Origin of the sequence: Pantoea sp. sgz302252 (assembly GCF_042610525.1) — a bacterium.
In the GTDB taxonomy this organism is placed as follows: Bacteria; Pseudomonadota; Gammaproteobacteria; order Enterobacterales; family Enterobacteriaceae; genus Erwinia.
In genome coordinates, this window is record NZ_JBHDVM010000001.1 from 688,302 (window position 1) to 802,354 (window position 114,053).

At 55.1% G+C, this 114,053-nt stretch carries 104 protein-coding genes and 1 pseudogene (2 of these 105 cut by a window edge); 52 read left to right on the forward strand and 53 right to left on the reverse strand.

Features of this window, described 5'->3' with window-relative positions; all coding sequences use genetic code 11:
- The 3 genes in view from ACETPC_RS03065 to ACETPC_RS03075 are tightly spaced (at most 2 nt apart) and all read right to left on the reverse strand, a layout consistent with a single transcriptional unit that may run on beyond the window.
- On the reverse strand, nt 1–340 hold the 5' portion of the coding sequence (locus ACETPC_RS03065) for a flavin reductase (protein WP_380178462.1). Its footprint begins 590 nt before the window's first position; only the first 340 of its 930 coding nucleotides appear in the window; it begins with the start codon at nt 338–340; its stop codon lies off the left edge, out of view.
- A gap of 2 nt (nt 341–342) precedes the next feature.
- A complete protein-coding gene (locus ACETPC_RS03070; protein ID WP_380178464.1) occupies nt 343–1,167 on the reverse strand; it encodes an alpha/beta fold hydrolase in 825 nt (274 codons plus the stop codon).
- On the reverse strand, nt 1,139–1,741 hold the full coding sequence (locus ACETPC_RS03075) for an amino acid synthesis family protein (protein WP_380178466.1): 603 nt from the start codon (nt 1,739–1,741) through the stop codon (nt 1,139–1,141). Before ACETPC_RS03075 ends, ACETPC_RS03070 begins: the two co-directional genes overlap by 29 nt.
- Nucleotides 1,742–2,232: 491 nt before the next feature.
- Here ACETPC_RS03075 and ACETPC_RS03080 point away from each other — a divergent pair, with 491 nt between their 5' ends.
- Together ACETPC_RS03080 and ACETPC_RS03085 are read left to right on the forward strand one after the other, a co-directional pair.
- A complete protein-coding gene (locus ACETPC_RS03080) occupies nt 2,233–2,910 on the forward strand; it encodes a GntR family transcriptional regulator (RefSeq protein ID WP_380178468.1) in 678 nt (225 codons plus the stop codon).
- Nucleotides 2,910–3,200 (forward strand): DUF1330 domain-containing protein, encoded by a 291-nt coding sequence (locus ACETPC_RS03085; RefSeq protein WP_380178470.1) that lies wholly within the window; start codon nt 2,910–2,912, stop codon nt 3,198–3,200. The genes ACETPC_RS03080 and ACETPC_RS03085 overlap by 1 nt, the downstream gene beginning before the upstream one ends.
- Before the next feature lie 190 nt (nt 3,201–3,390).
- Here the strand turns inward: ACETPC_RS03085 and ACETPC_RS03090 are convergent, their stop codons facing one another.
- From ACETPC_RS03090 to purU, 8 genes are read right to left on the reverse strand one after another with little or no spacing between them, the layout of a single operon-like run.
- Nucleotides 3,391–4,008 (reverse strand): helix-turn-helix domain-containing protein, encoded by a 618-nt coding sequence (locus ACETPC_RS03090; protein WP_380178472.1) that lies wholly within the window; start codon nt 4,006–4,008, stop codon nt 3,391–3,393.
- On the reverse strand, nt 4,005–4,802 hold the full coding sequence (locus ACETPC_RS03095; RefSeq protein WP_380178474.1) for an IclR family transcriptional regulator: 798 nt from the start codon (nt 4,800–4,802) through the stop codon (nt 4,005–4,007). Before ACETPC_RS03095 ends, ACETPC_RS03090 begins: the two co-directional genes overlap by 4 nt.
- A 45-nt stretch (nt 4,803–4,847) precedes the next feature.
- Entirely contained in the window at nt 4,848–5,456 is a 609-nt protein-coding gene (locus tag ACETPC_RS03100) for a sarcosine oxidase subunit gamma family protein (RefSeq protein WP_380178476.1), read from the reverse strand.
- Complete coding sequence (locus ACETPC_RS03105; protein ID WP_380178478.1) at nt 5,456–8,365, reverse strand: 2Fe-2S iron-sulfur cluster-binding protein; 2,910 nt, start codon at nt 8,363–8,365, stop codon at nt 5,456–5,458. Before ACETPC_RS03105 ends, ACETPC_RS03100 begins: the two co-directional genes overlap by 1 nt.
- Nucleotides 8,362–8,679, reverse strand: coding sequence for a sarcosine oxidase subunit delta (locus tag ACETPC_RS03110; protein ID WP_380178480.1), 318 nt, complete (start codon nt 8,677–8,679; stop codon nt 8,362–8,364). Before ACETPC_RS03110 ends, ACETPC_RS03105 begins: the two co-directional genes overlap by 4 nt.
- Before the next feature lie 18 nt (nt 8,680–8,697).
- Nucleotides 8,698–9,939: an FAD-dependent oxidoreductase gene (locus tag ACETPC_RS03115; protein WP_380178482.1), complete on the reverse strand. Its 1,242-nt coding sequence runs from the start codon at nt 9,937–9,939 to the stop codon at nt 8,698–8,700.
- A 10-nt stretch (nt 9,940–9,949) separates the two neighbouring features.
- Nucleotides 9,950–10,849, reverse strand: a complete 900-nt coding sequence (gene folD / locus ACETPC_RS03120) for a bifunctional methylenetetrahydrofolate dehydrogenase/methenyltetrahydrofolate cyclohydrolase FolD (RefSeq protein ID WP_380178484.1) — start codon at nt 10,847–10,849, stop codon at nt 9,950–9,952.
- Entirely contained in the window at nt 10,849–11,712 is an 864-nt protein-coding gene (gene purU / locus ACETPC_RS03125) for a formyltetrahydrofolate deformylase (protein ID WP_380178486.1), read from the reverse strand. The genes folD and purU overlap by 1 nt, the downstream gene beginning before the upstream one ends.
- 516 nt (nt 11,713–12,228) lie before the next feature.
- Here purU and glnT point away from each other — a divergent pair.
- From glnT to ACETPC_RS03155, 6 genes are all read left to right on the forward strand, one after another.
- Nucleotides 12,229–13,563 carry a type III glutamate--ammonia ligase gene (glnT, locus tag ACETPC_RS03130; protein ID WP_380178488.1) on the forward strand — a complete coding sequence of 445 codons (1,335 nt, stop codon included), beginning with the start codon at nt 12,229–12,231 and terminating at the stop codon, nt 13,561–13,563.
- Between the two features lie 22 nt (nt 13,564–13,585).
- Entirely contained in the window at nt 13,586–14,506 is a 921-nt protein-coding gene (locus tag ACETPC_RS03135) for a glutamine amidotransferase family protein (protein WP_380178490.1), read from the forward strand.
- Entirely contained in the window at nt 14,503–15,186 is a 684-nt protein-coding gene (locus ACETPC_RS03140) for a protein glxC (RefSeq protein WP_380178492.1), read from the forward strand. The genes ACETPC_RS03135 and ACETPC_RS03140 overlap by 4 nt, the downstream gene beginning before the upstream one ends.
- Before the next feature lie 14 nt (nt 15,187–15,200).
- The gene (locus ACETPC_RS03145) at nt 15,201–16,526 is read left to right on the forward strand and encodes an FMN-binding glutamate synthase family protein (RefSeq protein WP_380178494.1); all 1,326 of its coding nucleotides are present in this window, start codon (nt 15,201–15,203) and stop codon (nt 16,524–16,526) included.
- Between the two features lie 240 nt (nt 16,527–16,766).
- The gene (locus ACETPC_RS03150) at nt 16,767–18,062 is read left to right on the forward strand and encodes an ammonium transporter (protein WP_380178496.1); all 1,296 of its coding nucleotides are present in this window, start codon (nt 16,767–16,769) and stop codon (nt 18,060–18,062) included.
- 273 nt (nt 18,063–18,335) lie between these two features.
- Nucleotides 18,336–18,647: a DUF1471 domain-containing protein gene (locus tag ACETPC_RS03155; protein ID WP_380178498.1), complete on the forward strand. Its 312-nt coding sequence runs from the start codon at nt 18,336–18,338 to the stop codon at nt 18,645–18,647.
- A gap of 107 nt (nt 18,648–18,754) precedes the next feature.
- Here ACETPC_RS03155 and ACETPC_RS03160 read toward each other — a convergent pair whose 3' ends face one another.
- The 7 genes from ACETPC_RS03160 to ACETPC_RS03190 all read right to left on the reverse strand — a co-directional run bounded on the left by ACETPC_RS03160 (nt 18,755) and on the right by ACETPC_RS03190 (nt 27,892).
- A complete protein-coding gene (locus ACETPC_RS03160) occupies nt 18,755–20,155 on the reverse strand; it encodes an LLM class flavin-dependent oxidoreductase (protein WP_380178500.1) in 1,401 nt (466 codons plus the stop codon).
- Nucleotides 20,133–21,767, reverse strand: a complete 1,635-nt coding sequence (locus ACETPC_RS03165) for a dipeptide ABC transporter ATP-binding protein (RefSeq protein WP_380178502.1) — start codon at nt 21,765–21,767, stop codon at nt 20,133–20,135. Before ACETPC_RS03165 ends, ACETPC_RS03160 begins: the two co-directional genes overlap by 23 nt.
- Entirely contained in the window at nt 21,764–22,624 is an 861-nt protein-coding gene (locus ACETPC_RS03170) for an ABC transporter permease (protein WP_380178504.1), read from the reverse strand. Before ACETPC_RS03170 ends, ACETPC_RS03165 begins: the two co-directional genes overlap by 4 nt.
- A complete protein-coding gene (locus tag ACETPC_RS03175; RefSeq protein ID WP_380178506.1) occupies nt 22,621–23,589 on the reverse strand; it encodes an ABC transporter permease in 969 nt (322 codons plus the stop codon). The genes ACETPC_RS03170 and ACETPC_RS03175 overlap by 4 nt, the downstream gene beginning before the upstream one ends.
- Nucleotides 23,586–25,229 carry an ABC transporter substrate-binding protein gene (locus ACETPC_RS03180; protein WP_380178508.1) on the reverse strand — a complete coding sequence of 548 codons (1,644 nt, stop codon included), beginning with the start codon at nt 25,227–25,229 and terminating at the stop codon, nt 23,586–23,588. The genes ACETPC_RS03175 and ACETPC_RS03180 overlap by 4 nt, the downstream gene beginning before the upstream one ends.
- A gap of 243 nt (nt 25,230–25,472) precedes the next feature.
- Nucleotides 25,473–26,777, reverse strand: coding sequence for an LLM class flavin-dependent oxidoreductase (locus tag ACETPC_RS03185; RefSeq protein WP_380178510.1), 1,305 nt, complete (start codon nt 26,775–26,777; stop codon nt 25,473–25,475).
- Nucleotides 26,778–26,824: 47 nt separating this feature from the next.
- Nucleotides 26,825–27,892: an iron-containing alcohol dehydrogenase family protein gene (locus ACETPC_RS03190; protein ID WP_380178512.1), complete on the reverse strand. Its 1,068-nt coding sequence runs from the start codon at nt 27,890–27,892 to the stop codon at nt 26,825–26,827.
- A gap of 189 nt (nt 27,893–28,081) precedes the next feature.
- Between ACETPC_RS03190 and ACETPC_RS03195 the strand changes: the two genes are divergently transcribed.
- Genes ACETPC_RS03195 through ACETPC_RS03205 form a run of 3 tightly spaced genes read left to right on the forward strand, consistent with a single transcriptional unit; the run spans nt 28,082 to nt 31,109 of the window.
- Complete coding sequence (locus ACETPC_RS03195) at nt 28,082–28,642, forward strand: GNAT family N-acetyltransferase (RefSeq protein WP_380178514.1); 561 nt, start codon at nt 28,082–28,084, stop codon at nt 28,640–28,642.
- Complete coding sequence (locus tag ACETPC_RS03200) at nt 28,639–29,781, forward strand: amidohydrolase (protein WP_380178516.1); 1,143 nt, start codon at nt 28,639–28,641, stop codon at nt 29,779–29,781. Before ACETPC_RS03195 ends, ACETPC_RS03200 begins: the two co-directional genes overlap by 4 nt.
- Complete coding sequence (locus tag ACETPC_RS03205; RefSeq protein ID WP_380178518.1) at nt 29,778–31,109, forward strand: MmgE/PrpD family protein; 1,332 nt, start codon at nt 29,778–29,780, stop codon at nt 31,107–31,109. Before ACETPC_RS03200 ends, ACETPC_RS03205 begins: the two co-directional genes overlap by 4 nt.
- Here the strand turns inward: ACETPC_RS03205 and ACETPC_RS03210 are convergent.
- The 5 genes from ACETPC_RS03210 to ACETPC_RS03230 form a co-directional block, all read right to left on the reverse strand.
- Nucleotides 31,093–33,372, reverse strand: a complete 2,280-nt coding sequence (locus ACETPC_RS03210; protein WP_380178520.1) for a molybdopterin-dependent oxidoreductase — start codon at nt 33,370–33,372, stop codon at nt 31,093–31,095. The two genes, ACETPC_RS03205 and ACETPC_RS03210, sit on opposite strands and share 17 nt — an antisense overlap.
- Before the next feature lie 12 nt (nt 33,373–33,384).
- Nucleotides 33,385–34,146, reverse strand: coding sequence for an amino acid ABC transporter ATP-binding protein (locus ACETPC_RS03215; RefSeq protein WP_380178522.1), 762 nt, complete (start codon nt 34,144–34,146; stop codon nt 33,385–33,387).
- Nucleotides 34,139–35,062, reverse strand: coding sequence for an amino acid ABC transporter permease (locus ACETPC_RS03220; RefSeq protein ID WP_380178524.1), 924 nt, complete (start codon nt 35,060–35,062; stop codon nt 34,139–34,141). Before ACETPC_RS03220 ends, ACETPC_RS03215 begins: the two co-directional genes overlap by 8 nt.
- Nucleotides 35,059–35,955, reverse strand: a complete 897-nt coding sequence (locus ACETPC_RS03225) for an ABC transporter substrate-binding protein (protein ID WP_380178526.1) — start codon at nt 35,953–35,955, stop codon at nt 35,059–35,061. The genes ACETPC_RS03220 and ACETPC_RS03225 overlap by 4 nt, the downstream gene beginning before the upstream one ends.
- Before the next feature lie 231 nt (nt 35,956–36,186).
- The gene (locus ACETPC_RS03230; RefSeq protein ID WP_380178528.1) at nt 36,187–37,095 is read right to left on the reverse strand and encodes a LysR family transcriptional regulator; all 909 of its coding nucleotides are present in this window, start codon (nt 37,093–37,095) and stop codon (nt 36,187–36,189) included.
- Between the two features lie 127 nt (nt 37,096–37,222).
- Between ACETPC_RS03230 and ACETPC_RS03235 the strand changes: the two genes are divergently transcribed.
- The 4 genes from ACETPC_RS03235 to ACETPC_RS03250 all read left to right on the forward strand — a co-directional run bounded on the left by ACETPC_RS03235 (nt 37,223) and on the right by ACETPC_RS03250 (nt 42,930).
- Complete coding sequence (locus ACETPC_RS03235; protein WP_380178530.1) at nt 37,223–38,527, forward strand: MFS transporter; 1,305 nt, start codon at nt 37,223–37,225, stop codon at nt 38,525–38,527.
- A 12-nt stretch (nt 38,528–38,539) separates the two neighbouring features.
- Nucleotides 38,540–39,628 carry a tartrate dehydrogenase gene (locus ACETPC_RS03240; RefSeq protein WP_380178532.1) on the forward strand — a complete coding sequence of 363 codons (1,089 nt, stop codon included), beginning with the start codon at nt 38,540–38,542 and terminating at the stop codon, nt 39,626–39,628.
- Between the two features lie 159 nt (nt 39,629–39,787).
- Nucleotides 39,788–41,872, forward strand: a complete 2,085-nt coding sequence (locus ACETPC_RS03245) for a TonB-dependent receptor (RefSeq protein WP_380178534.1) — start codon at nt 39,788–39,790, stop codon at nt 41,870–41,872.
- 110 nt (nt 41,873–41,982) lie between these two features.
- On the forward strand, nt 41,983–42,930 hold the full coding sequence (locus ACETPC_RS03250) for an Rpn family recombination-promoting nuclease/putative transposase (RefSeq protein WP_380178536.1): 948 nt from the start codon (nt 41,983–41,985) through the stop codon (nt 42,928–42,930).
- Between the two features lie 47 nt (nt 42,931–42,977).
- On the opposite strand, the gene ACETPC_RS03255 is transcribed toward ACETPC_RS03250, so the two are convergent.
- The 3 genes from ACETPC_RS03255 to ACETPC_RS03265 form a co-directional block, all read right to left on the reverse strand.
- Entirely contained in the window at nt 42,978–43,736 is a 759-nt protein-coding gene (locus ACETPC_RS03255; RefSeq protein WP_380178538.1) for an HPP family protein, read from the reverse strand.
- Between the two features lie 419 nt (nt 43,737–44,155).
- Nucleotides 44,156–44,728 carry a C40 family peptidase gene (locus tag ACETPC_RS03260; RefSeq protein ID WP_380178540.1) on the reverse strand — a complete coding sequence of 191 codons (573 nt, stop codon included), beginning with the start codon at nt 44,726–44,728 and terminating at the stop codon, nt 44,156–44,158.
- Nucleotides 44,729–44,882: 154 nt separating this feature from the next.
- Nucleotides 44,883–45,554 (reverse strand): haloacid dehalogenase type II, encoded by a 672-nt coding sequence (locus ACETPC_RS03265; RefSeq protein WP_380178542.1) that lies wholly within the window; start codon nt 45,552–45,554, stop codon nt 44,883–44,885.
- A 217-nt stretch (nt 45,555–45,771) separates the two neighbouring features.
- On the opposite strand from ACETPC_RS03265, the gene ACETPC_RS03270 reads away from it, so the two are divergent.
- The 3 genes from ACETPC_RS03270 to ACETPC_RS03280 all read left to right on the forward strand — a co-directional run bounded on the left by ACETPC_RS03270 (nt 45,772) and on the right by ACETPC_RS03280 (nt 47,802).
- Nucleotides 45,772–46,800, forward strand: coding sequence for a tyrosine-type recombinase/integrase (locus tag ACETPC_RS03270; protein ID WP_380178544.1), 1,029 nt, complete (start codon nt 45,772–45,774; stop codon nt 46,798–46,800).
- A gap of 277 nt (nt 46,801–47,077) precedes the next feature.
- Nucleotides 47,078–47,434, forward strand: a complete 357-nt coding sequence (locus tag ACETPC_RS03275) for a tlde1 domain-containing protein (RefSeq protein WP_380178545.1) — start codon at nt 47,078–47,080, stop codon at nt 47,432–47,434.
- On the forward strand, nt 47,434–47,802 hold the full coding sequence (locus ACETPC_RS03280) for a hypothetical protein (protein WP_380178547.1): 369 nt from the start codon (nt 47,434–47,436) through the stop codon (nt 47,800–47,802). The genes ACETPC_RS03275 and ACETPC_RS03280 overlap by 1 nt, the downstream gene beginning before the upstream one ends.
- Before the next feature lie 45 nt (nt 47,803–47,847).
- Here the strand turns inward: ACETPC_RS03280 and ACETPC_RS03285 are convergent, their stop codons facing one another.
- Nucleotides 47,848–48,786, reverse strand: a complete 939-nt coding sequence (locus tag ACETPC_RS03285) for an ABC transporter substrate-binding protein (RefSeq protein ID WP_380178548.1) — start codon at nt 48,784–48,786, stop codon at nt 47,848–47,850.
- Between the two features lie 1,170 nt (nt 48,787–49,956).
- Between ACETPC_RS03285 and ACETPC_RS03290 the strand changes: the two genes are divergently transcribed.
- Complete coding sequence (locus tag ACETPC_RS03290; RefSeq protein WP_380178550.1) at nt 49,957–51,012, forward strand: glycosyltransferase family 32 protein; 1,056 nt, start codon at nt 49,957–49,959, stop codon at nt 51,010–51,012.
- 741 nt (nt 51,013–51,753) lie between these two features.
- On the opposite strand, the gene ACETPC_RS03295 is transcribed toward ACETPC_RS03290, so the two are convergent.
- Both ACETPC_RS03295 and ACETPC_RS03300 read right to left on the reverse strand, forming a co-directional pair.
- Nucleotides 51,754–52,776 (reverse strand): LLM class flavin-dependent oxidoreductase, encoded by a 1,023-nt coding sequence (locus ACETPC_RS03295; protein ID WP_380178552.1) that lies wholly within the window; start codon nt 52,774–52,776, stop codon nt 51,754–51,756.
- A gap of 97 nt (nt 52,777–52,873) precedes the next feature.
- Nucleotides 52,874–53,218: a cupin domain-containing protein gene (locus ACETPC_RS03300; RefSeq protein WP_380178855.1), complete on the reverse strand. Its 345-nt coding sequence runs from the start codon at nt 53,216–53,218 to the stop codon at nt 52,874–52,876.
- A 259-nt stretch (nt 53,219–53,477) separates the two neighbouring features.
- Here ACETPC_RS03300 and ACETPC_RS03305 point away from each other — a divergent pair, with 259 nt between their 5' ends.
- Nucleotides 53,478–54,809 (forward strand): amidohydrolase family protein, encoded by a 1,332-nt coding sequence (locus ACETPC_RS03305; RefSeq protein WP_380178554.1) that lies wholly within the window; start codon nt 53,478–53,480, stop codon nt 54,807–54,809.
- Nucleotides 54,810–54,928: 119 nt separating this feature from the next.
- Nucleotides 54,929–55,717: an OBAP family protein gene (locus tag ACETPC_RS03310; RefSeq protein WP_380178556.1), complete on the forward strand. Its 789-nt coding sequence runs from the start codon at nt 54,929–54,931 to the stop codon at nt 55,715–55,717.
- A 48-nt stretch (nt 55,718–55,765) separates the two neighbouring features.
- On the opposite strand, the gene ACETPC_RS03315 is transcribed toward ACETPC_RS03310, so the two are convergent.
- The 4 genes from ACETPC_RS03315 to ACETPC_RS03330 form a co-directional block, all read right to left on the reverse strand.
- The gene (locus ACETPC_RS03315) at nt 55,766–56,728 is read right to left on the reverse strand and encodes a UV damage endonuclease UvsE (protein ID WP_380178558.1); all 963 of its coding nucleotides are present in this window, start codon (nt 56,726–56,728) and stop codon (nt 55,766–55,768) included.
- A gap of 151 nt (nt 56,729–56,879) precedes the next feature.
- A complete protein-coding gene (locus ACETPC_RS03320; RefSeq protein ID WP_380178560.1) occupies nt 56,880–58,190 on the reverse strand; it encodes a c-type cytochrome in 1,311 nt (436 codons plus the stop codon).
- 1 nt (nt 58,191) lies between these two features.
- Nucleotides 58,192–59,964, reverse strand: a complete 1,773-nt coding sequence (locus ACETPC_RS03325) for a GMC family oxidoreductase (RefSeq protein WP_380178562.1) — start codon at nt 59,962–59,964, stop codon at nt 58,192–58,194.
- Between the two features lie 14 nt (nt 59,965–59,978).
- On the reverse strand, nt 59,979–60,695 hold the full coding sequence (locus ACETPC_RS03330; RefSeq protein ID WP_380178564.1) for a gluconate 2-dehydrogenase subunit 3 family protein: 717 nt from the start codon (nt 60,693–60,695) through the stop codon (nt 59,979–59,981).
- 407 nt (nt 60,696–61,102) lie between these two features.
- Between ACETPC_RS03330 and ACETPC_RS03335 the strand changes: the two genes are divergently transcribed.
- From ACETPC_RS03335 to ACETPC_RS03350, 4 genes are all read left to right on the forward strand, one after another.
- A complete protein-coding gene (locus ACETPC_RS03335) occupies nt 61,103–62,116 on the forward strand; it encodes a LacI family DNA-binding transcriptional regulator (RefSeq protein WP_380178566.1) in 1,014 nt (337 codons plus the stop codon).
- 48 nt (nt 62,117–62,164) lie between these two features.
- Nucleotides 62,165–62,455, forward strand: coding sequence for a helix-turn-helix domain-containing protein (locus tag ACETPC_RS03340; RefSeq protein WP_380178568.1), 291 nt, complete (start codon nt 62,165–62,167; stop codon nt 62,453–62,455).
- A gap of 201 nt (nt 62,456–62,656) precedes the next feature.
- Nucleotides 62,657–64,480, forward strand: a complete 1,824-nt coding sequence (locus ACETPC_RS03345) for a glycoside hydrolase family 15 protein (protein WP_380178570.1) — start codon at nt 62,657–62,659, stop codon at nt 64,478–64,480.
- Nucleotides 64,477–66,627, forward strand: coding sequence for a beta-glucosidase (locus ACETPC_RS03350; protein ID WP_380178572.1), 2,151 nt, complete (start codon nt 64,477–64,479; stop codon nt 66,625–66,627). Before ACETPC_RS03345 ends, ACETPC_RS03350 begins: the two co-directional genes overlap by 4 nt.
- 34 nt (nt 66,628–66,661) lie before the next feature.
- Here the strand turns inward: ACETPC_RS03350 and ACETPC_RS03355 are convergent, their stop codons facing one another.
- The gene (locus tag ACETPC_RS03355) at nt 66,662–67,060 is read right to left on the reverse strand and encodes an Exc2 family lipoprotein (RefSeq protein ID WP_380178574.1); all 399 of its coding nucleotides are present in this window, start codon (nt 67,058–67,060) and stop codon (nt 66,662–66,664) included.
- Between the two features lie 230 nt (nt 67,061–67,290).
- Here ACETPC_RS03355 and ACETPC_RS03360 point away from each other — a divergent pair, with 230 nt between their 5' ends.
- Complete coding sequence (locus tag ACETPC_RS03360; protein WP_380178576.1) at nt 67,291–68,238, forward strand: sulfonate ABC transporter substrate-binding protein; 948 nt, start codon at nt 67,291–67,293, stop codon at nt 68,236–68,238.
- A gap of 62 nt (nt 68,239–68,300) precedes the next feature.
- Here ACETPC_RS03360 and ACETPC_RS03365 read toward each other — a convergent pair whose 3' ends face one another.
- The 6 genes from ACETPC_RS03365 to ACETPC_RS03390 are packed head-to-tail and all read right to left on the reverse strand — an operon-like array spanning nt 68,301 to nt 75,615.
- Nucleotides 68,301–69,887 (reverse strand): dipeptide ABC transporter ATP-binding protein, encoded by a 1,587-nt coding sequence (locus ACETPC_RS03365; RefSeq protein ID WP_380178578.1) that lies wholly within the window; start codon nt 69,885–69,887, stop codon nt 68,301–68,303.
- Entirely contained in the window at nt 69,881–70,717 is an 837-nt protein-coding gene (locus ACETPC_RS03370) for an ABC transporter permease (RefSeq protein WP_380178580.1), read from the reverse strand. Before ACETPC_RS03370 ends, ACETPC_RS03365 begins: the two co-directional genes overlap by 7 nt.
- Complete coding sequence (locus ACETPC_RS03375) at nt 70,714–71,682, reverse strand: ABC transporter permease (protein ID WP_380178582.1); 969 nt, start codon at nt 71,680–71,682, stop codon at nt 70,714–70,716. Before ACETPC_RS03375 ends, ACETPC_RS03370 begins: the two co-directional genes overlap by 4 nt.
- Before the next feature lie 3 nt (nt 71,683–71,685).
- Nucleotides 71,686–73,296: an ABC transporter substrate-binding protein gene (locus ACETPC_RS03380; RefSeq protein WP_380178584.1), complete on the reverse strand. Its 1,611-nt coding sequence runs from the start codon at nt 73,294–73,296 to the stop codon at nt 71,686–71,688.
- 9 nt (nt 73,297–73,305) lie between these two features.
- Nucleotides 73,306–74,631 (reverse strand): LLM class flavin-dependent oxidoreductase, encoded by a 1,326-nt coding sequence (locus ACETPC_RS03385; protein ID WP_380178586.1) that lies wholly within the window; start codon nt 74,629–74,631, stop codon nt 73,306–73,308.
- A 9-nt stretch (nt 74,632–74,640) separates the two neighbouring features.
- Complete coding sequence (locus ACETPC_RS03390) at nt 74,641–75,615, reverse strand: MsnO8 family LLM class oxidoreductase (RefSeq protein ID WP_380178588.1); 975 nt, start codon at nt 75,613–75,615, stop codon at nt 74,641–74,643.
- 205 nt (nt 75,616–75,820) lie between these two features.
- Between ACETPC_RS03390 and ACETPC_RS03395 the strand changes: the two genes are divergently transcribed.
- The 5 genes from ACETPC_RS03395 (at nt 75,821) to ACETPC_RS03415 (ending at nt 80,122) form a co-directional block, all read left to right on the forward strand.
- Nucleotides 75,821–76,744, forward strand: coding sequence for an ABC transporter substrate-binding protein (locus tag ACETPC_RS03395; RefSeq protein WP_380178590.1), 924 nt, complete (start codon nt 75,821–75,823; stop codon nt 76,742–76,744).
- Between the two features lie 15 nt (nt 76,745–76,759).
- A complete protein-coding gene (locus tag ACETPC_RS03400) occupies nt 76,760–77,293 on the forward strand; it encodes a GNAT family N-acetyltransferase (RefSeq protein ID WP_380178592.1) in 534 nt (177 codons plus the stop codon).
- Nucleotides 77,271–78,176, forward strand: coding sequence for an amino acid ABC transporter permease (locus ACETPC_RS03405; protein WP_380178594.1), 906 nt, complete (start codon nt 77,271–77,273; stop codon nt 78,174–78,176). The genes ACETPC_RS03400 and ACETPC_RS03405 overlap by 23 nt, the downstream gene beginning before the upstream one ends.
- 18 nt (nt 78,177–78,194) lie before the next feature.
- Nucleotides 78,195–79,019 carry an amino acid ABC transporter ATP-binding protein gene (locus ACETPC_RS03410; RefSeq protein ID WP_380178596.1) on the forward strand — a complete coding sequence of 275 codons (825 nt, stop codon included), beginning with the start codon at nt 78,195–78,197 and terminating at the stop codon, nt 79,017–79,019.
- Nucleotides 79,020–79,081: 62 nt separating this feature from the next.
- Nucleotides 79,082–80,122, forward strand: coding sequence for an ABC transporter substrate-binding protein (locus tag ACETPC_RS03415; RefSeq protein WP_380178598.1), 1,041 nt, complete (start codon nt 79,082–79,084; stop codon nt 80,120–80,122).
- 66 nt (nt 80,123–80,188) lie between these two features.
- Here the strand turns inward: ACETPC_RS03415 and ACETPC_RS03420 are convergent, their stop codons facing one another.
- On the reverse strand, nt 80,189–81,058 hold the full coding sequence (locus ACETPC_RS03420; protein ID WP_380178600.1) for a prohibitin family protein: 870 nt from the start codon (nt 81,056–81,058) through the stop codon (nt 80,189–80,191).
- Between the two features lie 162 nt (nt 81,059–81,220).
- Nucleotides 81,221–81,835: an XRE family transcriptional regulator gene (locus ACETPC_RS03425; protein WP_380178602.1), complete on the reverse strand. Its 615-nt coding sequence runs from the start codon at nt 81,833–81,835 to the stop codon at nt 81,221–81,223.
- A gap of 43 nt (nt 81,836–81,878) precedes the next feature.
- On the opposite strand from ACETPC_RS03425, the gene ACETPC_RS03430 reads away from it, so the two are divergent.
- From ACETPC_RS03430 to ACETPC_RS03450, 5 genes are all read left to right on the forward strand, one after another.
- Nucleotides 81,879–82,574 (forward strand): B3/4 domain-containing protein, encoded by a 696-nt coding sequence (locus tag ACETPC_RS03430; RefSeq protein ID WP_380178604.1) that lies wholly within the window; start codon nt 81,879–81,881, stop codon nt 82,572–82,574.
- 147 nt (nt 82,575–82,721) lie between these two features.
- Nucleotides 82,722–83,261: a hypothetical protein gene (locus tag ACETPC_RS03435; RefSeq protein WP_380178606.1), complete on the forward strand. Its 540-nt coding sequence runs from the start codon at nt 82,722–82,724 to the stop codon at nt 83,259–83,261.
- A complete protein-coding gene (locus ACETPC_RS03440; RefSeq protein ID WP_380178608.1) occupies nt 83,258–83,677 on the forward strand; it encodes a putative T6SS immunity periplasmic lipoprotein in 420 nt (139 codons plus the stop codon). The genes ACETPC_RS03435 and ACETPC_RS03440 overlap by 4 nt, the downstream gene beginning before the upstream one ends.
- A gap of 75 nt (nt 83,678–83,752) precedes the next feature.
- Nucleotides 83,753–84,439: a helix-turn-helix transcriptional regulator gene (locus ACETPC_RS03445; RefSeq protein ID WP_380178610.1), complete on the forward strand. Its 687-nt coding sequence runs from the start codon at nt 83,753–83,755 to the stop codon at nt 84,437–84,439.
- Between the two features lie 78 nt (nt 84,440–84,517).
- The gene (locus ACETPC_RS03450; RefSeq protein WP_380178857.1) at nt 84,518–84,886 is read left to right on the forward strand and encodes a VOC family protein; all 369 of its coding nucleotides are present in this window, start codon (nt 84,518–84,520) and stop codon (nt 84,884–84,886) included.
- 45 nt (nt 84,887–84,931) lie between these two features.
- On the opposite strand, the gene ACETPC_RS03455 is transcribed toward ACETPC_RS03450, so the two are convergent.
- The 3 genes from ACETPC_RS03455 to ACETPC_RS03465 are packed head-to-tail and all read right to left on the reverse strand — an operon-like array spanning nt 84,932 to nt 87,446.
- A complete protein-coding gene (locus ACETPC_RS03455; RefSeq protein ID WP_380178612.1) occupies nt 84,932–85,744 on the reverse strand; it encodes a MetQ/NlpA family ABC transporter substrate-binding protein in 813 nt (270 codons plus the stop codon).
- An 18-nt stretch (nt 85,745–85,762) separates the two neighbouring features.
- Nucleotides 85,763–86,431 (reverse strand): methionine ABC transporter permease, encoded by a 669-nt coding sequence (locus tag ACETPC_RS03460; RefSeq protein ID WP_380178614.1) that lies wholly within the window; start codon nt 86,429–86,431, stop codon nt 85,763–85,765.
- A complete protein-coding gene (locus ACETPC_RS03465; protein ID WP_380178616.1) occupies nt 86,424–87,446 on the reverse strand; it encodes a methionine ABC transporter ATP-binding protein in 1,023 nt (340 codons plus the stop codon). Before ACETPC_RS03465 ends, ACETPC_RS03460 begins: the two co-directional genes overlap by 8 nt.
- Before the next feature lie 587 nt (nt 87,447–88,033).
- Here ACETPC_RS03465 and ACETPC_RS03470 point away from each other — a divergent pair.
- A complete protein-coding gene (locus ACETPC_RS03470) occupies nt 88,034–90,430 on the forward strand; it encodes a membrane-bound PQQ-dependent dehydrogenase, glucose/quinate/shikimate family (RefSeq protein WP_380178618.1) in 2,397 nt (798 codons plus the stop codon).
- Nucleotides 90,431–90,586: 156 nt separating this feature from the next.
- Here ACETPC_RS03470 and ACETPC_RS03475 read toward each other — a convergent pair.
- Both ACETPC_RS03475 and ACETPC_RS03480 read right to left on the reverse strand, forming a co-directional pair.
- Nucleotides 90,587–90,781 (reverse strand): annotated as a pseudogene (locus tag ACETPC_RS03475) (hypothetical protein); the annotation flags it as partial.
- Nucleotides 90,782–91,119: 338 nt separating this feature from the next.
- A complete protein-coding gene (locus ACETPC_RS03480; RefSeq protein ID WP_380178620.1) occupies nt 91,120–91,308 on the reverse strand; it encodes a general stress protein in 189 nt (62 codons plus the stop codon).
- Between the two features lie 594 nt (nt 91,309–91,902).
- Between ACETPC_RS03480 and ACETPC_RS03485 the strand changes: the two genes are divergently transcribed.
- Together ACETPC_RS03485 and ACETPC_RS03490 are read left to right on the forward strand one after the other, a co-directional pair.
- Nucleotides 91,903–92,178 carry a hypothetical protein gene (locus tag ACETPC_RS03485; RefSeq protein ID WP_380178622.1) on the forward strand — a complete coding sequence of 92 codons (276 nt, stop codon included), beginning with the start codon at nt 91,903–91,905 and terminating at the stop codon, nt 92,176–92,178.
- 181 nt (nt 92,179–92,359) lie between these two features.
- Nucleotides 92,360–92,854, forward strand: a complete 495-nt coding sequence (locus ACETPC_RS03490; RefSeq protein ID WP_380178624.1) for a CinA family protein — start codon at nt 92,360–92,362, stop codon at nt 92,852–92,854.
- Between the two features lie 39 nt (nt 92,855–92,893).
- On the opposite strand, the gene ACETPC_RS03495 is transcribed toward ACETPC_RS03490, so the two are convergent.
- From ACETPC_RS03495 to ACETPC_RS03505, 3 genes are all read right to left on the reverse strand, one after another.
- Nucleotides 92,894–93,289, reverse strand: a complete 396-nt coding sequence (locus ACETPC_RS03495; protein WP_380178626.1) for a YgiW/YdeI family stress tolerance OB fold protein — start codon at nt 93,287–93,289, stop codon at nt 92,894–92,896.
- Nucleotides 93,290–93,390: 101 nt separating this feature from the next.
- On the reverse strand, nt 93,391–93,600 hold the full coding sequence (locus ACETPC_RS03500) for a DUF2767 family protein (protein WP_380178628.1): 210 nt from the start codon (nt 93,598–93,600) through the stop codon (nt 93,391–93,393).
- 128 nt (nt 93,601–93,728) lie between these two features.
- Complete coding sequence (locus ACETPC_RS03505; RefSeq protein WP_380178630.1) at nt 93,729–95,042, reverse strand: CitMHS family transporter; 1,314 nt, start codon at nt 95,040–95,042, stop codon at nt 93,729–93,731.
- 460 nt (nt 95,043–95,502) lie between these two features.
- Between ACETPC_RS03505 and ACETPC_RS03510 the strand changes: the two genes are divergently transcribed.
- The 11 genes from ACETPC_RS03510 to ACETPC_RS03560 all read left to right on the forward strand — a co-directional run bounded on the left by ACETPC_RS03510 (nt 95,503) and on the right by ACETPC_RS03560 (nt 109,491).
- On the forward strand, nt 95,503–97,050 hold the full coding sequence (locus ACETPC_RS03510; protein ID WP_380178632.1) for a methyl-accepting chemotaxis protein: 1,548 nt from the start codon (nt 95,503–95,505) through the stop codon (nt 97,048–97,050).
- Between the two features lie 91 nt (nt 97,051–97,141).
- Nucleotides 97,142–99,103: a methyl-accepting chemotaxis protein gene (locus ACETPC_RS03515; RefSeq protein ID WP_380178634.1), complete on the forward strand. Its 1,962-nt coding sequence runs from the start codon at nt 97,142–97,144 to the stop codon at nt 99,101–99,103.
- Between the two features lie 141 nt (nt 99,104–99,244).
- Nucleotides 99,245–99,334: a K(+)-transporting ATPase subunit F gene (gene kdpF, locus ACETPC_RS03520; RefSeq protein ID WP_380178636.1), complete on the forward strand. Its 90-nt coding sequence runs from the start codon at nt 99,245–99,247 to the stop codon at nt 99,332–99,334.
- Nucleotides 99,334–101,019 (forward strand): potassium-transporting ATPase subunit KdpA, encoded by a 1,686-nt coding sequence (gene kdpA / locus ACETPC_RS03525; protein WP_380178638.1) that lies wholly within the window; start codon nt 99,334–99,336, stop codon nt 101,017–101,019. The genes kdpF and kdpA overlap by 1 nt, the downstream gene beginning before the upstream one ends.
- Nucleotides 101,016–103,043: a potassium-transporting ATPase subunit KdpB gene (gene kdpB / locus ACETPC_RS03530; RefSeq protein ID WP_380178640.1), complete on the forward strand. Its 2,028-nt coding sequence runs from the start codon at nt 101,016–101,018 to the stop codon at nt 103,041–103,043. The genes kdpA and kdpB overlap by 4 nt, the downstream gene beginning before the upstream one ends.
- Before the next feature lie 10 nt (nt 103,044–103,053).
- Complete coding sequence (gene kdpC / locus ACETPC_RS03535; RefSeq protein ID WP_380178642.1) at nt 103,054–103,629, forward strand: potassium-transporting ATPase subunit KdpC; 576 nt, start codon at nt 103,054–103,056, stop codon at nt 103,627–103,629.
- A 9-nt stretch (nt 103,630–103,638) separates the two neighbouring features.
- Nucleotides 103,639–106,302 carry a two-component system sensor histidine kinase KdpD gene (gene kdpD / locus ACETPC_RS03540; RefSeq protein WP_380178644.1) on the forward strand — a complete coding sequence of 888 codons (2,664 nt, stop codon included), beginning with the start codon at nt 103,639–103,641 and terminating at the stop codon, nt 106,300–106,302.
- Nucleotides 106,299–106,976 carry a two-component system response regulator KdpE gene (gene kdpE, locus ACETPC_RS03545; protein WP_380178646.1) on the forward strand — a complete coding sequence of 226 codons (678 nt, stop codon included), beginning with the start codon at nt 106,299–106,301 and terminating at the stop codon, nt 106,974–106,976. Before kdpD ends, kdpE begins: the two co-directional genes overlap by 4 nt.
- Before the next feature lie 121 nt (nt 106,977–107,097).
- Nucleotides 107,098–107,778: an ATP-dependent Clp protease proteolytic subunit gene (locus tag ACETPC_RS03550; protein ID WP_380178648.1), complete on the forward strand. Its 681-nt coding sequence runs from the start codon at nt 107,098–107,100 to the stop codon at nt 107,776–107,778.
- 192 nt (nt 107,779–107,970) lie between these two features.
- Complete coding sequence (locus ACETPC_RS03555) at nt 107,971–108,189, forward strand: hypothetical protein (protein ID WP_380178650.1); 219 nt, start codon at nt 107,971–107,973, stop codon at nt 108,187–108,189.
- 408 nt (nt 108,190–108,597) lie between these two features.
- Complete coding sequence (locus tag ACETPC_RS03560; RefSeq protein ID WP_380178652.1) at nt 108,598–109,491, forward strand: SDR family oxidoreductase; 894 nt, start codon at nt 108,598–108,600, stop codon at nt 109,489–109,491.
- A gap of 78 nt (nt 109,492–109,569) precedes the next feature.
- On the opposite strand, the gene otnK is transcribed toward ACETPC_RS03560, so the two are convergent.
- Nucleotides 109,570–110,838 (reverse strand): 3-oxo-tetronate kinase, encoded by a 1,269-nt coding sequence (otnK, locus tag ACETPC_RS03565; RefSeq protein ID WP_380178654.1) that lies wholly within the window; start codon nt 110,836–110,838, stop codon nt 109,570–109,572.
- Between the two features lie 3 nt (nt 110,839–110,841).
- Complete coding sequence (locus ACETPC_RS03570) at nt 110,842–111,507, reverse strand: arylsulfatase (protein WP_380178656.1); 666 nt, start codon at nt 111,505–111,507, stop codon at nt 110,842–110,844.
- A gap of 238 nt (nt 111,508–111,745) precedes the next feature.
- Here ACETPC_RS03570 and ACETPC_RS03575 point away from each other — a divergent pair, with 238 nt between their 5' ends.
- Together ACETPC_RS03575 and ACETPC_RS03580 are read left to right on the forward strand one after the other, a co-directional pair.
- Nucleotides 111,746–112,981, forward strand: a complete 1,236-nt coding sequence (locus ACETPC_RS03575) for an alpha-hydroxy-acid oxidizing protein (protein ID WP_380178658.1) — start codon at nt 111,746–111,748, stop codon at nt 112,979–112,981.
- 12 nt (nt 112,982–112,993) lie between these two features.
- Complete coding sequence (locus ACETPC_RS03580) at nt 112,994–113,689, forward strand: molybdate ABC transporter substrate-binding protein (protein WP_380178660.1); 696 nt, start codon at nt 112,994–112,996, stop codon at nt 113,687–113,689.
- Nucleotides 113,690–113,691: 2 nt separating this feature from the next.
- Here ACETPC_RS03580 and ACETPC_RS03585 read toward each other — a convergent pair whose 3' ends face one another.
- On the reverse strand, nt 113,692–114,053 hold the 3' end of the coding sequence (locus tag ACETPC_RS03585) for a LacI family DNA-binding transcriptional regulator (protein WP_380178662.1). 676 nt of this gene lie beyond the right edge of the window; the window shows 362 of its 1,038 coding nt (coding positions 677–1,038); its start codon lies off the right edge, out of view; its stop codon occupies nt 113,692–113,694.

Sequence of the window (114,053 nt, forward strand, 5' to 3'; positions counted from 1 at the left end):
CTGAACTCTCATCGATCAACGGCACGCCGGAATCCGCTTTACGCCAGTCGATCAGCGCGAAACGATCTTCTATTTTCTGCGCGAAAATATTGGAGGTTTCCTTCTGCTGCTCGGCAAGAATATTGACGGCGAAGTGTTCGCAGCTGGTGAAGTTAGCGAAGTTGGCGGAACGTTTATCAATGCTTACCAGCAGCAGCGCCGGATCCAGCGAAACCGAAGAGAATGAGTTAGCGGTAAAGCCGATCGGATTGCCCTGGCGATCGTTAGTGGTCACCACAGTTACACCGGTCATAAATGCCCCGAAAGCGTCACGGAGCTGCCTGCGTTTATCTGCGTCCATAGTTACTCCTTTACGGTCTGTAGCCTGGCGCCAGAGGTAACAGGCTGAAGAAAATTCAGCAGCTCTTCGTTTACCCTTTTGGCGTCGGTCAGGTTCAACATATGTCGGGCGTTGCCGACCACAACGGCGGTGCCATTCGGCGCGGCTTCGGCCATCTGGTGCGTCATCGCCGGACTGGAGTTGGCGTCCAGCTCGCCGGTCATCACCAATACCGGGCAGCGCATTTCCCGCCAGCGCTCAGCATAGGTGCGGTCGCCTGCTGCAAAGGCTTGATAAGCGCGCGCATAGCCCTGGCGATCCACTCGTTGTAGCCAGTCGCCAACGCGGCGGCGCAAGGGTTGTTCATGCTGCTCATCGCTGAACCAGCGATCCAGCGGCGCGTCGATCCGTACATCGCCCTGCGCCAGCTCACGTGCTCTCTTAATGACCGCCTCGCTCGCCTGCTCACTGCGTTTATAGACACCGCTGATGACGACAGCGCGGCTGACCAGCGCCGGATAATCAATAGCCAGGCCGCCAGTAATCAAAGCGCCCATTGAGTGTCCGGCCACGCAGAAACGCTCGTTCTGCTCTGTTTGCAAAAATGAGGCCAGCCAGTGGACATAATCTTCCAGCGTGGCGGCGTGTTTAAAACCTTCGCTCTCGCCATGGCCTGGCATATCAACGGCAATTACGCGGAAATCGCGGCTCAGGGCTTCCAGCTGGGGGAACCAGGCCTCCGCGTTCATGCCGACGCCGTGCACCAGCACCAGCGGCGCGCCCTGGCCTGCCTCCAGCCAGCTGACGCGCAGGTCAGGGTCAGACAGCTGCCGGGTTTTTCTGATCATGGCCTAACTCTTTCAGGTCGAGGTAACGGTTACCGATGCGGTGATGCGGACGGCCGCCAAGCGCCGCGCCCAGGGCGACGACGATCTCATCGGCGGCGGGCGCATCGTTGATATTGAACTGCATAGTCAGGTAGTGCTCACGAGTGCCTTCGTCGTTGGTGCCCATCATAGGTACCAGCACTGGCGTATTAGCCGGGCCGCGCGTGTTATTAAAGGCCAGGTAGGTTTTGCCTTTAACCGCCGAACGGTAATGGTTGCCAAAGTGCAGCGTGTGGATTAATGCCGAGGCATGCTCCAGTTCGCCGTTCAACCCGACCACCGCGCATTTGCCATAAGCCTGAACACGGTCGCCGCCGCCCGCTTCTTTCACAATCAGGCTGGTCAGCAGTTCGCCAAGCACCGGTGCCATTTCACGAATTTTCGGCGCCAGATCCTCCACGAAGCCTTCCCCAGCCCAGGGATTCCTCACCACGGCCGCCGCAGCGATCATCACCAGCGGCGTGGTCGCCGCCTTGCCGCCGTCGGCATAGATTGTTTCCGTGGTCACGATGGTTTTACGAATATCAGGATGCATGCCGGGAACCTCGTTAGTTAATGAATTGTTAACGTCTGACGCAGATGGGTATAACACCGGGATTTATGGTATGTCAAAATCTGGTATACCATCATACGGTGTTCTTATAGGCTGGCTGCTTGCAGCGGGATAAGAGGTGAAAAAACCTTATTTATCAGGACTAATTCTTGACCTGCCTGGCGAAATTCTTAATGTTTTTCCTGGCGCAACTTGATGTGATGGCTCTCTAAATTCTGTACAAAACTGGCCCCGGCGCTTTTGGATAAAAACAATATATTCAGATACTTACACTTTAAGCTCGCGGATCGGCTTTTTTCTGGCCAGCATGGCGGTGAAATATGTGAGCCAGCGCGGATTTCTGCCAGCACCCGTCGCCCACGGCAAGACAGGCGAAAACCTGACTGCATTGCGCTAACCGTAAAAACAGTGCTAATAATAAAAAGGGTTTTAATTTTGGGTATTTTCACTTTTATTTGCGGACTGAGAAAAATATGGTTGCGAGCCATTCATTAAAAATAGAAACCACGCCGACTTTACGAGAGCTGGCGTTAGCTAAGGTGCGACAGGCTATTATCTCTGGCTATTTTCAGGCCGGCGATCGCCTGGTTGAACGCAGCCTGTGCGATGAATTAGGCGTCAGCAGAACCGTCGTCCGCGAAGTGATCCGCTATCTGGAAGCGGAAGGCTTAATCGAGAATTTGCCAAAGAAAGGGCCTATTGTGGCTATATTGACCTGGCAAACCGCCGAGCAGATTTACGCTATCCGCCTGCTGCTGGAGCAGGAAGCGGCCCGCGACTGCGCTTTAATGGCCACGGCAAAAGATAAAAAGAGTTTGCATCAGAAGCTGTTGCGCATCGCCAAAGCTTCTGAAGATCAGGATGATATTGAACGCGTTGAGGCTTCGCAGGCATTCTACGAAACGCTGTTTTCCATCGCCCGGCACAGCATCGCCTGGGAGATAGTCCAGCGGCTTAACAGCCGCATCAGCCGTCTGCGTGCGCTAACTTTACGCAGCCCGGAGCGGCAGGTCGCGGGTTTTGAACGTATGTCGCGTATTTACGAAGCGATTGAAGAAAATAACCCGGAGCAGGCAAAGGAAGCGGTTAAGCAGCATTTAACCGAAGCGGCCAGCCTGGCAAAATCTATTCTTACTCAAGAGGAACAATAATGGCGGCGTACTGGATAGCTCACGTAACGGTAAAAGACGCGCAGCAGTATAAAAATTATATGGCGCTGGCCCCGCAGGCTTTCAAGAAATATAACGCCAAATTTTTAGCGCGCGGTGAAAAAGCCGAGACGCTGGAAGGCGAAAAATTTATTAAGCACGTGCTGATTGAGTTTGCAGATTATCAATCTGCGCTGGATTGTTATCACTCAGAGGAGTACAGCAAAGCCCGCACAGCGCGTGCGAATATTGCTGACGCCATGATTACTATTGTCGATGGAATGGCTGGCTGAGATAGAGTCTTTACGCCCTTGACGGTCTGTGTAATGCAAAGTCCTGGGCGTGAATTATATTTAATTCTTATATCTTGCAGTTAATAATTCACTGTTTAAAGAACACCCTTCCCTCTTAATAAAAATATTATTTATAGGTGAGTAAAGTATTTTAAGGATAAAAGAATTGGACGTCTGAAAGGCAGAGGAATCAGCCTTCATTGGCCTCATCATAGTGGATAACGGAAAGCAGGCGGATAGGCACGCACAGTAGCTTTTCCGGGCCGTGCGGCACGCCGCCGTCAAAAGAGAGGCTGTCGCCGGGCTGCATTGGATAAAGCCGCGTGCCGTGCCGATAAATTAATTCACCTTCCAGCAAATAAAGGAACTCGTGGCCGGGATGGCAAAAGTTAGGAAATTCTTCGCTGGCATCGTCCATGGTGACCAGGAAAGGCTCATACAGCTTTTTGGCACCCTGAGAGTAGCTCAGCAGCTGATAAGCATGACCAACCTCTGTGCCTGTGCGTACCACTTCCATGCCCTCGCCCGCTTTGATTAACTGCGCGCCGCGTTTTGCTACATCATAATCGCTAAAAAGACGCGAAACCGGCAGGCCAATGGCATCGCATAGTCGGCTGAGGATATCCAGACTGGTCGAGACGTGTGCGTTCTCCACCTTGCTGACCATGCCGACGCTGACGCCCGCGATACGGGCCACGTCAGAAATTTTAAATCCCTGCGCCAGTCGCCGCTGCCTGAGCGAACGCGCAATATGCTGTTCCAGGCTTAGCGGGCTGTCGCGTCGGTTCGCTGGCGGCGCTTTGGTCATCTCACTTTCTCAGCCATTTTTCGCAGGCTGCCCAGCTCGAATGAGATACGTTGGGCAGCGGCAAGCAGCGCATGACGCGCAACTTCTTTTTGCTGTTCGTCCGCCATTAATGCATCCGGCCCCGAAACATTGATCGCCGCGACAATCTGGTTGTGATGATCCCGCAGCGAGGTGGCGATGGCGGTGGCGAAATCTGAGCGGTGTTCCACCCAGCCCTGCACCGCATCCTGCTGAATCGTCTGTTTCAGCTCCGGCAAAGTACGTGGTGCGGCCAGAGCATAACCATCCAGGCGCGTATGCTGATAAAGGTTTTCCAGCTCGTTGTCGGTAAGCCCTGTCAGCAACACGCGGCCCATGGCGCTACAGTGACAGGGAATGCGCGTGCCGGTAGGCACATTGACTGAAAGGCGCTGTGAGGCGAAAGAACGGTAGATATAAACCGTTTCCTGGCCTTCACGTACGCCAAGATGGCAGGAGAGCGAAACCCGGTTGCGCAGCGCGTTAAGGTGCGGCATGGCGATATCAACGATGTCGCGGCTGGCAAGGTAGCTAAAGCCGTTGGAAATAACCTGTGGGCCAAGCTGGTAGGTGTTTCTCGCCACTTTTTCCAGATAGTTCATCTCCGTCAGCGTGGTGACGATGCGATAAATTGAGGAGACGGAAACGCCCAGGCGATCGGCAAAATCCTGTACGGTCAGCACGCGCTCGCGGCCGTTAAACATCTCCAGAATGGTCAGGCCGCGAAATAGCGCGGGCGCGGTGTAATCATTTTCAGTGACGGTAAGCGTGGACACGGACACCTCGCAAAGTAAATCCGGGCCGCGCCCGGAGGGGAAAAATCAGGCAACGGCCGCGCCGCCGAACTCATCAATGGCATCCTGCAACACCGTCCAGTAGTAAGCCGCCATCGAATAATCAACCAGCAGCCAGAACTGCGCCTTATCCTGCGTGGCAGCATTAATGACTATGGCGCTGGCGCGGGCGACGGAGGTTTGGGCAATGCTTCCCGCCGGAAACGCGGCCGCGCTAAGGTCAACCGCGCACAGCTTCGCCATCGCTTCAGCCCAGGCTTCGCCGCGTAGCGTCAGCCAGGCATGCGTATCCTGGCGCGGCAGTAGATAGCAGGCCAGTTCGCCTGGCTGCCACTGCCGCTCCAGTTTTCTCAGCCGCTCCTGCGCCTGCGGCGGCTCCGCCAGCAGTAAATATTCCGTCATCGATAGCCTGGCGACCAGCGAGCCGTCGTTTTGCCAGCAGGCCTGATTTGGTCTGTCGGGCAAAACAAATCCCTGCTGTTGCAGATACCAGGCCGCGTGACGGCCACGAAAACCTACGCGCGTGCAGTTGGAAAGATCGCTGAAGGCGGGACGGTTCGCCGCGCCAGCGGTCAGCGCCGAAGTCAGGTGCGCCAGCGGGCTGGCCGCCTGGGGAAAATCGACTCTTTGCATCATTAAAGCTCCTGACGGTGATTTTCAGCATCATAAAAGGGCAGCTTCACGACCTGCGCCTGCACTTCTCTCCCGCCTTCCACGCGAATAGTCAGGCTTTGGCCTGGCGCAGCACGATCGGGTGATGCATAGGTCATGCCAACGATGGCATTCAGCGTTGGCGAAAACTCGCATGAGGTCACGTTGCCGGTGATACGCTCGCCGTCCAGCACCAGATGGCCTTCCAGCGGCTGTGGCGAACCGGCAGGTAAAGTAAAAGCAACCAGCCGGCGTGTTGGCGGCTGTGCTTCGAGAATATCGACGGCGCGGCGGCCCACGAAAGCAGACTTGGCGCGATTAACCGCCCAGCCCATATTTATTTCGGCCGGATGGCTCATGCCATCGGTATCCTGCCCGATAATCACGTGCCCTTTTTCCAGCCGCAGCAGCCGCTGCGCCTCCACGCCGAAAGGCTTGATGCCGTCAGGTGCGCCAGCTGCCATCAGCACGTCCCATAAGGCTTCACCGTAGCGAGTCGGCACATGGATTTCGTAACCCAGCTCGCCAACAAAACCTACGCGCAGCAGACGTGCCGGGATGCCTTTAACGCTGCCTTCGCGACAGGCCAGATAGGGAAAAGCTTCTGCTGAAAGGTCGATATCGCTACAGACGCGGCTCAGCACCTCGCGCGAATTCGGCCCGGCAAGATTTACCGCTGCCCACGCCGAAGAGACGTTGGCGATATCCACATCCAGCCGCCAGCGGATATTCCATTGCAGCATAGTCTGGTAAACGCGCGCGACGCCGCTGGTAGTGGCCGTGACGTAGAAATGATTGTCGGCAAGGCGGCAGGCGACGCCATCATCTATCACCACGCCCTGCTCATTGGTCATCAACGCATAGCGCGTGCGGCCGACCGGCTGTTTCAGAAAGGCGAACGTGTAGATGCGGTTCAGAAACTCTGCCGCATCCGGGCCGCGCAATTCGATGCCGCCAAGCGTGGAGACGTCGATCAGGCCCACATTGCGGCGCACGTTCTGCACTTCGGCCTGCACCGCTGCTTTCTTCTCGCTCTGCTGTGGCGTTTTGTACCAGCCTGGACGCAGCCAGTTTCCTGCTGGCATCATCTCTGCCTGTAAAGCAAGATGGCGCTGGTGCATAGCGGTGACGCGCCAGGGATCGAAATGGCGTCCGGCCAGGTGCGCCAGGCTTTCGGCGCTGAACGGCGGCCGCGCTGTGGTGACACCGGTTTCGCTGACGCTACGCTGCGTTGCCTGTGCCACCAGGCGGGCGGTCGGTAGCGCCGAGTGGCGGCCCTGCGATGGCCCCATGCCTACCGTTGAAAAACGTTTGACCAGCTGCACATCGCGATAGCCGTGGCGCGTGGCGTTAATGATGTCTTTGATCTGCAAATCTTCGTCGAAATCTACAAACTCTTTGCCTTTGGGATGCGGGAAGATCGGCCACGGATAATCAATGCGCGGTTTTTGCGTCGCGTGCGGCGGCTCTGCGGCAAGATGGCTTGTCAGCCCCAGTTGTTGCAATGTCTGGCGACCTGCCAGCGCACCATCCTGAAGAACCTCTTCCAGGCTGTGCCAGCCGTTGATCGATCCGGCGGTACAGAATCCGGCAGGCAGCCCGGTCAGGCTAAAACTGGCGGTCTCGTCCTGATAGCGAAGTTTGCCGCCCGCCTGACAGGGGAGCTGCCAGGCGGGCATATAGCCTGCCGACATGCACAGCAGATCGCAGTCGATGCGCTGGCTTTCGCTTGCTACTTCGCCCTGAGCGGTAATTTTCCGTACCTCAACCGCGCGTAGTTGTCCATGGCTATCCGGCAAGGCTTCATAAACAGTTGCGCCAGCAATGACGGTCACGCCAGACTGCTTCAGCCGTTGCATTAGCGCCGCGTCTGCGCCGCTTTCCCGCATATCCACTACGGCGGCTACTTTCACACCTTGCTCAAGCAGAGTCAGTGCGGCCAGATAAGCGTCATCATTACCAGTGAGCAGCACCGCACGCTGGCCCGGTTTAACTGCATAAAGCTGCATTAATCGCAACGCCGCGCTGGTTAACATCACGCCTGGCAGATCGTTGTTGCGGAAGATCACCGGCTGATCGTAGGCGCCAGCCGCAATCACGCAGGTCGCGGCGCGCACTTTATACATGCGCTTGCCCTGAATGACCGGCAGATAGTGATCGGTGAACCAGCCGTTACAGGTCGCGTTGAGCAATACGCGGATGTTTGGATGTGCCTCGACACGCTGTGTAAGATAGCGCAGAACCTGTTCCGACTGCTGCGCCTCCTCGCCGAAGCGCGCCCAGTTCAGCGCGCCGCCAGCCAGCGGCATCTGTTCTACCAACAGGACTTTCGCGCCACCCTCTGCCGCCGTCAATGCTGCCTGTAATCCTGCCGGGCCGCTGCCCACTACCATTACATCGCAAAACAGATACGCTTTGTCGTAGTACTCCGACTGCACCTGCATTTTTAACACGCCCAGTCCGGCCTTGCGGCGGATTAGCGGCTCCCAGCGTTTCCACATGCCTTTGGGCTTGTAAAAGGCGCGATAGTAAAAGCCGACGGGCATAAAGCGCGAAAAGAGCTGCATCTTTGCATCGCGGTCGTTGTCCAGCGAACCGCTATAGTTTTGCCCGCTAACCTGCATGCCAGCGGTGATCGGCTGCATATCTGCCAGTACATTGGGTTCGTCGCTGAGCTGCACCAGCGTATTAGCGTCCTGGCCCTGTAACGTTAATATTCCGCGCGGCCGGTGATATTTAAACGAGCGCGAAAGGACTTTTCGCCCCGTAGCCGTCAGCGCGCTGGCGACAGTATCGCCCGCAAAACCGCGACAGGTTTCGCCCTCGAATTCGAATTCGATCGGCTGCTCGCGATCGATCAGTCGCCCCATCGGCGCGGCCAGTCTGCTGTTCATGATGCCTCCTCCAGCGCGGTTTTAAGTTCAGCTGGCAAGTCGCTGCTATAGGGAACAGGGAAAATTTCGCTGGCGTCAAAGGTGCGGATAATTTCATCTGTAACCGTATTGCGCGTTGCCAGAAACCAGTAGCTGGAAGGCGTGTGGAACCACCATTCGGTGATTTCTCCCGCGTGGTTGTCTTCATAAAACACGTAGTCGGCCCATTCGCGGTCGCTACAGTTCATCTGATCCGGGATGGTTTTCAGCTCGCCGCCCCAGGCAAATTCGCTGATATTTCTCGGCCCGTTAAGCGGGCAATGCATGACTTTCATGATCTTTTCCCCTGATAACTAATGGCTGGCGGCGGTAGCGCCCATTTCGTTGACCTGCTGAAAACGCGCGAAGCGCTCAAGACGAAACGGTGCGATCAGCTCCGGCGTTTTGCCGCCGCTGGCGACCATTTCTGCCATGGTTTTGCCGCAGATCGGCGTGGCCTTGAAGCCCCAGGTGCCCCAGCCCGCGTCCAGGTAATAATTTTGCACCGGGCTTTCGCCCATAATCGGGCTGTAATCTGGCGTCATATCGGTAATGCCCGCCCACTGCCGCATCAGTTTCGCTTTAGCCAGGAATGGGAACATTTCGATGCCGTGCGCGATCAGGCTTTCTTTGAGATCCAGCGTCGATCTGGTGCTATAGAGCGGGTAAGGATCCGATCCGCCGCCGAACACTACTTCGCCACGGCTGGTTTGCTGCACATAGCAGTGCAGCGCCGATGAACTGACCAGCGGATCGAGGAAGGGTTTTACCGGCTGCGTCACCATCGCCTGTAGTGGATAGGAAACCACCGGCAGACGGAAGCCGGCTTTTTGCGCCAGCAGCGAGCTATGGCCTGCCACAGCCTGCACGGCACAGCCGCAACCCACTGTTCCACGGTTAGTTTTGACCGCCGTGATGCGGCCATTGGTTATCACCAGATCTTCTACTTCGGTAAGCTGGTGGATCTCCACGCCGCGTTTAGCCGCCTCTTTTGCGTAACCCCAGGCGACCGCATCGTGACGCGCGGTTGCGCCATCGATATGCCACAGCCCGGCCAGCACCGGCAAATTACCCGGATCCAGGTTGAGCATTGGCACCAGCTCTTTGATCTGCTGGCGATCGATCATTTCGGTGCGACCGCCAAAGTGCTTGTTGACCTCGGCGCGCTGCCGGAACGCGCGCACCGTGCCATCGGTATGCGCCAGCGTTAGCTGGCCGCGCTCGGAATACATAATGTTAAAGTCGAATTCGTTGGAGAGCGACTGGAACAGCTTTACCGATTCGCTATAAAAGCGTACGCCTTCCGAAGTGAGATAATTGGAGCGAATCACCGCCGTATTACGCGCGGTATTGCCGCCCGCCAGGTAAGATTTCTCCAGCACCGCCACTTTGGTAATACCGTGGTATTTCGCCAGATAGTAAGCGATGGCGAGGCCGTGACCGCCGCCGCCGATAATCACTACATCGTAATGCGGTTTCAGCTCGCACGGCGGCGGCAGATCGACCTCTGCCGGATAGTTGGCAGAAAGGCCATATTTCAACAGAGCTAACGGCATGCCAGTCTCCTCAGGTGCGGGCAGCGGTTTTGGCGTGGCTAAGGGCAGCCGACACCGTGTTTTGCATCAGGCAGGCGATGGTCATTGGCCCGACGCCGCCGGGTACCGGCGTGATAGCGGCGGCAACCAGCGAAACGCTCTCGTAGTCGATATCGCCAACCAGGCGCGTTGAGCCATCCGCTAAAGTCAGACGGTTAATACCGACATCGATTACCACTGCGCCCGGCTTGATCCAGCTGGCGTCGATCATTTGCGGTCTGCCGACAGCGGCGATAACGATATCGGCCTGACGTGACAGCGTAACGGCATCGCGGCTGCGCGAATGCAGCGTGGTAACCGAACAGTGCGCCTGAAGCAGCAGGCTGGCCATGGGTTTGCCAACGATATTAGACCGGCCAATAACAACGGCGTGCTTGCCGCTAAGATCGCCCAGCTCCTGCTGTAATAGCAGTAAACAGCCCAGCGGCGTACAGGGCGTAATCACGCTGTGCCCCTGTAATAATCCGCCTGCGTTTTCCGGGTGGAAGCCATCCACATCTTTTAACGGCGATATTGCTTTTACCACCGCCCTCTCATCGATATGTGCGGGCAACGGCAACTGCACTAAGATCCCGTTGATCTGCTCATCGCGGTTTAATTTATCGATGGTTGCCAGCAGCTCCTGCTGGGTTAACTGCGCGTTAAAGCGCAGCGCTAAGGATTTAATGCCGGTTTTCTCCGCCGCGCGTAATTTATTGCGCACGTAAACCTGGCTGGCCGGATCTTCGCCGACAAGGATCACCGCCAGCGCAGGCTGAATGCCCTGTTTTTTCAGCTGCTCCACCTGCTGCTGCGCCTGCAGCAGAACTTTCTCCGCGCTGGCGCGGCCATCAATAGCGCGAGCGACAGGCTGCGTGGTTAAAGTTGTCATCAGAAGATCACCGTTTTGTTTTCGTTAAGAAAAACGCGATGCTCGGTATGGCATTTCACCGCGCGCGCCAGAGCTATGGTTTCCGTATTTCTTCCCGCTACGATTAAATCCGCAGGCCGCCATGTGTGATCCACCCGCTGCACTTCCTGATCGATAATCGGCCCTTCGTCCAGATCTGAAGTTACATAGTGCGCGGTTGCGCCGATAAGTTTTACGCCGCGTTTGTGCGCCTGGTGATAAGGCATTGCACCCTTGAAACCGGGCAGAAAAGAGTGGTGAATATTGATAGCGCGCCCGGCCAGTTTCCGGCACAGATTATCCGACAAAATTTGCATATAGCGCGCCAGCACCACCAGCTCGGTTTGCGTCTCTTCAACAATATTGAGCAATGCCGCTTCCTGTTCGGCTTTATTTTCTTTGTTAATGGGTAAATAGATAAAGCGAATACCCTCGCGCTCCGCCATTGGCCGTAAATCAAGATGATTCGAGACGATAGCGGTAAGGGTAATATTCAGCTCGCCTTTATTGCGGCGATATAACAAATCCGCCAGGCAGTGGTCGAACTTACTGACCATCAGCAGTACGCGCATGGGTTCCGTTGTATCGTAAATTTGCCACTGCATAGTCAGGCTTTGCGCAACTGATACAAAGTCATTTTTTAAAGTGGCGATATCTTCCGTAACGTTTTCATTAAACCTAAAGCGGGCACGCAGAAAGAAGCGGCCGGACTCTTCATCATCATATTGTGATAATTCACTGATATAACACTGACTTTTACTAAGGAAACCGGTTACTGCGGCAATGATGCCGGACGCGGCAGGACAGGAAACGTTAATAATGAAATCACGGGCAGGCGTAGGCATAGCGACTCCACACAGATAAATAAAAAGTTTTGCTGGTAAACATTAAAAGGTAATTACCTAAAGGATCCAGCGCTTCGACTTGCTATATAACACAATTAATTCATCCCGCCGTCGCTGTCCAGCGCAAATTAAAATAAGCGGTAAAAAAGTAGAATTATTTGCCTGTGAAAAACCTTATTTATATTTGAATGATTATTTCTACATATTTCACCCATCAAACCTGAAATTAAATTTACGCCTGGCGATCATCTTTTTTGGGCACCATTTTGGGGAAACAGCAGCAGGTAAAATTTATTAATGACGAATAATTCCCATAAAAACCTAAATTGTGCGGCCGGAATGATCGGCTTTTCAACCGGATTCTTTAGTAATTCATTGATTATGATGAATTAAATATTTTTAACCGCGCAGATAACCCGACCTGGCACAGCTCGTGCATTTTCCTGTCAGTAAAATTTTTTTCCTGAGAAGAATGCGGCAACGCGCCGGACAATTCATCGCGGTTAAGAGGTCTCTATGTCACCTGAGCAAGCAGTCCAGTTTCTGAAAGATAACGAGGTGCGCTACCTGCTGGCGCAGTTTGTGGATATCCACGGCTCGGCCAAAACCAAATCGGTGCCGGCGAAATGCCTGATGGACGTAGTAGAGAAAGGCGCGGGCTTTGCCGGTTTCGCAATTTCCGGCATGGGTATGGAGCCGCAAGGGCCTGATTTTTTCGCCCGCGGCGATCTCTCTACCCTATCTCTGGTGCCCTGGCAGCCAGGCTATGCGCGTATCGCCTGTAACGGCTACGTCAATAAAGCGCCGCATCCTTATGACAGTCGCGTAGTGCTGCTTAAACAGACAGCGCGGCTGGCGGAGAAAGGCTGGACGTTACAAACGGGGCTGGAGCCGGAGTTTTCCCTGTTTAAACGTGGCGAACAGGGGCAAATGCTGCCTGCCGACAGCAGCGATACGCTGGCCAAGCCCTGCTACGACTATAAAGGGCTGTCGCGCGTGCGCCCTTTCCTTGAAAAGCTGACCGAATCGCTGCAGGCAGTAGGCTTCGACGTTTATCAGATCGACCATGAGGATGCCAATGGTCAGTTTGAAATCAACTACACCTACAGCGATGCGCTGACCTCCGCCGACCGTTTTACCTTTGTGCGAATGGCCGCTGCGGAAATCGCTTACGAGCAGGATCTGATTTGTTCATTTATGCCAAAGCCTTTTGCCGACCGTCCGGGCAACGGCATGCATTTCCATCTTTCGCTGACGGATGCGCACGGTAATAACCTCTTCCATGACGACAAGGATCCACAGGGTCTGGGCCTGTCGCCGCTGGCTTACCACTTTATGGCAGGCATGCTGCATCACGCCAAAGCTCTGTGCGCCTTTGCCGCACCGACTGTTAACTCTTACAAACGTCTGACCGGCGGCGGTTCAAATACCGGCGCGACCTGGGCACCCGTCTTTATAACCTATGGCGATAACAACCGCTCGGCGATGATCCGCATTCCTTATGGCCGCCTGGAACTGCGCCTGCCTGATACCGGTGCTAATCCCTATCTGGTTCATGCAGCCATTATCGCTGCCGGACTGGACGGCGTTGACCGCCAACTGGCCGCCGGCAAGGCGCAAAATCGCAATCTTTATGCCCTTTCCGCTCAGGACTGCAAAGCCGAAGACATTGAGCTGCTGCCGCAAAACCTCAAGGAAGCGGTCGATGCGCTGGAGCAGGACGCCATCCTGCGCGAATGCATGGGCGCGGAAATCGTCGACGAATTTATCAAAGTTAAACGCCAGGAGTGGCACGAATATCACCGTCAGGTCAGCGAGTGGGAAACCCGCCGCTATCTGGAACTCTTTTAATCGCCTGTTCAGAGGACTAGCTATGTGTGGAATTGTGGGACTTTATTTCAAAAATGCGGCTATGGAAAAGCAGCTCGGCGACCTGTTCCGGCCGATGCTGATCTCTATGACCGAGCGCGGCTGCGACAGCGCCGGTTTCGCGGTGTATGGCGATGATTACGACAGCGGCATCAAGCTGACGCTGCGCTGCGAAGATGAGGGCTATAACTGGAACGCGCTGGCTGAGCAGCTAACGGTAGATTTCGGCAAGGTGGAAAGCTGGTTCCAGAACGCCAGCGTGGCGGTCTTTAAACTGGCCGCAGAGGAAGCGGCCGCGCTGGAGTGGCTAAGCCATCATGCGCCGCAGATCGACGTGCTGAGCGCTGGGCACAGTATTGAGATTCTGAAAGGCGTCGGTTTGCCCGCCGAGGTGGCCGATCGCTTCAGTTTGCAGACCATGCAGGGCAGCCACGCAATTGGCCATACGCGCCTCGCTACCGAAAGCGCCGTAACCCTTCAGGGCAGCCACCCTTTTTCGACCGGTATGGATCTCTGTCTGGTGCATAACGGCTCGCTCTCTAATCACAATCGGCTGCGCGAAAAACTCAAGCGTGCGGGCATTCAGTTTAAAACGGAAAACGATTCTGAGGTGGCGGCAGGCTATCTGGCGTGGCGGCTGAGTCAGGGCGACAGCCTGCAAGGCGCGCTGGAGAACGCGCTAAAAGATTTGGACGGCTTTTTCACCTTTGCTATCGGCACCCGCGACGGCTTCGCTGTAGTGCGTGACCCTATCGCCTGTAAACCTGCGGTGATCGCCGAAACCGACGACTACGTAGCTATGGCTTCGGAATACCGCGCGCTGGCGAATTTGCCCGGCATTAAAGAAGCAAAAGTCTGGGAGCCGGAACCGGCAAAAATTTATGTGTGGCAGCGCGGCAGCGAACAAACAGGAGCACTGCAATGAGAACTTACGATCTGAGCGCGGGCGTGCGCGAGCTGAACCAGGCGCTGCATAACGCGGCGCTTACCCGCGAAATAAAAAACTGGCAGGTAGTGAATCCTGATGGCGCGCATAACATCGCCTGCGGCGTGAACGACGAAGTGGCTATCAATATTGCGGGTCACGCGGGCTACTACTGCGCGGGCATGAATCAGAAAGCCTCTGTTACCGTCCAGGGTAATGTCGGCGTTGGCGTCGCGGAAAACATGATGTCCGGCACGGTGCGCGTGAAAGGCGATGCTTCGCAATCGGCTGGCGCAACCGGCAACGGTGGCCTGCTGGTTATTGAGGGCAATGCCGCCGCGCGCTGCGGGATTTCCATGAAGGGCATCAATATCGTGGTGAAAGGCGATATCGGTGCGATGAGCGCTTTTATGGCCCAGGCGGGCTGTCTGGTGGTCTGCGGCGATGCGGGCGAAGCGCTGGGCGATTCGCTCTACGAAGCGCATATCTACGTGAAAGGCAAAGTCGCCTCGCTGGGCGCGGACTGCGTGCAAAAAGAGATGCGCCCGGAGCATATCGAAGAGCTGGGCCTGCTGCTGAAGCAGGCGGGCTTTGAGGATGAAAATCCGGCCGCTTTTACCCGCTACGGCTCTGCCCGTCAGCTTTACAACTTCAAAGTGGATAACGCCTCAGCGTACTGAGCCAGGAGAATACTATGAGCGACAAACAGCATCCTTCGCTGCGGGAATCCGCCACCTACACCCGTTCGGTTATCGCGGAGATCCAGCGCGCGGCGGAAACCGGCATTTACGATATCCGCGGCTGGGGCGCCAAGCGCGAGGTGCCACACTTCGACGACCTGCTCTTTCTGGGCGCGAGCATGTCGCGCTATCCGCTGGAAGGCTACCGCGAAAAATGCAGTACGGAAGTGGTACTTGGCACCCGCTTCGCTAAAAAGCCGCTGGTCATAGATACGCCCGTAACCATCGCTGGCATGAGTTTCGGGGCGCTGTCGGCGCAGGCGAAAGAGGCGCTGGGCCGCGGCGCTTCAGCGGTCGGCACCTCCACCACTACCGGCGATGGCGGCATGACGCCGGAAGAACGTGGCCAGTCCAGTAAGCTGGTTTACCAGTATCTGCCCTCGCGCTACGGTATGAATCCCGATGATTTGCGCAAGGCGGATGCAATTGAGGTTGTGCTTGGCCAGGGCGCGAAGCCGGGCGGCGGCGGTATGCTGCTGGGACAAAAGATCTCCGAGCGCGTGGCAAAAATGCGCTGCCTGCCACAGGGCATAGATCAGCGCAGCGCCTGCCGCCATCCGGACTGGACCGGGCCGGACGATTTGGCGATCAAAATCGCCGAGCTGCGGGAAATTACCGACTGGCAGGTGCCAATCTATGTCAAAGTTGGCGCGACCCGTACCTATTACGATGTGAAGCTGGCGGTTCAGGCTGGCGCAGATGTGGTAGTGGTTGACGGTATGCAGGGCGGCACAGCGGCAACTCAGGATGTCTTTATCGAGCACGTAGGCATTCCAACCATGGCCGCTATTCCCCAGGCCGTCCAGGCATTGCAGGAGCTGGGCCTGCATCGCGAAGTGCAGCTAATCGTTTCCGGCGGGATCCGCAATGGCGCAGACGTAGCAAAAGCTATTGCGCTGGGCGCGGATGCGGTGGCTATCGGCACGGCGGCGCTGATTGCGCTGGGCGACAATAACCCGCGCTATGAGGAAGAGTATAAAAAGCTGGGTTCGGCGGCAGGATTTTACGATGATTTTCAGGAAGGCAAAGATCCGGCTGGGATCACCACCCAGGATCCTGAGCTGAGCAAGCGTCTCGATCCCGAACTCGCCGGTAAAAAGCTGGCTAACTATCTGCGCGTGCTGACGCTGGAAGCCCAGACGCTGGCGCGAGCCTGCGGCAAATCGCATCTGCATAACCTTGAACCGGAAGATCTGGTCGCGCTGAATGTGGAAGCCGCCGCCATGGCGCGCGTACCGCTGGCGGGCACCAACTGGATACCGGGCCAGCCGCTGAAATAACCCGTACCACTCAGCTCATTTCTCTGCCGCCTTTTCGGCGGCCCAGACTGCTGAACCTGAAGCGATGGAGGGCCTGTGAAGCACTACGGGCCATGGACGGCCCGTACTGAGCTACCACGGAGGGTGCTTTTTGCGTCTTTGCGGAAGACACAGGCCCTCCTGAGCCAGCACCGGTATACTTTGTCAACAACCCCCTGCCGCCTTTTCGGCGGCTTTTTTTCGCCCTGCCTGAGGTGCAACATGCTTAATTCCCGTTTCCTGCCTCTTCTCTCGCTCTTGTTCGCCGCGCCCGCTTTTGCCGCGCCAGCGTTTAATAGCGGTGATGCCGGTTTTGTTTTTGTAACGGCTGTGCTGGTGCTGCTGATGAGCCTGCCCGGTCTGGCGCTGTTTTATGGCGGCCTGGCGCAGAGTAAAAATGTGCTTTCGGTGCTGATGCAGGTGTTCAGCGTCGCGGCGCTGGTTGGCGTGATCTTTATTCTTTACGGCTACAGCTTTACCTTTACCGACGGACAGCGCTTTAACAGCTTTATCGGCAGCGGCGAAAAAGCATTTCTGCAAAACGTCACTACAGATTCGCTGGTTGGCACGGTGCCGGAATATGTTTATATCTTCTTTATGCTTACTTTTGCCGCCATCACGCCAGCGCTGATTACTGGCGCGGTGGCAGAGCGCGTGAAGTTCTCCGCCGTGCTGGTATTTATCACGATTTGGGCAACCCTGGATTATCTTCCGCTGGCTCATATGGCCTGGGGCGGCGGCTGGATGGCGGCGCTGAGCGTGCAGGATTTCGCTGGCGGCAACGTGGTGCATATCAATGCGGGTATTGCCTCGCTGGTTGCCGCCGCGGCTCTCGGTCGCCGTCATCACTTCGGCACGGCGGCGTTGATTCCGCATAATATGACGATGACCCTTACCGGCGGCGCGCTGCTGACGCTGGGCTGGCTGGGTTTCTGCGGCGGCTGCGCGCTGGCGATCAACGGCTTTGCGATGCTGGTGGTGCTCAATACGCTGCTGGGCGCTTTCGGCGGCGCGCTGGCATGGATGGCAATTGAGTGGCGACGGCAGCAAAAGCCCAGCCTGCTCGGCGTAGTTTCCGGTGCGGTCGCCGGGCTGGTAGGCATTACGCCCGCCTGCGGCTATGTCGGCCCGGTTGGCGCAATTTGTGTTGGCGCGCTGACTGCGCCCTGTTGTCTGTTTGCCGTGCAGTTAATTAAACACCGTCTGCGGCTGGACGATGCTTTTGATGTTTTCGCTCTGCACGGCGTCGGCGGTATTGTCGGCGGGCTGCTCACGCCGTTCTTTGCGCTGGCTGCGCTCGGCGGCAGCGGTTTTATCGCCGGACGCTCGCTATGGCAGCAATTAGTCGTTAACGGCAGCGCCATCCTGTTCAGCCTTTTGTTCTCCGCTGTTGCCAGCTGGATAGCGCTAAAAATTACCGCCAGATTGTGCAACGGGCTACGAGTCGACCGGCAGGACGAGCTGGAAGGCCTGGATTTAACCGCACACGGCGAAGCTGGCTATCATCAGGGAAATTAAGCGCCTTTATTCCTGTTGCCGAACACGGCAACAGGGCTTACTGCCTGAGCTTCGCACCGGGTATCAAAAATCCAGCAAATGTAATCAGATGCAAATATCCCGACGAAAACTTTCCTGAAATGTGAACGAACTTGTCTCCAGGCGAAATTAGCAGGAAAAGCCAAAATCGCCGCCGCAGAAAAAGCTTTTATCATTGCTGGTAAGTTACTTTTGTTTAACAAGTAATGAAAGCCAATAACATTTCGCGCATTTGCCGCTATGAGGAGCGAGACGATGAAAGCCTTAGTTCAGGATGTGATCTCTATTTTTACCGCTAAATCCATTGAGCCGATCCTGGTTCGCTCAGGACTCTCTCATCGGGAAAAAGCGGCTATTACGCCCGTCGGCGTGACGGAAGTTAGCTGGGCAACCTCGCTGGAAGAGCTGCATGACGCGCTCGTTAAGAAAGCGCTGGCCGCAGGCGCCGTGGGGTATCACATCACCAATGTGGAATCCCATAAGCCGGGCCATGACGAGCAGTCCGTACTGGCCGCCACCGCCACGCTTTATAATATCGACGAAAAGCAGCTGGACTGGCCGCTCTAATCCAGCCAGCGGTGCAGGAATTGAATGGCCGCTCTTAGATAGCGGCCATGAACGATCGGTATTTACAGGACGGCACCGTGATTTTAGCGGCAGGCTGGGCGCGGCGCTCAGGCTTTGACCTCGCTGGTTTGCGGCTGGCCGTATTGTTTGGGATCGCGGTAGCGATGGGCGGGATGCGTATCCGGCAGGAGCGGCCCGCCGCCAAACAGCTTTTCGCGCAGCGTTTTTCCCTGCGGATAGCTGGTGCGGTATACGCCGCGGCGCTGTAGCTCCGGCACCAGCCATTGCACCACGTCGGCGAAGGTTTCGTGCGCTACTACATAGGCGAGGTTAAACCCATCGACGTCCGTTTCTTCTACCCAATGCTGTAGCTGGTCGGCGACCGTCGTCGCCGAGCCGACAAAGACTTTGCCCAGCCCGCCGATACTGCCGAAGCGGGCGAATTCCTCCACCGTCCATTCTTGCTGTTCTCCGGCAAAAGTGTTTACCAGTGCCGGTATAGCGCCGGAAAGCTCTTTGCCCAACGGAACATCAGCCCGCTGCGTGGCAAAGTCGATGCCGCTCCAGCCTGAGATCAGCGCCAGCGCGCCTTCAGGCGAAATATATTGCTGATACTCCTGCCATTTCGCCTCGGCCTTTTCGTCAGTCTCATCGACGATCACAGTAATCAGGGCATAGACCAGTACGCCGTGCGGATCGCGGCCCTGCTTCGCTACCTGCTGGCGCAGTGTGGAAACGTACTTTTTCAGGCCGGGCAAAGTGTGTGAGTTTACAAACACGCTTTCGGCATTTTGCGCAGCGAAACGCACGCCGAAGGTAGAAGAGCCAGCCTGAAAAAGCAGCGGCGTGCGCTGCGGCGAAGGTTCGCTCATATGGACGCCCGGTACCTGAAAATGTTTGCCCTGGTGGCGAATAGCGTGGACTTTCTCCGGACGGGCGAAAATGCCCTTTTCCCGGTCACGCACTACCGCATCCGCTTCCCAACTTCCTTCAAGCAGCTTATAGAGCACTTCCATATATTCTTCCGCTTTTTCATAGCGAAACTCGTGATTTAGCAGCGCCTTCTGGCCGACGTTACGCGCGCCGCTGTCGAGATAGGAAGTGACAATATTCCAGCCAATACGGCCGCCGGTAAGATGATCGGCTGTAGAAAGCCGACGGGCGAAAGTATAGGGATGTTCGTAAGTCGTGGAGATAGTTACGCCAATCCCCAAATGCTCCGTTACCATGGCAATCGGCACCGCCAGCTGTAGCGGATCGTTGACCGGGATCTGTGCGGCTTCGCGTACGGCGGTATCAACGCTATTGCCGTATACGTCGTAGTAGCCGATAACATCCGCAATAAAAATCCCGTCGAACAGCCCTTTTTCCAGCAGCTTCGCCAGATCTGTCCAATAGCCTATCTCTTTATAGTCACCCGAACGGTCGCGCGGATGACGCCATAAACCCGAGGCCTGATGGCCGACACAATTCATTTCAAAAGCGTTAAAGCGAATCTGCTTGCTCATACTGCACTCCGGAAATTGCGCCGCTGGCGGCGGCAAGTAGCTGATGGGTAAAGGGATGCTGCGGCTGGCTGAACAGCGTTGCCACCTCGCCCTGTTCCACTACCTCGCCGTCGCGCATCACCAGCACGCTGTCGCAAAGATGGCGGATAACCGTTAAGTCATGGGAAATAAACAGGTAGGCCAGGCCGAGTGAAGCTTGCAGGCTGTCGAGCAGATCGAGGATCTGCGCCTGCACCGAGGCATCCAGCGCCGAAACCGGCTCGTCGCACAAAATCACCTCGGGTTCGGTCGCCAGCGCACGGGCGATAGCTACACGCTGGCGCTGCCCGCCAGAAAGCAGCAGCGGCCGACGTTCCGCCAGGCTAGCCGGTAGCCGCACCTGCGCTAAAAGTTCATCAATGCGCTGCCCGTGCTGCGCGGCCGGTAAATCCGTAACGCTTAGCGCATCGCGCAGAATTTCCCGCACCGTCCAGCGTGGGTCAAACGAGCTGAGCGGATCCTGATAGATAATGCTTAACGCCCGACGGCGCGAGCGGCGCTGCTGTTCCTTTATCGGTGTTGCGGCCTGCGGATTCACCCAGGGCAACCCGACGAAATCTATTTCGCCGCTGTCGGGTTCCAGCAGCCCCATCACCATACGTGCCGTCGTGGTTTTTCCCGAACCGGACTCACCAATAATGCCCAGCGTTTCTCCGGCGTGAAGCTGAAAACTAACGGATTTTACCGCTGCTATCGGCCGACCGCCGCGGGTAAAGGTTTTGTGTAGATTGCGCGCGACCAATACCGGCGCAGAATCAGCCGACGTGCGCCGCATATGCAGCTGGCTGCGGGCGCCCGGCGTGGCGGCCAGCAACTGTCGGGTGTAATCATGGCGTGGATGTTGTAATACCTGCCGTGCATCGCCCTGCTCAACAACTTCGCCGTGATGCATAACGATGACCTCATCGGCCAGCTGTGAAACCACATTCAGATCATGGCTGATAAGTAAGAGTCCGCGTCCCTGCTGGCGAATACTGGCAAGGAGCCGGAGGATCTGCGCCTGAACGGTAGTATCCAGCGCGGTAGTGGGTTCGTCGGCGATAAGAAAAGGCGGATCGAGTGCCAGCGCACAGGCGATAAGGGCGCGCTGCCTTAGTCCTCCGGAGAGTTCTCCTGCCCGCTGGTGAACGCGCAGCTCGGGCTGGGGAATACCGACCTGCTGTAATAGTTCAAAGATCCGTGCCTGGCGATCCCTGCGAGCTCCCCAGCCGTGCGCTTTCAGCGCCTCGTCTATTTCATTGCCGATGGTACGTAGCGGATCGAGCGAAACCAGCGCATCCTGCAGCACAAAGCCGATGGCTCCGCCCCGCAGACCGCGCCACGCTTTTTCCTTCAGCGGCAACAAATCCTGCTCGCCCAGTTGCATGCGACGAGCCTGTAACTGGCCGCCCGGTGCGGTTAAGCCAACCAGCGCACGCGCGGTCACGCTTTTGCCTGATCCGGATTCGCCGACCAGCGCCACAACTTTGCCGGGCGACAGCGTAAAAGAGATATTATGCACCACTCTTTTATGTTCGCCGTGATAAGGCAGCGTAACCGACAGCCCTTCGACTTTCAGTTCTCTATTGTTCATAACAAACGTCCCTCAGATCGCCGCTGTAGGTAGCGCCCCAGTACGGAAGTCGCCAGGGTCGTCAGCACGATAAACAGCCCTGGAAAAAAGGTCAGCCACCAGGCCTGCTCGACAAAATCGCGGCCCATGGACAGCAGCGTGCCCCATTCAGCGGCAGGCGGCGGTGCGCCCAGCCCAAGAAAAGAGAGTGCGGAAGACCAGACGATCGCCTGACCTACGCCCATGGTCAGCGTCACCAGCAGCGGACGCAAAGCGTTAGGCAATAGCTGACGCCGGATAATACGCAGCGGCGAATGACCCAGCGCACGCGCTGCATCGATATAGCCTGCATGGCGCACGCTCAACACCTGGCCGTAAACCATTTTGGCGTAGCCCGGCGCATTGCTGATGCCGGTAGCGATAATCAGCGGCCCGATGCCGCTGCCGAGATGGGCGCTGAACAGCAGCGCCAGTATCAGCGTTGGGAAAGAGAACAGGATATCCAGCAGCCAGCCGGTAACGCGCTGCCCCGCTTCGCCGCTAAGTCCTCCCGCCACGCCCAGCAGTACAGCCAGCGAGGCAGAGAGCGCCACCGCGCCGATACCGAGCAGCAGCGACTGGCGCGCGCCATAAATGACGCGGCTATACAAATCGCGGCCTGACTGATCGGTGCCAAACCAATGCAGGCTGCCGGGCGACTGAAAAGCCTCGCGCGGTGCGATTGCTAACGGATCCCAGGCGGCCAGCCAGCCGGGAAACAGCGCGGCTACTGCTAAAAACAGCAGAAACAGAGCAGACAGCAAGGCGCCTGGCGCAACGTTAAGGCGGCGACCAGGACGCGCCAGCGTCGTTTCAATACTAACGGGAGAAAGACTCATCGTTGGCCCTCCGCAATACGGGGATCGATCAGGGTATATAGAAAATCGACCAGCAGGCTGGCGACGATATAAACCAGGGTAATCAGCAGTGTGATCCCTACCGTTAGCGGCATATCTTGCTTCATCACTGCCTGATAGAGCTGACGGCCAATGCCCTGACGCGAAAAAATCAGCTCAATCAGCACGGCGTTACCCATCAGCGCGCCGACCGCCCAGGCGGAAAGACTGACCACAGGCAGCAAGGCGTGACGCAGGACGTGGCGCAAACGCACTTTCAAATCGCTTACGCCTCGCAGCCGCGCGCTTAATACAAAGGGCTGCTCAGCCGCCAGCTCAAAGGCTTCGCGCATCACCTGGGCCATAAAACCCGCCAGCGGGATTGCCAGCGCCAGCGCGGGCAGCACCAGGCTGATGACATCGTCGTCGCCTTCTGGTGGAAACCATTGCAGGCCGAAAGCAAAGACCGACAGCAGCACGATCCCCAGCCAAAATTGCGGCAAAGCGGCGCTTAACGTTTCCAGAGCCGAGCCGAGCGCGCTTACCAGTCGATGTCGCCTGGCCGTCGCCAGTACGGAAAAGAGCGCCAGCAGCCAGGCAAACAGCAGCGCGGCAGCGGTTAGTTGCAAGGTTGCGCCCAGCTGGCTGCCAATCACCTCCGTCACCGGCTGGTGCTGAGAGAAAGAGACGCCGAAATCTCCGCTTAGCAGCCGCTTCAGCCAGATCAGATACTGTTCGTACAGTGGTTTATCCAGCCCGAACTCTTTCACCGTGGCCGCAATGGTTTCCGGCGTTGGATTTGAAGAAGGCCCGCCGAGAATAGCGCGCACCGGATCGCCCGGGGTCAGATGCAGCGCGAAAAACGTCACGGTAGCGGAGGCCCACAGCACTACTATCCCGCCAAAAAGCCGGTGCAGGATCTTTTTGCCACGTTGCCGGGATCGCGCCAGGCTGGCTGACGCGCTCATTTGCTCACCCAGGCGTCGTAGAGCCAGCTTACGGTCAGCGACGGCTCCAGCCGCACGTCGTGGGCCGTTTTATAAATCCCCAGCCGTGTGCTTTGCGGATAGGTGCGCAACTGCAAATAATTTTCTGAAATGGTTTTCTGTGCCTGATAGTAGAGCTTTCTGCGTTCGCCGCTCTCCTGCGTTTGCAGTGCCTGAGTCATTAGCCTGTCAAAAGCCGGATCGCTGAAGCCGGTATCGTTCTGGTGATAGCCGCCTGAACCGGCCGCGCCAAGAAAGGCGGAACTGAACAGAATGCGCAGCACGTCCGGCGTGTTGGTATTCCAGTAGCCCAAACTGACATCGTAATCCCATTTACTTTGCAGATCGGTGGACTGCGCGTCGCTGACTGGCTGTAGCTGTACATCAAACCCGACCTGCCGCGCGGTGGCCTGTACCTGTTCCCACAGCGTACGTTCCGGCGTGCTGGTCGAAGCGCTAACCGGAATATGTACCACCAGCGGCTTGCCGTTGCGCGTGCGGATCTCGCCAGCCGAGGTCTGTTTCCAGCCTGCTTCGTCCAGCAACTTTGCCGCCAGCGCCGGATCGTAATCGTCGGCATGAGCAAAGTCCGGACTGTAAAACGGCGTTACCGGGCTAAGCGGGCCGCTGGCGCGATGAAAATGATTAAAGAAAATACTGGCGAGCGCGCCGTCGATATCGGCAGAACGAATAAAAGCTTCACGCACTTTCAATTCATTGAATGGCTCACGACGGGTATTCAGCGCGCCATAGGTTGGATTGCCCGGACGATCTTTAATCAGCACGCTCAGGCTACGGTTGCGCGTTGCGGCGCTTTCTGACTCCGGCGGCAGCGCTTCGATAACATCTACTTTGCCGCTGCGCAGCGCCGCAAAGCGTACGCCCGGCTCGGGGATAAAGCGCCAGATTATTTGCTCAAGATAAGCCGGGCCATGATGATGCGCATAGGGCGGCGCCCAGTTATAGTCCGGGTTCCGCGCCAGCACCACCTGGTTTTGCCGATCCCATTTTACAATTTTAAACGGCCCGGAACCTACCGGCGACTGGCAGTTTTCATCCCGCGAACGGGCCAGCGCCGCTGGCGCTTCTATCCCTAAAAATCCCTGCGCCAGTACTTCAAGAAAAGCGGCGTAAGGGCTGGAAAGATGGACCACGGCGGTTTGTTCATCCGGCGTATCGGTCGAGACGTACTGGCGAATATAGCCGCCTGCCGTTGAGGACTGCGTGGCGGGATTCGCCATATGATCCAGGTTGGCTTTAACCGCCTGCGAAGTGAATTTTTCCCCGTTAGTAAACTTCACGTCATTCCGCAGATGAAAAGTATAGGTTTTTCCATCCGGCGATACCTCCCAGCTTTTAGCCAGCCATGGCTGGATCGCGCCCTGTTCATCCATTGATACCAATGAATCCAGATATTGTTGTGCTACAAAAACCTGCGGCATATCACCGTCAACGTGGGGATCCAGGCAGGTTGGCTCACGATCGGTAGCATAGATTAGCGTGCCGCCTTTCACCGGCTCTTCCGCCGCTGCCGAAGCGACAAACCCTGCTGCACAGAGTACGAATAGCGGCGAAAATAACAGGCGCGTGCGTTTATTCCGTTTTAAAGCTTTAGCTATCATTATTTTATTTCTCATTATACAGGTGAAGTTATATTGTTCCTTGCCAGTAAAGAAATAACATTCACCTAAAATGAAGTCTAATATGAAATATGATAAAGCTTTGCCATGACAGGTATTATTTATTTCAATAAAAAATACAATTTTAAATAAAACAGAAGAGCTGTTTTACGTAAATATAATGATTGACCGGCACGAAAAAAATGAAACGCGCCCCGGTTCCGGGCGGCGCGTTCGGGTTTGCCACTAATCCAGCGGCGGCAATCCCAGATTTTCTCGCAACGTTGTGTGCTGATAGCTGGTGTGGAAAAGCCCGCGCCTTTGCAGCTCCGGGATCACCAGCTCGATAAACAGATCCAGCTGTTCCGGCATTACCGCAGGCATAATATTAAAGCCATCCGCTGCGCCCTGCTCCAGCCACTGCTGTAAATCATCGGCGATCTCCGTCGGACTGCCGACCACTACGCGGTGCCCGCGCGAGCCAGCCGCTACCGCCGCCAGCTCGCGCAGCGTCAGATTGTCGCGTTTTGCCATGTCGGTCAGCAGCTTCACCCGGCTTTGGTTACCTTCGCCCGGCGGCACTTCCGGCACCGGGCCATCCAGCGGAAACTGGCTCATATCCATGCCGAAACGCTGCGACAGCTGGTTCAGGCCGTTGGTGATATCGACCAGTTGATTAAGCGATTTCCAAGTTGCCACCGCTTCTTCCCGCGTACGACCGATAATCGGCATCACGCCCGGCATAATCACAACCTGCTCCGGCTTGCGGCCCGCTTCCGCAACGCGGGCTTTCTGCGCACGGTAAAAAGCCTGGCCTTCTTCAAGGCTTGCGGCGGCGGTAAACACCACTTCCGCGTAGGCGGCGGCCAGCTGCTGACCATCGCCGGAAGATCCGGCAGCAATAATCACTGGCCTGACCTGCGGCGAGCGGCTGATATTCAGCGGCCCCTGCACCTGAAAATGACTGCCCTGGTGATCGATTGGCTGAATGCGATCGTCGATAAAATAACGGCCTGTCGTTGCATCCGGCGCTACCGCGCCCGCCTGCCAGCCGTCCCACAGTTTAAATGTGACAGCTAAAAATTCCCTTGCGCGAGCATAGCGATCGGCGTGGCCCGGCATATCGGTCAGGCTAAAATTACGCGCCACGTCATCTGAATATGAAGTCACAACGTTCCAGGCCGCGCGGCCACGGCTGATATGATCCAGGGAAGAAAAACTGCGCGCCAGGCTAAAAGGATCGCTGAAGGTGGTGGAAGCCGTTGCTGCCAGTCCGATGCGCTTTGTGGAGACCGCCAGCGCCGATAACAGCGTCAGCGGTTCAAATCGCGCCATGGTAGAAGGCAGGCGGAAAACGCTGGTGGCCAGCGCATCACCGACGAAAAAGAGATCGAACAGCCCTTTCTCCGCTTTTTGCGCGATCTCAATCAGCCAGTCGATATCCGTGGGCGACCCCAGCTTTTCCGTAACTCGCCAGCCACTAACATGATGGCCTAAAGGCTGTACAAAAAGACCGAGGCGCATAGCGCGGGATGTAGCAGTAGTTGTCATAACAAGTCCTGATGGCAAGCGCCGCGCAATTGGCGACGGCAAAAGAATTAAAAGAACCGATCGGCGGCAAGCAGCGCCTGCTCCAGCGCCGTACTGTCGGTAGCGAAAGGTAGTCTGGCAGCCGCATCCGCCGGAAAGCGCACTTCCTGAGCGATACGCCGCAGCGCCTGCGCGCGCGGCTCTTCAAGCTCGGGCAGCCGCAGCGGCGCATCAAACTGGCGCAGCAGCTGCAACAGCGTCGGATCCGCTTCGCCATGCTGTAAAATGGACTGGATCAGCAGACAAAAGCCCACTTTCTCACCGTGCAGCCAGCCATGTAGCTCCGGCTGCCGCGTCAGGCGATTGTGGATCGCGTGGGCAAAGCCTGGCGTAGGCAGCTCATCCCGCACGCTATTAGCCAGCCCGGCCAGCGCAATACAGCCGTCGATAACCTGAGTAAGCGCAGGCGTGATCTTTTGCTGATGGCAATCTTCCAGCGCCTGCACGCCGAAGTTTTCGAAAACGCGTAGCGCTTCGTGTGCCATCAACGCTTTCAAATTAAGCGAAAGACGGTGCGGATCCCGCTGCTGATAAGGCTGGAACTCGAACCATTTCGCCAGCGCGTCAACAACGCCGGCTTTAAGGTAACGCACGTCGCTGCGAGCGATAACGCTGCTATCCGCCAGCACCAGCGCGGGTAATTTTTTTAGCGGCGCGCTGCGCGAGTGGCCGCCCTGTTCATCGTAAAAAATGCTAACGGGCGACCAGGCCGCGCAGGTCGCCGCCTGTGTCGGAATAGTCACCACCGGCCAGCCCTCCTCGCCGTCACCTACCGCTTTTGCCGTGTCCAGCACTCGTCCGCCACCGATACCGACAATCAGATCTGCCCGCAGGTCGCGTGCCGCCTGACGCAGCTGTTCGACCGCCTGGGTGGTGCAGTAGCTTTTAAGCCAGTGAGGTTCGCCGCTTAATCCAGCCTGCTTTAGCGAAGCCCGCAGCGACGGGCTGGCCGCCTGCCAGGCGCGCGGCGTGGAAATGAAAAAAGGCCTGCGGCCCAGCGGAGAGAGATATTCCCCTGCGCGGCTGAGCAGGTCAGGCTGTTGCAGATAGTGTTGCGGTAATTTAATGGCGAGCACGGCGGGATCCATTTAACAGCCGGAAAAATAAGTGGAAACAGCATGCCCCTTCAGCCATAGCCTGACAATATTCCGTCGCGCTTTTGCAGAGAAGGATTTCGCAAATGCTATACCGGAATACAGATATAGCAATTTCCCGAAGGCTGATAGGCTTTTGGCTTTATCGCAGAATTATTCAGGGAATGTTTAATGTCAGTTCCGCGCCGCTTTTCTTATCTTCTTAACGAAATACATTTCCGCCAGCTCAATAAGTCTGACCTTGAGGATTATTTACCGCTGGTGCTGGCAGCTTATGCCTCTGCCCGCGAACTTAATATTCATTTCGATGCAGGCTATGCCACGGCGGAGCAGGCGATAGCGCATTTGAGCCAGCATGGCGTTTACGGCATGTTTGACGGCGAAAAGCTGATTGCCAGCGTCACCCTGCGCTATCCCTGGGGGCCGCTGCCCGGCCCCTTTGGCCTGCCGCATCTCGGCTGGTTTGCCAGCGATCCCTGTCGGCGCGGTGAGCGCCTGGGCGGCAAGCTGCTGGACTGGCTTGAGAGAGAAATCTTAATGGGGCAGCTGCGCGTTCCCGCCTACTCGCTGGGCACCGCCCTTGAGCATCCCTGGCTGCGAACTTTTTATAAGCAGCTTGGCTTTGAGCCACAGCACACGGCTAATTTGGGCAAAGGACACACTACGCTCTATATGAAAAAAATTCTCGATCCTGCGCTGCACGATCGCTGGCTTACCGGGAGATCTTTATGACGCAGCTGGTTAATTATCTACAGGAAGTAAGACATTATCTGCATCGTTTTCCTGAGCTTTCTGGTCAGGAGTACGCCACCACCGCTTACCTGCGCGAGCAGCTGGCCAGCCATGATATCGCCGTGCTGGATTTGCCGTTGCAGACCGGCCTGGTTGCAGAAGTTCGCGGCGAGCAACCTGGCCCGCTGGTGGTGTTGCGCAGCGATATTGACGCGCTGCCGATTGAAGAGCAGTCCGGCGACGCGTTTCGTTCGCAAAATCCAGGCGTGATGCACGCCTGCGGCCATGATTTTCACGCTTCGGCAGCGCTTGGCGCGGCGATCCTGCTTCAGCAACAGCGCGCACAGCTCGCTGGTAGCGTGCGCATATTATTCCAGCCTGCGGAAGAAACGGGCCATGGTGCGCCTGCCATTATCGCAAGCGGCGCGCTGGACGGCGCAAAGGTGATTTTCGGCCTGCATAACGATCCCGGCCTGCCGGTCGGCGTTGTCGGTTGTAAAGCTGGCGCCTTGACCGCAGGCGTAGATCGTTTCGCTATCCGTATTAAAGGAACCGGCACGCATGCCGCCCGCCCGCATGAGGGAAATGACCCTATCGTCATCGCCGGTCAGCTGATTACCGCGCTGCAAACTCTGATCGCCCGCAATCTGCCTTCTGACCAGAATGCGGTAGTTTCCATTACGCAAATCCATAGCGGCACTACCTGGAATGTGATCCCGGAAGAGGCCTGGCTGGAAGGCACGGTGCGCACTTTTAATGCCGACAGCCGCACGTTGCTTGAGCAGCGGCTACGCCAGCTGCTGACTGGGTTAGGCGTGTCGTTCAATGCGGAGCTTGCGCTGGATTGGCAGCCCGGCCCGCCTTCAGTATGGAACGATGAGCGCTGGGCGGCTTTTACGCTTGACCAGGCCCCCGCGAGCGAGCTGGAAGCCCGGACTATTGAGGCCAGCCCTATAGGCGAGGATTTCGCGTTTTATCAGCAGCATATTCCCGGCGCTTTTGTCATGGTCGGCTCTGGCGGCCCGTGGCCGCTGCACCATCCGCAGTTCCGCGTCGATGATCAGGCCCTATTTCCGGCGGCTCGCTATCTGGCGGCGCTGGCGTTTGCCGCAGGCCATGAACTGGCGGCAGAAGCATGAGCGAAAATGTAACGGCGCAGCTGGCCGAATTGATTTGCCACAGTCAGCCCGACGATCTGGCGCGGAATAAGGCCCGCACCGGATTGCTCGATTTTACCGCTGTGGCTTTGCCGCTGCTGCGTGACGAAATCCTGGACAGCGGCTGGCAAAAATTAAAAAAGCTCTATCCGCAGCAGAATAGCGAAACGAGAGCTTTGCTGCTGGGCTATGCCGGACATGCGCTGGACTTTGATGATTTTCATGCGGATTTTCGCGGGCATGTTGGCACTGTTGTCCTGCCTGCACTATTGGCACTTGCAGCGGAACGGCAAGTCACCGCTGCGGCTTTTCTGGATGCCTGGATTATCGGCGTGGAAACAGCAGGACGGCTTGGTCTGGCGATTTCACAACGGCATTATGAGCGCGGGTTCCACAATACCGCCACGCTCGGCACGCTGGCCGCTACGGCCGCCGCCGCACGACTGTTAAAGGTGACAACGTCACAAGCAACGGTCGCATTAGGGATCGCGGCGACCAGCGCCAGCGGTCTACGCGCGCAGTTCGGCTCAGCGATTAAGCCTCTGCATGCTGGTCTGGCGGCGCGTTCGGCAGTCATGGCGCTGCGACTGGCTCAGGCCGATTTTGGCGGTCAGGCTTCCGGCGTAATTGAAGCTTTTCTGGCCGCCTGCGGCGGCGAAAGCAGCGACGCGAGTCTACTGCTGCATAACTGGGGACAGCCCTGGCGTATCGTTACGCCAGGGCTGGAGTTTAAGCCTTACGCCACCTGTAGCGGCACCCACAGCGCGGCGGATGCGGCGCTGAAATTACGCCAGCGCTGGCTGGAGGAAGGCCGACAGCCGCATGAATTTCTCACGGCTATAGCTCATATAGAAGTGGCTTTTCCGCCCGGCGGCGATACGGCTGCTTCGGTACGCGAGCCGCGCAGCGGCATCGAAGCCCGTTTCAGCCTTGAATATGTTATTGCCAGCGCGCTGCTGCACGGCGAGCTGACGCTGGCTGATTTTGCCGAGGGCGAACTGGATGCGGATACGGCGAGGCTGGCGGCAAAAGTCAGGCGCTGCCCCGATGAAAGCGCGCCGCCTGACGCTATCAACCCTTCGGCTCGCTTTCATCAAGTTGCGCTTTGCTTTGCCGATCGCCCTGCCTGGCGCTGCCGGGTGACGCGGCAGCAGAGTATCGCCACGCCGCCTAATCTTTCCACTAAATTACGCAGTTGCCTGCCCTCGGCAAGCGCGGAAGAACAGCAAAAAATTGAGCAGCTTTGTCAGCTCCGCGAAGACGACGCGCTAAGCCAGCTGCTCAGCCTGTTTATCAAACCGGCGGCATAAATGCCTGTACCGGCGGCGCTTCGCCAATGTAGCGCCGCACGGCCACCACGCCAATTTGCCCGCAGCAGCCCTGTGCCAGCGATGAAGTGCCCACATCTTGCGTTAGCACATTAGGATTACCGTGGCGGCACAGCGGTCTTACGGCCAGCGGGTCGATCGGATCGTACCAGGCACCGGTCGGCAGCCTGACCACGCCTGTCATGACTTCATCGCTTATTCTTGCGCTGGCCAGCACGATGCCGCGCATATTTTCAAGCTGGATGACGTCGCCTTCACGAATATCCAGCCGCATCGCATCCTCAGGATTCAGCGTGCAGACTTCCCGTCCGCCTCTTTTGCCGCTAAGGCTATAGTCGCCAAAATCAAACTGGCTGTGCAGGCGAGTTTCTGGCTGGTTGGCGATTAGCCAGAAAGGATGCCCGGCATCTGGCTGCTGTTGCGGCGCCAGCCAGACCGGATGGCCCGGACAGTCGGCATAGTGAAAATCGGCGATTTTTTGCGAGAAGATTTCGATTTTTCCGCTCGGCGTTGGCAGCGGGTAACGCTGCGGATCCTTGCGGAAATCGCGTAGTAAACGGCCGCCATCCTCAACCTGCGGCAGCTTAACAATTCCTTGCTGCCAGAAGCAGTCAAAAGCAGGCAGCTTTACGGCATGCATCGCCAGCTTTTCATCGAGCTGGCCGTAAAGATGCCGCAGCCATTCTCTGGTGCTGCGCCCTTCCGTAAAGGCCAGTTCGCGTCCCAGCCGCCGCGCCAGTTCGGAGAAGATCTCATAGTCATCACGTGCTTCGCCAAAGGGTTCAGCCAGCTGATGCATGGCGATCAGGTGCCTGTCGGTAGGCGCGCCGCCTATATCCTCACGCTCCAGGCTCATGGTGGCAGGCAGCACGATATCGGCGTGACGTGCCGTCGCCGTCCAGGCGATTTCATGCACGATCAGCGTATCCAGACGGGCAAAAGCCCGCCGCAGGCGCGCCAGATCCTGATGATGATGAAAGGGATTGCCGCCAGCCCAATAGGCAAGTTTGATCTGCGGATAGCGCAAATGGCGGCCATTGTAGTCAAACTGCTCGCCCGGATGCAGCAGCATATCGGCGATACGCGCTACCGGGATTAGCCGGTCAATGCCGTTTTTGCCCTGCGGCAGCGCGGGAAAGGAAACCAGGTTATGGTGTTTGCCATAGTGGCCAAGCGCGCCAAGCGCATAGCCAAATCCGCCGCCCGGTAATCCAGGCTGTCCCAGCGCAGCGGCCAGCACCAGGCCCAGCCAAACTGGCTGCTCACCATGTTCTGCACGCTGCAAGGCATGAGCTACCGTGACCATAACCCGTTTGCCATAAAGCTGTTCCGCCAGCCAGCTAATTTTATCAGCCGCCACGCCGCAGACAGCTTCTGCCCAGCCGGCATCCCGCACAATGCCGTCCTGCTCGCCCAGAATATAGGCGGTCAGGATTTCCCAGCCGACGCAGTGGTTTTTCAGGAATGCCTCATCGCACCAGCCGCGCTGATAAAGAGTATGCAACAGCGCCAGCATTAGCGCCGCGTCGGTGCCGGGATTAACAGGCAGCCATTCGCCTGCCGCTTCTGCCGGTAAATCGCTGCGTAGCGGGCTGACAGAAATAAAATGTGCGCCGCGCTGCGATGCCTGGCGCATAAAATCCGCTTCCGTATGTTCGCTCAGACCGCCGCTGGCGACCTGCGAATTTTTCAGCGCCAGACCGCCGAACGCCAGCACAACGTCCGTATGCAGCGCAATTTCCTGCCAGCTAACGCCGCGGCGGGCGATTTCGTTCAGGTCGCCTACGATATGCGGCAGCAGAACGGCGGAAGCACCCGAGCTGTAGCTGTTCACCGAACGCACATAGCCGCCCATTACGGTGTTCAGGAAGCGGTGCACCTGGCTCTGCGCATGGTGAAAGCGCCCGGCGCTCGACCAGCCGTAAGATCCGCCGAAAATTGCCTCCGGGCCGTGGCTTTCTCCGACCCGCTTTAGTTCGCGGCTGACCAGTTCAAACGCGGTTTCCCAACTCACGCTGATATACTCATCGGCACCGCGGCGATTATCGGCGCCCGGCCCCTGCTCCAGCCAGCCCCGGCGTACGGCAGGCTGGCCAATACGCGCCGGATGGGTTAAGGCATGCGTCAGGTTTCCCAATAAAGGGCTGGGATGCGGATCTTCGGCAAACGGCTCGATAACGAGTTTGTTTTCACGCCATTCAGCATGAAAAGCGCCCCAGTGGGCGCTGTGCGAACGTAACGGCATAAAATTTCCTGGCTAAAGCACGGTAGCAATAAAATTACGCACGCGAGGGTTATCCGAGGCTTCCAGAATGGCACGCGCAGGCCCGCATGCCACAATCTGTCCTTCATCCATAAAGACAATCTGATCCGCTACCTCACGGGCGAAGCCAATTTCATGCGTAACCACCACCAGCGTAATGCCGCAATGGGCCAGCTGGCGGATAACCTGAAGGACTTCGCCAACCAGTTCAGGATCAAGCGCAGAGGTCGGCTCGTCGAACAGAATCACTTCAGGCTCCATCGCCAGCGCACGAGCGATGGCGACGCGCTGCTGCTGGCCGCCGGAAAGCTGTGACGGCCAGGCGTTCTCTCTGCCGCCCAGGCCGACCTGTTTCAGTAGCTGGCGGGCATGTTCGCTGGCCTGCTGCCGCGATTTTTTACGCAGCCGCATCGGCGCATCAATAATATTCTGTAAAACGGTACGGTGCGGAAACAGGTTGAACTGCTGAAAAACCATTCCAATACGGCTGCGCTGCGCGGCGACTTCCCGGTCGCTAAGTTCATAAAGATATTCGCCCTTTTGGCGATAGCCAACCAGCGCCTCGCCGATGCGGATAGTGCCGCCATCCAGCTTTTCCAGATGGTTGATGCAGCGCAGCAGCGTCGATTTCCCCGAGCCGGATGGGCCAAGAATAACGGTGACCGAACCGGCAGGAATATCCAGATCCACGCCCTTCAGGATGGGGTTGCCGCTAAACTTTTTGGTGATATTACGTAACTGAATTGCCTCAGCCATGGCTGGCCTCCGCTCGTTTTGCCCGCAGCGCGTTAAGCAAGGACAGCCTGCCCGGCTCGGTGACCTGACGATGTACACCGCGAGCAAAATGGCGCTCCACCCAATATTGCCCAACGGAAAGGAGGGACGTCAGCAGCAAATACCACAGCGTGGCGACCAGCAGCAGAGGGATCACCTGATAAGTACGCTGATAGATAATTTGCGCCGAAAAGAGGACATCCTGTAGTGAAATCACGGAAACCACCGCTGTTGTTTTCAGCTGGCCGATAATTTCATTGCCCGCTGGCGGCAGAATAGCGCGCATTGCCTGCGGCAGGACGGTATGACGGAAAATTGCAGCCGGACGATAGCCCAGCGCTCGCGCCGCTTCGATCTGGCCGTTACCCACGCTCTGGATACCGGCACGCACTATTTCCGCCGCGTAGGCTGACTGATGCATCACCAGCGCAATTACCGCTGCGCTGAACGGGCTAATCAGGCTGTTGGCCGGTACGCTCCAGACGGTGCCGAACCCCGGCAGCGACAGCGAAAAATCGGGATAAAGCGCCGCGATGTTGTACCAAAGAAAAAGTTGCACCAGCATCGGCACGCCGCGAAAAAACCAGATATAGGCCCAGCTAACGCTTTTTAAAACCGGATTGGCGGAGAGACGCATCAGCGCCAGCACGGTGCCGAAAGCAAAACCCAGCACCACCGAAATAGCGGTAAGCTGTAGCGTCATCAGCACGCCGTTGAGAATAGATTCGCCGGTAAAACTCTCCGCTATCACCTGCCATTCGAAGCGCGGGTTATGCATCATGGAGTTTATAATTAACGCCAGCACCAGCAACACCAGCAGCGCGCTCAGCCAGCGCCCATAGTAGCGTTTACCTACTATTTTTAGCTCACGCGCGTCGCTTTCAGTCTGACCGCTCATTGAAAGATCTCTTCATTACGTTTGGCGGCGGTAACGGCGCCGAACCCAATGTGCCAGTTATCCAAAATTTTCTGGTAGCTGCCGTCTTTTATCAGGGAAGCCAGCGCTTGTTGCACCGGCGCTTCCAGCGCAGAACTTTTTTGGAAAGCAATGGAAACTGGCGCATCGTTGACATGTACCTCACCCGCCATCGTCAGCGGTTTAATCAGGTTCACCTGCCAGGTCAGCCCTTCATAAGGGCCGAAGAACATCGGCACGCGTCCGCTAACCACGGCCTGCACGCCTGCGGGACGATCCGGGAAGATGGCGATATCAATCGGCTTTTTCCCGGCCGCTTCACACGCCTGGCTGGCTTCCTGCAAGCGCGTGATTTGCGTGGTGCCCGCACCCGCGCCGATTTTCTGGCCGCACACGGCCTGCAAGGAGGTAAAGGGTTTGATATTGGCGCTTTTCAACGCGATTAGGCCAAGTTTTGAGGCGTTGTAATAGCCGATAAAATCGACCTGCTGCAGACGGGTTTTGGTGGCGTTGATATTGGAAAGTGCTACATCGTAGCGTCCGGTTTTCAGACCCGGAATAATATTGTCGAAACCGCCGGTATCCAGCCAGCGCACCTCAATACCCAGCCGCTGCCCAACGGCGTTCATCACGTCTATTTCGCGTCCCGCCAGGGTTTTATTATCTTCTTTATAGAACGTAGTCGGCGGCGTATTAGGGTTAGTGCCAGCGATAATATAGCCGCGCGTTATTACTTCCGCTGGCAGGCTGCTCTTTAGCGCCGGATCGGCTGCAACATGGAGCGTAGGGGAAACAGGCACAAAAGGTTCCGCAGCCTGGAGGGCAAAACTGGCGAATACCACGGACAAAGCCGTTATAGAGCCGGATAATTTCATTGCAGGTGATTCTCCCGATCGAAAAGTTCATTCCCTGTCCCTGTAGACAGAAATAAAAAAGTGCGGCCAGCGATCTTAGCTGTCGCCAGGCTAAGGCCATTCTTAGGGAGATAAGGACTTTGAAGCAAATGCGAAAAACAAATTAGCTTTACCGCATTACAGCTAAACAAGAGGCTGGGCGTGGTTATTCCAGCCGCGCGAGCAATTAGTTATAAGGTAGATTGATTTAATTTATAGCGCTGCCGTCAGGCTTGCTTTTTCGCTCGCTAATAACGCCAGAAGCGCATTAACATAAAGATGATTATTCCCCTGTAGCCAAATCGCGCTTAGCGGCAGCCCTTTTATATTTTCATCCAGCCGCAGCGCAATATAACTGACGCCGTCGCCGTTCATATTTTTATAGGAAGCTGGCACTATTGCCAGCCCCAGTCCGGCGCTGACAAAACTTAGAATAGTTTGTTTCTCTTCCGCAAAGTGGGAAATATGCGGTGCGGCGCCGGCGGCTTTAAACAGGTTTATCGTCAGATCGTGACTGTGCGGCCGCGAACGTCTTTCTGGCACTATCATGGGTTCGTCAAGAAAATCGCTGACCGTGACCAGCATTTTAGCGGCCAGCGGATGATCGGCGGGCACCGCCAGTACGCAATTTTCGCTGGTAATAAAACGGGATGTCAGATGCACATCCAGCGTTTCTGGCGGCCGGACAAATATCAGATCCAGCCAGCCTGATTTGAGGCGTGGGATCAGCGCGGTAGTTTTATCTTCGGTGAGATGCACATCGGCTTCCGGGCAAATATCTCTGAATCTGTGCAGCAGCTGCGGCAGCAAGCCCCGCGCCGCGCTGTCGATGGCGCCGATGCGCAGCGTGGTTTTCTTGCCCTGACGCTGGCCGCGAAAGCGTACGGAAAGCTCATCAAATGCTTTTACCACTTTTGCCGCATCCTGCAGAAAAGCCGCGCCTTCCGGCGTCAGCGCCACGTTACGGGTTGACCGATTAAGCAAACGCTGCCCCAGCTCTTCTTCCAGCAAACGAATAAAACGGCTGAGTGACGCAGGCATCATTTCCAGCTTTTGCGCCGCCCGGCCAAAGTGAAGCTCCTCACTCAGCACCATAAAACAACGTAGCTGATTTATATCCATAATTTTCCTGCCCGCGCATTATTCAAATTATTTATATAAACCACCTGCGCTGTAAACGCCAGCCGGATCGGCATACTGATTACGACAACAACAAAAAGCCCTTATCCTGCAACCGTGGAGCAAACTCATGACTCATCGCCTTGAAAAACAGGTGATGCGTAAAGTCACTTTGCGCATCGTGCCCTTTATTATGCTGCTTTATTTCATCGCCTTTCTCGACCGCGTCAATATCGGCTTTGCCGCCCTGACCATGAATCAGGATCTGGGCTTTTCGCCGACGGTATTTGGCATTGGTGCGGGGATCTTTTTTCTCGGTTACTTTCTGTTTGAGGTTCCCAGCAATCTTATTTTGCACAAGGTTGGCGCGCGCATCTGGATAGCCCGCGTCATGATTAGTTGGGGGATCGTTTCTGCCTGCATGGCGCTGGTTCAGGGTGTCAGTAGCTTCTACACCTTGCGCTTTCTGCTGGGCGTGGCGGAAGCTGGTTTTTTTCCCGGCATTATTCTTTATCTGAGCTATTGGTTTCCCGCTGCCCGCCGTGCGCAGATTACCGCCATTTTTATGGCCGCCGCGCCAATTTCCACCGCGCTCGGTTCGCCGCTTTCCGCCATGCTGCTGGAAATGCACGGCCTGCTCGGTTTCGCTGGCTGGCAATGGATGTTCGTGCTGGAGGCTGTGCCTGCCGTGGTCGCCGGTGTAGCAGTGCTGTTTGTGATGACTGACCGGCCTGAAAAGGCCCGCTGGCTGAATGACGAGGAGCGCGAGTGGCTGAGCACCACGCTGCAGGCAGAAGCCAGCTCGCGTCCTCAGTCGCATCAAAGCGCCCTGCGTGGCCTGGCGGATAGCCGCGTACTGGCGCTGGCGCTGGTCTACTTCGGGACTTCGGCGGGCCTTTACACCCTGGGGATCTGGGCACCGCAGCTGATTCATACCTTTGGCACTTCCGCGTTGCAAACAGGCTTTTTAAACGCTTTTCCCGCTGTGATCGGCGTTATTGGCATGGTGCTGTGGGCGCGCCATTCCGATCGTACCGGCGAGCGAAGCTGGCATGTGATTTTTGCCTGCATGCTGGCCGCGGCCGGACTGATCTACGCTGGCAGCATCAGTTCTCTGCTGGGCGTGATGCTGGCACTGACGCTGGTAACCCTGGGCATCAGCGCCGCCAAGCCGCCGCTGTGGAGCATGCCGACACTGTTTTTATCTGGCCCGGCCGCAGCGGCAGGCATCGCCACTATTAATTCTATCGGCAACCTGGGCGGCTTTGTCGGCCCCACCGTTATCGGCGTGATCCGTCAGCAAACCGGCAGCTATACATGGGGACTTTGGTTTGTCGCCGGGCTGCTGATCCTTTCCGCTCTGATTGTGCTTTGGCTCTCTTCGCGCCAGCGCAAGGTGGAGCGTGCTCATCTTCCTCAACAAACTCATTTATAAATGGAGATTACTATGCGTAACTATGCGATTGCTGCTATTCCTGCCGATGGTATCGGCCCTGAAGTGATTTCAGCGGGTATTGAAGTCCTGCGCGCGCTGGAGCGCCAGGACAGCCAGCTTAATTTTCATATTGAAACTTTCGACTGGGGTTCCGATTACTATCTGCAACATGGCGTAATGATGCCGGAGGATGGCCTGAAAACGCTTAAGGCGTTTGACGCTATCTTTTTTGGCGCAGTCGGCGCGCCAAACGTGCCGGATCATATTACGCTGTGGGGACTGCGGCTGCCGATTTGCCAGGGTTTCGATCAGTATGCCAACGTGCGACCTACCAAAATTCTGCCGGGCATTACTCCGCCATTGCGTAACTGTGGGCCTGGCGATCTGGATTGGGCGATCGTTCGCGAAAACTCAGAAGGCGAATATTCCGGCAACGGCGGCCGTACGCATCGTGGTTTGCCAGAAGAAGTCGGCACAGAACTGGCGATTTTCACTCGCGTAGGGGTAACGCGTATTATGCGCTATGCCTTTAAGCTGGCGCAGTCACGACCACGCAAGCTGCTCACTGTGGTAACTAAATCTAACGCTCAGCGTCACGGCATGGTGATGTGGGATGAAATTGCCGCCGAGGTCGCTCAGGAGTTTCCTGATGTCACCTGGGATAAAATGCTGGTTGATGCCATGACTCATCGCATGACGCTGCATCCGCAAACGCTGGATACCATAGTAGCGACGAATCTGCATGCTGATATTCTTTCCGACCTGGCCGGCGCGCTGGCTGGAAGCCTGGGCGTCGCGCCGACGGCCAATATCGATCCGGAACGTCGCTTCCCTTCTATGTTCGAACCTATTCACGGTTCAGCCTTTGATATTACCGGCAAAGGTATCGCTAATCCGATCGCCACTTTCTGGACTGCTGCACAGATGCTGGAACATTTGGGTGAGCATCAGGCAGCCTCGCTGATTATGCAGGGTATTGATGATGCCTGTGGCAAAGGCATTTTGACGCCGGACGTTGGCGGTAAAGCGAATACAGCGGAAGTTACGCGCGCCGTGGTTGAGTTTATCGAAGCAAAAATTGCCGTAGTGGAAACGGTCTGAGTGTACGGCGGCGGCCGCGCTGTTTGACGGTCGCTGTCGCTGGCTCTTATTGATAACGAAAATCATTATAATATCTATTATCGTTTACGAAGCGTTTAGACTTTGCTGTTTATTGTTTCCGACTGTTAACAATAGCAACGTTAAAACGGAAAAATAACAGTGAAAATCAATGCCATAACCTTCGCGCTTCTCTCTTCGCTTACCGCTACCGCTTTCGCTCAGGACGAGATGGTGGTGACCGCCAGCGGCTATGAACAGAAGCTGACCCATGCGCCTGCTTCCGTCTCGCTGATTGGCGAAAAAGAGCTGCAGCAGAAAAATTATACCGATCTGGGCCAGGCGCTGAGCGGCGTGGAAGGCGTTGATGTGCGCAGCGGTACGGGTAAAACCGGTGGCCTGGATATCAGCATTCGCGGGATGCCCGGCAGCTATACGCTGATCCTAATCGACGGCGTGCGCCAGAATGCCAGTTCGGATGCGACGCCGAACGGTTTCGATACGCTGAATACCGCAATGATGCCGCCGCTCTCCGCTATCGATCATATCGAGGTGATCCGTGGCCCTATGTCCACGCTATACGGATCCGATGCTATGGGCGGCGTAATCAATATCATTACCAAAAAGAATACGGAAGCCTGGCACGGCGGCGTTAATCTTTCCCATTCGGTGCAGGAGCACAGTAAATGGGGCGACGGCACCACGCTCGGCTTTAATACCAGCGGACCGTTAATTGATAAAAAATTAAGTCTCGCTCTGCGCGGCAATATTCAGCATACCCAGGGCTCCAGCGTTACCAGTCTCAGCGACAGCGGCAGCAATACGCGTATTCCTTATCCCACTAAAACGGAAAATTACAGCCTGGGTGGCCGCCTCAACTACCAGACCAGCGAGAAAAATACGCTGTGGATCGATGGTGAAACCGCGCGTCAGACTTACGACAACCGCGATGGTCAACTCGGCCCGATCGGCACCAGCGGCGGCGGCTATCGCGATGAACTGCGCTACCAGCGTGACAAAGTGGTGATCGGTCATGATACGGATTTGAGCTTTGGCCGCTGGAGCTCCAGTCTTTCATGGGCGCAGACGCAAAACAAAGGCCGGGTGTTAACGCCGCGTACTCTGTCACAAGCTAATCAAAACCTCAGTGGCAGCGATCGCGAGCTGAAAAATACCAATACCATTCTGGATACCAGCCTGGTTGCGCCGCTGAGTGAAGATCATCTCTTGCAGGTGGGCGGACAATACTGGGATGCACGCCTGAAAGATGGCATCGTGCTGGCCAACAGCGGCGAGACTTTTCAGCAGCAAACCTGGGCGCTGTTTGCGGAAGATGACTGGCAGCTGCTCGATCCTCTCTCGCTAACCTGGGGCGCCCGCTATGAAAAACATGACAGTTTCAGCGGCCATATCAGCCCGCGCGCCTATCTTGTCTGGAGCGTTAATGATGACTGGACGGTGAAAGGCGGTGTCAGCACCGGCTATAAAACCCCTTCGCTTAGCCAGTTGCATAATGGCGTCAGCGGCGTGGCTGGTAACGGCCTGGTTTCCACTGTTGGCAATCCCAACCTGAAACCAGAAACCAGCGTTAACTATGAAACCGGCCTCTATTATGAAAATGATGGCGTCAAGGCTAACCTGACCGGCTTTATCAACAATTTCCGCAACGCGATTGAATCGGAAACGATCGATGATTCAACCTATTCTTATCGTAACGTAGGCAAGGCCGTTACTCAGGGCATTGAAGTAGCCAGCGCTTTCCCGCTGCTGACAGATGTCACGCTGAACCTGAACTATACCTATACCAACAGCCGCCAGCGCGGCGGCGATAACCCTGGCGCCCCGCTGACCAATACGCCGCGGCAGATGGCTAACGCTCGTCTTAACTGGAACGTAACTGAGGATTTCAGCACCTGGCTGGCAGCGGAATATCACGGCAAAACAGTACGTAATACTACCAGCTATAGTAATTTGAGCGCGATTCAGAAAGCGGTTGTGGACGATCGCGGCGCTTACCTGAAGGCCTGGACGGTAGTTAACCTTGGCGCTTCGCTGAAGCTGACGCCACAGCTCACGCTGAACGGCACCGTGAATAACGTGCTGGATAAAGATTTCTCTAAGGTGGCGCTCTACCGGGCAGGCAACAGTTCCGTCTACGCCGGTGATTACTTCCAGACGCTGGCTTCAACCACGGGTTATGTCACACCTGGCCGTAATTACTGGCTGTCGCTTAACTACGCTTTCTGAGTGCTGGCAAGCTCGTTGTTATTTTTGTGAAGCTTATGGAGTTTATATCCAAATAATTCCTATAAAATCCTTTTCGGACAAAAATTAATCTGAAAAGGATTGGCAAAGCCATGAACGCAAGGAAAGCGAGGCGCGGTAAACACCGCGTGACCACGCCGCATGATGCGGCTTTCAAACAGTGTTTGAGCCACCCACAGACCGCCCGGGATTTTATGGAATTGCATTTACCGGCGCGCTTGCAGAAGCTATGCGATTTCACGACGCTTAGCCTGGAATCAGGTAGTTTTATTGAAGATGATCTGCGCGCTTACTTCAGTGACGTACTCTATAGCGTGAAAACTTCGCAAGGCGATGGTTTTATTTATGTATTGATTGAGCATCAGTCCTCGCCGGATCGCCATATGGGTTTTCGCCTGCTCCGTTATGCTATTGGCGCTATGCAGCGCCATCTTGATGCTGGTTACGAAAAGCTGCCGCTGGTGATCCCGGTTTTATTTTACGCCGGCAAGCGCAGCCCCTACCCTTATCCGGTTCGCTGGCTCGATGAATTCGACAATCCGGAGCTGGCCGCGGAGCTTTACAACCGGCAGTTTCCCCTGGTTGACGTAACCGTTATTCCCGATGAAGAAATAATGAACCATCGCAGCATGGCAGCGTTAACATTGCTGCAAAAGCACATCTACCAGCGGGATATGGCCAGCTTAATGAACAAGCTGGTTGCTATTTTGCAAAAAGAGGAGATGACGGGACAGCAACTCTCGTCGCTGATAAACTATCTTGTGCTGGCTGGCGAAACCGCTGAGCCAGCCGCTTTTGTTCATGAACTGGCACGGCGAGTGCCGCAGCACAAGGAGAAGCTGATGACTATAGCGCAATATTTTGAGCAGAAAGGCCTGAAGACAGGCATTGAGCAAGGCATTGAACAGGGTAAGGAAAAAGGCCGCCTTGAGGGAAAAAGAGAAATGGCGGAAAATCTGCTTTCGCTGGGCGTACCGCTTGATTCCGTTCTGAAAGCAAGCGGATTGAGAGAAGAAGAGCTGGCGCAGCCCCACCATTAATAAGCGATAGCGGAGGCCTCAACTGGCTGCCTCCGCTATGAGGCACATTAGTTTTTGCCGTTAAGCAGCGCTTGCTGCGCCAGGATATTTCCTGCCTGACGGGCCTGGGCAATATTTTCTGCCTGCTGCAAAACTTCCTGTAAATCTTCTTCGTCGATATCCAGAAATTCGCCTTTCATCAGCGCCTGATGCAGATCCTGCCGCGAAATCGCTACCTGCATCTGCACCTCTTTTGGCTGCGGTTCAATGGCCGCCAGTGGATGGGGGTAGCGGCGCCCGCACAGGTTATTGAAGAGGATCGCCACAACGGTCAGCGCAACGGAATTGAGCAGCACCGGCGCAAACGCAAAATGATAACCACTCATCCCCTGCGCATGGCCGCTCAGTACCGTAGTCAAGGCTATTGCGCCGCCGGGCGGATGCAGGCAACGTAATTTAAACATCAGCACAATTGATAAACCTACGGCAAGCGCCGCGCCGATAACGGGCTGCTCAATATAATGCACTACGGTCAGGCCGGTGATGGCCGCAACGAAGTTGCCGCCGATAACTGCCCAGGGCTGCGCCAGCGGACTATTGGGCGCGGCGAAAAGCAGCACGGCGGAAGCGCCCATTGGCGCAATCAGGGCAATGTTTACCCCGCCCAGCACCCAGTGGCTGAAGAGGCTGGTTACCAACAGGCCAATGCTGGCCCCCAACCCTGAGATTAAAATTTGTCGCGGAGCCGCCGCCAGCGGACGCGGCCAGAATCTTTTTATAAAGGCGGCCAGCCGGGTGCGCGGCGGCGCTGAACAAGGATCGATCATGCAGGTGATTTCTTATTAACAAAAATTCAGGAGTAAATAATCCCTGACTTTATCAGTAAAAACAACGCCGGGAGCGCCCGGCTCTTTCTGGAACAGTAGTTCAACAGGCCATAACAAGCTATCTGCAGACCTCTGACTTTATATAATGGGACTTATATAAAGTCAGAACAGGGCAGACAGCGCTTTCAGGCCGGTTTTGCCGTTGAAACAAACACTATGAATAGCGTGCGCTACGTAAATTCTGGTAGGCAGCCCCCCTGCAAAACCGCCAGAATTAACGTAGCGCGATCAAAATATATCAGGCATCTATGAGGAAAAGAGGAGAAAGAGAGATCGGATTGGGATAGAAGTCGTTTATCGCTGACGGCTTTACAATGCCGCCTGATCCCCATACAGGGAATCAGGCTGGCGGCCAGGCATTAATTTTTTGCCAGCACGTCCTTATCCTGCTGGTCGTAATTAAGGGAGATTTGCGCGCCCCGCTCCTTGGGTAACCTGCGGGCCTCCAGGAAAACAGATTTCCAGTAAACGTTATCCAGTGAAGAACGCATTACGCCACGGCTGGCCGAAGCATGGAGGAAGTAGCGATCGGTATCATAAAAACCAACATGCATCTGCCGATTAACCCGGAAAAAAACCAGGTCACCAGGCTGCAAATGTTCGGGTTGGATCCGTGTTCCCATATGAATTAGCTGGCTGGTAGTCACGCGCTTCATAGGCAGATTAAAGCGATCCCTGAGCGTACGCCAGACGAAACCTGAACAATCGACGCCGGAAAGTTCTGTGCCGCCCCACTGATAAGGTGTGCCTTCCCATGAATACATCTGATCGTGTAATGCCGCTATAACCGGAATAAGATCGGGTTCGCCAGCCTGGCTGGTCGTTTCGCCCGTTGCGCGATGTTTTGCCTCATCGGCTGTATGAGAGGAACAGCCCGCCAGCGTCATAAGCGCCAAAACCGTAAATACACGAAAGGAGGTTGAATATGGCATCTGTTCCCGTTGAATCCTGAATTTTAGCCCGGAAAGGGGTTAATTTTGGCTTAATATCATCGGTTCGTTAACGTTATAAAGCATTCATTTTTACTTAAATTTACAGCCTCTTATTGCATTCACCTGCTGAGACTAGTTTCCTTTCTTACCGGGGTTAATCCATGTCGATAATGCGCTGAGCAAGGGCCAGCAAATCTTTTTCCACTATGTCAGGCTGCCCACCAATGCTCAGGGCTGCATTCCCTGGCCGCGTAACCAGCGCGCCCTTCCATCCGCAGGCTATTGCGCCCAAAACATCCCAATTATGGGCCGCAATCAGTCGCAGGGATCTCGCCTCTTTTCCTAATACCTGCGCAACATGGGTGTAATTTTCAGGAGCGGGTTTAAATCGCTTAACCTCCTCAACTGAAAATTGCCGGGCAAAGAAGCGATCCAGACCCGATTGCGCCAGCGCTTGCTGGCCAGCCTCGGCTGATGAGTTGGTAAGCGTTACCATATGAAAACCTGCCGCGCTGAGCATTTCCAAAGCTGGCGCGGCATCCCGATGCGCCGGCAACGTCGCCATTCGCTGGCTGAATTCGGCAATATCGCGTTCAGAAAGTTGCATGCCTCTTATATCAGCAACCATTCGTAATACGGCTACTGCAAGCTCGCCAAAAGGGTGATAGTCGCCACTGAGAGTGAGTGACTGCGAATAGAGGATCAGTTCTGAAAACCACTGGCGCATAGCCTGCTGGTCATTAAATATCCGGCCGAAAATCGGATTTACTGCTTCTATATCCAGAAGCGTTTCATTAACGTCAAAAACAAGAACCTGGTCAGGCATGCTTAGCTCTCCTGCTATTTCAGGAGATAAGTGTAGACCCTGTTCAGGCTCCTGCTTTATTTTCGCAGGTGAAATTTTGTGCGCCTGTTATCCCGGCCTTATATAAAGTCAGGACAGCTATTCAAGCGGGCGGTAAGATGATGCCCTTATTTTATCGGATCGAGAAAAGCTATCGCCACCTGAAGCTTTTTCAGGCAGTGCGATGGGGACGTATTTTATGCAACAGCTAACGGCAGCAGACGCCTTTTTACCGACAATATCGGCGGATAAAGAGATAACGCAACGGTTAAAAGAGTTTGTTCAGGATAAGGAGGCTTTTTCCGCCAATACCTGGCGACAGCTGTTAAGCGTGATGCGCATCTGCTGGCAATGGGCAACGGAAAACCAGCGCCCTTTTCTGCCCATGGCTGCGGCCGATTTGCGTGATTACTTAACCTGGCTCCAGCTCTCCGGTCGCGCCTCTTCAACCATTGCCACCCATGCCTCTTTAATTGCCATGCTGCACCGTAATGCTGGAGTGGTTTCGCCTACGGTTTCTCCCATCGTTTTCCGCACAATAAAGAAAATTAACCGTTCAGCCGTGATCGCTGGTGAGCGTACCGGACAGGCGGTTCCATTTCGATTGACCGACTTGTTGGACATCGATAAACGTTGGTCGCAGGCGACACGCAAGCAGGAAACGCGTAACCTGGCATTTCTGCATGTGGCTTATGGTACGCTGCTGCGCCTTAGCGAACTGGCCCGTTTACGGGTTGGTGATATTACGCGTGCGGAGGACGGCCGCATTATTCTGGACGTAGGCTGGACAAAAACTATCGTTCAAACCGGCGGGCTGATTAAAGCTTTGAGCACCCTTTCCAGCCAGCGCCTGACTGAATGGATCAAGGTAGCGGGACTGGCGAGCGAACCGGACGCTTTTCTTTTCTGTCCGGTACACCGTTCCGATAAAGTCACTATTATCACGGAAAAACCACTGAGCACACCCGCCCTTGAGACTATTTTCACCCAGGCATGGCGGACAGTTGGGCCACAACAATCGGTGAAGGCAAACAAAAAACGTTATAGCGGCTGGAGCGGCCATAGCGCCCGTGTTGGCGCTGCACAGGATATGGCGAAACGGGGCTACAGCGTTGCCCAAATAATGCAGGAAGGAACCTGGAAAAAACCGGAAACCTTGATGCGCTATATCCGTAACGTCGATGCGCATCAGGGCGCAATGGTGGATTTGATGGAGCAAAGCTTCTGAACCTGGTACTGGATTAACGCGGTAATAAATCACCAGAACGTTGAAGCCGCGCTTTCTTCTTGCTGCCGCCATTCGCTGAGCTCTGGCTTATTGTTGAAGGCCTTGCTCCAGGGATTTCGCTCAGCCGCTACTACCAACATCAGATCAGCAGTCAGGCCCCCGTTCTTTAATTAACTTATTTCTCAGTCTGAATCTGTTATTAAATTACTTGCAAAAATAACAGGCATTGATGATTCTGTGTCGGCAGGAGAAATTGTTAAAATAAGGAGATTGCACTATGACATGGATTTATCACCAATATTCAGGCGAGCTCTATCATGACGATAAGCTTATCGATCGGGGATATAGCGGAAAAGGGTTCCATAAAAACAACCCCGCTTCAGAATCACTACACGGATTAGGCCCTATTCCTCGGGGACGCTATACCATAGGAAGTTACACTGATTCGAAAGGCCCTTTGACTATTATTCTGGAACCTTCAGGAGGAAATCAAATGTATGGCCGCGACGCTTTCCGTATACACGGGGACAGCAAAAAAGAACCGGGAAATGCTTCTGAAGGCTGTATTATCGTCGGGCGTCATGCCCGGCAGGAAATCGTGAGCTCAACCGACAGGGAGTTAGTGGTGCAATAATGAAAAAAATAATCTTAATCATGAGCTTGCTTGCGCCAGGCCTCTGTATGGCAAATACTGAGGCACTGGATTATTGCGCAACTGTAGAATCATGGGCAGCGCAGACAACGCTTCAGCAGGTCACGGCAAATCATAAAGAACTGAATACCCATCAGGCTACCGCTGTGTTACTACACAGATCGGCGTTAAAGGATGGTGATGCGCCTGTACTGCTGGGCGAGTGGGGGCAACTTTATACCCAAACTATCAAAATAACTATCCCTTTCTGGAGCGATAAAAAAAGTCCTCTGGTGGTTTTAGCCACCTCTATTATCTCTGCCGAAGAGTGTTCATTGAGTCAGCCTTCCTATGTGGAGATAGATCTATAAAAGGTTAGCGCTACGATTAATATCCGTAACGCCAACTGTAATAGCTTAATGCTTGCCGCTGGCAACCTCTATGCCACGATAGAAAGTGGGCTCGACTTTAAGAGGCTTCGCAATTAATCCCTGCTGCTGATAAAAATCCGCCGTTGCCTGCTGCTGCGCTACCGTTTGCGCATCAATGGTTTGCCAGTGCGCTTTTCTACGGCTGAAAGAGAGTTTTACTGCATCCTGAGGAAAGCCGATGATTTTTGCCAGCGTGGCCGAATAACCGTCGATATCCGCATAGGCCCGCTGTTCGGCCTGCGCCAGCAAATTAACATAGCTTTGCAGGGCTTTGCGTTTCGCGGGATTAGCAAGCGCGCTGTCCGTTGCCGCCAGGAAGCTGTTACCCGTGGTCAGCCCCCGCCCATTAACCAGCACGCGGCCCGTGCCGGAAGTTTCCGCCAGCGCGGTATAGGGATCCCAGGTTGCCCAGGCATCCACGGCACCGCTGGCCAGCGCAATTTTGGCGTCGCCGGGCGTCAGATAGCGAAAGCGCACTTCATCTGCTTTGATCCCGGCCTGCGCCAGCGCTTTTAAGGCGACAAAATGGCCGATCGAACCTCTTCCCGTGCCGATACTCCTACCTTTTAAATCGGCGGCGCTGCTTAGCGTAGAATCTTTACCGACTATCACAGCCGTTCCCACTGGATCGGACTTATCAACGGCAATAGCTTTCACCTGAGAACCGGCAGCTACCGAAAATAATAAAGGCGCATCGCCGATAATACCGACATCTACCGCACCCGCATTCAAGGCTTCCGCCAGCGGCGCGGCGGCGGGAAATTCTGCCCACTCGATTTTGAACGGCAGATTTTTAAGCAATCCTGAAGCTTCCAGCTGCGCGTGCATATTCCCTTTTTGATCGGCAATTCTTAAAGTAACGCTTTCACCGGCATGGCTCATTCCGCTAACTGCCAGCGTAACCAGCACTAATAAATTCTTCATCTCACCCATCCCCCGCTTTAAAAGAATAAAAAACTACTATGCAAAGCTTTCGTCTTTTTTGATCGCTATTTAATAGCCGCCCATCAACAATCAAGACATCTTATTGGTTTTTAACTTTCAGCGCAGGAGAATAGTTATAAGAATATCCACTTACTATTCCTTAATAATTTATTTGACCGAAAAACAGCTAAATCTCTTTAGCAGCCGGTTAAGTCATGTGCAATTGCACTATAAACAACCTGCAAGGCTCGAATAGCAGTTTTGTCCATAAAGCATCCAGTCTGGTTATGCTTAGCTCAATGTTATCCCATAATCATGACTTTTTAATATTACAATCAAACAGATAAGGTAAAAAACATGTAAGTTATCCAGTGGTCTTTTTTTTGACCAGGGGTGGCGCCCTTTGAGTCGGTTTATCCACAGAAAATGGGGATTACCTGTGTATAAAAAAGTATAAATCGGGCAATATTTACCTGCCGTTACGGTGAAACTCGTTAATTTTTATCGGAATCTTTGCGTAAAGACCGGGAACGGGCAAAAAGGCGGCGTCAGGCACGGCTGGCACCGGGTTTGGAAGCAAATAGTGAACGCTACAGGGCAAGATCAAAGCAGCCGTGGGCTGCTTTTTACGCTGTCCAGGAGCCACTGCCCAGGCTTTTACGGCCTGTTTTATAGTCACGATCGGTGACTCAAACCGGATTGATTAGGTGACCAGATACTATTGGATTAGGGGGATGATGCTTAGTGGAATGTAAAAAAACATATTCTATGTTTGACGCCTTTTTCAGTGGTCTCAGATGTCCTTTGATCGTCATTTCTGCAAACATAAAGCAAGAAGTGGCCGGGCATATATTCACAATTCCGCAACCATTGGAAATACTACATATTGCCGCTTACAAAAAACCACACCGTTTATATGTTTATCAGACCGATTATTTGTTATAACAGACGCCAGTTATCCAATAGTGGATTGGGGATACAAATTAGTGCGAATTTTTTGTTAGTCGCGGGCATCAACCAGCCAGTAGTCCCCTGATATCCAAATCAGAGCGCGCAAAAAGGCGGATAGCATCTTTACCGATAAGGCACCAGCCACGCCTCTCCGTTAAAGGATTAGCGTAAGAAGCATATGAAAAAGAGTTAATGCACCAATTGATACAGGTAAAAAGCATGAAGATCAGCAATTTCAGTGGATTATCCCCACTTCAAAACACCAGAGAAATTAATGAAAAACAAAGTCTAAAATCAAATTTAGCAGAAAACATGATCGGCATCAGACAAGGTAATGATGTTCCTTCATTAACAAGACAGGGAAACAGCTTAGCAACCAGCGCTAACAATATCCCAAAAGAAATTCATTATATATGGTTAGGTAAGGAGAAAATCTCCGACAGCGCAATACATAATATTATCAGCGCATCAAAAACCAACCCAGAGTATAACATCACGCTATGGTCAGATAATCCAGAAAAACTCAAAAACCAGATATTAAATAAAGGTTATAGCCAGGCTATATTTTCCAGAATTAACATAAAGCAGCCAAATTTATCAACAAAGGTTGCAGCTGCAATTAGTCGAGAATGTACTGATAACAATTTTAAAAACTATGCAGCAGCTTCAGACATCATGAGGCTGGCAGTATTGAAAGATTACGGTGGTATTTATATGGATGTAGATGTTGCCATGAAAGCACCGTTAGGTGATATAAAAGCGCAAAGGCAAAGCAGTACGGGTGAAATTGATTGCCTTATTTTTCAGGAGAAATCGGAAAGAGGCGTAAGATTTTCAAACGCTGTTATTGCGGCACCAAAAAATTCGAAGGGGATAGAAAAAATGCTCAATGCTGCGGTTGCGCCTTATGAGGGCATAGTGCCTGAAATGGGATGTGGAAAAACGGCAGGAAAAGGCGAGTTAACAAAGTTAATGAACGATTACTCCAGAGAAGGCCTGACTATCGATGATCTCATGTGGGAGGGAAAAAGGTCTGTTCCATTACTCAGGCATCTGGTGACAGTCTCTGCAACAGGCCCTGGCGTTGTGGCTTCTTACCTGGATGCAAGCGGCCTGTCAAAAAATCTGGTGAGGAATAAGTTAATAGAGGGGACCGAGAATTTTGGACAAATTTATACAGGGGGAAATTCCCCCATTGGGGAATGGAAGCAAGGCATGAATGCTGATGGCAAATGGGTTTTACCTGAGTCATCAAACAAAAGCTCAGAAATATAGTGATATTTTCTTCAACCTATATGGCATAACAAATAATTCACGCCGCTCCGGTCTTCAAAAATTTAACATTTTCCTGAAGCAGGTGATGCCTACTGTAAAAAGCCATTATTTAGTGAAAAACGATTAATAATGGCATAGATTTTTAATCTGAGTCACCCACCGATGCCGCTTTAACCAATCAAATATTGGCATGCTGATGTTGAGTACAGCCGAGCCCGTTCTGAGCGCAACGTCTGAGACAGGGTTTAGTCCCCTGCCCTTTCCATATGAACAGGGTTCACTCTATAAGGATCATCTTTCCTGCCTGACGATGTATGCACGGTGGCCTGAAGATAGGAAAGTTTTTATACTTATTGTATGTTGTAACTATTGAAAGTTAGACCAGGGCTTCTTTGATAACTTCTTCGATCCGAAAATGGCCAGAGAGCAATTAAGGTCAGGAAGTTTTTTTGGAGTAGCCTGGCTGTCAGTCTGTCCATGCGATGAAGACCTGACCAGAGGAAATCAGTCCCGAGGTGCATTCAGCCAGCTTAAAAAATGTGACAGCGTCACATTTGCGGGACCTTTCTGCTTGTGAACTAAACCTTAAAGCTGTCTTACAGCGCGCAGCAAACTTCTACCCGGCCTCATTATAGAAATAAAATGGCGGCGCTTTCTGGTAACAACGCCGCCACGTTTATCGGCGCAGAAATTTACTGCTGCGCCGGAAGCCTTCATTAAATAAACAGTTTGCCCGGACTCTTACCGCCAGCCCAATTCCGGCGCGACATACTTCAGAATTGCTTCCAGCACGTGCGCACAGTAATCCACGCCAAGCTGATTGGGAATGGTCAGCAATAGCGTATCCGCTTCGGCAATAGCTTCATCTTTTGCCAGCTGCGCAATCAGTTTTTCCGGCTCGGCGGCATAGCTACGCCCAAAAATGGCCCGCGTTTTTTCATCAAGGTAGCCGATTTGATCGCCGCCCTGCCCGCTGCTGCCAAACCAGGCGCGATCCTGATCGTTGACCAGCGCAAAAATACTGCGGCTGACCGACACACGCGGCTCACGCTGGTGACCAGCTTCCTGCCAGGCGGCGCGGTAGGCCCGGATCTGTTTTGCCTGCTGAATATGGAAAGGTTCGCCGGTCTCGTCATCCTTCAGCGTTGAGCTTTGCAGGTTCATGCCCAGCTTAGCCGCCCATACGGCGGTGGCATCTGAACCTGAACCCCACCAGATACGCTCGCGCAGCCCTTGTGAATAGGGTTCTGGCCGTAACAATCCAGGCGGATTAGGAAACATTGGCTGCGGATTTGGCTTGGCAAAGCCTTCACCTTTTAAAACTTCCAGCAGGGCTTCCGTATGACGACGACCCATATCGGCATCGCTTTCGCCTTCCTGCGGCCCGTAGCCAAAGTAGCGCCAGCCATCAATAACCTGCTCCGGCGAGCCGCGGCTGATACCGAGCTGTAAACGACCGCCACTGATTAAATCCGCCACGCCCGCGTCTTCTGCCATATAGAGTGGGTTTTCGTAGCGCATATCAATTACGCCAGTGCCGATCTCGATGTTTTTAGTCCGTGCTGCTACGGCGGCCAGCAGAGGAAAAGGCGCGCTGAGCTGACGGGCAAAGTGGTGGACGCGATAATAAGCGCCATCGGCACCCAGCTCTTCTGCCGCAACCGCCAGATCGATGGATTGTAGCAGCGCATCCGCCGCCGAACGCGTGGCCGACTGAGCCGAAGGCGTCCAGTGGCCGAAAGAAAGAAACCCAATTTTTTTCATAGCATGATGCCCTTTAACGACGCGCGTTGAAGCTGACATAGTAATGCCGAAGCGCCATATTGTCTGCCTTTGCTTGTTACATCCTGTTAGAGCGTCGTTAAAACTCCGCTGGTTCGCCGGGTAAAGGCTCCGACAGCGGCAGCCCTTCAGCACCCGCGTAGAAGATAATCAGCTCAGCCGCTTTTTCTGTGGTGTAGCCACGATGGATATCGCCAGTAGATTCATTCAGCGCTTCGCCAGCCCTTACCTGGTGCGTCCTGCCGCTCTCTTTGTCTTCAATAGTAAGCTCACCTGACAACAGATAAGCGATATTCGGCATCGGATGCGAGTGCCAGGGCAGCGATGAGTGCGGCGGTATATGCATTTTCATTACCGTAAGCTGGGGTTTGCCGTCTGGATAAGCGTTATAAGGCGTGCCGTTCCAGGCTTCACTGGTCTGCATCAGCTCGGTGGACTGAATATCTTCGGCAGGGGATTTTTGTTGCGTCAAAGGTTTCTCCTTAGAAATTAAGCATCTTCCTTTTTAAATTAGTCGAAAATTGCGCTGAGTACCGCTGAGCATTGTCCGAATAGAGCCGACCGGCATTAGATGTTCCTGCTTCTTTTGCCAGTTTTCCATCATTGCTGTCGGCCTGAATAAAGGACGTTCCGCACATTAACGACTATACGTTTACCTTTTACCGCCATTAATGGAGAAGCTTATGCGCTCTTCCCTTTTGTTTACCCTGCTTTGCTGCCTGCCATCTGTCCAGGCAGCGGAACGCCCTGCCGCATTGCTGATTAAAAACGGCTATCTAATCTCCATGCAGCCCGGCGTTGATGACGCAGCAAACAGCGATGTATTGATCCGCAATAATACCATTATTAAGACCGGCAAAAATCTCAGCGAAGCAGATGCAGAAGTGATCGACGCCAGCGGCAAATATATACTGCCGGGTTTTGTGGATGCTCACTCTCATCTGTGGATTACAACGCTGCGCGGCCAGTTTCGCAATAAAGACGGCGAATTTTCCCCGGTCAGCACTAAGCTTGGGGCTAAAATGCAGCCGCAGGATATCTATACTTCGATCTACAGCGGCGCTATTGAACTTCTCGCCGCAGGTATAACCGCCAGCGGCGATTTTTTCGATAATGTTCGCGGGCCAGCCTGGGGCGACGCCGGTTATAAAGCGTTAAGCGATTCGGGTATTCGCGCCATTATGTTTTATGGCGGCCCGGATAAAACCACTAAAACCCCTGTCGATCTGCAACATATGGGCAGCCTGTTAAAAAGTTCTTCGCCACGCGTATCGCTTGGGCTGGCGTGGCGGCTGCCGCGTGATATGCAAGACCAACAAAACTGGGCGATGCGCGATCGGGAATTTCGCTTTGCGCAGGAAAATCATCTGCCGGTGCAGGTTCACGTTAGCGGCAAGCCGGATGCCATGTTCAACGCCCTGATTGAACGTCACTATCTGACTCCTTTCGTCACGGTTATTCACGCCACCGATGCCAAACCTGCGCAGCTGGCGGCACTGGAAAAAGCGGGTGGCGGGCTGGCATTGACCCCGATTAGCGAGCAGCGCGTCGGCTATGGCCTGACGAGGATCGACCATTTCAACAACGTTAAGCGGCTCGGGTTGGGTCTGGACGGCAACGCGCTGGCAGGCAGTGCCGATATGTTCGCTACCATGCGGCTGGCGGCGCTGACACAAAGCGGCGCAACCAAAGATGAATCTCAGCCCGATCCTCACCGTTTATTAGAAATGGCAACGCTTGGCGGCGCACAGGCAATCGGCCTGGATAAAATTACCGGCAGTATTGCGCCAGGCAAGCGCGCCGATATTCAGATTATCGATCCGCAGGCGCTGAATATGAGCGGTTTTGGCGGCGGCGATCCCGCTGCGCTGATTGTTTATTCTGCCGGGCCGCAAAACGTCGATACGGTGATAGTCGATGGCCAAATCCTTAAACGTAACGGAAAAATGTTACATATCGACAGCGGCAAAGTTGTCAGCGAGGCCAACGCTTCAGCACGGCGGCTGCTGGAATAAGCAGCCTCTTCCATGGCATTTCTTATTATTATCATTGCGAAGCAGCCGTTTCCTGCCAGGCTTTTACTGACATTTTGTATCAGCATTAAACAATTTCAGACACTTTCAACAATGGAGTTATGATGAAAGGAACCCTGCCTCTGCTCGCCCTGCTGCTGTGTGGCTGCGGCGCTCATAATACGCCTTCTAACGTTACGGCACCCGGCGCGCCAACTTCTACAGAAAAGAAAGTCCTGGATACCGGCGCAGCAGCAATACAGTCACGACCGCCGATCGATGCCATCAACGCCTATCTGGACGGTTTTCATTTCTATAATGGCGACCACAATGGCCAGATGGAAGCGCATCACTATGTCACCATTCTAAATGACGATGTGATGCAGGCGGTGATTTATGACGGCAACACTAAAGATGCCAAACTGATGGGCGTGGAGTACATTATCAGCGAGCGGCTGTTTAAAACGCTGCCGCTGGAAGAGAAAAAGTACTGGCACAGCCATCAGTACGAGGTCAAATCGGGCACGCTCATCGCGCCAGGCTTGCCGCCGCTGGCGGAAAAAGCGCTGATGTCGCGCATCGTTAATACCTATGGCAAAACCTGGCATACCTGGCACACCGACCGCGATAAAACGCTGCCGCTTGGCATTCCGGCGCTGATGATGGGCTTTACCGCTGATGGCCAAATGGACCCGCGCCTGCTGATCGACAGGGATAAAAGGTTTGATGTGGATTCGAAAAAAATCCGCGCGGAACGCAAGGATATCGTGGCGCATCCGGTAGTCGCTGGCGCCAATGCCTGGGAGAAAGGCAATACGGTACAGCTGAAAAGCGTTAAGGGCGGCGGCGATATCGCGCATGGCGAAACTCGTTTTACCACTTCAGAACAGACGCGCAAAGGCAAGCTTTAGTGCTGGCAGCATGCGCTGGCGGTTGAAGGCAGCGCATGCTTTCTATTATTAACGCGTGCTTTTCCTGCTGTAGGTATACAGCTTGTCCCTGGCAAGGTTTTTCATCTTCACCTCGCACATGATATCGAACTCTTTAAAGGATAAAGCCCAGTCGTTAAGCGTATCGTTAAAATAGTAATCCGAATGGGCGCGCAGTTTGGTTTTAGGTACGCCTAATTCTTCCTGCTGGGGGAATCCCTGTTCAGGAATAATGCCTTCCTGCGAAATCGAATAGTGCAATACAGGACGAACGCCGCGCCAGGACTCAAGGATCTGCGCAATACGCGGATCGTCCGGCTTAATAAATTCGTTCTCTTTAACCCAGTAATGGTGAATATCCAGCACAATTGGGCAAAGTTCTTTTGCCTGCAGCACATCATCCAGCGAGCAGGAGATTTCATCGTTTTCTACCGTCAGCATGTTTTTTGCTTCCGGACTTAGTCGTGCAAAGGCGCTTTTAAAGCCTTCGAATCCCCCTTTGCCATTCATATGAATGTTGATTTTGAAATCCTGAAACGTTTTGCCGTAACCCATCAGTTTTGCGCATAGCGTGTGATATTCCACATCTTCAATCGCGCGCTCCACCACCAGCGGGTTATCGGAAGCCAGCACGGAATATTGGCCGGGATGGAAGGACAACCGGATATTATGCTTGCGGGCGAAATCACCGCATTTTGCAAAGTCTCCGTGCAGCTCCGGCAGATAATCCTGATAAAGTTCCCCGGCCTCCGGCACGGTGAATAAGGGCAGCAGATCGCTTCCCAGGCGCATCATGCGCAAGGCTTCCGGCTCTTTTGCCAGCGCTTCCAGAGTGAGATAAAGATTAGTTAAATTGTGCTGTGAAATTTCGCTAATCAGCGCCAGCCGCGCTGCTTTGTCCAGGCTTAAAAAACGGGTGCGCGTGGTGGCTCTTAGCGGAAAAGGCTGTTTTGCCTCGGCGTTAAAATATTTACAAGCAAAGCCCAGTTTCATGATTACTCCTGTTGAGACACCAGCTCTGAGTGTAACAACTCCCGGAGAATTGTGTGGCGAGGCACGAGCGAACGCGTGGTTTTTCAGCAACTTCTGGCAAGGCAGGCTATCTGGATAAACAGGGCGGCGCTACTGCGCCGCCTGTAGATTGTTAATGCTCTGGCATTTGGTCAGGCAGATTCAACACCTTACGCTTGCCCGCAACCTCTTCTGGTTTTACCGCCGAAGCCGCGTTGCCCCAGCTGTTACGCAGATAAGTTGCGGCGGCCGCGACCTGCTCATCGGAAAGTTTCCAGGCAAAAGCAGGCATGGCGCCGCTGGTAGGATTGCCCTGCGTTACCGCGCCGCGACCGCCCTGAAGGATGGTCGAGATAATGGAGGAAGCATCTTCCGCCTGCAGTCCCGGATTGCCTGCCAGCCCGGCAGCCAGGTTCGGGATGCCCTTACCGTCGCTATTGTGGCAGGCGGCGCAGTTGGCGGAATAGACGTTTTCACCCATCTTCATGATGCGGTCATCTGCCGCCAGCGGCTGCGGTTTTTGCGTGCCGGAGTCCGGCTGCGATTTTAGATAAGCCGCAATCGCGTGTAGATCGTCAGCGGTAAGATGCTGCGTCGAGTTGGTTACTGCTTCCGCCATCGGCCCGGAAGCAACTGCAACGTGGTTGCTGCCCAGCTTCAGATAATCAACGATCTGTTGCTCGCTCCAGCCGCCGATGCCGGTATAGCTGTTGGCGGTAATATCTGGCGCGTGCCATTCCGACAGGTTGCTCCCCTGAAGCCAGGCATCACGATCGCCGCCCAACATGTTTTTTGGCGTGTGGCAGGCGCCGCAGTGCTCAAGCCCTTCCACTAAGTAGGCGCCGCGATTCCACTCCGCGCTGCGGCTCATATCCGGCGTGAAACCGCTGTTTTTATAGAACAGCAGGTTCCAGCCCATCATTGCCAGGCGGATGTTATACGGAAAGCCAAGATTGGTTTCCGGCACCGCGTAATGCACCGGCTTCACTGAACGCATATACATCCAGAGGTCATGCATATCCTTATCGCTGACTTTGACATAGGCGTTGTAAGGCATCGCCGGATAGAGGTTTTCGCCCTCTTTGCCTTTACCGTGGCGCACGGCGCGGTAAAAGTCCCGTTCGGTCCAGTTACCAATGCCGGTTTCCTTATCCGGCGTGATATTACTGGCAAAAATGCCGCCGAATGGTGTGCTGATTGAGTAGCCGCCAGCAAAGGCGTTTTTGCTTTCAGGCGCGGTATGGCAGGCCACGCAGTCGCCAGCGATGGCGATATATTTTCCCCGCGCTACGGCTTCAGCATCCGCCGCGCCCGGCGGCTGGCTGGTCAGGATCTTATTGTCCGCCACGTCGTCCGCGCTGGTATCGCCATTCTGCCACAGCATACCGGCGGCCACCGCTGCGGCGATAAAAGCCACGCCGCCCAGAATTGTCGTCTTTTTCATCTCACACCTTTACCAGCGGGCCAGGATTTTTCAGATACTGTTCAAGGATCGCTTTCGCCGTCCACAGGCTCAGTGCGCCTATAGTGCCCGTCGGGTTATAACCGGCGTTGTTTGGGAACGAAGAAGCGCCGAGGACGAAGAGATTGTGCATATCCCAGCTCTGCTGATAGCGGTTCAGTACGCTGGTTTTGGGATCGGTACCCATCACCGCGCCGCCGATGGTATGGTCGCTGGCGAAGTTATAAGGCGAATAGTTGCCGGATGCCGAGTTAGTACCGATAACCGTTTTCGCGCCCATTGCCTTGCCCAGCTCGACGCTTTTTTCTTCGATAAACTTCGCCGAGCGGCGATCGTTCTCGTTATAGTCAAAGGTAACGCGCAGCAGCGGATTGCCGTTGTCGTCGACATACTCCGGATCCAGATCCAGGTAATAGTCTTCATGCGAGAAGCTGGTGCCCTGGCCGAAAATAAAGGTGCCGTTCTGGAAAGCGTGGGTATAGGCTTTTTTCCACTCTTTGCCCCAGCGTGGCGTTCCCGGCGGCAGCACGTCTGCGTTACCGATAGGACGGGCACCGCGTGCCACCACCAGGATGCCTGCGCCGCCGATAAAGCCCATGCCGGTATGGTCAAAGTTATCGCCGTTGAAATCATCTACCTGCTGGGAAAGCGCGCCCGCGCCGATATACTGGTTCAGGTATTCGTTTTCAAAGAACAGGCTGGCGCCGGAAACGGTCTGGAAACTATAGGCGCGGCCGACCACGCCGGTTTTGCTTACCGGATCGTAAGGCTTGCCGATTTTGGAAAGCAGCAGCAGGCGCACGTTCTGCATCTGGAAAGCAGAAAGCACCACGATATCCGCAGGCTGCACCCACTCTTTCTTATTGCGATCGATATAGGTCACGCCAGTAGCGGTTTTGCCGTCTTCAGCTTTATTCACGCGCACCACGGCGGAATCGGTCAGCACGGTAAAGTTTTCACGCTGCATCAGCGCCGGGATCACGCAGGCGTTCGGACTGGATTTAGAGAAGTTGCCGCAGCCGTAGTAGAGGCAGTAGCCGCAATAGGTACAAGGCCCCATCCGCACGCCCAGCGGGTTAACATAAGCGCGTGAAGCCTGGCCGGCAGGCACCATAAATGGATGCTGGCCAAGGGATTTTGCCGCATCGCGGAAAATATCCGTCAGGCGCATTCCTTCCAGCGGCGGCAGCGGATAGTCGCTGCTGCGGTTGCCTTCAAATGGATTGCCATCTGGAATGATTTCACCATTCAGCTTGCCCGCTTTACCGGAGACGCCAGCAATTTTTTCGAAACGATCGTAGAAAGGTTCCAGTTCATCATAGGTCACGCCCCAGTCCTGCAGGATCAGCCCTTCGGCGATCTGCTGCTTGCCATAGCGTTCCACGGTCTGGCTGTACGGCTGAAAATCCCAGGGCGTAAAGCGCCAGGCCATTCCGGCCCAGTGCGTGCCGGAACCGCCGACGTTATAGCCCAGTTCGTTGAGGTTCCAGTCGCGCGTCGGCAGCGCCTGCTGCGTACGATTATTACGGAAAGTCGTGGTTTCTACCGCTGGCGGCAGCAGCATACTGCGGCGGGTATCCCAGCGCAGCTCATCAGTATCTATAGAAGGCGGAAAATCGGTAGCGGTTTCAAACCACGGACCGCGCTCAATGGCAACGACATTCAATCCGGCGCGAGTCAGTTCTTCAGCGATCAAAGAGCCGCACCATCCCAGGCCGACGATAACCACATCAGCTTTTGGACGTACATTATTCATTTAGTAACTCGTAATCAGAGAGTGTTATCAATCAGGCTGGTAGGGATAATATTCAGCTTTTGCCCTTTCTTGCTCAGCAGATCGCGGAAGTCATAACGCGCGCCGGGAAAACCGATCATTTTCCAGCTGGTCATATCTTTGTTGCCGCCGTAAATCGGATCGGCAAGAAAACCCTCGCGAACGTTTTGCAGCAGCAGCTCGAAAAAGACTTTGGTCTCGACGTCTTTACCTAAATCGAATTTATCTGCTTCCATCGCGTGCAAAATGTTTTCCTGCTGGTCGGCTGCCAAATCGATAAAGTTTTTGCCGTATTGTTTCTGCGTTGCGGCATCGAGCGCGCTTAGTCCCTGACGATAACGCTCGGCAGGAGTCAACGGCGACTGCGGCCCCTGCTCTGGCGTGCCCTTAACAAAACGACCCAGCCTGTAGAGCGCGGCGGCGCGGCCATAGTCTCCGGCCAGCTGGCGGTCGATAAAAGTAGCGCAGCCCGCTTCTTTGCCGCTCAGGCTATTTTCATCGGCCGGGATAAAATGCTCCGCAATAACGCCAACGGTGGCAAACTCGTGCTGAGTAAAATATTGCAGGCCGCCCTGACGAGGCGGCGAAGGCGGCGTACTGACTTTTCCGGGCTGCCACGGCTGGCCGCCGTTGACGACCTCGGCTTTGGCACCAGGCATGGTTGTGGCTACGCCCAGCGCAACCACCGAAGTAAGAAACTCTCTGCGTTTCATGATTTCCCTGCGACTAATGGTTCACAATGCGAAAATGTTTTTAGAATAATTTTTTTTGATAATTTCTTAATGTAATTATCAAATCAGAGGCTTTTTATTCACATATCAAAAAGAGATTTAATAAAAAATTAACATCGGCGGCAGAATAGATTTTTGCCGCGTAATGGAAAAGTTTTGCGTTGATGGATTTCCATCATTTAAAGACGGCTGTCTCTTTTTTCGTCAAAGCCGACGTTTTCTTCGTCGCTACCGCGCAAAAAGCCGCTGTCAGCCTGCTTTCGTCCCTTCCTGTAAGCAGTAATAATGGGAAAAAGCTTCCGGTTTTTTCCGGCTTGCCAGACGCCCTGGGCTGCGCATACTATGCCGCCGTCCGCAGTGTGCGGATAACACCGCCGATGGAAACAATCATGAAGAAGTTAACTCTGCAAAGGCTGGCCGAGCTGGCTGGCGTTGGCGTAGCGACCGTAGATCGGGTGCTGAACGATCGCGGCGGCGTTTCGCCCGCCACCTCTCGCAAAGTGCTCCAGGCCGCGCGCGAGGCAGGCCTGAAGCGCCCTCTGCCGGAAGCGTACCGCCATCCCTGGCAGATAGAGGTTTTCCTGAGCGGCAACCCCTCTTTTTTCTTTCGCACTCTGGCCAGCGATTTTGCTGCGGTAGCCAGCCAGCACGGCTATCAGCGCCTGACGCTGCATAAAACCTATGTCGCCGAATCACAGCCGGAAAAGCTGGCGCAACTGATGATGGCCGCCTGCGGCAAACGCGACGGTCTGATTGTCTTCGGTCACGATTATCCGGCGATTCATGAAGCCCTGGTCTGGTGTCGTGCCCAGGGCGTACCTGTGATTACGCTGGCAACAGATATTCCGCAGGCGCAGCGGCTGTGCCATGTCGGCATCGATCAATATCAGGCAGGCAAAACCGCCGGTTTGTTGATGAGCAAGTCGCTGCATGAAGCAGGCGAAGTGATTATGCTCAGCGGCCGCATCGATTATCGCGCCCATCGCCAGCGCATTGATGGCTTTCGTGACGCTATGGAGAAACGAGCGCCGCATATCCGCCTCAGAGAAGTGCTTTCCGGGCAGGATCAGCGTGAAATCATTCGACTTCTGTTCGGCCAGGCTTTGCGCAAGGCGCAGCAGGTGACCGGAATTTATAATACCGGCGTAGGCAACAGCGAAATTAAAACTCTTTTGCAGCGGCATAATTTGCGCTGTACGGTGATCACTCACGAGCTTTATTCCGTAACCCGGCAAATGCTGAATGACGATATGGTCTCCTACACGCTGGATCAGAATGCGCCAGCACATGCCCGCCTGGCACTGGATATATTGCTGCGCCATCTGGAAACCGGCTTCCAGCCCGATATCTATCTGGATGGCAAGGTTGAGTTAAGAATTATCACCGCTGAGAATATGGCGTAGTGGCGGGCGGTGAGTTAAGCCGAAGACCAGGAATTATCTCAATTAAAAATGATAGCTTTTCGGGCAAAAAGCCTTTATAAAAATTTACTCCAGGGAGCAATAAAACGGACTGAGGATAAAACATTGCGGGATGGTTTATTAATTAGCGTTGGCGCGCAGATACGGCGATTGCGCAAACGCAAGCAGCTAAGCCAGATTGCGCTTAGCGCAAAAAGCGGAATCGATCGCACCTACCTGAGCGATATCGAAAACGGTAAGCGGAATATCACGCTGCTGACCCTGAATAATCTCGCCAAAGCGCTGGATGTTCCCGTGGAATTATTGATTTCTTCTCCGTAGCCCGATCGTTCTTTTCATTACAGGGCACCGTTCTGCGCGTCACTGCCGCTTTTTGTTCTTTTCTCGCCGCCTGACCAGCAGCGCCGCCTGCGTAAAGCGGAATATTACCTATACTTTTCAGACCCAAGCCTGCGGTTAAACGCTAAGCCTTTAGCGTTTTATGGCTCAGGCCATCTTTCTATTCTGAACAAAGGATGTCGAGTGAAGAACACAATCTACCATTCTCCCGTGCGCGAAGAAGGCTTTGCCGGTCTCGGCGATTATGCGGCTATTGGCGAAGGACGCTCGGTCGCTCTGATAGCGCCTGACGGCTCCATTGACTGGTGGTGCGCGCCCAATCTTGATTCTCCGCCGCTGTTCGATCGCATCCTCGATCCCGGCATTGGCGGTTTTTTCCAGATTGAGCCTGAGGAGGAATATCAGGTTGAACGCCGCTATCGCGACGACAGCAACGTGCTGGAGACAGTTTTTACTACGGCTACTGGTTCGGTTCGTCTGACCGAGTCGCTGAATAGCTCGCTGGCCGGACGGCTGCCCTGGAGTGAACTTGCGCGGCGCGTAGAAGGCCTTGAAGGCGAAGTGGTACTTAATTTGCGGCTTAAATTGGGCACCGTCGCGGAAACGCGCTCGCCGTGGGTAGCGGATACCGAACAGGGTGCAGTTTTCCATATCGGCGATCTGATGGCCATGCTCAGAACCAGTGAAGAAGTAAAAATCACCTGGATCTGCGACGAAGCCGTAGAGGCGCGGCTGGTGACTTCGCCTGGTTCGCACTCAATGGTGGCGCTGTTGGCCAGTGAAAAAGAGCCGCTGGCCGTGCCCGATCTGGCTTCAATCGACGACAGGATCGAAACCAGCCATACCGCCTGGCGCGACTGGGTGGGCCATCTGACCTACAAAGGACTTTTTTCACCCCATGTCAAACGTTCGGCACTGTCGCTGAAGTTCCTCTGGTACTCGCCAACCGGCGCGCTGGCGGCGGCGGCCACTACCTCATTACCGGAAGGCATCGGCGGCGAAAAAAATTATGACTACCGCTACGCCTGGGTACGCGACGCCTGCCTGATTATCAAATCTTTCGTTTATCTTGGCGCGCTGGAAGATTGTAAAGCCGCCTTCTCATGGCTGACGCATACCATTATTCGCCACGGCGTTAAGCTGCGCGCCTGCTATACCCTGGAAGGTGATGTAGTACCCGAAGAGAGCTATTTGCCCCTGAAAGGCTATAAAGGCTCGCAGCCGGTCCGCGTCGGTAATAATGCCCGCGACCAGGTGCAGCTCAGTATGTATGGCGATATGCTCGCCACCGCGCAGCTCTTTATCGAAGCGGGCCACGTGCTGGATATAGCCACCTCACGCATGCTGGGCGAGCTGGCCAACTGCTGCGCCGATAGCTGGCGGCAGAAAGATTCCGGTATCTGGGAGCTGCCGGATGAGCAACACTACACCCATTCCAAAATGGCCTGCTGGCTGGCGCTGGATCGCGCCGTCGCAATGGCTGAAGGCAAGCATATCGAACCAACCTGGGTCAGCCGCTGGACGCGAGAACGCGACCGCATCCGTGACTGGATTGAAGAACACTGCTGGTCAGAGAGCCGCCAGGCCTATCTGTTTTACGTCGGCAGCGAAGAGAAGCTGGATGCCTCGCTGGCGCTGGTGCACCACTATGGCAACTCGGTAAATCCCCAGCGTATGCTGGCGACCTATGAGGCGATTCGCCAGGAGCTGGGCCATAACAGCGCCATGCTTTATCGCTACAGCGGCGTGGAGCAGGAAGAGAGTACATTTGTGGCCTGCTCTTTCTGGCTGGTAGAGGCTTTCGCCTCTATGGGCGAAACCGAACGGGCTGAAACGGCAATGCACGAGATCCTCGAAGGCCTGTGCGATCGCGGCAACGTAGAAATTTTTAATGAAATGTTCGATGTCCGTACCGCCGCCTGGCGCGGCAATCTTCCTCAGGGGCTGAGCCACCTGGCGTTGGTTTGCGCGGCGCAGGCGTTAACCGTAGCCAGGGAGGCAGCATGACTTATCCGTGGCAAGAACCGGGCCTGACTCCGGACGAACAGGCCGAGCGGGTTATGCAGGCGATGACCGAAGAGGAAAAATTCGCCTGGCTATCCGGCCCAATGGCAATCCCGCTGGGCGATGAGCCGCTGCCGGAAGGTGCAATTGGCTCCGCCGCTTATTATCCTGCCATCCCGCGGCTGGGCATTCCTGCCATGCAGCAGTCTGATGCCAGCCTTGGCGTTTCCGCGCTGGGTGATGTCAGGCCCGGCGATAACGCTACCGCGCTGGCTTCCGGCCTGCTGCTGGCGGCGACTTTTAACCCGGAAATGGCCGAAGAAACGGGGAAACTGGTTGGTCGCGAGGCCTTCGCCAAAGGGTTTAACGTCCAGCTGGCTGGCGGCGCTAATCTGATCCGCGAGCCGCGTGGCGGCAGAAATTTTGAATATCTTTCAGAAGATCCGCTGCTGACGGGGCTGATGGCGGGTTACTCGGCAAAAGGCATTCAGTCGCAGCATGTGGTCTCGACCCTGAAGCACTTTGCCGTTAATCCGCAGGAAACCGGCCGGGTAGTCGTGAGTTCCGATCTCAGCGAAACCGCTATGCGCGAGTCCGATCTGCTGGCGTTTGAAATTGCCCTTCATATCGGACAGCCGGGCGCGATTATGCCGGGCTACAACCTGGTCAACGGTGAATGGGCTTCAGAGAACGCCTTTTTGCTTAACAAGGTGCTGAAAGGCGACTGGCGATTTCCGGGATGGGCCATGTCCGACTGGGGCGCTACGCACTCTGCCGCCAAAGCCGCGCTGGCAGGGTTGGACGTGCAGTCAGGTGCCAACCTTGACGAGCAGGTCTGGTTCGATCGGCCGCTGCGCGAGGCTGTAGCGGCGGGCGAAGTGCCGCAGGCCAGAATTGACGATATGGTAAGGCGCATCCTGCGCAGCCTGTTTGCCGTGGGCGCAGTTGATAATCCAGCCAAGCCCGGCGGTGATATTGACTATACCGCCCACCGGCTGATAGCGCAGCGCGAAGCGGAACAAGGGATAGTGCTGCTGAAAAATGCCGGGGCGCTGCCGCTGAAGAAAGGCGCTAAGAAGCTGTTAGTGGTTGGTGCCCACGCCGATGCAGGCGTGCTGTGCGGTGGCGGTTCCTCTGCCGTGACGCCGGTTGGCAGCCTGAAGCTTCCCGGCATTGACTTTATGGGAATTGAGACCAGCAAAATTTACCACCCTTCTTCCCCGCTACAGGCTATTCGCGCCGAACTGGGTGCGGCAGAAGTCGCCTTCAGCAGCGGTGAAAATAGTGACGAGGCCCTGGCCCAGGCCCGTGATGCCGATGCGGTTATTTTCTTTGCTGAAGAGTGGCGCTCGGAGGCACTCGACGCGCAAGGGCTGGCGCTGAGCGCAGAGCAGAATCGGCTGATTGCCGCGCTGGCAAAAGCCAATGCCAAAACTATCGTGGTGCTGGAAACCGGCGGCCCGGTGACGCTGCCCTGGCTTGACGAAGTCGCTGCGGTGCTGGCGGCCTGGTATCCCGGATCCGGCGGCGCGGAAGCTATTGCAGGCGTGCTTTCCGGCCGCGTCAATCCTTCCGGCAGGCTGCCGGTCAGCTTTCCCGCCAGCGAACAGCAGTTGCCGCACCCAGAGCAGCTCGATCCGGCGTCCACTACTTCCGTGCCGGGCATGCCGGTAAAAGGCGATATTATTCATATCGACTACGAGAAAGAAGGCTCGGATGTCGGCTATCGCTGGTACGCTCGCACACGTCAGAAGCCGCTTTTCCCGTTTGGGTTTGGCCTGAGCTACACCCGTTTTGCCTGGCGGGATTTGGCCGTAACGCAGCATGCGCATGCCGTTGAAATCGCCTTAACCGTCACCAATACCGGCGACCGGGCTGGCGCAGAGGTGGTGCAGATTTACGCGCAGCCACGGGATAAAACTTATGTGCCGCGCCTGGTCGCTTTCGCGCGAATAGCGCTGGCGCCGGGCGAAAGCCGTTGGGTCACGCTGATGCCGGAGCCAAAAGTAATGGCCTGCTGGCAGCAAGCGCAATGGTGTATAGCCGCTGGCGAATATGATTTTTATGCCGGACGCAGCGCCGAGGATTTTGTTTTGCAAACCACCGTAACGCTGCCGGAAAGCGGCTTCGGCTACTCAGCAGATACCTGAAATAATAAAGGGGCGCTCTGCCCCTTTGCCTTTTTCAGGGTCGCCCTTCATAGCCGTCGCGCCAGGTGGCGGCCAGCGCTTCCGCCAGGATCTTCCGCTCTTTCTCCGGCCTGTCCGCCAGATATTCCTGGCTAAGAAAACGATGTTTTAGCGCCGCCTCGGGTATGTTTGCTGGATCGCGTAGCAAAGCCGCTTTGTTTTCCATCTGCTCTTTGGTCATACCGGCAGCGCGATCCGCTACGCCCTGTTGGTACATAGCTGCAAAACCGGGACGCATAACGCGTATTGAATCCGCCAGCAGCAGACGCGTATTGGGATCGAAATTGGCTTCGGAAATCAGATGGGCGGTATGGATGGTGTGGCGATCCACGCTGCTTTGCTGGGCGCAGGCGGCGAGCAGCAGCGTCAGCGCGACGACCGGGAGTCTCTTCATTTTTTCTTCCTTGTTTACCTGATTAATAAATCCCTTAAGCTGCGCATTTTGCGCGCAATTTAAACAGCCCGCAATTGGTCAAAGCAGAAAACTGTGACCCGTTCCAGCTTTCATTGGCCTGCCGCCGCTGGCTAAATGATCTTTCGTACTAAGCACAGTACTTTTACTCGTTAAGCCATTGCCCGCCGATTTGCTATGTTGCCCTGACGGAATTTTTACGGGGAAAAACAATGAAAAATTATCTTCTTAGCGGCCTTGCCGCATTGGTGCTGACAGCAACCTCGGCGCAGGCGCTGGCGGAAACACAGCCACAAACGGTGAATATCGGCTATCAAAAAGCCAACATCTTTGCGCTGCTGAAATATCGCGGCACGCTCGACAGCGAATTTAAAAAACAGGGCATTGCAGTACGTTGGGTAGAATTTCCGGCAGGCCCGCAGATGCTGGAAGGCTTAAACGTCGGCAGCATAGATTTAGCCGCTACCGGCGATGCGCCGCCCGCTTTCGCCCAAGCTGCGCGGGCCGATCTGGTCTATCTGGGCCACTCCCCGGCTAACCCTAAAACGGAAGCTATAGTGGTGCCACAAGATTCTGCGATCAAAACAGTGGCCGATCTCAAAGGCAAACGCGTGGCGCTGAACAAAGGCTCCGATGTTAACTATCTGCTAATCGCCGCCCTGGAAAAAGCCGGACTGAGCTACAAAGACATTACGCCTGTCTACCTGCCGCCAGCAGATGCTCGCGCGGCGTTTCAGCGCGGCGCGGTGGACGCCTGGGTGATTTGGGACCCTTACCTGGCGGAAGTTGAAACCAACGCCAAAGCTCGCCAGGTACAAAACGCTGAAGGCCTGGTGCCGCACTACACCTTCTATCTGGCCAGCCGCAAGTTTGCGGAAGCGCATCCGCAGACGGCGGAAAAGGTACTTACCGAACTGGGTACGCTTAGCGACTGGGCGAATAAAAATCCTGAAGAGACAGCGAAAATCCTTTCAACTTCTACCGGCTTGCCCCAGCCGATCTGGCAACGGGCAATTGCGAGAATGCCATTTGGCGCGGAAAGGATGACGCCGGAAGTGTTTAAACAGCAGCAGGCGCTGGCCGACAAATTTACGCAAATCGGCCTGCTGCCGGTTAAAGTCGAGGTCAACAGCGCCACCTGGTCGCTGGATAAGAAATAAGCATCTGCTTCAAATCAATCGCCGTCTGTATGACGGCGATTTTTTAACTACTGCAAACGCGCTCACACCAGCCCAACGACGCTTGGCTCTCTGCCGCTGCCCGGCACGTGCGACAACAGCTGTTGGGTATAGGCCGCTGCAGGCGAGGTAAAAATCTTTCTGGCTTCCCCCTGCTCCACTACCTTGCCGTGCTGCATAATCACTATGTAATCAGAGATTTGCTTCACTACCGCTAGATCGTGCGAGATAAACAAGTAGCTCAGGCCCAGCTCCCGCTGTAGCCGCGCCAGCAGCTTCAGTATCTGCGCCTGCACCGCTACGTCCAGCGCCGATACCGGCTCGTCCAGAATCAGAAGTTCCGGAGAGATAGCTAATGCTCGCGCAATCGCCACCCGCTGGCGCTGGCCGCCGGAGAGTGCGCCTGGCCGGGCCTGAAGCAGCGTGGCCGACAGCTCCACCGCCTCCAGCAGCTCGGCCGCTCTGGTTCGTCGGGCGTGACGGTCGCCGATATTAAACGCGCGCAGCGGCTCGGTAATAATCTCTTCCAGCGTCATGCGGGGATTAAGCGAGGCATAAGGATTTTGCCATACCATCTGCACGCGGCGGCGAAAGGCGCTCTGCTGCTGTCTGGCGAACGTTTGCCTGACGCCGTCAAAAATGATTTCGCCTGCGTCAGCGGTTTCCAGCCCCATCAGCAGGCGAACCGTGGTTGATTTACCGGAGCCGGACTCGCCGACCAGGCTGGTGGTACAACCGCGCAGTACCGGAAAGGAAACCTCCTCTACCGCCGTGAAAAAGCCATTTTTTAACGCAAAAGCTTTATGCAGCCCGCTGGCCTGCAACAGCGGCTTCGCGCCGGTGACAGGCTGCCGCCAGGGCACCTCCAGAAAAGCTGGCGAAGCGGCCAGCAGCTGCCGCGTAAAGGCATGATGCGCATGGCGCAGCAGCGAGGCTGGCGTGCCGCTTTCAACCAGGCGCCCTTCCTGCATCACCAGAATGCGGTCGGCACGTTCCAGCGCGATATTGATATCGTGCGTAATCAACAGCAGTGCAATATTTTTGCGGGCGACGGCGGCCGCAAGCGTATCCAGTACCTGTTTTTGTACGCTGACGTCCAGCGCGCTGGTCGGTTCATCGGCAATAATCAGCTGCGGGTGATGGCACAGCGCCATGGCGATCAGAATACGCTGCCGCATGCCGCCCGAAAGCTGGTGCGGATAACTGGCAAGTATGCGTTCGCTCTCGGCCAGGCCGACATCGGCGAGCAGCCCTTGCAGCCGACTCGCCGCCTCGCGATGGCTTACGCCGTGCAGCGTATAGGCCTCGAGCAGCTGTTTGCCAATGCTTTTTACCGGGTTAAACGCCTGTCCCGGATCCTGCGGTACAAAACCGATATGCAGGCCGCGCAGCTGACGCCACTGGCGCTGGCTGGCATTTTCCAGCGGCTGATGATTAAAGCGGATAGCGCCGGAAGCGCGGGCGTGCCTGGGCAGCAAGCCTGCCAGCGCGGCTGCGGTGCTCGATTTGCCGGAGCCAGAGCCGCCGACCACGGCAACAATTTCGCCTTTGCCTACCGTAAAGCTGAGCGAACTGACCGCCGTACTGTTCTGGCGCGGGTAGCCAATCGATAACTGTTCGACGCTTAGCATAGCTCCTCCGCATAATCTTGTATAAAACTGGCCACGCGATTAGTGGCGAGCACCGTCAGCGCGATAGTCGCGCCCGGCAGCGTGGTGTACCACCAGGCGGCGGCGATATAGTTTCGACCTTCAGCGAGCAGCAATCCCCATTCCGGCTGTGGCGGCGGCGCACCAAAACCCAGAAAGCTCAGCGCCGAGACCGACAGCAACGCGAACCCCAACTCAAGCGCGGCCAGTGAGAGCACCGGCGGCAGCGCATGCGGCAAAATATGTCGTCGAATAATGGTCAGATGGCCCACGCCGCCCGTCCGCGCCGCTTCGACAAAGAGATGATTGCGCGCGCGTAGCACTTCGCCACGCGAAAGCCGGGCGAAAGTAGCCACGGAGGAGAGGCCAACAGCTACGGCGATATGTAGCGTACCAAACCCCAGCACGGTGATAATCGCCATCGCCAGCAGCAGGCCCGGCACCGCCATCAGGATATCGATCAGCCGCATCAGCAGATTGTCGAAGCGGCCCCGGACATAGCCACCCAGCACACCGATGCCGCTACCGAGCAGAAAAGCGATTGCTACGGAAAACAGCGTCGCCTGTAGCGTCAGTGCTGTGCCGTGCACGCTACGGCTGTAGATATCGCGCCCCAGATGATCGGTGCCAAACCAATGCTGCGCTGAAGGTGGCTGCAACGCCTGAAGCGGATCGCCAGCCAGCGGATCCTGCGGGCTGAAATGGCCCGGAAACAGTGCCCACAGCGCAACTATGATTAAGACGGCAATGCTTAGCCACAGCGTAGGGGCAAATACAGGCCGGGATATTCTGATAACAGCAAGCAGGCTCATGTTCTTTCTCCGCTGGTGATTCTGGGATCCAACAAGGGATAGAGCGCATCGGTAACCAGGTTCACAACCACAAAAACCAGCGCTGCCGTCAGCACCACGCCCTGAACTACAGGAATATCCTGCGCGGAAACGGCACCTTCGGCGAGTCTGCCAAGCCCTGCGCGTGAAAAGATGGTTTCCGTGATAACCGCGCCAGCCAGCAAATGGCCAAAAATCATCCCGGTTAACGTCAGCAGCGGAATAGCGGCGTTCGGCAGCACATGACGCCAAAGAAGCTGCGCCGTGCCCGCGCCTTTCAGCCGCAAAGCATCAATAAAGGGCCGTCGCCAGACATCCGCCAGCGAGCGATTCATTACCTGGGCGATAGTCGCGGCAGTCGGCACGGCCAGCGTAACGGCGGGCAACACCAGCGATTGCCAGCCCTGATTACCCATAGCCGGAAACCAGGCGCGGCTGAAGGAAAAAGCTTGCAGCAGCAGTAGTCCCAGCCAGAAAGTCGGCAGTGCCGCGCCGAGCGAAGGCAATGCCAGTAGCGCGGCTTTTATACGGCCCGGCGGTAATACGCTTGCCGTCGCCGCCAGGCTGCCACCCACCAGCAGCGCCAGCAGCAGCGCGCAAAGCGCCAGCAATAGCGTAGCGGGCAGTGTCTGCACCAGCATCGAAGTGACACTGTCACCGCTTACAATGGAGTGGCCTAACCGGAGATGAAGCAGATCCCACAGCGCCAGGAAATACTGCTGATATATCGGCAAATCAAGATGATACTGCGCTTTCAACGCCGCTATCTGCGCCGGATCGACAGTGCTTTGTTCGCCCTGGTTGAGCATAATCGTGACCGGATCGGACGGTAAAATATAGAGAATAAAAAAGGTCAGGCTCCAGGTTGCCCACAAAACACCTACACCTTGCAAGACACGCCTCAGTATGCGGGATAGACGGAGACTGCCCGGCGATCTCGTCACCATACGTTATTCCCCACTCAGCCAGGTATCGTAAAGTTGAAAGCGCGATGAAGCGTCAAAATGGAAACCCCGTACCCTGTTGCCGGTAGCGATCACCGTTGCCAGCTCTACCAATGGCACGGCGTTACCTTCGTTAATTAGCAGATCAACAGCCCGCGTCACCACCTGCTGCCGTTTCGCCGTATCCAGCGTTTCGCTTGACTGCAACAGCAGCTGGTCAACAGCCTGCGGCTGGCGATGATTAACGTTGCGGCCATGAGCATCGAATACCGTACGCAATACGTCGGGATCGGAACGGGTCAGGTTATAAAAATCGACCGCCAGTTTGCCGCTGGCCTGGCGCGCCACAACCTGGCTGATGGGCGCTTTTTCCAGCTGCAGGTCGATACCTGCCGCCTTCAACTGCTGCTGCACGATTTCAATAAAAGGCGCCGACTGCCAGTAAGCAATTTTAAAGCTCAGGCGCTGGCCTTGCTTAACGCGGATGCCGTCAGCCCCTTTATGCCAGCCGTTTTCTTCCAGCAGCTGTTCCGCTTTAGGGCGATCGAAACGCAGCGCTTCGCTGCGCTCCTGCCACAGCGGCGTAGACTTCGCCAGCACCGAAGTGGCGGGCGCCTGATAGCGCGACAGCACCGGCTGGAGAGCTTTGCGATCAATCGCCAGATTCAGCGCCTGACGCACCGCTTTATCCGCCATCAGCGGCGTGCTGAAGTTGGGAAAGAGGCTGTAGACCAGACCCGGATTAGTGCGGGCGCTGAGCGTGATTTTCTTTGCCAAAAGCAGCGCTTCATCCTGCGGCGTGACGCCGACGTTGATATCCAGCTGGCCGGAAATCAGGCTGCCGAAGCGCACGCCGCTTTCCGGGATCACGCGGTATTCCACACCGTCCAGCCAGCTTTCGCCCTGATGTGCGGCAAGCGAAGAAGGCCAGGCATAGCCTGTGCGTCGTGCCAGCCTGACCTGTTGATTGTGCTCAAAGCTCTTAAGCACAAACGGCCCGGTGCCGACCAGTTCTCCCTGACAGCGCTGCTGCGCGCTGGCCGCCGCGGTCTTCGGGGCAAAAAAGCCCAGGCTCATGGTCGAAGTTGCCTGTAAAAATTGCGCGTTGGGCTGTGCGAAGATGACGATCGCGGTGTGATTATCAGGGATCTCAATCTGCTGCAGGCCCTGTAGATAGGTGGAAGCCAGCGAGGCGCGAGCGCCCAGCCTGCCGATAGCCTCGAAATTCTCTTTGACCGATTGCGCGGTAAAAGGCGTGCCGTCGCTAAAAGTGACACCGTCACGTAAAGTAAAGGTAAAACGGCGATTGTCGGGCGATACCTGCCATTTTGTCGCCAGCCAGGGCACGATTTCGCCGCTGTTGGGATCCTGATCGGTCAGGGAATCGGTAAGCTGGCGGCCAATATTTAGCGAGTTATTGTTCCCTGCCTGTTGGGGATCCAGACAGTTAGGATCGGTGTCGATGGCAATCAGTAAATTACCGCCTTTTTGCGGTGTTTGCGGCTGCGCGGCTTTGGCCTGCTCCGCTTTGCCCTGGTCGCATCCTGCCAGTATGCCCAGCGCGAGCAGCATTAACAGCGGGCGGCGCAGCGCCGCCCGTAAAGTAGCTCGATACACGGCAATCCCTTATTTGATGTCGGCCAGCTCTGGCGTTTGGACAGCGTAGCGGTTGGCCCGAAATGGGATGCCCAGCCGTCCACGCAGCGTGCTTTCCTGCGATGGCCGCCAGTAGCCGCGCTCCGCCAGAATCGGCAGAACGTAGCGAGTGATATCGTTCAGCGATTCCACCAGCACCGGGCCGCTGATAATAAAACCGCTTGCACCACCCTTTTCTACCCATTCAATTAGCGCATCGGCAACCTGTTGCGGCGTCCCAAAAAACTCGCCGCGCGGCAGCGTGGTTTCATAAGCGATCTGCCGCAGCGTCAGCTTCTCTTCCCGCGCGCGGCGCTTGATGCTGTCGGTCGTGGAGCGGAAAGTATTCTGGCCCAGTTCACCAACATCCGGGAAAGGCCCATTCGGATCGTACTGGCTAAAGTCGTGGTGATCGAAGAAGCGCCCGAGGTAGGCCAGCGCGTCATCCAGCGAAATCAACGACAGCAGATGCTGATATTTTGCCTCTGCTTCTTCCGGCGTTTTGCCAACGATTGGGCTAATCCCCGGGAAAATAGCGACCGGTTTGCGCCCGTTTTCCGCAACGCTTGCCTGAAGTTTTCGGGCATAAGTTTTTGCTTCTTCCAGCGTTCGCGCATTAGTAAATACTGCATCGGCGGATTTCCCGGCCAGGCCGATACCAGTATCGGAAGCGCCCGCCTGGAAAATTACCGGCTGCCCCTGAGGCGAACGCTGGATATTTAATGGCCCTTCCACCGAGAAGAATTTGCCCTGGTGATTGAGCTTATGCAGTTTAGCGGCATCAAAGAAAACGCCGCTGTCGCGATCGCGGATAAAAGCGTCATCTTCCCAGGAATCCCAAAGGCCCTGCACTACTTTGATATACTCCTCGGCTATCTCGTAGCGTAACGAATGGGCCGGATGCGCTTTGCCAAAGTTTTTTGCCGAGCCTTCCAGCGGCGAAGTCACTACGTTCCAGCCCGCGCGGCCGCCGCTGATATTGTCCAGCGTCGCCAGCTGGCGCGCTACGGTAAAAGGATCGCTGTAGGAAGTAGAGATAGTTCCCGCCAGGCCGATCTGATGCGTTACCGAGGCCAGCGCCGAAAGCAGCGCAACCGGCTCGAAACGGTTCAGAAAATGCGGCAGCGATTTCTCATTAATATGTAGCCCGTCGGCGACAAACAGGAAATCAAAGCCAGCCGTCTCCGCTTTTTGCGCCAGGTCGGTAAAATAGCGGAAATTGACGCTGGCATCTGCGGGCGCGCTGGGATGGCGCCAGGAATTCATATGGCCGCCCGCGCCGTGCAGCATCAGGCCAAATTTGATATCAGTACTCATGCTATCTCCTTAGTGCTGGCCCGCCAGCAGAGTAATGGAACGCAGACGCCGTGCGGCATTGCTCAACGGCGTATGCAGAATAAATTCATCGACGTTCAGGCTTTTCTGCAGCGAAGCCAGCTTTTGATGCACTTCTTCGGCAGTGCCGTGCAGCACATTCAACGACTGTTTTTCGATGCGATACTCTGTTGCACCCGCCTGGCGTACAAAGGCCAGCGCCTGCTCTTCGCTACCCACGGTGACGTGGCGATCGCCAAGCGTAACGCGGAAGTTATGCTGCTCCGCCAGCAGCGAGGCGGCTTCCTCATGGGTATCGGCCGCCAGAGCCGCCAGGCTAATCAGCGCTTTGCCTTTGCCATATTCCTGAAAAGTCAGCACCGCTTCATGCATTGCCTGTTCCGAGGCGTTAATAAACCCGGCGTAAACAAAGTTCCAGCCGAGTCGCGCCGCCAGCCTGGCGCTTTCCGGACTGGCGCCCAGTAAAAAACGCTGCGGTGGCTCAGCCGGCGTCGGCAGTACTCTGGCCGATTCTTCCCGCGCGGGTTCCACGGCGGCATCAAGATAGCGGGTCAGTTGCTCCAGCTGCGCAGAGAACTCTTTTTGCCCCGCCAGCTCGCCCTGTAAGGCCTGGGTTGAGCGCGGCAATCCGCCCGGCGCTTTGCCGACGCCAAGATCGACGCGATCGCCCGCCAGCGATGCCAACAGGTGAAAGTTTTCCGCTACCTTATAAGGGCTGTAGTGTTGCAGCATCACGCCGCCGGAGCCGATACGCAGCCTGCTGGTCTGCGCCAGCAGCCAGGCAATCAGCACTTCCGGCGAGCTGCCCGCCAGTTTTTCATTGTCGTGATGTTCAGAAACCCATAGCCGGGAATAACCCAGCCGCTCTGCCGCGCGGGCAAAGGCCAGCGTGGCAGCCAGCGCCGCCTGCGGCGTTTCGCCCTCATCCAATGGGCTTTGATCTAAAAGACTTAACTGATAACGCATAGTAAATTCCCTCTGAATGCTCTGTAGCGAGAATTTCATATAAAAACCCGGGCGATAAATATTAATTCCGGCTTTGCTTTTGCATAATTAAACAAAAGAGCGGGCCGATATTATTTGTTATTTCTCGCTATCTTTATTTGTTTTTGTTGTTTTACTTCAGGGTGCCCATCCTGAATAGTGCAGAAAAACAAATCGCAGGGATAAAATGATGAATAGCAATCGCTTAAGCCTGTTGGCGCTGCTGCTGGGGCTTAGCCTGAGCGCACAGGCCGCGCCGGGAATTGATTTAATAGCCAACGAGAAACCTGTGCACGCGCCGCTTAATCCTCAGGCGGCTTCGCTGATCCCGGCTAATTATAAGTTTGTCACGCCGGGCACGCTGACAGTAGCCACAGCAGTATTAGGCAGCGCGCCGCCCTTCGGCTTATTTGCCCGCGATAATAAAACGGTAATAGGTAGCGAGGCGGATATTGCGCGCCTGGTAGCGGATGGACTGGGCCTGAAATTAAAAATTGTTCCAGCCTCCTGGGAAGACTGGCCATTAGGCGTTGCTTCCGGCAAATACGACGCGGCAATTTACAATATTACCGTGACTAAAGAGCGTAAAGAGCGCTTCGATTTCGCTACCTATCGCCAGGATACGCTGGGCTTTTACGTTAAGAGCAGCAGCAAAATAAGCAAAATAGAGACGGCGCCGGATATTGCCGGTAAACGGATTATTGTTGGTTCCGGCACTAATCAGGAAGCCATTCTGCTGCAGTGGGACAAAGAAAACCAGGCCCGGGGCCTGCCCGCCATGCAGCCGCTTTACGTTACCGATGACGCCGCCGCCACGCTGGCCATTCAGTCAGGCCGTGCCGACGCCACCTTCGGCCCTAACGTTACCGGCGCTTATAAAGCCAAACTGACCGGCACCACTAAGCTGGTCGGCGTGGTTGCGGGCGGCTGGCCAAAAACCGCCAATATTGCCGTGACGCTGAAAAAAGGCAGCGGCCTGGTGGAAGCTGTCCAGGCCTCTCTCAACAGCGCTATCGCCAGCGGCAGCTATTTACAGGTGCTGGATCGCTGGGGTGAAACTGTTGAAAAAATTGACCATTCTGAGATTAACCCGCCGGGTTTGGGCGACTGAGAACGGGAGCGCGCCATGATTGAAGAGACCTTTATCCATACCACACCGGACGATCCGCTGATCGAGCCGATTATTGACGGGCTGTTCGCCGAATACCGCGCCCGCTACGGCGACTGTTTTGGCGAGCAGGAAGTGGAGCCGCTTGAGCTTTATGCGCCGCCCGATGGTGCCTTTATTGTGCTGTTGCGTCATGAGACGCCCATCGCCATGGGTGCCTTTAAGCGTTACAACGTCACAACCGCCGAGCTTAAACGTATCTGGACGCACAGCAGCATGCGGCGTCAGGGCCTGGCGCAAAAAGTTCTGCTGGAGCTTGAGCGGCTGGCGGCGCTACAGGGCTATCAGTCGCTGTTCCTGACTACGGGGTTCCGCCAGCCAGAGGCGGTCAGGCTCTATTTATCCCAGGGCTATCAGCCGCAGTTTGATACCGGCGTCGACCCCGAACGCTATTCGCTGCCGCCGTTTGATGGCCGCCTGCCTTTTACCAAATCACTGCCCGGCCAGACAACGAGTACAAGGAGCCAGCATGAAAAATCCGGCGCCTTATAATTCCCCTGCCACATTAAAAGTAGTGCCAGCCCGCTATCCATGGCGGCTGGCGGGCGCGGCTTTTGCGCTGTTTATCATTACCGGCGTGGCGCAATCTGTTGCCACCAATCCACGCTGGGAATGGCATGTCTTTGCCCAGTGGTTTTTCGATCCGGCAATTTTAAGCGGGCTGGGAAAAACCCTGCTGTTGACTCTGCTCGGCACGCTGTTCGGTTCGCTGCTTGGCACCGGGCTGGCGCTGGCGCGACTCTCCAAATCCTGGCTGCTTTCCGGACTCGCCTGGAGCTATATCTGGCTGTTTCGCTCGCTGCCGCTGCTGCTGGTACTGATTATTCTTTATAACTTTTCCTACCTCTATGACAGCCTGTCGCTGGGCGTGCCCTTTACTTCCATTACTTTCTTCAGCCATGCCACCACAGATTTACTGGATCAGTTTTCAGTAGCGGTACTGGGGCTGTCGCTGGTACAGGCAGCCTATACCGCCGAGATTATTCGCGGCGGCATAGCGGGCGTCGAGCAAGGTCAGCACGAGGCTGCCGCCGCGCTTGGCCTGCCACCCTATCGCCGCACCTTTCGCATTATTCTGCCGCAGGCGCTGCGTGCCATTTTGCCGACCGGGTTCAACGAAGTCATTAGCCTGGCGAAAGGCACCGCCATCGTATACGTGCTGTCGATGCCAGAATTATTTTATACCGTGCAGGTGCTCTATAACCGCACGCAGCAGGTGATTCCGCTGCTGATGGTCGCCAGCGTTTGGTATCTGGTGATCACCACGGTGCTCTCTGTACTCCAGCATTATGTCGAACGCTATTTCGCGCGCGGCATCGTACGGCAGGTTCGCCCGGCCCGCTTTGCTCTGTTTCGCCGCTCGGCGCAGGCATAACCTCAGAGGAGAGAATCAATGTCAGAAGCGCTTGAACTCTATCCGCGCGCCGTCTCAGACTGGCGAAACCGCCCGCAGCCTCAGGCGGGTAAAATCGAAATCGCTAACATCAGCAAAAGCTACGGCGCTTTCACCGCGCTGGAGGACGTTAGCCTGACTATTGAGCCAGGTACGGTTACCGTCATTCTTGGCCCTTCCGGCTCCGGCAAATCCACGCTGCTGCGCACTATCAATCATCTGGAGCGCGTTGATGAAGGCTTTATTCAAATCGATGGCGAATATGTAGGCTATCGCCGTAAAGGCGACAAACTCTACGAATTAAAAGAGCGCGCCATCCTGAAACAGCGTATTCAGGTCGGCTACGTTTTCCAGAACTTCAACCTGTTTCCGCATATGACCGTGCTGGACAATATTATCGAAGCGCCGATCGTTCACGGCCTGTTAAAACGCCGCGAGGCAATCGAACGGGCTTATGAGCTGTTGGATACTGTTGGCCTGCGCGAAAAGGCCCATGCCTGGCCACGACAGCTTTCCGGCGGCCAGCAGCAGCGTATCGCCATTGCCCGCGCGCTGGCGCTAAATCCCAAAGTCATGCTGTTTGATGAACCGACTTCCGCACTGGATCCTGAACTGGTGGGAGAGGTACTGGAAGTTATTAATAAACTGGCGCGCTCAGGCGTAACCCTGGTGGTGGTAACGCATGAGATAGGTTTCGCGCGGCAGGTCGCCGATCGCGTGGTGTTTATGGTAGACGGCAAAATCGTGGAAAGCGGCAGCGCCGATCAGGTGTTGAACCGCCCCACTCACCAGCGTACCAAAAGATTTTTGGAAAGAGTTCTTTAGGCGCAAGCGCACGATAAGCCAACGCCATTATCAAAAATTTACCGGCAAGAAAGGAGTTCAGTATGGCCATTCCCGGGGTATTCTCACGACGCGCATTTCTGCGTACATCAGGACTGCTTCTCGCAGGTGCCGCCGCGGCGCCCGTTTTTCCGCTCTGGGCGGCAGAAAGCGATAAGCTTACTACGGTAAAACTCGCCTGGGGTCAGACCGCAGTTTGCCAGGCGCCGATTTCCGTAGCGCTGAAGCAGGGTTTCTTTAAGAAGTATGGCCTGAACGTCGAGCCGGTAAACTTCAGCGGGCCCACCGATGCGCTGCTGCAGGCTATCGCCACGGGTCAGGCCGACGGCGGCATCGGCATGGCGCTGCGCTGGCTGAAGCCGCTGGAGCAGGGATTTGACGTAGATCTGACTGTCGGCACGCACGGCGGCTGTATGCGCCTGCTGGCGCCCGCTTCCGCCAATATTCGCAGCGTAAAAGATCTGGTGGGTAAAAGCGTGGCGGTGACGGATCAGGCCAGCCCCATCCGCAACTTTTTCGCTATTCAACTGGCTAAGCTGGGTATAGATCCCGATAAGCAGGTCAACTGGGTGCAGTATCCTGCCGACCTTTTTGGCGAAGCCTTGCGCAAAGGCGAAGTTCAGGCGCTGGCGACAGATGATCCACAAGGCTGGCTGATCAAGCACCGCGACGGGCTGATTGAGGTGGATAATAACCTCAACGGCGAATACCGTAATCTGACTTGCTGTGTATTGGGCCTGCGTGGTTCGCTGGTACGCGATAATCCAAAGGTGGCGCGCGCGATTACGCAGGCAATTGTCGATGCCCAACAGTGGACAGCCGATCATCCGGCGGAAACCGCAAAAATATTCGCGCCTTTCGTGCCTGGACAGGTGCCGATTGAAGATATTACCGCGATGCTCAGCGAGCATACCCATCATCACCATTCAACCGGCGACCAGCTGCGCAAAGAGGTAGCTGTCTACGTTAATGAGCTGAAGACGATAAAGGTTATCCGCCCGGATACCGATGCCCGCTTATTCGCTGAACATTATGTGCCAGAGCTGCTGCCAGTATCCCATTCACAGCATCATGCAATGGGCTAGTCAGGAGATAAGAAAAAGTTGTAGCGGGAGGCATTTTATCTGCTTCCCGCCGTTTCGTTAACCTGGTTATTTTACGGAAATAAAAGGCACGCTGCCGCCCGGTACCATAGTAGCTGGCAGCTTGCCATCCCAGCGTTCAGCCGTGGTCAGGCTCACCAGCGAGGGATTATCACGTAGCGCCTGACCGCGCAGCCGGATCGCTTCCGCTTCGGCCGCGCCTTTTAATCTGATCGACTCCGCCTCTGCCTTTGCCGCCGCAAGCTGGCTGGCCGCCTCTGCTTCCGCCTGGGTGATGGCGATTTGCGCCTGGATTTTTTCTGTTTCCAGATTCTGTCTGCGTGTGGCGATGGCAACTTCCGCCTTCATCCTGTCCTCTATCGACTTCTCATAGGCATCTGAGAAATCGATATTTTCTACCTGTACGCTATCAATCATCACTGGCCCGACAATGGATTTTCTCAGGGCGTTCTGCACATCCTGAACCAGCTTCGCGCGATCCTGGACAGCGCTGATAGCGGTGTATTGGCCAAAGACGTTTTCCAGCTGGGTCGGGATCTGTCTGGCAATCAATCGCTCCGTCATGTTTTGCAGCGTGGTATAGGAGATATAAAGCTTTTCAACCTCAGAAGCAGGCACATGGTAATTCACCGAAACCGACATCGTGGCCGGCTGCTGATCGCGGCTGTAGGTTTGGATGCTGTTAAGCAGCATGGCATGATTATGGATCGAAATAGTTTTAACGGTTTCAATAAAGGGTATTTTAAACCCAAGCCCTGGCTCCGCAATCTTCACTATTTTCCCGTAGCGCAGCAGCACGCCCCGCTCGCCCTCTTTGACCGTATAAAACGACATTAAAATAAGCAAAAAAGCGGCAAAAATAGCGAATATAGCTACGGGAAGTGTTTGCATAAATTTCTTTGAAACTGGCTGGCGCATAAAAGTTCCTTTTAACAATTTAAACCCAGGCGGCCGCCTGGCCGCTTTCCCTTTACTCTTTTATGTAACGCTGGCTGGAATACACTTTCCCGGCCTGGCGGAAATAATCTTTAATTTTACTGCCAGCGTCAATGGTTGTTTTGCGGCTATATTCTACAGCTTTTACTGCCGCTGATTTTTATGCAATTCGGCAACGGTCATGGTAAATATTAAGGGCTTCTCTGTTTGATTAGCGTAGCTATGGGCCATATCCGTTCGGGCTACCGCCGAACAACCGACGTTAATAGTTAGCACAGCGCCTTCTGTTTGCAGGCTTAACGTACCTTGCTCAACATGCAGCAGCTCCAGCGTGCCGGCTGGATGGCCTGCCGAAGAAAATACCTCGCCAGGCTGCATTTGCCAGCGCCACAGCTCGATCATATCCGGCCCGCTGGTGCCAGCCAGCAGCCGCGCGCTGCCGCCTTTTTCTCCCTGCCATAAGGTGGGGATCTCATCGCTGGCGATAAGCCAGGCGGAGGGCGAATCGGTAACGTTAACGATATCGGCTACCGAAAGGCCAAGCGCGGCGGCGATTTTGCACAGAATAGCGATGCTGGGGTTTGCCGTACCTTTTTCTGTCTCTACCAGCATGCCTTTGCTGACGCCTGCGCGACGGGCAAGCTCATCCAGCGAGAGTTTCTGTGCCTTGCGATGGGTTTTAATGCTGCGTGATACGGCGGCGCTGACGCTATCAAGATCGGCGCCCGCCTCGGTCGTTTTATTGACTTTTTTGGTCATTGGTCGTTACTATGAAATAAATTGGTCATTGAGGGATTATTAAATGTTTTCAGTAACGCCGTCAATCGCGCCTGATATTGCCAGCCTGGCGCCGGGTTTTCGCGCGCTAAGCATTAGCGTTGAGGCCGCGCCGCTGCGCCATCCTGAGATCGCTCAGGAATTTATGGCCAACGCCTGCAAGGCCGTGATTGCCGAGACAATTCCCTGGGCCGAGGCACATCTGGCCGAGTGGGCAGAAACTTTTAAAAGATTTGGCGCTAAGCCTAAACGCACGCCCTGTTCGGCAGAAGCGCTGCGCAAAAGAGTACAGCGTGATGGCGTATTACCAGGTATAGATCCACTGGTCGATCTCTATAACGCCATTAGCCTTCGCTACGCGATTCCGGTAGGCGGCGAGAATTTTGCCGCCTATGTCGGCCAGCCGCGCCTGGTTATCGCCGAGGGTCGCGAGCTGTTCGATACGGTAAAAGAAGGCAGTCCGGCCTTTGAAGCACCGGAAGCGGGCGAAGTGGTCTGGCGCGACGATAAAGGCGTAACCTGCCGCCGCTGGAACTGGCGTCAGGGCGTGCGTACCCGGCTGGATGCCAGCGCAAAGCAGATATGGTTTATCCTGGAAAGCCTGCCGTCCATGCCGGATGAAGCTCTGCAGCAAGCGGGACAAGAACTGATCCGCGGGCTGGAGATAATGATGCCGGGCGCACAGATGCAAATAACCGCCGTGGGGTTTGGCGATCGATAACGGAAAATCCTTAACGGAAAGCGCCAGACTGCTCTGGCGCTGCGTCAGGCAATATAATCTAAGAGTAAAAAGCCAAAGACGATAAATAAATGAACCTCACCTTTTTATGTGATAAAGTTCTCCTGTTCAAAATTCAGGGAGAGAAATATGAAAAAGGAAAAGTGGCGGGCTCGCCAATTAACAGCTGGTGAAATTAAAATAGCGGAAAGCATATTTAAAAACGCCATAAACTATTCCAGGGTCAGAGTCCATAAAGAAAGCTATTTTCCATTTGATCTACAAAATAAAGATACGGCTGTTACGCCCAACGGTGAAATCTACTTTATGCCGAAACACTACGAGTCCGATTTTTCTGTAGCGCCAAACTGGAAACAACACTGGTTCATTCACGAAATGGCCCATGTATGGCAATATCAGTTAGGCCTTAACGTCAAACTACGTGGCTGTCTGAGTTGGGCTGCGAATTATCGCTATTCATTACCTAATTATAAGCTTATTTTCGACTACGGTATGGAAGCTCAGGCCAGTCTGCTTGCTGATTATTTTTGGTTAAAAACTTTCGATCGCTCAGGGTTTGAATCCGTAGCTAATTTCGAAGGCATTAAAGGGCCTGACCTTCTCAAAAGATATGAATGGGTTTTGCGCGGTTTTTTAAGCGATCCCTCCGATAAAAGGCATTTACCATGATTAAAAAGCTCTCAATAGCCGCCGTGGTATTGACGAGCGGCTGTCATCTGGAAAAACCTTACGTTTATCCGCTGGATATCTTTATTAAAGATAACGCGCCCTGCTTTGCCGTGCCCGCTGACAGGCAGAAAAAAGGCGATCTTGTCCTGAACAGAGGCGTTATCATTTCCAGACTAACCGGCGGGAAATGGGTAAACATCTGGCATTCCGATCCTCAGCCGCCCTTTACCATTATCCCCGCAGGCCAATGCGTCTCTTATCCGGAAATCAACTGGCAGCCAGGTGACTACTCTGTATTAATGACTATTGCCAGCGAGCGTGATGATGAAAAATTTCGGCTGGTAAACACGATACGACTGCAAAAAAATCGGGCAGGCTATTTTTCCCTTCAAAACATTCAGCAGCTTCATGATTAAAACATTATTCATTACAAATGCTATCGGCTTATTATTAAGAGCTAACGCTGTTTTTACAGGGACGATAGCAACAAGATGAGCCGCAGTGAACGTTTACTAAAACTGATCCAACTCCTACGCGGTCGCCGCTATCCGGTGACCGCGGCTTTTCTGGCAGAGGAGCTGGGCATACATATCCGCACGCTTTACCGCGATATAGCTACCTTACAGCAGCAAGGTGCCTGCATTCAGGGCGAAGCCGGCATGGGCTATCTGTTGCGCAAAGATTATCTGCTGCCGCCGCTGATGTTCACTCAACCTGAAATCGAGGCGCTGCTGCTGGGCATTAGCTGGGTGAAAAAGCGTGGTGACCCGGACTTAACCGCAGCGGCCAGCGAAGCGCTGGCGAAAATAGGCAGCGTCATCCCTGCTGCGCTAAAGCAGACTGTTGATTATCAGGCGTTGCTGGTCGGTCCAACCGAGCACGATTTGCCGCAGATTTGGCTGGCTGAACTTCGTCAGGCTATCCGCCAGCGCAACAAGGTTGAGATTACCTATAAAAACTTACAGGATCAGGAGTCTCGCCGCGTTATCTGGCCGGTAGCTGTAGGCTATTTTGACGCGGTTCGCCTGCTGGCCGCCTGGTGCGAACGGCGCCAGCAGCTACGTCATTTTCGAACCGACAGGATCCAACAACTCGTTATTCTCCATGAACGCTATCCCCGCCAGCATCATGAGCTGCTCGCAGCCTGGAAAAAGGAACAGGGAATAGCCGCTTCCTGACAACAGGCTACTGACAGAAATTGTCACAGACATCTTTTAGAGTGCAGTGAAATTCATCCAACCCAGAAGGAAAACATGATGCTTACTGCCGCTATGACAATTCTTTATGTAGCCAATCCTTTAAAAAGCGCGCGCTTCTACGCTGACCTTTTTCAGGTCGAACCCATGGAGGCGTATCCCACTTTTTGTCAGTTAAGCTTGCCGGGCGGTTTTCAGCTTGGCCTGTGGTCGAAATATACCGCCGAACCCTTGCCTCGCGGCAATGATGGAAACTTTGGCGAACTTTTTATTACGGCGGGAAGTAAAGAAGAAGTGGATACCACTTTTTCTGCCTGGGCTGAAAAACTTTTGGATGTTGTTCAAAAACCGGTAGATCTGGATTTTGGTTATACCTTTGCCGTTATTGATCCTGATGGACACCGGATCCGGGTCTGTTTCCTGTACTAAACAACAGCGATAAAGAAGGCCGGTTTCCCGGCCTTAAAACAGCAATCAGTTATTAACAGGAATAACCGCGCCTTTATACTTGGTGCGGATCCAGTCCTGAATCTGTTTAGAGTGCAGCACCGTTACCAGCGCTTTGATATCAGGTTTGTTTTCATCGCCACGGTGTACGGTGATGATGTTGGCGTACGGGTTGTTCTCGCCGCTCTCAACAGCGATAGGATCTTTTACCGGATCCAGGCCCGCGTCGATAGCATAGTTGGCGTTGATCACCACCGCGTCGCCTTCATCATTGTTGTACATCTGCGGCAGCAGCGCGCCTTCCACGTTAGCCAGGAATTTCAGGTGTTTCGGGTTTTCCACGATATCGCTGATGCGCGCGTCAACTTTACTGACGCCTGGCTTCAGTTTAATCACGCCCTCTTTCTCAAAGATAGCGAGGATACGGCCTTCTTCTGATACCGCGTCGCGCATAATGATTTTGCCGTTCTGCGGCAAATCTTTCAGCGATTTGTATTTTTTGGAATAGATGCCAATTGGTTCGATATGGATCGCGCCCGCGCTGACAAAGTCGTAGCTCTTATCGTCAGCGTGATCTTTCAGCACGCTATTCAGATAAGGCACGTGCTGAAAATAGTTTGCATCGATATCGTGGCTGGCCAGCGCGGTGTTTGGCAGGATGTAGTCCTGGAAAGGTTTGATTTCCAGATCGATCCCCTGCTTTGCCAGAATTGGCTTAGCCTGCTCCAGGATTTCCGCGTGCGGCACGTTGGAAGCGCCGATGGTCAGCGTGTCCGCCCATGCGCTCAGACTCAGCGCGCCCAGAGTTGCCGCAGCCAGCAGCGTCAGTGTTTTTTTCATTATTACTTCCTTCATGAGTTAGCGTTTGTCGAGCCGTGTGGTGATGAAATCGCCAATAAACTGAATAATAAAAACGATAATCAGGATCATAACCGTTGCTACCAGAGTGACATCGCTGTGGTTGCGCTGGAAGCCTTCCAGATAGGCCAGGTTGCCCAGGCCGCCCGCGCCGATCACGCCCGCCATCGCGCTGTAGCTCACCAGCGCAATCAGCGTTACCGTAATGCCGGAAACCAGCGCTGGTGAAGATTCAGGCAGCAGCACGCGAAAAATCAGCGTGCTCAAGCGTGCGCCCATTGAGCGGGATGCTTCAATAACGCCTTTATCCACTTCGCGCAGGCCTATTTCGACCAGGCGAGCATAAAACGGCGCCGCACCCACGATTAGCGCAGGCAATGCAGCATTAGCGCCCAGGATGGTGCCAATTAAGGTTTTGGTGAACGGGATCAGTAATACAATCAGGATAATAAACGGAATGGAACGGAAGACATTTACCAGCACTGAAATCACAGAATAAACTGCGCGGTTCTGGAAAAGCCCACCGCGCGCGGTCAAAAACAGCGCCAGGCCGAACAGAATGCCCAGCACGAAAGTCGCCACGCCGGACCAGGCCGTCATATAAAGGGTTTCGCAGGTCGCATCCCAAAGCTGATCCAGCTTCAGATGGGGGAAAAGAGACTCAATCATGAACTACCTCGGTGGTAATAGCGTGGGCGTGTAAATCGGCCAGGATGCTCTCCAGCGCCTTGCCGCTGGCGGCAACCTGCAACCACAGCTCGCCAAAAGTGCCGTTGGTAGTTTGCGTCATCTTGCCGTGCAGGATATTAAAAGGAACGCCGTATTTTAGCGTCAGCTCGCCAACAATGGGCTGCTGCGTGTTCTGGCCGACAAAAGTCAGCTTCAGTACGCTGCCCGCCGCGCGGTCAATCAGCTCCGGATTGAAAGGCGTTTCGGCGCTGCTGTACTCTGCGGTTTGCTTAACAAACTGACGAGTAATCGGCTGCTGAGGATGGGTGAATACCGACAGCACTTCGCCCTCTTCCACGATCCTGCCCGCTTCCATCACTGCCACGCGATGGCAGATTTTGCGTACAACGTGCATTTCATGCGTGATCAGCACTATGGTCAGTCTGAGCTTGCGATTGATATCCAGTAGCAGATCGAGGATGGCGTCGGTGGTCTGCGGATCCAGCGCTGAGGTGGCCTCATCGCACAGCAAGACTTCAGGATTGTTTGCCAGCGCGCGAGCAATGCCCACGCGCTGCTTTTGTCCACCGCTAAGCTGCGAGGGATAAGTATGTTCTTTGCCTTTCAGGCCCACCAGCTCAATGAGCTCCTGCACGCGGGTTTTAATAGCCGCTTTCGGCGCGCCGGCAATTTGCAGCGAAAAGGCAATATTTTCACTGACCGTGCGCGACCAGAGCAGATTAAAGTGCTGAAAAACCATGCTAATTTTCAGCCGCGCCTGGCGCAGCGCTTCGCCTTTCGCCCGGGCGATATCTTTGCCCGCGATGGTGACGCTGCCGGAAGTCGGTTTTTCCAGGCCGTTCAGCAGGCGGATTAACGTACTCTTGCCCGCGCCGCTGTAGCCGATAATGCCGTAAATCTGCCCCTGCTCGACATTAAGGTTGACATCGTCAACCGCCGTCACCGGGCCAGCCGCAGCGTGAAAGATCCTGGAAACATTACGCAAAACTATCATTGCCCGTTCTTTTCCCGTGTTGGTCGGCCCGCAGACCGAGTCAATATACTGACTATTTTTAATACGTTATTGGCGATGCTTATGATACGGGATAGCTTTTACCCGGTCGCGTCTCTGCAAAGACGCAAATGCCATGTGATATAGCCAAAAGGCATAACGCAGAGACCCAGTGCCGTGCCAACCCGTTTCATTGCTCTGTTTTTTTACAGCTAATTTACTGCAACGGTTTTTTATGCCGCTTCAGCACAACATTTAAGCCATGCTTTAACAGTATTAACTGGCGCGCAATGTTACCAGTAATTCGCGCGAATTGTTGCATATTGCCATCCAGACGGCTATCGGTTGGGCAAAAAACGGCCGTTCAGCGAGGGAGTCTGTCAGGGAAATACTTATCTGTTTATGAAGCACATGGTCAGGAAACAGATTACTGCTGATAACGTAAGATTTTGAGACAATAATCTTTGCCATTTAACACATTGAATAAAGAGAATATTATCCATAAAATCAGGCTTTTGCCTGCCTGTTCCCTTTACCTGTCTTTTCACCTTATATCCTTGATTTACCTGTAACCCATCAATTAAGACCTTATGCAAAAAAAATCCTGGTTTTCCCTGCCCTCGCTCACCGGCTATGTGGTTAGCCTGTTTGGGCTGGCCTTTCTGGTATTGGGCGGCTGGCTGGCCACGCTGGGCGGCACGCCCTGGTATCTGATTTTCGGCGCCGGTTTTTTCCTTAGCGGCATCTTTATCTGCAAACGCCGTCCGGCCGGGCTTTGGCTTTACCTGCTCTCATTTTTGATCTGCGTGGTCTGGGCACTGTATGAAGTGGGAATGGACGGCTGGAAGCTGATGCCGCGCCTGTTCGCGCTGGCCGTGCTTGGCATCTGGTGCAGCATGCCATGGATAACGCGCCCGGTAATGCAGACGCAGCGCCGCGCCGGTATGCTGAGCGGCGTTGTTTATCTTGCGGCAATCGTATTGATCTTCTGGTCTGGCTGGCATGTCACCGCAACCCGCTTTGTACATCATGCGCCGGTTCCTGCATCTCAGGAGGCGGTCAGCACAGATACCAATAACGACTGGCAGCATTATGGTCGTAACCGGGAAGGCCAGCGTTTTTCGCCGCTGACGCAGATCACTCCCGCTAACGTCGATAAGTTACAGCCTGCCTGGCAATATCATACCGGCGATACGATGCGTAAAGGCGAAGATAAAGCGGGCCGTGAATTTAGTTTTGAAGTCACGCCAATTAAAGTCGGCAACACGCTGTTTATCTGTACGCCGCATCGCCAGGTGATAGCACTGGATGCCACCAGCGGTAAACAGCGCTGGAAGTTTGACCCTAAAGTAGATACATCCGCTAATGAATATCTCGCCTGTCGCGGCGTTGCTTACAGCAAAGCTGTAGATGACAGCACCTGTCCGGAAAAGATCATTACTACTACCAGCGACGCGCGCATGGTGGCTTTGAATGCGCAAACCGGCGAGCCGTGCGCCTCTTTTGGTAATAAAGGCTATGTCAGCCTCACCGATCATATGGGCCAGGTGCCGCCGGGCTTTCACTTTATTACTTCGCAGCCGATGGTAATGGATGGACGCGTGGTGCTTGGCGGCTGGATTTACGATAACCAGACCACCGGCGAACCTTCCGGCGTGGTGCGCGCCTATGACGTGAAAACCGGCCAGCTTTCCTGGGCCTGGGATTTAGGCAGGACGCCGCAAAATGCGCCGCTGAAACCGGGCGAAGAATATACTCACGGCACGCCGAACGGCTGGGGAACCTATACGGCTGATGAGAAACTGGGACTGATCTATATTCCGCTGGGTAATGCCACGCCGGATTACTATGGTGGCAAGCGCCGTGCTTTTGATGAAAAATATTCGAGCTCGCTGGTGGCACTGGATATTCACACTGGCGAAGAGCGCTGGCATTTCCAGACCGTACATCATGACGTGTGGGATTTTGACGTGCCGATTGGCCCGACGCTGGTCGATTTGCCGGGCAAAAATGGCGAAAGCGTTCCCGCGCTGGTGCAGACTACCAAAATGGGCCAGCTGTTCCTGCTGGATCGCCGTACCGGCAAGCCGCTGGCGCAGGTTAATGAAAAGCCCGTGCCTACTTCACCTTCTTTGCCGGGCGAGCGTCTTTCGCCGACGCAGCCGGATTCCGTCGGCATGCCTAATCTGTCGCCGCCAAACCTGAAAGAAACCGATATGTGGGGCGCGACGCCGATCGATCAGCTGATCTGCCGCATTCAGTTTCACCGCTATCGCTATCAGGGCCAGTACACGCCGCCAGCAGAAGGGACTTCCATTGCCTATCCGGCTTTTGATGGCGTAATGGACTGGTATGGCGCTTCGGTCGATCCGCAGCGGCATCTGCTGATTGCCAACACCAGCTACATTCCTTTCACTATGGAGCTGATGAAGCATGATGCGGCCATCAAACAGGGGTTGATGAAGCAGTGGGCTGGCTGGGCCAGTGGTCAGGCCTACCCTAAACCTAAGGAATTCGCTGTCGGGCCGCAGTATGGTACCGGCTGGGCTGCGGTAGTTAAACCCTGGCTGACAGCGCTGGGCGCACCTTGCAGCGCGCCGCCATGGGGTAAACTGATTGCTATTGATCTGAACACGCGCAAAATTGCCTGGGAAAGACCAGCGGGCACCACGCGCAATATGAATATTTTTGGCACCCACACCAATGCGCCGCTGCCGACCGGCATTTTTATGATGGGCGGCAACATTATTACCGGTAGCGGGCTGATATTTATGGGCGCGACAGCAGATAACTATCTGCGCGCCTTTGACGAGGCCAGCGGCAAAGAGCTGTGGAAAGCTAAATTGCCTGCGGGTGGTCAGGCGACGCCGATGACTTACACCGGAGAGGATGGTCGCCAATATGTGGTGATTGCAGCTGGCGGACACGGCGGGCTTGGCACCACTTCCGGCGACGCGCTGGTCGCTTATGCGCTGCCAAAAAACTGAGGAATAATATAACTACCCCCACCGCAAAGGTGGGGTTAAGGTTTCAGCAGACAGAGCAGCAAACCTGGCAGGCGTTCAGACAATATTTTCTGGAATTACTATCGCTTTTTTAGGCTTTTTTTGACTTTCTTCATCGTTACCAGGCGGCGTTTTACGCGTGTGTTTCAGCATAGCGACGTGGCGGGCAAAGTCCTCATGAACCTCGTCACTGTGTAAATTAACGGAAGCCGCGCCGTCTTCATCTATTAAAATTCGTTCCCCGTCATCTTTCGCTTCCTGCATATCATTGCGGGACATCACGTTTAACAATCTTTCCGGGCTGGCAAAAAGACTTACCATCATTTTAAGCATAGGTTCTCCTGTTACCGGCGAAAAATATCAGAGACTTCTTATTTATTACCTCTGTTTCGCCAAATTAGCTAATATTTACCCTATCAGTATAGTTGATAAAAGCGAAGCGGCTAAATGGTTTAAAAGCAGTACTAATAACAGTACTCAACAGAAAACTATCGGCAGTGAAAGAGGTATTACGGGTGACGCTATTATAGCGAGGCGTCAACAGGGATGGCATGTACAAAGGTGGAAGTAACGTAAGGGGAATGGAAACACCAAAATAAAAGGAGGTTCATAACCGCCACCGCGCCTGAACGCGATGACGGCGAGCCTGCCTGCAGCAGGCGCTTTACTCTTTAGCTGCGGTGGCTCTTCTCGCCGCCTTTTTTACCGGCCTCTGACGCTTTTTCGCGGTCATTTTTGAAGTTACCGCTGCCGCTGCTGTTCTGGCCGCCTTTCTGCCCGCCTTTTTTGCCTGCTTCTGACGCTTTTTCGCGATCTTCGGCGAAGTTACCTGAATTTGAATTACCACGATGCTGAGTCATGCGTATGTCCTCTTCGTGTTAAAAAAATAACCACTGAGTTATTTTAAATAATTTAACCCTACAGGATTAAATACCAGTGAGCGTGCTGCGTAGTTAAATTTAGCAGTCCCGCTTATAAATGCAAGAAAACCGCCACAGAAAAATAATAAAAACTTATGGCTCTCTATCTATATGATTGGAAAGGAAATCACGAAACAGCTTCCCTGTTATTGTTTTCAGCGATGCAATATTTTTTTGGTCTCTAATTTTTAACTGATTTATTTTCCCACCCGCAAAAAGAAATAATTTAAGCTGCCGCTTCGCTATAACTCTTTGCTGATGCGATAGTTTCTTTTCTTTACAGGGGTGTTATCCAGCGGAAAAGCGCACCAGGCGCTATCCGAAACGCGTCTAAAACCACACAAATAGCTGGACTTAATTAACGCTTTTTTACAAAATCGGCCCTACCGCCTGGTAGCTTAAGTCAAATAACAAGGCGGACAACGTTTTTTTTGCTGGCGAAAAGCCTGCTCCAGGGATTCAGTTACCGGCCAGCCGGGCGCTTTTGCTGCCCCTTCCCGACCGGTTTTCCAACCGCGTAGCATTTGGTGAATCATGGAAAAAGAACGCTTTTTGACCCGGCTCGGTAAATGGCCAAATATTGAATTTACCGAAGTTTGTATTACCCTCTGCGGCAACAGCGAGGACAGCCGTTCCGAACTTTATGTCCGCGACCGAGACGATCCGCCCCGCTGGCTTTTTATCCGCCGTCTCGCCGTCAGTGAGCAGCCTGAACGCATTCTGGCCAGCTATAACCTTTGGCTGGCGGAATTCAACAACCGTCGCCTGCCGACCTTCTGCCGCAGCCCTTTCTTTGCAGGTATAAACTAGTGGCCGCCCGGCAGGCACAAAGGCTTTTTCTTCCAGCCTCCGGCTCGCTTTTCTGCGCCTTAGCGCAGTTTATCTATACTTTCGGCGAGTGCCTGACTTTCAGGCTTAATTAACCTTCGGGCGAGAGACGCCAATCTTTCCCCGCGGATAAAACGGGGTCACTACCTATGGGAGAATCTCAATGAATGAGCAACTGGTGGCAACCGCTGAACGGCTCGGCAAAGCGTTGCAAAAGGCAGAGGTTAAGGTAGCCGCTGCAGAATCCTGTACTTCGGGTCTTGTCAGCTCGGCGCTGGGCGCGGCGAGCGACAGCGGCAATTACTTTACCAGCGGGTTTGTAACTTATACCGATTCCGCCAAACATCGTGTTCTGCACGTTAATGAGAAAACGCTCAAGGTACATACCGCAGTCAGTGAAGCTACGGCGCGTGAAATGGCAGTAGGGGCTAAAGAAGTCTCGGGCGAACAAGCGAGTATTGCTGTTACCGGCTATGCGGGGCCGGATGGCGGCGAAGACGGTACGCCAGCGGGAACAGTGTGGTTTGGCTGGGGATTGCCAGACGGCAGGATTGAATGCCTGCAGCGGCATTTTGCGGGTAAGAGCGAAGAAGTAGTACAGCAGGCGGCTTTATTTGCTCTCCAGCACCTTGCAGAGCTGCTGGAGAATCGCGCCTGAGGCAGACTGGCGAACCGGCAAGGTTCGCCATAGCAGTTGTTATGGATCGCCAATCTGTTTCACGGCAATCTCGGTCTGTTTGCCGCGGTGTTTTACGAATCCACTGACGCGCACTAAATCTTTGGCGTCATATTTTTTTCCGCCCCAGGCGGATTCAGGGATCACCAGGTTGATTTTGCCCGACTTATCCTGGAAGGCATAAGTATTGCCGGCAATCTTTTTGGTGATATTCCCTTCCAGCGTGACCCACGAGTCCGCCTTTAGCGTATGAACCGTTTTGATCAGGCTCTCATTGGTATCTTCAGAACCTTTGTAGCCCGCGTCCTGCTTGTGCGGCGGCGGCGGCGTTTCTCCCGCTTCAAATCCCCCTTTATCCTCGGCCATGACGTTCAGGCTAAGGGCAAGCAGCGCGGCCAGCGTAAGCACTTTTTTCATAAACACTCCTTTCGTTTAAAAAGTCCGGTAATTGTTCTGCACGCTTATAAGCCTGGCAGAAAGCCGCCACTTTTCTGGCGAAGAGAGAAAAAAACCTGAAATTAATCAGGTTTTATCAGACGGATGGCGTGCTCCAGCACTTTTTGCTCATCGCGGTCGGCGTCCGTACGCTCATGACGTGTCCTGACCAACAGCTTCGCCAGAATGTCGCGGCTGGTATTATGGCCGCTTTCTGACAGAACGATAGCCGCATCGCCGATTACCCGGCAGACTTCGTCATAATACTCTTCACTTAATACGTCACGTTTCATAAAGCCTCACAGTTAAAGCGGCGCTACTCTTCAATCCGGACAGCGCCGACCAAAAGTATTAATCCTGAAACGGCGTACCGCCAACGCGCCACCAAGGTGCGCCAGCTTATTGTGATCTATGTCACGTTTTAACGACTGTAGAGCGGGAAAGCGCCAAAGATCAGGCCACCAGCCATCAACATCAGGCTCACTAAAATCCCCCATTTGATAGCGAAACGCTGGTGATCGCCAATATCCACCTTAGCTAATCCCACCAGCAGATAGACTGATGGCACCAGCGGGCTTAGCAAATGGAAAGGCTGGCCGACAATGGAAGCTCTGGCGATCTCCTCGGCGCTGATTCCATAGCCGATCGCCGTCTGAGCAATAACGGGCAAAATGCCGAAGTAAAAAGCGTCGTTGGACATAAAAAAGGTAAAAGGCAGGCTAACCAGCGCGGTAAATACCGCCAGATAAGGCCCAAAACTATGCGGGATTACCGCCAGCAGGCTTTTCGCCATCGCATCGACCATACCGGTGCCGGAGAGAATCCCGGTAAAGATGCCAGCGGCGAAAATCAGCGAGGTCACGGCCAGCACATTACCGGCATGCGTGGTAATACGGGCCTTCTGCTGCTCCAGCGAAGGGTAATTCAGCATTACCGCAATGGCGAAAGCGAGCATAAACAAAATCTGAATAGGCATCAGCCCGGTCACCAGCAGCACCAGCAGCACCGTGGTCAGAATAAAATTAGGCCAGAACATTTTTGGTCGCCGGTTCGCTTCGCACTCTTCGGCATCGCCCAGCCCAAGTTCGATGTTATCAAGATGGGCGCTGTCGAGCTGAATAACGCCCAGGCGCTTACGCTCGCGGATCCCGAACAGCACCGCCATTCCCACCAGCGTCACGCAGCCAAGAAACATCGCGGGCAGCATAGGAATAAAAATATCCAGCGCGTCGATGCGTAAGGCTGCCGCCGCGCGCGCTGTAGGGCCGCCCCATGGCGAAAGGTTCATGATACCGCTGGCAAGATTCACCAGGCAGGTCATCGCTAACACGTTCATGCCCAGCTTACGGTAAAGCGGCAAGAATGCGGCTACGGCAATCATATAGGTAGTGGAGCTGTCGCCATCCAGCGAGACCAGCAGCGTCAGCACCGCCGTACCCACCAATACTTTAAGCGGATCGCCGCGTACGATTTTCAGGATAAAACGTACCAGCGGATCGAAAAGCCCGGCGTCAATCATCAGGCCAAAGTAGAGAATGGAAAAGGTCAGCATTACGCCTGTGGGCGCCAGCGCCTTGACGCCGTTAAGCATCATTTCACCCAGCCCATGATAGTAACCAGCAGCCAACGCAAATACCGTCGGCACGATAATCAGCGCGATCAGCGCCGACATCCTTTTGGTCATGATCAGGTACATAAAGCAGGTCACCATCGAAAAACCTAATATGGTCAGCACAATACTTCCCCTCTTTCGGATGCTAATCGCAGGCTGAGACGCGCGGCGTCCATCAGCAAAAGTTATCTAAATGGCCGGACAGAATGTAAAAAATTAAGTCAATTGCTCAGCTTCACGGCTTTAACCCGTTGTTTTATAGTCGGGGCGCGCCAAACCTGATAATAATATGTAATAAATATTCATCATTTATTTAACAAGGAAGAGTGATGGCGATCGGCTTTCCGGCCCGGAAAAAAAGAAGAGTGTAATAGGGATCAAACCAAACTTATTGTGACAACGTCACACTTACATCATCTTTGTCCTGAAGGCAAAACCCCTGTGGTGAAAGCATCAGGCAGAGTTAAGCCGATGATATTACTGGCTAAGCAATACATTCATCTGCCCTGCCCGCGGTAGCACTAAATCTTTATGCTGAAATGCCGATACAGAAGACATCCTATTCCCTCTTAAGGCTATAAAGATGTCCCTGAAAAGATCGTCGCTTCTGGTTCTGCTGTTTCTGTTTATTATTTTCTTTGCCAGCATGATCGCCAACGTCTGGTTGCTGACCCGTAGCAACGCGTCGCTGGATGCGGTAAATAAAGAGATACGCGTGGTGCTCTCTATTATCGACCCGATCAACCACAGCCGTACTCTGCGTGTGCGCGTGATGGAGTATATGAAGACGGCAGAAAATAGCGATGTTTTGCCTTCTGAGCAGACTATGAGTGGACTGAACGACGTACTGGGCAAAGCGGACAAGGCGTTTCAGAGCTATCTGGCGGCGCCAAAGCTGGCTGACGAAGCCGCGCTGGCGGACGAGTACCGGACAACTTATGAAGCCTATCGCCATCAGGGCATCGACCCGCTGCTAAATGCGGCCAAAGCCAATGACCAGACGCGCTTTAAGGCGCAATTGCCGACCGTAATTGCTCTCGATCGCCAGTATGAAATCGTGCTGGATAAAGTACTGGCGCTGCATGAGCAATACGCCAAACGTCTTAACAACGAAGCTCAGGATCATTTCACCTTCGGTATTGGCCTGATTATCGCTTTCGGCGTGCTGTTCCTGATTGTGATTGCGGGCGTATTGGTGTTCCTGAAACGCTATGTGCTTAGCCCACTCGACAGCGCTAAAACGCACTGTAGCCAGATTGCCCAGGGTATTCTGGATACGCCGGTACCGGTCATTGCCTCTTCCCGCAGCGAAATTCAGGATTTGATGGGCACTATGGAGCAGATGCGCCGCTCGCTGACCGATATTATCAGCCAGGTACGCAACTCTACGCAGACCGTTTCTCATGCCTCGCAGGAAATCGCCGCTGGTAACGTTGATTTGGCCTCGCGTACCGAGCAGCAGGCAGCCGCGCTGACGCAAACCGCCGCCAGCATGGAAGAGCTGGGCGCCACGGTGAAGCAGAACACGGAAAACGTTTTTGAAGCCAGCCGCCTTACCAGCGAAGCCGTTAAAAACGCTAAAAGCGGTGAAAAAGTGGCGCAGGAAGTTATCGTCACTATGGGGCTAATCAACAACAGCTCGAAGAAGATCGAAGATATCACCGGCGTGATTAACAGTATCGCTTTCCAGACCAATATCCTGGCGCTGAACGCGGCGGTGGAAGCGGCACGCGCTGGCGAACAGGGCCGCGGCTTTGCTGTGGTAGCAGGCGAAGTACGTAACCTGGCCCAGCGCAGCGCGGTAGCGGCGAAAGAGATTGAAAGTCTGATTACTGAATCCGTGGCTAATATCAAAGCGGGTTCTGACCAGGTGAGCCGCACTGGCGAAGCTATTGGCGCGATTATCGCCTCAGTAAGCCAGGTCGACGTGCTGATGGAACATATCTCAACGGCTTCTGACGAACAGAGCCGCGGCATCAGCCAGATTGAACAGGCGGTTACCGAGATGGACAGCGTCACCCAGCAAAACTCCGCGCTGGTGCAGGAGTCAGCGGCAGCATCCGCCTCGCTGGAAGAACAAGTTCACTACCTTAACCATTCTGTTGCTACTTTCCGCCTGTCCGAAGCCTGATTTCCCCAGCCCCGGCAAACCGCCGCCGGGGCTTCACAATAACAATAAGCAGCAATGTCCCCACGCGGACTATCTATTTAACGAGAACACCATGGCAAAAATCGCTAAGATCTGGAATGCTCTGCTTCCGGCAAAACTCAATCCGCTGGCCGGGCGACCGGTCAGCAACACTTACGACTGCCGCGCTCTGCCGACCTCTTTCGGCAGCCTGGGCGCAGGCTCGGGCAAAGGCTTACTGATGGTATTTGTGCCGCCAGAAGCGGACTTTGCCCGCGTCAACGACGCCTGGCAGAAGCTGAGCGCGCCGGGCCGCACCGTGCTGGCTATCTCTTCAACCGGGGCGCTTTGCGCGCAGAAAGGCCGCTCTGCCTACTGCGCCACTAATGGCCCGCAGGGCAGCTGGTTATGGCTGCCTGAGCGAACCATCGCCCGTCATGAAGTCCATACTATCGATCTACAGGTGCCGCGCGGCGCCAGCGTCAGCCAGCGCATTGCCAGCATTCGCGTCCAGCTTGACCGGCTACAGGTTGGTATGCCGCTCTCTGCCGAAGAGACTTTCGCTATGATTTACTGCGATGGCCTCTCCTCATCCGAAGGCTTTCTGATGCAGGCCTGGTACGACAGCGGTCGTTTCCCCTGCCTGGCGATCGGCGGCTCGGCGGGCGGGCGCACCGACTTTCAGAATACCTGGATGGCCACCAGCGGCCAGCTGTTGCAGAACAAAGCGGTGATCGTTTTTTGCCGCATGGCAAAAGGCAAATCCTTTGCGCCGTTTAAAAGCCAAAACTTCCAGGCGACTTCGCAAAGCTGGCTGGTGGCAGAAGCCGATCCCGTTGCGCGCACTGTCACCTCGCTGTTTGATGCCAAAGGCCGCCAGCAGCCGATTGTAAAGGTGCTTGCCGACTATTTACGCTGCCAGCCGGAACAGCTTGAGCAAAAGCTGAAAGGCAAAACCTTTGGCGTAAAGGTGGCGGACGAATATTTTATCCGCTCCGTGGCAAAAATCGATGCAGCCAGCCTCTCCTTCTTTTGTGACCTGGAATTCGGCGATCGCCTTTATTTGCTGGAAGCGGGCGATTTTGTCTCCGCCACGCGTAAAGACTGGGATAAATTTGTTGCCGCCAGAGGCAAGCCGACCGGGCTGCTGCTCAATGACTGCCTGCTGCGCCGCCTGAACAACCCGGAAAGCCTGCCAGCGGCAGAGCTGTTTGACGGCGTACCCGCTGCGGGCTTCTCCAGCTTTGGCGAAATTTTTGGCGTGCCGATTAACCAGACGCTCTCCGCCCTCGCCTTTTTCGATCGCGACGTGAAAGCCATGAGCCGCTTCCCGATTGAGTATGCTGACTATGCCGGGCATTATGCTCAGCGCTCGCTGCGCCGCTGGGAAGCGCTGCATACGCTGCAAACGGACGTTATTGATAAGGTGATCGACTACCAACGACAAATTGGCCCGGTGGTGAGCACTTTCCCGCTGCTGGAAAAAGCCACCAACCGCCAGAGCGAAGCGCTGGATGTCGCTGGCGTCAATATTGGCGCCATTGGCGAAGCGGCCACGGTCACGCTACAGGCGCAGGATGAGCTGGGTCTGGAAATCGGCGAGCTGGAAAAACTTTCGCAGGGCATTACGCACATCACCAGCGGTATCAGCACTATTGCCGACCAGACCAACCTGCTGGCGCTGAACGCGGCGGTGGAAGCGGCCCGCGCGGGCTCTGCCGGACGCGGTTTTGCGGTGGTAGCGGAAGAAGTGCGCCGCCTGGCCCGTTCTTCTAAAGAACAGGCTGATGCAACGCGCGAAAGTATCAACGAAACCATCGCCACTATCGCCCGCATTAAAATGACGGCGTCGAAAACGGTCGCAACTACCGAGGATATGGCGCAAAAAAGCCTTTCCGCTCGTGGAGAGATCGCCAGCCTCAGCGAACAAAACAGCGCCGAACGCAGCGGTATGGCGGAAAACATCGATCGGCTGAAAAATGCTGCCGACGGTATGGATGCCATGCACAAAGCCGTAGCGCAGCTTACCGTACTGCAGGATTTAGTGCGTTCCTGATTGTCCTTTCACTGACGAGGCCGCCAGCGCGGCCTCGTGTATTTTTATACTTTTTTTATATCTTCCCACCCTATTTTTGCAAAATCTTTGCGGCCCGCTTTTTACACTCATGGCGAACTGATTCTCTTAATGAGGTGAACCGTGAGCGTTGCGATATTGACCGGCGTGCTGCTGGTAGCGTTGTTGCTGGGCTATCTGCTTTATGCCCTGATTAACGCGGAGGCCTTTTAATGGCGCTCTCCGCATTTTTATTGGTTGCCAGCTATCTGGCAGCGTTACTGCTGCTTGCCAGGCCGCTTGGGCGACTAATAGCACGGCTAATCGATCCTCGTCCTTTACCTTTTGTCGGCGGTCTGGAAACGCTAATCTGGCGGCTTGCTGGCGTGCGCGGCGAAATGCGTTGGCAAAGTTATCTGCTGGCTATTCTGCTGTTTAACGCGCTCGGCTTTGCACTGCTGCTGGCGATCCTGCTGCTGCAGGGCGAGCTGCCGCTGAATCCACAGCGCTTTCCTGGCCTCACCTGGGATTTAGCGCTCAATACCGCGGTCTCCTTTGTCACCAATACTGACTGGCAGGCCTATGCAGGGGAATCTTCCTTAAGCTACTTCAGCCAGATGGCCGGGCTGACAGTGCAAAATTTCCTTTCGGCAGCCAGCGGCATCGCTGTGGCCTTCGCTTTGATCCGTGCTTTTTCACGCCGTTCCGCTACCTCGCTCGGCAACGCCTGGCAGGATTTAACACGCATTGTCCTCTGGCTGCTGCTGCCGCTTGCGCTGCTGTTGGCGCTATTTTTTATTCAACAGGGCGTAATGCAGAACTTCTCCAGCTATTTGCCTTTTACCAGCATTGAAGGTGCGCAACAGCTGCTGCCGATGGGGCCGGTCGCATCACAGGAAGCGATTAAGCTGCTGGGCACTAACGGCGGCGGCTTCTTTAACGCTAACTCCGCGCACCCTTTTGAAAACCCAACCGATATCACCAACCTTGCACAAATGCTGGCGATTTTACTCATCCCGGCCGCGCTCTGTTTCGCTTTTGGCGAGGCCGCGGGCGATAAGCGTCAGGGCCATGCGATCCTGGCCGCGATGGTGATCATCTTTCTGCTTTGCGCCGCCGTTTTGTTCTGGGCTGAGCTTCAGGGCAATCCTGCGCTGCGGGCGCTGGGCGTTAGTAACCTTAATCTTGAAGGAAAAGAGATCCGTTTTGGCATGCTGCCGAGCGCCTTTTACGCGCTGATTACCACGGCAGCTTCATGCGGCGCGGTCAACGCTATGCACGATTCTTTTACCGCGCTGGGTGGCATGATCCCGCTGTGGTTGATGCAGATTGGCGAGGTGATTTTCGGCGGCGTCGGCTCAGGGCTATACGGCATGCTGCTTTTTGTACTGCTGGCAGTGTTTATCGCCGGGCTGATGATCGGACGCACACCGGAGTATTTAGGTAAAAAAATCGACGTGCGGGAAATGAAAATGACGGCGCTGGCGATTCTGGTTACACCCGCGCTGGTGCTGGTCGGCAGCGCGCTGGCGATGATGAGCGAAGCCGGACGCGCGGCCATGCTAAATCCTGGCGCGCACGGTTTTAGCGAAGTGCTTTATGCCCTTTCGTCCGCCGCTAACAACAACGGCAGCGCCTTTGCCGGGCTCTCCGCCAACACGCCTTTCTGGAACCTACTGTTGGCCTTCTGCATGCTGGCAGGCCGCTTTCTGGTTATCGTTCCTGTAATGGCTATTGCCGGATCGCTGGCGGCAAAAACCAGCCAGCCGGCCAGCAGCGGCACCTTGCCCACACACGGCCCGCTGTTTGTTGGTCTGCTGATTGGCACCGTGCTGTTGACCGGCGCTTTAACCTTTATTCCCGCGCTGGCATCCGGCCCGATTGCGGATCATCTGCTGCATGCGGAGACAACTAAATGAAGAATCCGACCTTGTTTGAGCCTGCGCTGCTGCGGCAGGCGCTGTTTGATGCGCTAAAAAAACTTTCGCCGCAGGCACAGTGGCGCAATCCGGTCATGTTCATAGTCTGGATCGGCAGCCTGCTGACCACGCTGCTGGCAATAGCAATGGCGCTGGGTATGGCGGGTGATGCCGGCTTTACCGCCGCTATCAGCCTGTGGCTCTGGTTTACCGTGCTTTTCGCCTGTTTTGCCGAGGCTTTGGCAGAAGGACGCAGCAAGGCGCAGGCTAACAGTTTGAAGAGCGTGCAGAAAACCGCTTTCGCCGTCAGGCTACAAGAGCCTCGGCACGATTCGCCTTCAGAAAAAATTGCCGCCAGCGAACTGCGCAAAGGCGATATCGTTCTTGCCAGCGCGGGCGATATCATTCCCTGCGATGGTGAAGTAATTGAGGGCGGCGCGTCGGTAGATGAAAGCGCCATCACCGGCGAGTCGGCGCCGGTTATCCGCGAATCCGGCGGCGATTTTGCTTCAGTCACCGGCGGTACCCGCCTGCTTTCCGACTGGCTGGTGATCCGCTGTACCGCCAATCCCGGCGAGTCCTTTCTCGACAGCATGATTGCGATGGTGGAAGGTGCCAGCCGCCGTAAAACGCCTAACGAAATCGCCCTGACTATTCTGCTGATCGCCCTGACGCTGGTCTTTCTGCTGGCGACCGCCACCCTGTGGCCTTTTTCGGCCTGGAGCGGCACGCCGGTCAGCGTAACCGTGCTGATCGCATTGCTGGTTTGTCTGATCCCGACCACTATCGGCGGCCTGCTCTCGGCTATCGGCGTGGCTGGCATGAGCCGCATGCTGGGCGCAAACGTGATTGCCACCAGCGGCCGTGCCGTAGAAGCGGCTGGCGATGTCGATATCCTGCTGTTGGATAAAACCGGCACCATTACCCTTGGCAATCGTCAGGCCTCCGATTTTCTGCCCGCATCCGGCGTCGAGGAGCAGCGCCTGGCGGACGCCGCGCAGCTTGCCTCGCTGGCCGACGAAACGCCGGAAGGCCGCAGCATTGTGATCCTGGCTAAGCAGCGCTTTAATCTGCGCGAGCGTGATTTACAGCAGCTTCAGGCTACCTTTATCCCTTTTACCGCTCAGACGCGCATGAGCGGCATCAGCCTGCCGCAGCGCAGCATTCGTAAAGGATCGGCAGAGGCAATACGCCGCCATATGGCTGCCAGCGGTGGCCTGTTTCCTGCGGAGATCGATGAAAAAGTCAACGAGGTCGCGCGCCAGGGCGGTACGCCGCTGGTAGTAGCGGAAAACCAGCAGGTACTGGGCGTCATCGCCCTACGCGATATCGTTAAAGGCGGCATTAAAGAACGCTTCGCCGAGCTGCGCAAAATGGGTATTCGCACCGTCATGATTACCGGCGACAACCCGCTGACCGCTGCCGCTATTGCCGCCGAGGCGGGCGTGGATGATTTTCTGGCCGAAGCAACGCCGGAAGCGAAGCTGGCGCTAATCCGCCAGTATCAGGCGGAAGGCAGGCTGGTAGCGATGACCGGCGACGGCACTAATGACGCGCCCGCGCTGGCTCAGGCCGATGTGGCGGTAGCAATGAACTCCGGCACCCAGGCGGCCAAAGAGGCAGGCAATATGGTCGATCTCGACTCCAGCCCCACTAAACTGATCGAAGTTGTGCATATCGGCAAGCAGATGCTGATGACGCGAGGCTCACTGACAACCTTCAGCCTTGCCAACGACGTGGCGAAATATTTCGCCATTATTCCGGCGGCGTTCGCCGCCAGCTATCCCCAGTTCAGCGCGCTGAACCTGATGCATTTGCATTCGCCCTCTTCGGCGATTTTGAGCGCGGTCATTTTTAATGCGTTGATCATTATTTTTCTTATTCCGCTGGCGCTTAAAGGCGTCAGCTACAAGCCGCTCAGCGCCGCCGCGCTGCTGCGCCGCAATCTGCTGCTTTACGGTCTGGGCGGACTGGCGCTGCCCTTTGTCGGCATCAAGCTTATCGATCTGCTTCTTCAGCTTTAGGAGGTTTACCGTGTCGCAACTGCGTCCCGCGCTTTGTTTAATGGTGTTTTTATTGCTGCTGACCGGCGGCGCTTATCCGCTGCTGACCACGCTGCTCGGTCAGTGGCTTTTTCCACAGCAGGCAGGCGGCTCCCTGCTGATGCAAAAAGGCGAAATCCGCGGCTCGCGCCTGCTGGGCCAGGCTTTTAGCGAGGAAAAATATTTTCATGGTCGCCCTTCGGCCACGGCGGAAACCCCTTATAATCCGCTGGCGAGCGGCGGCAGTAACCTGGCGGTTGGCAATCCAGCGCTGGATAAGCTTTTCGCCGAACGTTTGCTCGCCCTTTGCTCGGAGAATCCGGACGCCAGCGGCGCGGCGCCGGTCGATCTGTTGACCGCTTCCGCCAGCGGGCTGGATAACGGCATCTCGCCAGAGGCCGCCCGCTGGCAGATACCGCGCGTGGCAAAAGCACGCCAGCTACCGCCGGAAAAGGTTAGCGAGCTTATCGCAGCCTACACCCGCTATCCGCTTTTCACCTTTAGCGGCCAGCCCTGGGTCAATTTACCCGAGCTGAATCTCGCGCTGGATGAAATGCAGGCAAAATAAGGAACCGGAATGGTCGATTCGCTCCGCCCCAATCCCGACAGGCTATTGCAGCATGCCAACGACAGGCCGCGCGGCAAGCTAAAAATTTTCTTCGGCGCCTGCGCGGGCGTTGGCAAAACCTGGGCGATGCTACAGGAAGCGCGACGGCTGCATGCGCTTCATCTGGATGTGATGGTCGGCGTAGTGGAAACGCACGGCAGGCAGGAAACGGCGGCATTGCTGCACGGCTTGCCGCGACTACCGCAGCAGCAGCGGCAGCATCGGGGCCGCCAGCTGGAGGAGTTCGATCTCGACGCCGCGCTGGCGCATCATCCTGCCGTGATCCTGATGGACGAACTGGCGCACAGCAACGCACCTGGCTCGCGCCATCCCAAACGCTGGCAGGATGTCAAAGAACTGTTGGCGGCAGGTATCGATGTGCTGGCTACCGTCAACGTTCAGCATCTGGAAAGCCTGAATGATATCGTTAACGGCGTAACCGGCGTTCAGGTGCGCGAAACGCTGCCCGATCCTTTTTTCGACGCTGCGGATGAAATCATTCTGGTAGATTTGCCGCCTGACGACCTGCTGCTGCGTCTTAAACAGGGCAAGGTTTACACCGGTGATAATGCCGACCGGGCGGCGGAGCATTTTTTCCGCAAGGGCAACCTCATCGCCTTGCGCGAACTGGCGCTGCGGCGAGCCGCCGAGCGGGTGGATGATCAAATGCAGGCCTGGCGCGACGGGCGAGGCCGCGAAAAAGTCTGGCATACACGGGATGCCGTATTGCTTTGCGTAGGCTATGAAGAAGGCAGTGAAAAACTGGTCAGGACTGCGGCGCGTCTGGCGGCAAGATTAGGCAGCGAATGGCATGCGATTAGCGTCGAAACCTCTGCGAGGCTGAGCAAACAGCAGCGCCGCACCGCGCTGGCTTCGCTTCGCCTGGCCCGGCAGCTGGGCGCGGAGAGCGCCGTGCTGGCCGATTCTTCAGCAGATAAGGCAATAGCACGTTATGCCCGCGAGCATGACCTCGGCAAAGTAGTGCTGGGAAGAGACAGCGTCCGCCGTTGGTTTCGGCCGCTTTCGCTGGCAGAGCGCCTGGCGGCCCGTGCGCCTGAGCTTGACCTTATTATTGTCGCTCCCGGCGATAAACCGGCCTGCACCGCCGCGCCGCCGTTAAAATCGGCTCGCCGCTGGCGTCAGGGCATGCAGGGCTGTTTGCTGGCAACAGCGCTGTGTGCCGCTATCACTTTTATCGCCAGCCGCTGGCTGCCAGCCTTTGATCCCGCCAATCTGGTGATGCTTTATCTGCTGGGCGTGGTCATAGTCGCGTTACAGGCCGGACGCTGGCCTTCAGTATTCGCTACGGCGATCAACGTGATCGCTTTCGATCTCTTTTTCGTCTCGCCACGAGGCACGCTGGCGGTCTCCGATGCCCAGTATCTGCTAACTTTTGGCGTGATGTTGAGCGTCGGCCTGCTTGTCGGCAATCTGACCGCTGGCGTACGCTATCAGGCCCGCATCGCCCGCCATCGCGAAAGGCGAACCGGTCAGCTTTATGCCCTTTCCAGTTCTCTGGCGAAAGCGCGCAGCGCGCAGGAGATAGCAGCGGCAAGCCAGCATGCGGTCTATGCTATTTTCCACACCGATAGCGCGCTGCTTCTGCCTGATGAAAACGACTGCCTGATCAAACAACCGCCTGAGGCAGAAACTTTCCGGCTGGATGAAGGCATTGCCCGCTGGAGTTACGAGCATGGTGAACCGGCGGGCGCAGGCACCGACACGCTTCCCGGCGTCCCTTACCAAATCCTGCCGCTGCGCGTTGCTGAGAAAAATCTGGGCGTGATGGCAGTTGGGTTACAGAACCCGCCGTTTGCGCCGGAACAGCAGCAGCTTTTGGAAACGGTGCTGCTGCTGACGGCCAGCGCGCTGGAGCGTTTACAGTTGACGGCCAGCGAGGAACAGGCTCGCGTGGTTAGTGAACGTGAACAGCTACGGCATTCGCTGCTGGCCGCCCTTTCCCACGATCTGCGTACCCCGCTGACCGTCCTGTTTGGCCAGGTCGAGATACTAACCCTGGATCTGGCAGCCGATAACTTGCCGCAGGCTCGCCAGGCCAGTGATATTCGCCAGCATATTCTTCGCCTGACGCGGCTGGTCAATAACCTGCTGGATATGGCGCGGCTTCAGACCGGCGGTTTTCATCTCAAGCGCGAATGGCTGACGCTGGAAGAAGTTATTGGCAGCGCGCTGGCGACGCTGGAACCCGGCAGCAAGGGACAGCCCGTTGAGCTGGAGATGGCCGACCCGCTGGCTCTGATTCAGGTTGACGGGCCATTATTCGAACGCGTGCTGATTAACCTGCTGGAAAACGCCATGAAATATGCCGGGCCGCTGGCGCAAATCGGTATTCGTGCGCAAACCCAGCCGGGCGAGCTGGAGATTGAAGTCTGGGACAGCGGCCCCGGCCTGCCCGCTGGTCAGGAGCAGGCGCTTTTTGCTAAATTCAGTCGCGGCGAGCGGGAATCGGCGATCCCTGGCGTCGGACTTGGCCTGGCGATTTGTCAGGCGATTATCGACGTGCACGGCGGCGCTATTAGCGCTCATCAACGCCCACAAGGCGGCGCCAGCTTCAGGATTAGCCTGCCGCAGGCGCCGCTACCCGATTTAGCAGAAACAGGTGAAGCGCTGTGACCACCGTACTGATTATCGAAGATGAAAAAGAGATTGGCCGCTTTTTGCGCATCGCGCTGGAAAACGAATCTCTGCGCGTGTTTGAGGCGCAAACGCTGCAGCGCGGCCTGCTGGAGGCCGCCACGCGCAAGCCGGATCTGGTTATCCTGGATTTGGGGTTGCCGGACGGCGATGGCCTGACTTTTTTGCAGGAATTCCGTCAGTGGAGCCAGAAACCGGTGATTGTGCTTTCCGCCCGCAGCGAAGAGGAAGACAAAATCGCCGCGCTGGATGCTGGCGCAGATGATTACCTCACTAAGCCTTTCGGTATCGGCGAACTTCAGGCGCGCCTTCGGGTAGCTCTGCGTCGCTCGGCGCATGAAGCAGACAGCGATCCCGTCTTTACCTTTTCCGATATTCAGGTCGATTTGGCAGCCAGGCGAATTACCCGGGCGGGCGAAGAACTGCACCTGACGCCTATCGAATTCCGACTGCTCGCTGTTTTGTTGAATAATCACGGCAAGGTGATGACGCAACGCCAGCTGCTGGTTCAGGTCTGGGGCCCAAACGCCAGCGAGCACAGCCACTATCTGCGCATCTATATGGGCCATTTACGGCAGAAGCTGGAGGCCGATCCCGCGCGTCCCCGCCATCTGCAAACGGAAACCGGCGTCGGCTACCGCTTCCGGCTGTAGCGTGCTGCTGGCCATGCTTATTTTGTAAACCTCATTTATTTGCCTCTGCTCACAAAATCAGATTTTCTGCGGCAGTATGCTCCTGCCGCGACAAATTATTTGCAGAGATAAAGGGATTTAAATGAAACGCATAACCGCAGTCACTTTATGCGGTGCGCTGGCCTGCTGCGCTTTTTCCGCCGCAGCGGCCATCTCCGTCACGCAGCGCACCGATGGCAGACCGACAAAATTTACCCAAGCCCGCATTTTCTTTAACGGCAACGTAACAGCGAATAAAGCGCTGGAGCTGGCGGAGACGCTACATAAATTTAATCTTAATTACCCGGCGCTGCGGGAGATAACGCTCTATCTCAACAGCTACGGCGGCGATATGGACGGCGGCTATATCGCTGCGCAGGCGGTAGCTAATTCCACTATACCGGTTACCACCGTTAATATATCCATGACGGCTTCTGCCGCTACGCTAATTTATTGCGCGGGCAAGCAGCGGCTTACCCTGCCGCTGGCTACCTTTGTGCTTCATCCTGCCGCAGCGGAAAACAGCGCCCGGCAATATGTTAAAGCGGACGAACTGTTACGGCTTAAACAGCTGACCGACAGATATAATCTTATGTTTAAAAAAACGTATCAACGCTGTACCAGCCTGAGCGAAGAGGCTATCGACGCCCTGCTGGCCAGCGAATCGTCGCGGGCAATGCTGGATGCCAGCCAGGCGGTCACCAGCAAACTGGCGACCGGCATCACGGAAAAGCTGGCACAGGCCGATATTTCGCTTACCCTGACCGACAGCCTGGAGCCTTAATAGCGCGCAGAAAAGGAATGCAAAATGAAAATGAGGTTAATAAAAAAGTATACCGGTACCTGCTCAGGAGGGTCTGTATCTTCCGCAAAGACGCAAAAAGCGCCTTCCATGGCAGCTCAGTACGGGACGTCCCTGTTCCGTAATGCTTTGCTCCAGCTACAGGCCCTCCATCGCTTCAGGTTTAGCAGTCTGATGAAAATCTTTTTTTCTTTATCCCTGGGCGTATTGCTGCTGTGCAGCGGCTGTGCGGTTGAAAACCTGGATCCCGCCAGCGTTCATCCCGCCGCATCGCCCTCACAGCCAGGGATAATGGATAAACCCAGTAAGCAGCAGCGTACCGCTATTATGTCGGGGGATAAGCCTGACTGGAGTCAGGGACCGTCGCCGCGTTATCCTGAAAAGAAACGCTGATCACGTAATCCTCCGGGCTAACGCCAATTGATTTAATAACGTTAGCCTGGGGCGACTCGCTATTTATTTGCAGGCTGGCGTTTAAGACAGACTTTATCAAAAGAGTGGCGATGCTATTTAAATTTACATATTGATAAACTTTCGCCAGGCTAATTATTTAGATCCTGGAAAACCTTCCCGAATTCGACTTTGCTGCTTTATTAGTCAATTGCCCTACATTTTATTATTTTTCTGGCAGCCAAAAATTATTAATGCTTGCTGGTGCAAGCCCCTTAAATGCTGAGGATCTCTAATCAGTAACACAGGTTTTTCAGCAGACTTATTTATTATTTTCACCGTCAAACGTGACAACTATCACATTTGTGCCAGGCTTGTTGTTACGAATTAACACCGAGGAAGGAGCATTTAATGAGCGAACAGACAAAAAAATCGTTGCTGACCGTGGACTATCCAACACCGCCGTTTCCGGAACAGCCGCAGCAGGCACCGGGTCTTGCCAGTAAAATGATCCCCCAGCCCGATCACGGTGAAAAAACTTATCGCGGCTCCGGCCGTTTAGCGGGCAGAAAAGCACTGATCACCGGCGGCGATTCCGGTATTGGCCGGGCCGTTGCTATTGCCTATGCCCGCGAAGGCGCCGATGTTGCCATTGGCTATCTGCCTGAAGAAGAATCAGACGCAGCGGAAGTCATCAAGCTGATTGAGGCAGAAGGCCGTAAAGCGGTGGCGCTACCGGGCGATATTCGCTCTGAAGAATTCTGTAAAAAGCTGGTCAGCGACGCGGTAAGCCAGCTGGGCGGCCTGGATATTCTGGTGAACAATGCTGGTCGTCAGCAGTTCAACGAATCTATCCGTACCCTTAGCACCGAAGATTTTGATGCGACTTTCAAAACCAACGTCTATGCGATGTTCTGGATCACCAAAGCAGCTGTAGATCATATTCCACGCGGCGGCGCTATTATCAACACCTCTTCCGTGCAGGCCTATAGCCCAAGCGCTATTCTGCTGGATTACGCTCAGACTAAAGCTTCTATCGCCGCCTTTACCAAAGCGCTGGCGCAACAGCTGGGCGAGGAAGGTATTCGCGTGAATGCGGTAGCGCCAGGCCCTTACTGGACGCCATTGCAGTCCAGCGGCGGCCAGCCACAGGAAAAAGTAAAAGAGTTTGGCGGCAGCGCGCCGTTGGGCCGTCCGGGACAGCCGGCAGAAATCGCGCCGCTTTACGTTACCCTGGCCTCAACGGAATCCAGCTATACCTCCGGTCAGGTCTGGTGTTCTGATGGCGGCACCGGTACGCTGTAACCAGTCCGGCTGTTACCATAATTAATTTAGCCCGGCCCTCGTCAATGAGGGACGGGCTTTTTACTTCCCTTCATTTTTTCAGCTTCCGCCTCGCAGTGCGGCAACGGCTTTGGCAAAGAAATCCCGGCTGCCGAAATTGCCGGATTTTAACGCCAGCGCCACTGGATACTCGCCGCGAGAAACCATGGAAGGCACGCCAGGATCTATTTCTGCGCCTATAGTCAGGGCGCCAGGTCCCAGAGCGCTGACCACTGCGCCGGAAGTTTCTCCGCCGCCAACAACAATCCGACGCGTTCCGGTAGCCACCAGCCGCTGCGCGGTCTCACCGAACAGATTATCCAGCGCAGCAGCCACTTTTTCACTTCCATACTTTTGCTGCACCCTTTTTACCGTTTCAGGATCGCCGGAGGAGTAGACCAGCGGCGCGCGGCCCTGGTTTTCGGTAATAAAAGAAATCAGTTTTTCCGGCCCCGTGATGCCTTCCAGCACCTCTTCCACTGCAATCATCATTACCGGATGGCCTTTTTGATGTTCAGCAATTTGCGCGCGCGTGGCGCCGGAACAGCTACCGACCAGGATGGCCTCTGGCCCTTCAATAAAAGGCGCCTGTGCCTGTTTGCCTCGCGCCCGCCCCTGCGAAATAAAATTATGCGGCAGCGCCAGCGCTATCCCCGAGCCACCTGTTAATAGCTTAGCGCCCTGGCAGGCTCGTCCTATAGTGATAAGATCGTGCTCGCTAATCGCATCTACCAGTACTAAAGTCCGTTCCGTTTGGCTGTTGATGGCCTGCTGCAAAGCCTGCGTGCCCTGTACCACAGTCTGCCAGGGAATATGCGCCACACGGCAGCTACTCTGCTGTCGCAGCACGCGGCGTAAATCCGCATCCTTCATCGGCGTTAGCGGATGGTGCTCCATACCCGATTCGTTTAGCGGTCTGTCGTGAACAAAAAGGTGACCCTGATAAAGGGTACGCCCCAAAGCAGGGAAAGCCGGGCACATTACTACGCTCTGTACATCCAGCAGCGCCGCCAGTGCTTCCGTCACCGGGCCAATATTGCCCGCCTGCGTTGAGTCGAAGGTCGAACAATATTTAAAAACGATCTGCTCGCAGCCCTGTTCCAGCAGCCAACGGCAGGCCGCTGTAGCTTGCGCAACCGCCTCATCAGCAGAAACAGAGCGGCTTTTTAAAGCCACCACGCCCGCTTCTACCTCTGCCTCCGCCGGTTCCGTCGGGACACCGATATACTGCGTGGTGTTCAGACCGCCTTCCCCAATTAGCCCTTTTGCCAGCGTCGCCGCGATATCGCTGGCCCCGGTAAAATCATCTGCAATTACGCCAATTAACACGGGTTACTCCTTAGCGGCGGCAAGCACGCTGGCTTTCATTCGTTTAACGGCGGCATGCGGCGCGGTCAGCACTGGAATAGCCACTTGTTCACGTACGCTTTCGGCAGCGCGTGAAGTTGAGAAATGGGCAAGCATAATAACGTCGCAGTGCGCCAGCTCTTTCGCCCGTGCGGCAACCAGGCGGTTGTGGCTCTCCGCATCGCCTTTTTTTAACAGATCGATGGCGTCATCCACCAGTATCGTGGTTAGTTTCGCCTGCGAGTCGTGCTGTGACACATACTCATCAAATTCGTCGGTCATGGTTTCAACCGCCGGGCCAAAGGTCGCCAGCATGCCGATATTTTTCCCCTGCGCCACCGCCTCCATAAACATCGCCTCATTGGGTTTATGCACCGGCACCGGCAAGGTAGCGCTTAGCCGGTCAATAGCCGGACCAAAGGCTGAACAGGTAACCAGAATGCCCTGTGCCTGCATAGAGAAACCATACTCGCCCAGCCGGACAAAGCGGTCGGTCAGCGCTAATGAAAGGCCCTTTTCCCTGGCGCGATCCACAGAGAGTCCGTCATCAAGCAGGTTAATGGCTTCCGCTTCTGGCCAGACTTCATTGAAGGCCGCATGAATGGGAGCCATCGCTACCGGCGTGGCGTGCAGTAATACGATTCTGTTCATCCTTTTCTCCTGATGAGGCTGCTTTGAGCGCGCCCGTCACGGCGCGCCTTTCAATGTAAGGGCTTACAAAAGTCTCTGTAAAGTGAACTGCGTCACATAAAACGCGCCGGACGGCGCCGCGCTGTTATTGAAATGTTAGCGATTATTAGCCAGAATTGAAAGCGCTTACAAAATTCGTCGTATTTTTGTTCTTTCCGATGCCCTACTGACCCTTAACTAACAGATGCTGAGACCGCCTATGACTTCACCTGCTAATACTTCTACCGTTGCCGTGGTGCCGGGCGCGGCGCCTACCGTCGGCAATCCGGCCCTGAAAAAGGTTCCGCGTCATTTTCGCGACCTGCTGGCGCTGGAAGACTTTGAGCGGCATGCCCGCCGTCGCCTGCCGGATATGATTTATCAGTACGTGGCGGGCGGCGTGGAAACCGGACGCGGCATTGCCGGAAATTTTGAAGCCTACCGGCAATATACTTTTGTGCCACGCATGTTCCGGGACGTTTCCGGCCGCGATCAGCGCACCACTTTATTTGGTCATACTTACCAGCACCCCTTTGGCGTCGCGCCGCTGGGCGGTGCCTCTTTCGTTGCCTATCAGGCTGATATCGCGCTGGCAAAAGCGGCCAGAGAGATGAACGTGCCGATGATCCTCAGCGCCTCTTCGCTGATTAAACTTGAAGACGTCCATGCCGCTAATCCGGATGCCTGGTTCCAGGCTTATCTGGCTGGCGACCAGCCGCGTATCGATCGGCTAATCGATCGCGTTGCGGCGGCGGGCTATGAAACGCTGGTGGTTACCGGCGATACGCCGATGCTGGGCAACCGCGAGCACAATACGCGCAGCGGTTTCAGTATGCCGATTAAGATCACGCCGAAAGTCGCTTTTCAGAGCGCCATGAATCCGCGCTGGCTGCTGGGTACGGTTGCGCAAACCTTTCTGCGTCACGGTGCGCCGCATTTTGAAAATACCGACGCGGAGCGTGGGCCGCCAATGATGTCGAGCAAGGTACGTAATACGCATGCCCGCGACAAATTGTGTTGGAAAAATGTCGAGGCGATTCGCAAAAAGTGGCCTGGCAATCTGGTCATTAAGGGCCTGATGTCACCGGATGATGCTTTTATCGCGCGCGACCTGGGCGCGGACGCGGTGATCCTCTCTAATCATGGCGGCCGCCAGCTGGATCATACCGTGCCGCCGCTGGTGACGCTGCCGGAGATTGCCGCGAAGAAAGGCTCGATGAAAGTTATTATCGACAGCGGCATTCGACGCGGCACTGATGTAATGAAAGCGATGGCGCTGGGCGCGGATTTTGTTTTTCTGGGCAGGCCGTTTCTTTACGGCGCTGTGATTGATGGCCAGGCGGGCGTCGAACACGCTATGCATATCCTGCGCGACGAAATCGACCGCGATCTGGCATTAATCGGCGTTCGCACGCCGGGCGAACTGGACAGCAGCTATCTGCGCAAAACAGGTTAAAGGAAAAACACCATGAGCGATAAAACTCTTCATCTTTTTAGCGTGCTGGCCATCCGCGCACCCTTTACCGCCGTGCAGCAAGCCTGGCAAGAGGCTTATAGCGATCGGCCGCTGGCGATCGACTGGAATCCTACCTCGGTGATTGAAAAAAAGATTGCCGACGGCGCGACGGCAGATGCGGTTATCGTCACCGCCGAAGCCATGGACAGGCTGATAGCCCAGGGCCTGGTTAAGGCCGACAGCCGGGTCGAGTTGGTGGATTCACCGCTGGGCCTGGCAATGCTGCCCGATGCTGTCGCGCCCGATATCAGTAACCTTGCGGCTTTTAAACAGGCGCTGCTGGCAGCCAAATCGGTGTGTTATTCGCTTGGCGGCGCAAGCGGGATCTATTTCCAAACGTTATTGAAAAAACTGGATATAGCGGAAGAGATCGACGCGCGCGCCACCACTATTGCCGAAGGCTTTACCGCAGAACAGCTGCTGGCTGGCAAGGCGGATATAGCGGTGCAGCAAATCAGCGAACTGCTGATGGTTGAAGGTATTAAAGTCATCGGCCCGCTACCGCCCGGCGCGCAGAAAGTGCTTTCTTTCTCCGGCGGCGTATTTACGCGGGCGGCGGAGCCTGCAGCCGCTGCCGCCCTGCTGGATTTCCTGCGGGCGGAGAAAGCGATGCAGGCTTTTACGGCTTTTGGCCTGACTGCGCGCTGAGTTTAGATTTTAGGATCGCGCGGCGCGGAACCTGTGCTACCGCGTACGATCAGCTCCGGCTTTAGCTCGGTTTGGGTTGGCGCAGCTTCACCATGCAGCTTCGCCAGCAGATAATCTGCGGCAACCTTGCCTATTTTATCCAGCTCCACACGCATAGTGGTTAGCGGACGCTCCAGATGCTCAGCATATTCATAATCGTTAAAGCCGGTAATGGAAATATCGTTTGGAATGCGTAAATAGCGCTCGCTGGCCGCGCGCATAGCGCCGAAGGCCAACAAATCGTTGCCGCAAATTACTGCCGTAGGCGGATTCGGCCCGTCCAACAGGCGAAACATCGCCTGGCGCGCCTGGTTCATGGTGAAGG

Coding starts and splice junctions, on each gene's coding strand:
- ACETPC_RS03070 (WP_380178464.1), bottom strand. CDS start 1,167: ATGATCAGAAAAACCCGGCAGCTGTCTGACCCTGACCTGCGCGTCAGC.
- ACETPC_RS03075 (WP_380178466.1), bottom strand. CDS start 1,741: ATGCATCCTGATATTCGTAAAACCATCGTGACCACGGAAACAATCTAT.
- ACETPC_RS03080 (WP_380178468.1), top strand. CDS start 2,233: ATGGTTGCGAGCCATTCATTAAAAATAGAAACCACGCCGACTTTACGA.
- ACETPC_RS03085 (WP_380178470.1), top strand. CDS start 2,910: ATGGCGGCGTACTGGATAGCTCACGTAACGGTAAAAGACGCGCAGCAG.
- ACETPC_RS03090 (WP_380178472.1), bottom strand. CDS start 4,008: ATGACCAAAGCGCCGCCAGCGAACCGACGCGACAGCCCGCTAAGCCTG.
- ACETPC_RS03100 (WP_380178476.1), bottom strand. CDS start 5,456: ATGATGCAAAGAGTCGATTTTCCCCAGGCGGCCAGCCCGCTGGCGCAC.
- ACETPC_RS03105 (WP_380178478.1), bottom strand. CDS start 8,365: ATGAACAGCAGACTGGCCGCGCCGATGGGGCGACTGATCGATCGCGAG.
- ACETPC_RS03110 (WP_380178480.1), bottom strand. CDS start 8,679: ATGAAAGTCATGCATTGCCCGCTTAACGGGCCGAGAAATATCAGCGAA.
- ACETPC_RS03115 (WP_380178482.1), bottom strand. CDS start 9,939: ATGCCGTTAGCTCTGTTGAAATATGGCCTTTCTGCCAACTATCCGGCA.
- folD (WP_380178484.1), bottom strand. CDS start 10,849: ATGACAACTTTAACCACGCAGCCTGTCGCTCGCGCTATTGATGGCCGC.
- purU (WP_380178486.1), bottom strand. CDS start 11,712: ATGCCTACGCCTGCCCGTGATTTCATTATTAACGTTTCCTGTCCTGCC.
- glnT (WP_380178488.1), top strand. CDS start 12,229: ATGTCACCTGAGCAAGCAGTCCAGTTTCTGAAAGATAACGAGGTGCGC.
- ACETPC_RS03135 (WP_380178490.1), top strand. CDS start 13,586: ATGTGTGGAATTGTGGGACTTTATTTCAAAAATGCGGCTATGGAAAAG.
- ACETPC_RS03140 (WP_380178492.1), top strand. CDS start 14,503: ATGAGAACTTACGATCTGAGCGCGGGCGTGCGCGAGCTGAACCAGGCG.
- ACETPC_RS03145 (WP_380178494.1), top strand. CDS start 15,201: ATGAGCGACAAACAGCATCCTTCGCTGCGGGAATCCGCCACCTACACC.
- ACETPC_RS03150 (WP_380178496.1), top strand. CDS start 16,767: ATGCTTAATTCCCGTTTCCTGCCTCTTCTCTCGCTCTTGTTCGCCGCG.
- ACETPC_RS03155 (WP_380178498.1), top strand. CDS start 18,336: ATGAAAGCCTTAGTTCAGGATGTGATCTCTATTTTTACCGCTAAATCC.
- ACETPC_RS03160 (WP_380178500.1), bottom strand. CDS start 20,155: ATGAGCAAGCAGATTCGCTTTAACGCTTTTGAAATGAATTGTGTCGGC.
- ACETPC_RS03165 (WP_380178502.1), bottom strand. CDS start 21,767: ATGAACAATAGAGAACTGAAAGTCGAAGGGCTGTCGGTTACGCTGCCT.
- ACETPC_RS03170 (WP_380178504.1), bottom strand. CDS start 22,624: ATGAGTCTTTCTCCCGTTAGTATTGAAACGACGCTGGCGCGTCCTGGT.
- ACETPC_RS03175 (WP_380178506.1), bottom strand. CDS start 23,589: ATGAGCGCGTCAGCCAGCCTGGCGCGATCCCGGCAACGTGGCAAAAAG.
- ACETPC_RS03180 (WP_380178508.1), bottom strand. CDS start 25,229: ATGATAGCTAAAGCTTTAAAACGGAATAAACGCACGCGCCTGTTATTT.
- ACETPC_RS03185 (WP_380178510.1), bottom strand. CDS start 26,777: ATGACAACTACTGCTACATCCCGCGCTATGCGCCTCGGTCTTTTTGTA.
- ACETPC_RS03195 (WP_380178514.1), top strand. CDS start 28,082: ATGTCAGTTCCGCGCCGCTTTTCTTATCTTCTTAACGAAATACATTTC.
- ACETPC_RS03200 (WP_380178516.1), top strand. CDS start 28,639: ATGACGCAGCTGGTTAATTATCTACAGGAAGTAAGACATTATCTGCAT.
- ACETPC_RS03205 (WP_380178518.1), top strand. CDS start 29,778: ATGAGCGAAAATGTAACGGCGCAGCTGGCCGAATTGATTTGCCACAGT.
- ACETPC_RS03210 (WP_380178520.1), bottom strand. CDS start 33,372: ATGCCGTTACGTTCGCACAGCGCCCACTGGGGCGCTTTTCATGCTGAA.
- ACETPC_RS03215 (WP_380178522.1), bottom strand. CDS start 34,146: ATGGCTGAGGCAATTCAGTTACGTAATATCACCAAAAAGTTTAGCGGC.
- ACETPC_RS03220 (WP_380178524.1), bottom strand. CDS start 35,062: ATGAGCGGTCAGACTGAAAGCGACGCGCGTGAGCTAAAAATAGTAGGT.
- ACETPC_RS03225 (WP_380178526.1), bottom strand. CDS start 35,955: ATGAAATTATCCGGCTCTATAACGGCTTTGTCCGTGGTATTCGCCAGT.
- ACETPC_RS03230 (WP_380178528.1), bottom strand. CDS start 37,095: ATGGATATAAATCAGCTACGTTGTTTTATGGTGCTGAGTGAGGAGCTT.
- ACETPC_RS03235 (WP_380178530.1), top strand. CDS start 37,223: ATGACTCATCGCCTTGAAAAACAGGTGATGCGTAAAGTCACTTTGCGC.
- ACETPC_RS03240 (WP_380178532.1), top strand. CDS start 38,540: ATGCGTAACTATGCGATTGCTGCTATTCCTGCCGATGGTATCGGCCCT.
- ACETPC_RS03250 (WP_380178536.1), top strand. CDS start 41,983: ATGAACGCAAGGAAAGCGAGGCGCGGTAAACACCGCGTGACCACGCCG.
- ACETPC_RS03255 (WP_380178538.1), bottom strand. CDS start 43,736: ATGATCGATCCTTGTTCAGCGCCGCCGCGCACCCGGCTGGCCGCCTTT.
- ACETPC_RS03260 (WP_380178540.1), bottom strand. CDS start 44,728: ATGCCATATTCAACCTCCTTTCGTGTATTTACGGTTTTGGCGCTTATG.
- ACETPC_RS03265 (WP_380178542.1), bottom strand. CDS start 45,554: ATGCCTGACCAGGTTCTTGTTTTTGACGTTAATGAAACGCTTCTGGAT.
- ACETPC_RS03270 (WP_380178544.1), top strand. CDS start 45,772: ATGCAACAGCTAACGGCAGCAGACGCCTTTTTACCGACAATATCGGCG.
- ACETPC_RS03275 (WP_380178545.1), top strand. CDS start 47,078: ATGACATGGATTTATCACCAATATTCAGGCGAGCTCTATCATGACGAT.
- ACETPC_RS03280 (WP_380178547.1), top strand. CDS start 47,434: ATGAAAAAAATAATCTTAATCATGAGCTTGCTTGCGCCAGGCCTCTGT.
- ACETPC_RS03285 (WP_380178548.1), bottom strand. CDS start 48,786: ATGAAGAATTTATTAGTGCTGGTTACGCTGGCAGTTAGCGGAATGAGC.
- ACETPC_RS03290 (WP_380178550.1), top strand. CDS start 49,957: ATGAAGATCAGCAATTTCAGTGGATTATCCCCACTTCAAAACACCAGA.
- ACETPC_RS03295 (WP_380178552.1), bottom strand. CDS start 52,776: ATGAAAAAAATTGGGTTTCTTTCTTTCGGCCACTGGACGCCTTCGGCT.
- ACETPC_RS03300 (WP_380178855.1), bottom strand. CDS start 53,218: ATGCAGACCAGTGAAGCCTGGAACGGCACGCCTTATAACGCTTATCCA.
- ACETPC_RS03305 (WP_380178554.1), top strand. CDS start 53,478: ATGCGCTCTTCCCTTTTGTTTACCCTGCTTTGCTGCCTGCCATCTGTC.
- ACETPC_RS03310 (WP_380178556.1), top strand. CDS start 54,929: ATGATGAAAGGAACCCTGCCTCTGCTCGCCCTGCTGCTGTGTGGCTGC.
- ACETPC_RS03315 (WP_380178558.1), bottom strand. CDS start 56,728: ATGAAACTGGGCTTTGCTTGTAAATATTTTAACGCCGAGGCAAAACAG.
- ACETPC_RS03320 (WP_380178560.1), bottom strand. CDS start 58,190: ATGAAAAAGACGACAATTCTGGGCGGCGTGGCTTTTATCGCCGCAGCG.
- ACETPC_RS03325 (WP_380178562.1), bottom strand. CDS start 59,964: ATGAATAATGTACGTCCAAAAGCTGATGTGGTTATCGTCGGCCTGGGA.
- ACETPC_RS03330 (WP_380178564.1), bottom strand. CDS start 60,695: ATGAAACGCAGAGAGTTTCTTACTTCGGTGGTTGCGCTGGGCGTAGCC.
- ACETPC_RS03335 (WP_380178566.1), top strand. CDS start 61,103: ATGAAGAAGTTAACTCTGCAAAGGCTGGCCGAGCTGGCTGGCGTTGGC.
- ACETPC_RS03340 (WP_380178568.1), top strand. CDS start 62,165: ATGATAGCTTTTCGGGCAAAAAGCCTTTATAAAAATTTACTCCAGGGA.
- ACETPC_RS03350 (WP_380178572.1), top strand. CDS start 64,477: ATGACTTATCCGTGGCAAGAACCGGGCCTGACTCCGGACGAACAGGCC.
- ACETPC_RS03355 (WP_380178574.1), bottom strand. CDS start 67,060: ATGAAGAGACTCCCGGTCGTCGCGCTGACGCTGCTGCTCGCCGCCTGC.
- ACETPC_RS03360 (WP_380178576.1), top strand. CDS start 67,291: ATGAAAAATTATCTTCTTAGCGGCCTTGCCGCATTGGTGCTGACAGCA.
- ACETPC_RS03365 (WP_380178578.1), bottom strand. CDS start 69,887: ATGCTAAGCGTCGAACAGTTATCGATTGGCTACCCGCGCCAGAACAGT.
- ACETPC_RS03370 (WP_380178580.1), bottom strand. CDS start 70,717: ATGAGCCTGCTTGCTGTTATCAGAATATCCCGGCCTGTATTTGCCCCT.
- ACETPC_RS03375 (WP_380178582.1), bottom strand. CDS start 71,682: ATGGTGACGAGATCGCCGGGCAGTCTCCGTCTATCCCGCATACTGAGG.
- ACETPC_RS03385 (WP_380178586.1), bottom strand. CDS start 74,631: ATGAGTACTGATATCAAATTTGGCCTGATGCTGCACGGCGCGGGCGGC.
- ACETPC_RS03390 (WP_380178588.1), bottom strand. CDS start 75,615: ATGCGTTATCAGTTAAGTCTTTTAGATCAAAGCCCATTGGATGAGGGC.
- ACETPC_RS03395 (WP_380178590.1), top strand. CDS start 75,821: ATGATGAATAGCAATCGCTTAAGCCTGTTGGCGCTGCTGCTGGGGCTT.
- ACETPC_RS03400 (WP_380178592.1), top strand. CDS start 76,760: ATGATTGAAGAGACCTTTATCCATACCACACCGGACGATCCGCTGATC.
- ACETPC_RS03405 (WP_380178594.1), top strand. CDS start 77,271: ATGAAAAATCCGGCGCCTTATAATTCCCCTGCCACATTAAAAGTAGTG.
- ACETPC_RS03410 (WP_380178596.1), top strand. CDS start 78,195: ATGTCAGAAGCGCTTGAACTCTATCCGCGCGCCGTCTCAGACTGGCGA.
- ACETPC_RS03415 (WP_380178598.1), top strand. CDS start 79,082: ATGGCCATTCCCGGGGTATTCTCACGACGCGCATTTCTGCGTACATCA.
- ACETPC_RS03420 (WP_380178600.1), bottom strand. CDS start 81,058: ATGCGCCAGCCAGTTTCAAAGAAATTTATGCAAACACTTCCCGTAGCT.
- ACETPC_RS03425 (WP_380178602.1), bottom strand. CDS start 81,835: ATGACCAAAAAAGTCAATAAAACGACCGAGGCGGGCGCCGATCTTGAT.
- ACETPC_RS03430 (WP_380178604.1), top strand. CDS start 81,879: ATGTTTTCAGTAACGCCGTCAATCGCGCCTGATATTGCCAGCCTGGCG.
- ACETPC_RS03435 (WP_380178606.1), top strand. CDS start 82,722: ATGAAAAAGGAAAAGTGGCGGGCTCGCCAATTAACAGCTGGTGAAATT.
- ACETPC_RS03440 (WP_380178608.1), top strand. CDS start 83,258: ATGATTAAAAAGCTCTCAATAGCCGCCGTGGTATTGACGAGCGGCTGT.
- ACETPC_RS03445 (WP_380178610.1), top strand. CDS start 83,753: ATGAGCCGCAGTGAACGTTTACTAAAACTGATCCAACTCCTACGCGGT.
- ACETPC_RS03450 (WP_380178857.1), top strand. CDS start 84,518: ATGCTTACTGCCGCTATGACAATTCTTTATGTAGCCAATCCTTTAAAA.
- ACETPC_RS03455 (WP_380178612.1), bottom strand. CDS start 85,744: ATGAAAAAAACACTGACGCTGCTGGCTGCGGCAACTCTGGGCGCGCTG.
- ACETPC_RS03460 (WP_380178614.1), bottom strand. CDS start 86,431: ATGATTGAGTCTCTTTTCCCCCATCTGAAGCTGGATCAGCTTTGGGAT.
- ACETPC_RS03465 (WP_380178616.1), bottom strand. CDS start 87,446: ATGATAGTTTTGCGTAATGTTTCCAGGATCTTTCACGCTGCGGCTGGC.
- ACETPC_RS03470 (WP_380178618.1), top strand. CDS start 88,034: ATGCAAAAAAAATCCTGGTTTTCCCTGCCCTCGCTCACCGGCTATGTG.
- ACETPC_RS03480 (WP_380178620.1), bottom strand. CDS start 91,308: ATGACTCAGCATCGTGGTAATTCAAATTCAGGTAACTTCGCCGAAGAT.
- ACETPC_RS03485 (WP_380178622.1), top strand. CDS start 91,903: ATGGAAAAAGAACGCTTTTTGACCCGGCTCGGTAAATGGCCAAATATT.
- ACETPC_RS03490 (WP_380178624.1), top strand. CDS start 92,360: ATGAATGAGCAACTGGTGGCAACCGCTGAACGGCTCGGCAAAGCGTTG.
- ACETPC_RS03495 (WP_380178626.1), bottom strand. CDS start 93,289: ATGAAAAAAGTGCTTACGCTGGCCGCGCTGCTTGCCCTTAGCCTGAAC.
- ACETPC_RS03500 (WP_380178628.1), bottom strand. CDS start 93,600: ATGAAACGTGACGTATTAAGTGAAGAGTATTATGACGAAGTCTGCCGG.
- ACETPC_RS03510 (WP_380178632.1), top strand. CDS start 95,503: ATGTCCCTGAAAAGATCGTCGCTTCTGGTTCTGCTGTTTCTGTTTATT.
- ACETPC_RS03515 (WP_380178634.1), top strand. CDS start 97,142: ATGGCAAAAATCGCTAAGATCTGGAATGCTCTGCTTCCGGCAAAACTC.
- kdpA (WP_380178638.1), top strand. CDS start 99,334: ATGGCGCTCTCCGCATTTTTATTGGTTGCCAGCTATCTGGCAGCGTTA.
- kdpB (WP_380178640.1), top strand. CDS start 101,016: ATGAAGAATCCGACCTTGTTTGAGCCTGCGCTGCTGCGGCAGGCGCTG.
- kdpD (WP_380178644.1), top strand. CDS start 103,639: ATGGTCGATTCGCTCCGCCCCAATCCCGACAGGCTATTGCAGCATGCC.
- ACETPC_RS03550 (WP_380178648.1), top strand. CDS start 107,098: ATGAAACGCATAACCGCAGTCACTTTATGCGGTGCGCTGGCCTGCTGC.
- ACETPC_RS03555 (WP_380178650.1), top strand. CDS start 107,971: ATGAAAATCTTTTTTTCTTTATCCCTGGGCGTATTGCTGCTGTGCAGC.
- ACETPC_RS03560 (WP_380178652.1), top strand. CDS start 108,598: ATGAGCGAACAGACAAAAAAATCGTTGCTGACCGTGGACTATCCAACA.
- ACETPC_RS03570 (WP_380178656.1), bottom strand. CDS start 111,507: ATGAACAGAATCGTATTACTGCACGCCACGCCGGTAGCGATGGCTCCC.
- ACETPC_RS03575 (WP_380178658.1), top strand. CDS start 111,746: ATGACTTCACCTGCTAATACTTCTACCGTTGCCGTGGTGCCGGGCGCG.
- ACETPC_RS03580 (WP_380178660.1), top strand. CDS start 112,994: ATGAGCGATAAAACTCTTCATCTTTTTAGCGTGCTGGCCATCCGCGCA.